Origin of the sequence: Streptomyces himalayensis subsp. himalayensis, assembly GCF_013778455.1 — a bacterium.
GTDB classification, from domain to species: Bacteria; Actinomycetota; Actinomycetes; order Streptomycetales; family Streptomycetaceae; genus Streptomyces; species Streptomyces himalayensis.
Genome location: NZ_JACEHE010000021.1, coordinates 1 through 112,127 on the forward strand (window position 1 = coordinate 1; position 112,127 = coordinate 112,127).

At 69.4% G+C, this 112,127-nt stretch carries 103 protein-coding genes, 5 tRNA genes, 3 pseudogenes and 1 riboswitch; of the genes and pseudogenes, 51 read left to right on the top strand and 60 right to left on the bottom strand.

Annotated elements, in window-relative coordinates; genetic code table 11:
• Positions 1-472: 472 nt before the first annotated feature.
• Positions 473-799: a hypothetical protein gene (locus tag H1D24_RS28755; RefSeq protein WP_181660629.1), complete on the top strand. Its 327-nt coding sequence runs from the start codon at positions 473-475 to the stop codon at positions 797-799.
• A gap of 37 nt (positions 800-836) precedes the next feature.
• On the opposite strand, the gene H1D24_RS28760 is transcribed toward H1D24_RS28755, so the two are convergent.
• Both H1D24_RS28760 and H1D24_RS28765 read right to left on the bottom strand, forming a co-directional pair.
• Entirely contained in the window at positions 837-1,421 is a 585-nt protein-coding gene (locus H1D24_RS28760) for a nicotinamidase (RefSeq protein WP_181660630.1), read from the bottom strand.
• Positions 1,422-1,739: 318 nt separating this feature from the next.
• On the bottom strand, positions 1,740-3,068 hold the full coding sequence (locus tag H1D24_RS28765; RefSeq protein WP_181660631.1) for a nicotinate phosphoribosyltransferase: 1,329 nt from the start codon (positions 3,066-3,068) through the stop codon (positions 1,740-1,742).
• A gap of 185 nt (positions 3,069-3,253) precedes the next feature.
• Between H1D24_RS28765 and clpS the strand changes: the two genes are divergently transcribed.
• The 7 genes from clpS (at position 3,254) to H1D24_RS28795 (ending at position 8,208) form a co-directional block, all read left to right on the top strand.
• Complete coding sequence (clpS, locus tag H1D24_RS28770; protein WP_181660632.1) at positions 3,254-3,571, top strand: ATP-dependent Clp protease adapter ClpS; 318 nt, start codon at positions 3,254-3,256, stop codon at positions 3,569-3,571.
• A 64-nt stretch (positions 3,572-3,635) separates the two neighbouring features.
• The gene (locus H1D24_RS28775) at positions 3,636-4,241 is read left to right on the top strand and encodes a DUF2017 domain-containing protein (RefSeq protein ID WP_181660633.1); all 606 of its coding nucleotides are present in this window, start codon (positions 3,636-3,638) and stop codon (positions 4,239-4,241) included.
• 394 nt (positions 4,242-4,635) lie between these two features.
• Positions 4,636-6,087, top strand: coding sequence for an amino acid permease (locus tag H1D24_RS28780; RefSeq protein ID WP_181660634.1), 1,452 nt, complete (start codon positions 4,636-4,638; stop codon positions 6,085-6,087).
• Positions 6,088-6,208: 121 nt separating this feature from the next.
• Complete coding sequence (locus tag H1D24_RS28785) at positions 6,209-6,634, top strand: M67 family metallopeptidase (RefSeq protein WP_181660635.1); 426 nt, start codon at positions 6,209-6,211, stop codon at positions 6,632-6,634.
• Between the two features lie 129 nt (positions 6,635-6,763).
• Complete coding sequence (locus H1D24_RS43685; protein WP_309484478.1) at positions 6,764-6,865, top strand: putative leader peptide; 102 nt, start codon at positions 6,764-6,766, stop codon at positions 6,863-6,865.
• 108 nt (positions 6,866-6,973) lie between these two features.
• Positions 6,974-7,252: a MoaD/ThiS family protein gene (locus H1D24_RS28790; protein ID WP_181660636.1), complete on the top strand. Its 279-nt coding sequence runs from the start codon at positions 6,974-6,976 to the stop codon at positions 7,250-7,252.
• Positions 7,253-7,257: 5 nt separating this feature from the next.
• Positions 7,258-8,208: a PLP-dependent cysteine synthase family protein gene (locus H1D24_RS28795; protein ID WP_181660638.1), complete on the top strand. Its 951-nt coding sequence runs from the start codon at positions 7,258-7,260 to the stop codon at positions 8,206-8,208.
• Between the two features lie 183 nt (positions 8,209-8,391).
• Here the strand turns inward: H1D24_RS28795 and H1D24_RS28800 are convergent, their stop codons facing one another.
• Positions 8,392-8,910: a type II toxin-antitoxin system PemK/MazF family toxin gene (locus H1D24_RS28800; RefSeq protein ID WP_181660639.1), complete on the bottom strand. Its 519-nt coding sequence runs from the start codon at positions 8,908-8,910 to the stop codon at positions 8,392-8,394.
• A 203-nt stretch (positions 8,911-9,113) separates the two neighbouring features.
• Here H1D24_RS28800 and H1D24_RS28805 point away from each other — a divergent pair, with 203 nt between their 5' ends.
• On the top strand, positions 9,114-9,866 hold the full coding sequence (locus H1D24_RS28805) for an MBL fold metallo-hydrolase (protein ID WP_181660641.1): 753 nt from the start codon (positions 9,114-9,116) through the stop codon (positions 9,864-9,866).
• Positions 9,867-9,987: 121 nt separating this feature from the next.
• Here H1D24_RS28805 and H1D24_RS28810 read toward each other — a convergent pair whose 3' ends face one another.
• Complete coding sequence (locus tag H1D24_RS28810; RefSeq protein WP_181660642.1) at positions 9,988-11,238, bottom strand: PTS transporter subunit EIIC; 1,251 nt, start codon at positions 11,236-11,238, stop codon at positions 9,988-9,990.
• Between the two features lie 179 nt (positions 11,239-11,417).
• On the bottom strand, positions 11,418-12,707 hold the full coding sequence (locus H1D24_RS28815) for a PTS transporter subunit EIIC (RefSeq protein ID WP_181660643.1): 1,290 nt from the start codon (positions 12,705-12,707) through the stop codon (positions 11,418-11,420).
• A 352-nt stretch (positions 12,708-13,059) separates the two neighbouring features.
• Here H1D24_RS28815 and H1D24_RS28820 point away from each other — a divergent pair, with 352 nt between their 5' ends.
• The 4 genes from H1D24_RS28820 (at position 13,060) to rdgB (ending at position 15,414) form a co-directional block, all read left to right on the top strand.
• Positions 13,060-13,293 (top strand): PTS sugar transporter subunit IIB, encoded by a 234-nt coding sequence (locus tag H1D24_RS28820; protein WP_030569190.1) that lies wholly within the window; start codon positions 13,060-13,062, stop codon positions 13,291-13,293.
• A gap of 163 nt (positions 13,294-13,456) precedes the next feature.
• Entirely contained in the window at positions 13,457-14,188 is a 732-nt protein-coding gene (rph, locus tag H1D24_RS28825) for a ribonuclease PH (protein ID WP_181660644.1), read from the top strand.
• Positions 14,189-14,338: 150 nt separating this feature from the next.
• On the top strand, positions 14,339-14,731 hold the full coding sequence (locus H1D24_RS28830) for a hypothetical protein (RefSeq protein WP_181660645.1): 393 nt from the start codon (positions 14,339-14,341) through the stop codon (positions 14,729-14,731).
• Positions 14,732-14,811: 80 nt separating this feature from the next.
• Positions 14,812-15,414: an RdgB/HAM1 family non-canonical purine NTP pyrophosphatase gene (gene rdgB / locus H1D24_RS28835; RefSeq protein WP_181660646.1), complete on the top strand. Its 603-nt coding sequence runs from the start codon at positions 14,812-14,814 to the stop codon at positions 15,412-15,414.
• A 69-nt stretch (positions 15,415-15,483) separates the two neighbouring features.
• Here the strand turns inward: rdgB and H1D24_RS28840 are convergent.
• Positions 15,484-15,567, bottom strand: a tRNA-Leu gene (locus H1D24_RS28840).
• A gap of 44 nt (positions 15,568-15,611) precedes the next feature.
• Positions 15,612-16,079 carry a thioredoxin-dependent thiol peroxidase gene (bcp, locus tag H1D24_RS28845; protein ID WP_181660648.1) on the bottom strand — a complete coding sequence of 156 codons (468 nt, stop codon included), beginning with the start codon at positions 16,077-16,079 and terminating at the stop codon, positions 15,612-15,614.
• A 214-nt stretch (positions 16,080-16,293) separates the two neighbouring features.
• Here bcp and H1D24_RS28850 point away from each other — a divergent pair, with 214 nt between their 5' ends.
• Together H1D24_RS28850 and H1D24_RS28855 are read left to right on the top strand one after the other, a co-directional pair.
• Complete coding sequence (locus H1D24_RS28850) at positions 16,294-16,614, top strand: DUF3618 domain-containing protein (protein WP_181660650.1); 321 nt, start codon at positions 16,294-16,296, stop codon at positions 16,612-16,614.
• Positions 16,615-16,697: 83 nt separating this feature from the next.
• Positions 16,698-17,000 (top strand): GroES family chaperonin, encoded by a 303-nt coding sequence (locus H1D24_RS28855; RefSeq protein ID WP_125517739.1) that lies wholly within the window; start codon positions 16,698-16,700, stop codon positions 16,998-17,000.
• 221 nt (positions 17,001-17,221) lie between these two features.
• Here H1D24_RS28855 and H1D24_RS28860 read toward each other — a convergent pair whose 3' ends face one another.
• Positions 17,222-19,768: a transglycosylase domain-containing protein gene (locus H1D24_RS28860; protein ID WP_181660651.1), complete on the bottom strand. Its 2,547-nt coding sequence runs from the start codon at positions 19,766-19,768 to the stop codon at positions 17,222-17,224.
• A 229-nt stretch (positions 19,769-19,997) separates the two neighbouring features.
• Here H1D24_RS28860 and H1D24_RS28865 point away from each other — a divergent pair, with 229 nt between their 5' ends.
• From H1D24_RS28865 to H1D24_RS28880, 4 genes are read left to right on the top strand one after another with little or no spacing between them, the layout of a single operon-like run.
• The gene (locus H1D24_RS28865; protein WP_181660652.1) at positions 19,998-20,807 is read left to right on the top strand and encodes an ABC transporter permease; all 810 of its coding nucleotides are present in this window, start codon (positions 19,998-20,000) and stop codon (positions 20,805-20,807) included.
• Positions 20,808-20,844: 37 nt separating this feature from the next.
• The gene (locus H1D24_RS28870; RefSeq protein ID WP_309484485.1) at positions 20,845-21,693 is read left to right on the top strand and encodes an ABC transporter permease; all 849 of its coding nucleotides are present in this window, start codon (positions 20,845-20,847) and stop codon (positions 21,691-21,693) included.
• Positions 21,694-21,714: 21 nt separating this feature from the next.
• Positions 21,715-22,710 carry an ABC transporter ATP-binding protein gene (locus tag H1D24_RS28875; protein ID WP_181660741.1) on the top strand — a complete coding sequence of 332 codons (996 nt, stop codon included), beginning with the start codon at positions 21,715-21,717 and terminating at the stop codon, positions 22,708-22,710.
• A 10-nt stretch (positions 22,711-22,720) separates the two neighbouring features.
• Complete coding sequence (locus H1D24_RS28880) at positions 22,721-23,449, top strand: DUF1707 SHOCT-like domain-containing protein (protein WP_181660654.1); 729 nt, start codon at positions 22,721-22,723, stop codon at positions 23,447-23,449.
• Positions 23,450-23,456: 7 nt separating this feature from the next.
• Here the strand turns inward: H1D24_RS28880 and H1D24_RS28885 are convergent, their stop codons facing one another.
• The 3 genes and pseudogenes from H1D24_RS28885 to H1D24_RS28895 form a co-directional block, all read right to left on the bottom strand.
• The gene (locus H1D24_RS28885) at positions 23,457-24,578 is read right to left on the bottom strand and encodes a sugar ABC transporter substrate-binding protein (RefSeq protein ID WP_309484486.1); all 1,122 of its coding nucleotides are present in this window, start codon (positions 24,576-24,578) and stop codon (positions 23,457-23,459) included.
• A 42-nt stretch (positions 24,579-24,620) separates the two neighbouring features.
• A pseudogene (locus H1D24_RS44410) lies at positions 24,621-24,761 on the bottom strand (SDR family oxidoreductase); the annotation flags it as partial.
• A 416-nt stretch (positions 24,762-25,177) separates the two neighbouring features.
• The gene (locus tag H1D24_RS28895; protein WP_181660655.1) at positions 25,178-26,512 is read right to left on the bottom strand and encodes an SGNH/GDSL hydrolase family protein; all 1,335 of its coding nucleotides are present in this window, start codon (positions 26,510-26,512) and stop codon (positions 25,178-25,180) included.
• Positions 26,513-26,893: 381 nt separating this feature from the next.
• Here H1D24_RS28895 and H1D24_RS28900 point away from each other — a divergent pair, with 381 nt between their 5' ends.
• Complete coding sequence (locus H1D24_RS28900) at positions 26,894-28,207, top strand: DUF445 domain-containing protein (RefSeq protein ID WP_246458624.1); 1,314 nt, start codon at positions 26,894-26,896, stop codon at positions 28,205-28,207.
• 44 nt (positions 28,208-28,251) lie between these two features.
• Here H1D24_RS28900 and H1D24_RS28905 read toward each other — a convergent pair whose 3' ends face one another.
• Entirely contained in the window at positions 28,252-28,563 is a 312-nt protein-coding gene (locus tag H1D24_RS28905; protein ID WP_181660658.1) for a hypothetical protein, read from the bottom strand.
• A gap of 147 nt (positions 28,564-28,710) precedes the next feature.
• Between H1D24_RS28905 and H1D24_RS28910 the strand changes: the two genes are divergently transcribed.
• Both H1D24_RS28910 and H1D24_RS28915 read left to right on the top strand, forming a co-directional pair.
• Complete coding sequence (locus H1D24_RS28910) at positions 28,711-29,526, top strand: alpha/beta fold hydrolase (RefSeq protein ID WP_181660660.1); 816 nt, start codon at positions 28,711-28,713, stop codon at positions 29,524-29,526.
• Positions 29,510-30,106, top strand: coding sequence for an SMI1/KNR4 family protein (locus H1D24_RS28915; RefSeq protein ID WP_309484479.1), 597 nt, complete (start codon positions 29,510-29,512; stop codon positions 30,104-30,106). Before H1D24_RS28910 ends, H1D24_RS28915 begins: the two co-directional genes overlap by 17 nt.
• Before the next feature lie 8 nt (positions 30,107-30,114).
• On the opposite strand, the gene H1D24_RS28920 is transcribed toward H1D24_RS28915, so the two are convergent.
• The 4 genes and pseudogenes from H1D24_RS28920 to H1D24_RS28930 form a co-directional block, all read right to left on the bottom strand.
• On the bottom strand, positions 30,115-30,345 hold the full coding sequence (locus H1D24_RS28920; RefSeq protein ID WP_181660662.1) for a DUF397 domain-containing protein: 231 nt from the start codon (positions 30,343-30,345) through the stop codon (positions 30,115-30,117).
• Positions 30,342-30,572, bottom strand: a pseudogene (locus H1D24_RS41800) (Scr1 family TA system antitoxin-like transcriptional regulator); the annotation flags it as partial. The pseudogene H1D24_RS41800 and the gene H1D24_RS28920, both read right to left, overlap by 4 nt.
• Positions 30,573-30,617: 45 nt before the next feature.
• Positions 30,618-30,941 (bottom strand): DUF397 domain-containing protein, encoded by a 324-nt coding sequence (locus H1D24_RS43690; protein WP_181660663.1) that lies wholly within the window; start codon positions 30,939-30,941, stop codon positions 30,618-30,620.
• Positions 30,941-31,786, bottom strand: a complete 846-nt coding sequence (locus tag H1D24_RS28930) for a helix-turn-helix domain-containing protein (protein WP_181660664.1) — start codon at positions 31,784-31,786, stop codon at positions 30,941-30,943. The genes H1D24_RS43690 and H1D24_RS28930 overlap by 1 nt, the downstream gene beginning before the upstream one ends.
• A 216-nt stretch (positions 31,787-32,002) precedes the next feature.
• Between H1D24_RS28930 and H1D24_RS28935 the strand changes: the two genes are divergently transcribed.
• Positions 32,003-32,632, top strand: a complete 630-nt coding sequence (locus H1D24_RS28935) for an ATP-binding protein (RefSeq protein WP_181660665.1) — start codon at positions 32,003-32,005, stop codon at positions 32,630-32,632.
• Here the strand turns inward: H1D24_RS28935 and H1D24_RS28940 are convergent.
• On the bottom strand, positions 32,629-33,375 hold the full coding sequence (locus tag H1D24_RS28940; RefSeq protein WP_181660666.1) for an HNH endonuclease: 747 nt from the start codon (positions 33,373-33,375) through the stop codon (positions 32,629-32,631). The two genes, H1D24_RS28935 and H1D24_RS28940, sit on opposite strands and share 4 nt — an antisense overlap.
• A gap of 161 nt (positions 33,376-33,536) precedes the next feature.
• On the opposite strand from H1D24_RS28940, the gene H1D24_RS28945 reads away from it, so the two are divergent.
• Positions 33,537-34,592 carry a DNA cytosine methyltransferase gene (locus H1D24_RS28945; RefSeq protein WP_181660667.1) on the top strand — a complete coding sequence of 352 codons (1,056 nt, stop codon included), beginning with the start codon at positions 33,537-33,539 and terminating at the stop codon, positions 34,590-34,592.
• Positions 34,593-34,605: 13 nt separating this feature from the next.
• Here the strand turns inward: H1D24_RS28945 and H1D24_RS28950 are convergent, their stop codons facing one another.
• Together H1D24_RS28950 and H1D24_RS28955 are read right to left on the bottom strand one after the other, a co-directional pair.
• Positions 34,606-35,082 (bottom strand): very short patch repair endonuclease, encoded by a 477-nt coding sequence (locus H1D24_RS28950; RefSeq protein ID WP_181660668.1) that lies wholly within the window; start codon positions 35,080-35,082, stop codon positions 34,606-34,608.
• Between the two features lie 20 nt (positions 35,083-35,102).
• The gene (locus H1D24_RS28955) at positions 35,103-36,104 is read right to left on the bottom strand and encodes a NaeI family type II restriction endonuclease (protein ID WP_309484480.1); all 1,002 of its coding nucleotides are present in this window, start codon (positions 36,102-36,104) and stop codon (positions 35,103-35,105) included.
• A 131-nt stretch (positions 36,105-36,235) separates the two neighbouring features.
• On the opposite strand from H1D24_RS28955, the gene H1D24_RS28960 reads away from it, so the two are divergent.
• On the top strand, positions 36,236-37,057 hold the full coding sequence (locus tag H1D24_RS28960) for a hypothetical protein (RefSeq protein WP_181660669.1): 822 nt from the start codon (positions 36,236-36,238) through the stop codon (positions 37,055-37,057).
• Here H1D24_RS28960 and H1D24_RS28965 read toward each other — a convergent pair.
• The 3 genes from H1D24_RS28965 to H1D24_RS28975 form a co-directional block, all read right to left on the bottom strand.
• The gene (locus tag H1D24_RS28965; RefSeq protein WP_181660744.1) at positions 37,041-39,983 is read right to left on the bottom strand and encodes a Z1 domain-containing protein; all 2,943 of its coding nucleotides are present in this window, start codon (positions 39,981-39,983) and stop codon (positions 37,041-37,043) included. The genes H1D24_RS28960 and H1D24_RS28965 overlap by 17 nt on opposite strands.
• A 20-nt stretch (positions 39,984-40,003) precedes the next feature.
• The gene (locus H1D24_RS28970; protein ID WP_181660670.1) at positions 40,004-41,551 is read right to left on the bottom strand and encodes an ATP-binding protein; all 1,548 of its coding nucleotides are present in this window, start codon (positions 41,549-41,551) and stop codon (positions 40,004-40,006) included.
• Between the two features lie 231 nt (positions 41,552-41,782).
• Positions 41,783-42,832 (bottom strand): SEC-C domain-containing protein, encoded by a 1,050-nt coding sequence (locus H1D24_RS28975; RefSeq protein ID WP_181660671.1) that lies wholly within the window; start codon positions 42,830-42,832, stop codon positions 41,783-41,785.
• A gap of 204 nt (positions 42,833-43,036) precedes the next feature.
• Between H1D24_RS28975 and H1D24_RS28980 the strand changes: the two genes are divergently transcribed.
• From H1D24_RS28980 to H1D24_RS28995, 4 genes and pseudogenes are all read left to right on the top strand, one after another.
• Entirely contained in the window at positions 43,037-43,870 is an 834-nt protein-coding gene (locus H1D24_RS28980) for a class E sortase (RefSeq protein ID WP_374064422.1), read from the top strand.
• Between the two features lie 28 nt (positions 43,871-43,898).
• Positions 43,899-44,465: pseudogene (locus H1D24_RS28985) on the top strand (YidC/Oxa1 family membrane protein insertase); the annotation flags it as partial.
• A gap of 131 nt (positions 44,466-44,596) precedes the next feature.
• On the top strand, positions 44,597-45,454 hold the full coding sequence (locus H1D24_RS28990; protein WP_181660673.1) for a fumarylacetoacetate hydrolase family protein: 858 nt from the start codon (positions 44,597-44,599) through the stop codon (positions 45,452-45,454).
• Positions 45,455-45,576: 122 nt separating this feature from the next.
• Entirely contained in the window at positions 45,577-46,209 is a 633-nt protein-coding gene (locus tag H1D24_RS28995) for a Uma2 family endonuclease (RefSeq protein ID WP_181660674.1), read from the top strand.
• Between the two features lie 47 nt (positions 46,210-46,256).
• Here the strand turns inward: H1D24_RS28995 and H1D24_RS29000 are convergent, their stop codons facing one another.
• Together H1D24_RS29000 and H1D24_RS29005 are read right to left on the bottom strand one after the other, a co-directional pair.
• Positions 46,257-46,733, bottom strand: coding sequence for a heme-degrading domain-containing protein (locus H1D24_RS29000; RefSeq protein ID WP_309484482.1), 477 nt, complete (start codon positions 46,731-46,733; stop codon positions 46,257-46,259).
• The gene (locus tag H1D24_RS29005) at positions 46,730-47,809 is read right to left on the bottom strand and encodes a Gfo/Idh/MocA family oxidoreductase (protein ID WP_181660675.1); all 1,080 of its coding nucleotides are present in this window, start codon (positions 47,807-47,809) and stop codon (positions 46,730-46,732) included. Before H1D24_RS29005 ends, H1D24_RS29000 begins: the two co-directional genes overlap by 4 nt.
• 424 nt (positions 47,810-48,233) lie before the next feature.
• Here H1D24_RS29005 and H1D24_RS29010 point away from each other — a divergent pair, with 424 nt between their 5' ends.
• A complete protein-coding gene (locus H1D24_RS29010; RefSeq protein ID WP_258564392.1) occupies positions 48,234-49,199 on the top strand; it encodes a hypothetical protein in 966 nt (321 codons plus the stop codon).
• A 140-nt stretch (positions 49,200-49,339) separates the two neighbouring features.
• Here the strand turns inward: H1D24_RS29010 and H1D24_RS29015 are convergent, their stop codons facing one another.
• Complete coding sequence (locus H1D24_RS29015; RefSeq protein WP_181660676.1) at positions 49,340-50,119, bottom strand: HAD-IIA family hydrolase; 780 nt, start codon at positions 50,117-50,119, stop codon at positions 49,340-49,342.
• A 255-nt stretch (positions 50,120-50,374) separates the two neighbouring features.
• On the opposite strand from H1D24_RS29015, the gene H1D24_RS29020 reads away from it, so the two are divergent.
• On the top strand, positions 50,375-50,971 hold the full coding sequence (locus H1D24_RS29020; protein WP_181660677.1) for a hypothetical protein: 597 nt from the start codon (positions 50,375-50,377) through the stop codon (positions 50,969-50,971).
• 12 nt (positions 50,972-50,983) lie between these two features.
• Positions 50,984-51,652, top strand: a complete 669-nt coding sequence (locus H1D24_RS29025) for a class F sortase (protein ID WP_181660678.1) — start codon at positions 50,984-50,986, stop codon at positions 51,650-51,652.
• Between the two features lie 27 nt (positions 51,653-51,679).
• Here the strand turns inward: H1D24_RS29025 and H1D24_RS29030 are convergent, their stop codons facing one another.
• Positions 51,680-52,453, bottom strand: a complete 774-nt coding sequence (locus H1D24_RS29030; RefSeq protein ID WP_181660679.1) for a CbtA family protein — start codon at positions 52,451-52,453, stop codon at positions 51,680-51,682.
• A gap of 15 nt (positions 52,454-52,468) precedes the next feature.
• Complete coding sequence (locus H1D24_RS29035; RefSeq protein WP_181660680.1) at positions 52,469-52,687, bottom strand: CbtB domain-containing protein; 219 nt, start codon at positions 52,685-52,687, stop codon at positions 52,469-52,471.
• Positions 52,688-52,721: 34 nt separating this feature from the next.
• A riboswitch (cobalamin riboswitch) is annotated at positions 52,722-52,860 on the bottom strand.
• A 184-nt stretch (positions 52,861-53,044) separates the two neighbouring features.
• On the opposite strand from H1D24_RS29035, the gene H1D24_RS29040 reads away from it, so the two are divergent.
• Positions 53,045-54,121 (top strand): glycoside hydrolase family 6 protein, encoded by a 1,077-nt coding sequence (locus tag H1D24_RS29040; protein ID WP_181660681.1) that lies wholly within the window; start codon positions 53,045-53,047, stop codon positions 54,119-54,121.
• A gap of 58 nt (positions 54,122-54,179) precedes the next feature.
• Here the strand turns inward: H1D24_RS29040 and glxA are convergent, their stop codons facing one another.
• From glxA to H1D24_RS29055, 3 genes are all read right to left on the bottom strand, one after another.
• Positions 54,180-56,117, bottom strand: a complete 1,938-nt coding sequence (gene glxA / locus H1D24_RS29045) for a radical copper oxidase GlxA (protein ID WP_181660682.1) — start codon at positions 56,115-56,117, stop codon at positions 54,180-54,182.
• Complete coding sequence (locus tag H1D24_RS29050) at positions 56,114-58,114, bottom strand: glycosyltransferase family 2 protein (RefSeq protein ID WP_181660683.1); 2,001 nt, start codon at positions 58,112-58,114, stop codon at positions 56,114-56,116. The genes glxA and H1D24_RS29050 overlap by 4 nt, the downstream gene beginning before the upstream one ends.
• A 485-nt stretch (positions 58,115-58,599) precedes the next feature.
• Positions 58,600-58,673, bottom strand: a tRNA-Lys gene (locus H1D24_RS29055).
• Between the two features lie 208 nt (positions 58,674-58,881).
• On the opposite strand from H1D24_RS29055, the gene H1D24_RS29060 reads away from it, so the two are divergent.
• From H1D24_RS29060 to H1D24_RS29085, 6 genes are all read left to right on the top strand, one after another.
• Entirely contained in the window at positions 58,882-60,210 is a 1,329-nt protein-coding gene (locus H1D24_RS29060; protein ID WP_181660684.1) for a peptidoglycan-binding protein, read from the top strand.
• An 11-nt stretch (positions 60,211-60,221) separates the two neighbouring features.
• Positions 60,222-61,538 (top strand): SPFH domain-containing protein, encoded by a 1,317-nt coding sequence (locus H1D24_RS29065; RefSeq protein ID WP_181660685.1) that lies wholly within the window; start codon positions 60,222-60,224, stop codon positions 61,536-61,538.
• 325 nt (positions 61,539-61,863) lie between these two features.
• Entirely contained in the window at positions 61,864-62,463 is a 600-nt protein-coding gene (locus tag H1D24_RS29070; RefSeq protein WP_181660686.1) for a lytic polysaccharide monooxygenase auxiliary activity family 9 protein, read from the top strand.
• A gap of 352 nt (positions 62,464-62,815) precedes the next feature.
• Positions 62,816-64,360, top strand: coding sequence for an MFS transporter (locus tag H1D24_RS29075; protein ID WP_181660687.1), 1,545 nt, complete (start codon positions 62,816-62,818; stop codon positions 64,358-64,360).
• Between the two features lie 300 nt (positions 64,361-64,660).
• A complete protein-coding gene (locus tag H1D24_RS29080; protein WP_181660688.1) occupies positions 64,661-66,487 on the top strand; it encodes a glycoside hydrolase family 18 chitinase in 1,827 nt (608 codons plus the stop codon).
• Positions 66,488-67,159: 672 nt separating this feature from the next.
• Positions 67,160-68,398, top strand: a complete 1,239-nt coding sequence (locus tag H1D24_RS29085) for an acyl-CoA dehydrogenase family protein (protein ID WP_181660689.1) — start codon at positions 67,160-67,162, stop codon at positions 68,396-68,398.
• 124 nt (positions 68,399-68,522) lie between these two features.
• Here the strand turns inward: H1D24_RS29085 and H1D24_RS29090 are convergent, their stop codons facing one another.
• The 12 genes from H1D24_RS29090 to ehuB all read right to left on the bottom strand — a co-directional run bounded on the left by H1D24_RS29090 (position 68,523) and on the right by ehuB (position 78,613).
• Positions 68,523-69,104 carry a GAF domain-containing protein gene (locus tag H1D24_RS29090; protein ID WP_181660690.1) on the bottom strand — a complete coding sequence of 194 codons (582 nt, stop codon included), beginning with the start codon at positions 69,102-69,104 and terminating at the stop codon, positions 68,523-68,525.
• Between the two features lie 49 nt (positions 69,105-69,153).
• Positions 69,154-69,753 carry a GTP-binding protein gene (locus H1D24_RS29095; protein WP_309484484.1) on the bottom strand — a complete coding sequence of 200 codons (600 nt, stop codon included), beginning with the start codon at positions 69,751-69,753 and terminating at the stop codon, positions 69,154-69,156.
• Positions 69,731-70,126: a DUF742 domain-containing protein gene (locus H1D24_RS29100; protein WP_181660692.1), complete on the bottom strand. Its 396-nt coding sequence runs from the start codon at positions 70,124-70,126 to the stop codon at positions 69,731-69,733. The genes H1D24_RS29095 and H1D24_RS29100 overlap by 23 nt, the downstream gene beginning before the upstream one ends.
• Positions 70,113-70,544 (bottom strand): roadblock/LC7 domain-containing protein, encoded by a 432-nt coding sequence (locus H1D24_RS29105; RefSeq protein ID WP_181660693.1) that lies wholly within the window; start codon positions 70,542-70,544, stop codon positions 70,113-70,115. Before H1D24_RS29105 ends, H1D24_RS29100 begins: the two co-directional genes overlap by 14 nt.
• 38 nt (positions 70,545-70,582) lie before the next feature.
• On the bottom strand, positions 70,583-72,100 hold the full coding sequence (locus tag H1D24_RS43695) for a sensor histidine kinase (protein WP_181660694.1): 1,518 nt from the start codon (positions 72,098-72,100) through the stop codon (positions 70,583-70,585).
• 464 nt (positions 72,101-72,564) lie between these two features.
• Positions 72,565-73,560 carry a lysylphosphatidylglycerol synthase transmembrane domain-containing protein gene (locus H1D24_RS29115; RefSeq protein WP_181660695.1) on the bottom strand — a complete coding sequence of 332 codons (996 nt, stop codon included), beginning with the start codon at positions 73,558-73,560 and terminating at the stop codon, positions 72,565-72,567.
• 639 nt (positions 73,561-74,199) lie between these two features.
• A tRNA-Lys gene (locus tag H1D24_RS29120) sits at positions 74,200-74,273 on the bottom strand.
• A gap of 285 nt (positions 74,274-74,558) precedes the next feature.
• Positions 74,559-75,317, bottom strand: coding sequence for an IclR family transcriptional regulator (locus H1D24_RS29125; RefSeq protein ID WP_181660696.1), 759 nt, complete (start codon positions 75,315-75,317; stop codon positions 74,559-74,561).
• A 201-nt stretch (positions 75,318-75,518) separates the two neighbouring features.
• Entirely contained in the window at positions 75,519-76,337 is an 819-nt protein-coding gene (gene ehuA, locus H1D24_RS29130; protein ID WP_181660697.1) for an ectoine/hydroxyectoine ABC transporter ATP-binding protein EhuA, read from the bottom strand.
• Positions 76,327-76,977 (bottom strand): ectoine/hydroxyectoine ABC transporter permease subunit EhuD, encoded by a 651-nt coding sequence (gene ehuD / locus H1D24_RS29135; protein WP_181660698.1) that lies wholly within the window; start codon positions 76,975-76,977, stop codon positions 76,327-76,329. Before ehuD ends, ehuA begins: the two co-directional genes overlap by 11 nt.
• Positions 76,974-77,717: an ectoine/hydroxyectoine ABC transporter permease subunit EhuC gene (ehuC, locus tag H1D24_RS29140; RefSeq protein ID WP_181660699.1), complete on the bottom strand. Its 744-nt coding sequence runs from the start codon at positions 77,715-77,717 to the stop codon at positions 76,974-76,976. Before ehuC ends, ehuD begins: the two co-directional genes overlap by 4 nt.
• Complete coding sequence (gene ehuB, locus H1D24_RS29145; protein ID WP_181660700.1) at positions 77,714-78,613, bottom strand: ectoine/hydroxyectoine ABC transporter substrate-binding protein EhuB; 900 nt, start codon at positions 78,611-78,613, stop codon at positions 77,714-77,716. The genes ehuC and ehuB overlap by 4 nt, the downstream gene beginning before the upstream one ends.
• Positions 78,614-78,731: 118 nt before the next feature.
• Between ehuB and H1D24_RS29150 the strand changes: the two genes are divergently transcribed.
• A complete protein-coding gene (locus tag H1D24_RS29150; protein WP_181660701.1) occupies positions 78,732-79,280 on the top strand; it encodes a DUF3830 family protein in 549 nt (182 codons plus the stop codon).
• Between the two features lie 3 nt (positions 79,281-79,283).
• Here the strand turns inward: H1D24_RS29150 and H1D24_RS29155 are convergent, their stop codons facing one another.
• The gene (locus tag H1D24_RS29155; protein WP_181660702.1) at positions 79,284-80,684 is read right to left on the bottom strand and encodes an amidase; all 1,401 of its coding nucleotides are present in this window, start codon (positions 80,682-80,684) and stop codon (positions 79,284-79,286) included.
• Between the two features lie 79 nt (positions 80,685-80,763).
• Complete coding sequence (locus H1D24_RS29160) at positions 80,764-81,711, bottom strand: D-2-hydroxyacid dehydrogenase (protein WP_181660703.1); 948 nt, start codon at positions 81,709-81,711, stop codon at positions 80,764-80,766.
• A gap of 294 nt (positions 81,712-82,005) precedes the next feature.
• On the opposite strand from H1D24_RS29160, the gene H1D24_RS29165 reads away from it, so the two are divergent.
• The 3 genes from H1D24_RS29165 (at position 82,006) to H1D24_RS29175 (ending at position 84,837) form a co-directional block, all read left to right on the top strand.
• The gene (locus H1D24_RS29165; RefSeq protein ID WP_181660704.1) at positions 82,006-82,812 is read left to right on the top strand and encodes a maleate cis-trans isomerase family protein; all 807 of its coding nucleotides are present in this window, start codon (positions 82,006-82,008) and stop codon (positions 82,810-82,812) included.
• 33 nt (positions 82,813-82,845) lie between these two features.
• Positions 82,846-83,583: a maleate cis-trans isomerase family protein gene (locus tag H1D24_RS29170; RefSeq protein WP_181660705.1), complete on the top strand. Its 738-nt coding sequence runs from the start codon at positions 82,846-82,848 to the stop codon at positions 83,581-83,583.
• A gap of 144 nt (positions 83,584-83,727) precedes the next feature.
• Positions 83,728-84,837 (top strand): LLM class flavin-dependent oxidoreductase, encoded by a 1,110-nt coding sequence (locus tag H1D24_RS29175; RefSeq protein WP_181660706.1) that lies wholly within the window; start codon positions 83,728-83,730, stop codon positions 84,835-84,837.
• Between the two features lie 121 nt (positions 84,838-84,958).
• On the opposite strand, the gene H1D24_RS29180 is transcribed toward H1D24_RS29175, so the two are convergent.
• Positions 84,959-86,776 (bottom strand): putative bifunctional diguanylate cyclase/phosphodiesterase, encoded by a 1,818-nt coding sequence (locus tag H1D24_RS29180; protein WP_181660707.1) that lies wholly within the window; start codon positions 86,774-86,776, stop codon positions 84,959-84,961.
• A 378-nt stretch (positions 86,777-87,154) separates the two neighbouring features.
• Here H1D24_RS29180 and H1D24_RS29185 point away from each other — a divergent pair, with 378 nt between their 5' ends.
• A complete protein-coding gene (locus tag H1D24_RS29185; protein WP_258564393.1) occupies positions 87,155-88,492 on the top strand; it encodes a M6 family metalloprotease domain-containing protein in 1,338 nt (445 codons plus the stop codon).
• Between the two features lie 231 nt (positions 88,493-88,723).
• On the opposite strand, the gene H1D24_RS29190 is transcribed toward H1D24_RS29185, so the two are convergent.
• The 7 genes from H1D24_RS29190 to H1D24_RS29220 all read right to left on the bottom strand — a co-directional run bounded on the left by H1D24_RS29190 (position 88,724) and on the right by H1D24_RS29220 (position 95,814).
• A tRNA-Lys gene (locus H1D24_RS29190) sits at positions 88,724-88,797 on the bottom strand.
• On the bottom strand, positions 88,775-89,476 hold the full coding sequence (locus H1D24_RS29195; RefSeq protein WP_181660708.1) for a bifunctional DNA primase/polymerase: 702 nt from the start codon (positions 89,474-89,476) through the stop codon (positions 88,775-88,777). The genes H1D24_RS29190 and H1D24_RS29195 overlap by 23 nt, the downstream gene beginning before the upstream one ends.
• Before the next feature lie 192 nt (positions 89,477-89,668).
• Positions 89,669-90,019 (bottom strand): DUF8844 domain-containing protein, encoded by a 351-nt coding sequence (locus H1D24_RS29200; RefSeq protein ID WP_181660709.1) that lies wholly within the window; start codon positions 90,017-90,019, stop codon positions 89,669-89,671.
• Between the two features lie 121 nt (positions 90,020-90,140).
• A complete protein-coding gene (locus tag H1D24_RS29205) occupies positions 90,141-91,649 on the bottom strand; it encodes an AAA domain-containing protein (RefSeq protein ID WP_258564394.1) in 1,509 nt (502 codons plus the stop codon).
• On the bottom strand, positions 91,646-93,277 hold the full coding sequence (locus H1D24_RS29210) for an amino acid adenylation domain-containing protein (RefSeq protein WP_181660710.1): 1,632 nt from the start codon (positions 93,275-93,277) through the stop codon (positions 91,646-91,648). The genes H1D24_RS29205 and H1D24_RS29210 overlap by 4 nt, the downstream gene beginning before the upstream one ends.
• Before the next feature lie 469 nt (positions 93,278-93,746).
• Entirely contained in the window at positions 93,747-94,871 is a 1,125-nt protein-coding gene (locus tag H1D24_RS29215; protein ID WP_181660711.1) for a hypothetical protein, read from the bottom strand.
• Positions 94,822-95,814: a phosphatase PAP2 family protein gene (locus H1D24_RS29220; protein ID WP_181660712.1), complete on the bottom strand. Its 993-nt coding sequence runs from the start codon at positions 95,812-95,814 to the stop codon at positions 94,822-94,824. Before H1D24_RS29220 ends, H1D24_RS29215 begins: the two co-directional genes overlap by 50 nt.
• Positions 95,815-96,143: 329 nt before the next feature.
• Between H1D24_RS29220 and H1D24_RS29225 the strand changes: the two genes are divergently transcribed.
• Positions 96,144-96,746 (top strand): histidine phosphatase family protein, encoded by a 603-nt coding sequence (locus H1D24_RS29225; RefSeq protein WP_181660713.1) that lies wholly within the window; start codon positions 96,144-96,146, stop codon positions 96,744-96,746.
• 145 nt (positions 96,747-96,891) lie between these two features.
• Here the strand turns inward: H1D24_RS29225 and H1D24_RS29230 are convergent, their stop codons facing one another.
• On the bottom strand, positions 96,892-98,352 hold the full coding sequence (locus tag H1D24_RS29230; RefSeq protein WP_181660714.1) for an NsdA family TPR-like regulatory protein: 1,461 nt from the start codon (positions 98,350-98,352) through the stop codon (positions 96,892-96,894).
• Positions 98,353-98,669: 317 nt separating this feature from the next.
• Between H1D24_RS29230 and H1D24_RS29235 the strand changes: the two genes are divergently transcribed.
• Both H1D24_RS29235 and H1D24_RS29240 read left to right on the top strand, forming a co-directional pair.
• A complete protein-coding gene (locus H1D24_RS29235; protein ID WP_181660715.1) occupies positions 98,670-99,212 on the top strand; it encodes a hypothetical protein in 543 nt (180 codons plus the stop codon).
• Between the two features lie 212 nt (positions 99,213-99,424).
• Positions 99,425-100,300, top strand: coding sequence for a spermidine synthase (locus H1D24_RS29240; RefSeq protein ID WP_181660716.1), 876 nt, complete (start codon positions 99,425-99,427; stop codon positions 100,298-100,300).
• A 164-nt stretch (positions 100,301-100,464) separates the two neighbouring features.
• On the opposite strand, the gene H1D24_RS29245 is transcribed toward H1D24_RS29240, so the two are convergent.
• From H1D24_RS29245 to H1D24_RS29260, 4 genes are all read right to left on the bottom strand, one after another.
• Complete coding sequence (locus H1D24_RS29245; protein ID WP_181660717.1) at positions 100,465-101,889, bottom strand: GH1 family beta-glucosidase; 1,425 nt, start codon at positions 101,887-101,889, stop codon at positions 100,465-100,467.
• Between the two features lie 310 nt (positions 101,890-102,199).
• Positions 102,200-103,102 (bottom strand): carbohydrate ABC transporter permease, encoded by a 903-nt coding sequence (locus H1D24_RS29250; protein ID WP_181660718.1) that lies wholly within the window; start codon positions 103,100-103,102, stop codon positions 102,200-102,202.
• Positions 103,099-104,127 (bottom strand): carbohydrate ABC transporter permease, encoded by a 1,029-nt coding sequence (locus H1D24_RS29255; protein WP_181660719.1) that lies wholly within the window; start codon positions 104,125-104,127, stop codon positions 103,099-103,101. The genes H1D24_RS29250 and H1D24_RS29255 overlap by 4 nt, the downstream gene beginning before the upstream one ends.
• Complete coding sequence (locus H1D24_RS29260; RefSeq protein ID WP_181660720.1) at positions 104,124-105,452, bottom strand: ABC transporter substrate-binding protein; 1,329 nt, start codon at positions 105,450-105,452, stop codon at positions 104,124-104,126. The genes H1D24_RS29255 and H1D24_RS29260 overlap by 4 nt, the downstream gene beginning before the upstream one ends.
• 389 nt (positions 105,453-105,841) lie before the next feature.
• Here H1D24_RS29260 and H1D24_RS29265 point away from each other — a divergent pair, with 389 nt between their 5' ends.
• A complete protein-coding gene (locus H1D24_RS29265) occupies positions 105,842-106,897 on the top strand; it encodes a LacI family DNA-binding transcriptional regulator (RefSeq protein WP_181660721.1) in 1,056 nt (351 codons plus the stop codon).
• Between the two features lie 409 nt (positions 106,898-107,306).
• Positions 107,307-107,924, top strand: coding sequence for a choice-of-anchor A family protein (locus H1D24_RS29270; protein WP_220137356.1), 618 nt, complete (start codon positions 107,307-107,309; stop codon positions 107,922-107,924).
• 50 nt (positions 107,925-107,974) lie between these two features.
• Here H1D24_RS29270 and H1D24_RS29275 read toward each other — a convergent pair.
• From H1D24_RS29275 to H1D24_RS29285, 3 genes are all read right to left on the bottom strand, one after another.
• A tRNA-His gene (locus tag H1D24_RS29275) sits at positions 107,975-108,047 on the bottom strand.
• Positions 108,048-108,140: 93 nt separating this feature from the next.
• Positions 108,141-108,767 carry an oligoribonuclease gene (gene orn / locus H1D24_RS29280; protein WP_181660722.1) on the bottom strand — a complete coding sequence of 209 codons (627 nt, stop codon included), beginning with the start codon at positions 108,765-108,767 and terminating at the stop codon, positions 108,141-108,143.
• Positions 108,768-108,777: 10 nt separating this feature from the next.
• Positions 108,778-109,986 (bottom strand): helix-turn-helix domain-containing protein, encoded by a 1,209-nt coding sequence (locus H1D24_RS29285; RefSeq protein WP_181660723.1) that lies wholly within the window; start codon positions 109,984-109,986, stop codon positions 108,778-108,780.
• Positions 109,987-110,760: 774 nt separating this feature from the next.
• On the opposite strand from H1D24_RS29285, the gene H1D24_RS29290 reads away from it, so the two are divergent.
• Both H1D24_RS29290 and H1D24_RS29295 read left to right on the top strand, forming a co-directional pair.
• Positions 110,761-111,285 (top strand): universal stress protein, encoded by a 525-nt coding sequence (locus tag H1D24_RS29290; RefSeq protein WP_181660724.1) that lies wholly within the window; start codon positions 110,761-110,763, stop codon positions 111,283-111,285.
• A 176-nt stretch (positions 111,286-111,461) separates the two neighbouring features.
• Positions 111,462-112,031, top strand: a complete 570-nt coding sequence (locus H1D24_RS29295; protein ID WP_181660725.1) for a GPR1/FUN34/YaaH family transporter — start codon at positions 111,462-111,464, stop codon at positions 112,029-112,031.
• Positions 112,032-112,127: the final 96 nt, after the last annotated feature.

A 112,127-nucleotide genomic window follows, 5' to 3' on the forward strand; every position in this document is an offset into this window, starting at 1 on the left:
CCCCCGTCCCCCGGCCCGACGATCCCGTCACGGCACTCAACGACCACCACCAGCAAAGGTCACCCATTCGACCAAAGAAACTCTGTTCGCCTTGTTCGCCTCTAGAACGCCCCAGGACACACACCACGCAAGCGAGCCGCCAGCACATGCACGACCAGACCCAGCCCGCCCGGCCCGCCCAGCACTCACTCTCACTCACCAAGACTCACTACTGCTCAGCACACCGGCAGCAGTTCCCAACCCCTTCGGTGGCGTCAAGATCACTGACATCAACACCAAGATCGCGATCGTGAAGGAGTCCTCGAGCGGCTCGACGATCACGCTCAAGGTCTCGGAGGCCATGAAGTAGCACGCGTTTTGGCAGGTCAGAGCATGATCGGCCGTTGCCCCTCTGGCGGGTGGCGGCCGATCGTGTTTAGGTGCCTCCTGTGAGTCCGTTATTGACACGACTTCTTACGGGGGTATGGGCGGTATGGCCGCAGGAGGCTTTTGCAAGCTGCCGGACGGAAGCGTGGTCGTCGCACTGACGCTGCCGAACCCCGCCGCGTGCGCGGACGGTCGATACGTCCGGGTGGTCGTGCAGGCGGGCAACCGTGCCCGCGCCCTGACGCGGCTGCGCAACCTCGGCCTGCGCGCGGTCTACCTCCGCGGGAACCTCGCTCCGCCTACGCCGGATGAGATAACGGCGGTCCTGCACCACCCCGAGAACCTGGTGTGGCGCACGGCTCCGGACGACGTCAGGGAGCTCTACCACCCGATAAAGGCGCTCTTCCGCGGCCCGGTGGCCCAGAGGTCGTGAGCGAGGCGCGGGCGGACTCGAGCGAGGTGCCGGCCGGCTACACGACGGGCTTGCCCGTCAGCTCCACTCCCGCCTCGCGCATCTCCTCGAGCGCGTGCTCGGTCGTCTCCTCCGAGACCCCGGCGGTGAGGTCCAGCAGGACCTGGGTGCGGAACCCCTCGCGGGCCGCGTCCAGCGCGGTCGCGCGCACACAGTGGTCCGTGGCTATGCCCACCACGTCCACCTCGGTGATCTGGCGGGCCCTCAGCCACTCGGCCAGCGGCGTCCCGTTCTCGTCGACGCCCTCGAAGCCGCTGTACGCTGCCGCGTACGCGCCCTTGTCGAAGACCGCGTCGATCGCTCCGGAGGCGACAGCCGGGGCGAAGTTGGGGTGGAAGCCGACGCCCTCCGTGCCCGCCACGCAGTGCGCGGGCCACGAGTGGCGGAAGTCCGGCCGGTCCGAGAAGTGGTCACCGGGGGCGATGTGGTGGTCGCGGGTGGCGACGACATGGCGATAGCCGGCGGGGGCCTGGCCGATCAGCTCGGTGATGGCGGCAGCGACATCGGCACCCCCTGCGACCGCGAGGCTGCCGCCCTCGCAGAAGTCGTTCTGCACGTCTACGACGATCAAGGCGCGGCGCATGGTGGCTGTCCTTCGGCTGGCTGTGACGTCCCGAGGAGGGCTCCCCGGGCCCCCGCTGCGGGGGTCTCGGATGGGCTGCGGCTCGGCCTGTGGAACCGAGCCTAGAGACTTCAAATGCGTTGCGGGAGGGGGTCCTTGCCCGCCTGTGGATTCGAATGTGCGCTGTCGTTGCATTCCCGCTCACCCGGCGTTCATGCGCGGGCGATCCCACGCGCGCCGTTTCGCACCGGCAGCACCAGAGGGATCACAGACGCTGTCCGGTCCGGGTGGTGCTGGCGGTGTCAGACGTAGTCGGCCGGGATCACGGTGTCGGCGGTGTCAGACGTACTCGGTCGGGATCACCGGCTCGCCCCGGGACAGCTGGGTCGCCGACAGGGGCAGCCGGTCGCGGGCCTCGACGTGCCTGTCGCGGACCACGTCGAGCGGCTCGCGGGCGACAACCGCGCCGCCCTTGACCAGCTCGACCAGCAGCTGCCGGTCCTGGAGTCCGGCCGGGACCGGGCCGGTACCGATCACCTCCGCCTCGGCCACTCCCTCCTCGTCGAGCCGCCGCGCGGCCCACTTGCGGCCGCCGATCGACGTCTTGCCGCCCGTCGCCTTCTTCGCGACGGGGATGAGCGGAGCCGCCGGGTCGGTGCTCTCGGCGCGCGCCACCAGCTTGTAGACCATCGAGCACGTGGGGTGCCCGGAGCCGGTCACCAGCTGGGTGCCCACGCCGTACGCGTCCACAGGGGCGGCCCGCAGCGAGGCGATCGCGTACTCGTCCAGGTCCGACGTCACGACGATCCTCGTCCTCTTGGCGCCCAGCTCGTCCAGCTGCTGGCGCACCCGGTGCGCGACCAGCAGCAGATCCCCGGAGTCGATGCGCACGGCGCCGAGCTCGGGGCCCGCGACCTCGACGGCGGTGCGCACGGCCTCGGCCACGTCGTACGTGTCGACCAGCAGCGTCGTACCGGTGCCGAGGCAGGCCACCTGGGCCTCGAACGCGTCGCGCTCGGTGTCGTGCAGCAGCGTGAAGGCGTGTGCGGACGTGCCGACCGTCGGGATGCCGTAGCGGAAGCCCGCGGCCAGGTCGGAGGTGCTCGTGAAGCCGCCGACGTAGGCGGCCCGCGAGGCGGCGACGGCCGCCAGCTCGTGGGTGCGGCGGGCGCCCATCTCGATCAGCGGGCGGTCGCCGGCCGCCGACGACATGCGCGACGCGGCGGCAGCGATCGCCGAGTCGTGGTTGAGGATCGACAGGATCACGGTCTCCAGCAGCACGCACTCCGCGAAGGAGCCCTCGACCCGCAGGATGGGGGAGCCGGGGAAGTAGACCTCGCCCTCGGGATAGCCCCAGATGTCGCCGGTGAAGCGGTACTCGGAGAGCCACGCGAGCGTGGGCTCGTCCACGACGCCGCGCTCGTGCAGGAAGCCGAGGACGCCCTCGTCGAACCGGAAGTTCTCCACGGCGTCAAGGACCCTGCCCGTGCCCGCCACGACGCCGTAGCGGCGGCCCTCGGGCAGTCTGCGCGTGAAGACCTCGAAGACCGACCGCCGGCCGGCCGTGCCCGCGCGCAGGGCGGCCTGGAGCATCGTCAGCTCGTAGTGGTCCGTGAAGAGCGCCGTGGACGGGACGTCCACCGGCAGGCGCAGGTCCGGGGCGTTCACTGTGGATCTCCTCGAGATGACTCGTGGGCACCCCGGTCGCGTCCGGGGCCCGGGGCTTCTCGCCCCGGAGTTGCGGCATACGAGCGATGCTACCCCCAAATCTCGTCACTCTGACGATTTCCATGGGCTGATTTGCGCCGGACACCGCCGGGGCGTTTGTGCGGTCGCCCACCCCAAGTGGCAGCATGGGCCGTGTGACGGCCCCAGCACCCCTAGAAGTCGAACGCCCAGAGTCCGCGGAGGAGTCCTTCGCCGTACCCGAGCCCGACGTTCCCTGGGTCACGATCGTCCACAACGACCCGGTCAATCTGATGAGCTACGTGACGTACGTCTTCCAGGCCTACTTCGGGTACTCCAAGGACAAGGCCACCAAACTGATGCTCGACGTCCACCACAAGGGCAGGGCGGTGGTGTCCAGCGGGACGCGCGAAGAGATGGAACGCGACGTACAGGCCATGCACGGCTACGGTCTGTGGGCCACCCTCCAGCAGGACCGGAAATAGCAGCTCACCGTCAGGACCGGAAGCGGCGACTCTCCCTCAGGACCGGAAGCAGCGACTCTCCCTTATGCCAGGACACTTCGAACCGATCTCCGGGGGCGGCGCGGCCGTCGCGCTCGACGAGGTCGAGATCTCCATCATCCGGTCGCTGGCGGTCCAGCTTCTGGAGCTGGTCGGACCGGGGCCGGGCGGGGACGCGTCCGACGACCCCCTTGCCGAACTCTTCGCGGAGGGACCGAGCGAGCCGCCCTCCGACCCCGTGCTGCAGCGGCTCTTCCCGGACGCGTACAGCGGGCCCGGCGGCGAGGAGGCCGCGCCCGGCGACGCCGACGAGCTGCGCGCGCACTCTGCCGAGTTCCGCCGCTTCACCGAGAACGACCTCCGGGCGAAGAAGCGTGAGGACGCGCTCGCGGTGATCCGTTCCCTGGACATGCTGACCGTCGCGGGGCATGGCGGCGCCGTGCTCGAGCTGACGCCAGACGAGTCCCGGCAGTGGCTCGGCGCGCTCAACGACCTGCGCCTGGCCATCGGCTCCCGCCTCGACATCGCGGACGAGGAGGACACCGATGTGCTCTACCGGCTGCCGGACGAGGATCCGCGCAAGCCGATGGTGATGGCATATCTGTGGCTCGGCGGACTGCAGGAGACGCTGGTCGACACCCTGATGCCCTGACGTACCGCCGGATCTGCCTCCCGTCTCCCGATATCGGATCTGCCTTCCGTGTCCCTATATGGGGGACTTGCCAAGTCGGGGGGACCTGGAGGGCGTTCGCTCAGCGGACACTCAAATCCGGATAACGATCCTGTCACCAAAGCGGTGGCTTATGGCGGGCCGAGGGCCCTTTTGTCCGCTTCTTCCTATGGCATGTGCCATATCTGCCTCAACCGATCACCCCTGCGGCCGTGATAGATCTTCACGACCACCCGACGGGGCCACCCATGCCCCGGCCGGGGGCGCCCACGCCGGCAGACCGCCGGTCGGCACAGCTCCATCACATCCAGGGGGATCGAGATCCGATCCGAAGCCGGGACGGCTCGGATCGGCATGGAGAAAGGCGCACACCAGCATGACCTCAGCGCAGGTCGATAAGCATCGCGACGGCAATGAGGCCGTGGGCGGCGACGCCCCCGAAGAGGGGTACGAGCGCGGGCTCGGCAGCCGCCAGGTCCAGATGATCGCCATCGGCGGCGCCATCGGCGTCGGACTCTTCCTCGGCGCGGGTGCCAACATCGCCAAGGCGGGCCCCAGCCTCATCCTGATGTACGCCCTCGCGGGCGTGATCATCTTCTTCATCATGCGGGCGCTCGGCGAGCTCCTGCTGTACCGCCCGGTCTCGGGCTCCTTCGCGGAGTACTCCCGCGAGTTCCTCGGCCCGTTCTTCGGCTACTTCACCGGCTGGACGTACTGGCTGATGTGGGTCGTCACCGGCATGGCGGAGCTCACCGCCGCCGCGATCTACGTCAACTACTGGTTCCCGTCGATCCCGCGGTGGGTCACGGCCCTGGTCTTCCTGGTGGTCCTCTTCGCGGCCAACCTGATCTCGGTGAAGCTCTTCGGCGAGATCGAGTTCTGGTTCTCGATGGTCAAGGTCACCGCGCTCATCGGCATGATCGTGATCGGCCTCGGCGTCCTCACCTTCGGCTTCAGCGCCGCCGGCGACACCGCCGCCGTCTCCAACCTCTGGGCCTTCGACGGCTTCTTCCCCAAGGGCATCGGCTCCTCGCTGATGACCCTGCAAGGCGTCATGTTCGCCTACCTCGCCGTCGAGCTCGTCGGTGTCACGGCCGGTGAGTCCGAGAACCCCGAGAAGACGCTCCCCAAGGCGATCAACAGCCTGCCCTGGCGTATCGCGCTGTTCTACGTCGGTGCCCTCACCGTCATCCTCTGCGTCGTGAAGTGGACCGAGTTCGGCCCCGGCGTCAGCCCGTTCGTCGCGGCCTTCGCCAAGATCGGCATCCCGGCCGGCGCCGCCATCGTGAACTTCGTGGTGCTCACCGCGGCCCTGTCGTCCTGCAACTCCGGCATGTACTCCACCGGCCGCATGCTGCGCACCCTGGCCGACAACGGCGAGGCGCCCAAGGCGTTCAACAAGCTGTCCGCCACCAAGACGCCCGCGTTCGGCATCACGGTCTCCGTGCTCTTCATGGGCATCGGCGTGATCCTGAACTACATCGTCCCGGAGAAGGCGTTCGGCTACGTCACCTCGGTGGCCACCGCGGCCGGCATCTGGACCTGGCTGATGATCCTCGTCAGCCACATCCTGTACCGCCGCGCGGTCGACGCCGGGCGCCTGCCCGCGTCCTCCTTCCCCGCCCCTGGTGGTGCGGTGTGCAGCTGGATCGCTGTCCTGTTCCTGCTGTTCGTCACCGGCCTCATCGCGTACGACGCCGACTCCCGGATCTGCCTGTACGTCATGGCCGGCTGGGCCGCCGCGCTGGCCATCGGCTGGTACGTGCTGAAGGCCCGGAACCCGCAGGTCGCGGAGCGCCACGAGCGCTCGCTCGAGAAGGTCGGCTGAGCTCCGGCCCGACGCACAGCGTCCAGGACGCGAGCCGTGTGCAGCATGCGGCATCGTCCAGCATGCGGGCCGCCCGTACCACCCTTCGGTACGGGCGGCCCGCCCGCATATCCTGAGCGGCATGCTCACCATCACCCAGGCCCTTCACGACCAGATCGTCGCGCACGCGCGCCAGGACCACCCCGACGAGGCGTGCGGCGTCGTCGCGGGCCCCGTGGGCTCCGGCCGCCCCGAGCGGTTCATCCCGATGCTGAACGCCGCCCGCTCGCCGACGTTCTACGAGTTCGACTCCGGCGATCTGCTCAAGCTCTACCGCGAGATGGACGACCGCGACGAGGAGCCGGTGGTCATCTACCACTCGCACACGGCCACCGAGGCCTATCCATCGCGCACCGACATCTCGTACGCCAACGAGCCGGGCGCCCACTACGTGCTGGTGTCCACGGCGGACACCGACGACGCCGGGCCCTTCCAGTTCCGCTCCTTCCGCATCCTCGACGGCGAGATCACGGAGGAGGAAGTGAAGATCGTCGAGGCCTACGGCTGAGCGGCTGCGGACCGGAAACCGACGAAAGGGCGCGGCCCTTGGCGGAGCCCGTCCGGCTGGCGAACCGGAATCGTCCAGTACGTGAGATCCCATTCCGGAGACCGGACCGGGAATCGATACGATGACCCCATGGTTATCGACGACGTGAGCGACAAGACGCCGGGCATGCTGCTCGTGGCGCGGCTGCACGTCGACCTGTGCAGGCTGGCCAGCGCCATCTGTCCGCGCTGAGCCGTCCCGCCGTACGGCCGTGAGCCGCGGCGCCCTCGCGTATCACCGCACGTCAGCAGCGCAGCCGCGCGCCCACCGACCAGAATTCTTCCGACAGGAGCCCACTCCATGGCCATCGAGGTCCGCATCCCGACCATCCTCCGCCAGTACACCGACGGTGCGAAGGCCGTCGAGGGCAGCGGGGACACCCTCGCCGCGCTCTTCGCCGACCTCGAGACCCGGCACGCCGGAATCCAGGCCCGGATCGTGGACGGCGGCGAGCTGCGCCGCTTCGTCAACGTCTACCTGAACGACGAGGACGTCCGCTTCCTCGACGGCATCAACACCAAGGTGGCCGACGGCGACAGCGTGACGATCCTGCCGGCCGTGGCCGGCGGTATGGCCTGATCGGCATGCGGTACGACTCCCCCCTCGCAGCCGTCGGCAACACGCCGCTCGTCCGGCTGCCCCGGCTCTCGCCGTCCGAGGACGTCCGGATCTGGGCGAAGCTCGAGGACCGCAACCCGACCGGCTCCGTCAAGGACCGCCCCGCGCTGTTCATGATCGAGCAGGCCGAGAAGGACGGCCGGCTCACGCCCGGCTGCACCATCCTCGAGCCCACCTCCGGCAACACCGGCATCTCGCTCGCCATGGCGGCCCGGCTCAAGGGCTACCGCATGGTGTGCGTCATGCCGGAGAACACCTCGCAGGAGCGCCGCGACCTGCTCGGCATGTGGGGCGCGGAGATCATCCCCAGCCCCGCCGCGGGCGGCTCCAACACCGCCGTACGCATCGCCAAGGAGCTCGCCGGGCAGCACCCGGACTGGGTGATGCTCTACCAGTACGGCAACCCGGACAACGCGGGCGCGCACTACGCGACCACCGGCCCGGAGATCCTCGCCGACCTGCCGTCCGTCACGCACTTCGTGGCGGGCCTCGGCACGACGGGGACGCTCATGGGCGTCGGCCGCTACCTGCGCGAGCACAAGCCGGACGTCAAGATCGTCGCCGCCGAGCCGCGGTACGACGACCTCGTCTACGGGCTGCGGAACCTCGACGAGGGCTTCGTACCCGAGCTGTACGACGCGTCCGTGCTGACCACCCGCTTCTCGGTCGGCTCCGCCGACGCCGTGACCCGCACCCGGGAACTCCTCCAGCAGGAGGGGATCTTCGCGGGCGTCTCCACGGGCGCCGCGCTGCACGCCGCGATCGGCGTGGGGAAGAAGGCGGTCAAGGCGGGCGAGTCCGCGGACATCGTCTTCATCGTCGCCGACGGCGGCTGGAAGTACCTGTCGACCGGCGTCTACACCGCGGCCACGACGGAAGAGGCCATCGAGACGCTGCACGGGCAGCTCTGGGCCTGAGCCGGCTTCGCCGGCTCGGCCCTGGGCCCCAGGCCCCGACGTGCGCGGTTTCCCGCGAACGCCGGGGCCGCGTTGCGTCTGCCCTCATCGCCCTAGGGGCACCTCCCAGGCCCTTGAGGCACTGGGGGAGGAACGACTGCCCACAGACCACGCGCCGCGGAGCGCCTGCCCACGGGCCAGGCGCTACCCCGCGAGATGGCGGACCTGGTCCCACAGGACCGGGTCCGCCACGCCGGCCCGTCGCCGGAACTCCCATACGGCCACGTTCCGCAGTTCGTCCGTCTCCAGGAAGCTCGGGCGGCCCTGCGCATCGCCCACGGATCCCGGTGGCAGCGAGATCACGCCCGGGCGCTCGTCGCGGTACTTGCTGGTGATCTTGGCCACCAGCGCGGTGTCGCCGTGCACCGACAGCACCAGACACGGCCGGTCCTTGCCCCGCCCGGTACCCCGCGTCGCCCCGCCCGGCCTGACCGAGGCGCCACCGGCTCGCTCGTACGGCACGTTCGCCCACCAGATCTCCGCCGGCTTCGGCCTGGGTGCCACGCGCCGCCGCGGCTGCTCCGGCCGCTCACCGGGCCGTCCCGGCGGCCTGGTCCTGCCGCGCCGGCGCCGTACGCGGTACGGCCCCCAGCTGTCGACCAGCGCCGCGACCAGGGCGAGCAGCACCACGGCGGCCAGGGCGAGCCACCAGGACGTGTCCATGTACCGACGGTACCGGCGGGCCCCGTCCGCTGCGCGCCCCGCCTCCCGCGCCCGTAACCGCACAGCCGTCCGATCCGGTGACACAGCAGGTGAGTTCGCCCACAACAGACCGTGACGGAGAAGCGACGGAGCCTTTTGCGCCTTACGCTCGACGCACCGCACGACCCCCGTTTTCTCATCCTGCCAGCGGAGGTTTCTGCTCCATGAAGCTCACCGTCGTCGGCTGCTCGGGGTCGTTCCCGTCCGCGGAATCGGCCTGCTCGAGCTACCTCGTCGAGGCCGACGGCTTCCGGCTGCTCCTCGACATGGGCAACGGCGCCCTGGGCGAGTTGCAGCGCCACTGCGGTCTCTACGACCTCGACGCGATCTTTCTCAGCCATCTGCACGCCGACCACTGCATCGACATGTGCGCCTACTTCGTGGCGCGCTACTACCGGCACGACGGCGGCCGCGCCGCTCCGATCCCCGTCTACGGACCCGAGGGCACGGAGCAGCGACTGACCACCGCGTACGGCGACACGCCCTCCGCGTCGTCGATGAGCGAGGTCTTCGACTTCCACACCGTCAAGCCGGGCACCTTCGAGATCGGCCCCTTCTCCGTGCACACGGAGAGAGTGCGCCATCCCGTCGAGGCGTACGGCATTCGCCTCGAGCACGGCGGTTCCTCGCTGACGTACTCCGGGGACACCGGTGTGTGCGACTCCCTGGTCGAACTCGCCGTGGACACCGATCTCTTCCTGTGCGAGGCCGCCTTCACCCACGGCAAGGAGAACATCCCCCATCTCCACCTCAACGGCCGCGAGGCGGGCCAGACCGCCCAGCGCGCAGGGGTCCGGCGCCTCCTCCTGACCCATATCCCGCCGTGGACGGACCCCGAGGTCAATCTGGCGGACGCCCGCGCGGTGTTCGACGGTCCGGCGGAACTGGCGGTGCCGGCGGCGACGTACGAGATCTGAGGCGCTTCCCACGACTGAGAGGCGCGTCCCACGACCGATACGGCCGAAGGCCCTCGGAACCTCCGGGTTCCGAGGGCCTTCGGCCGCTTGTGCGAGGGACTTCAGACGAGCACCGACCGGCTCACGCCTTGGTGAGGTCCTCGACCTCCTCCTCGGGCTCGCGGCCGGGGGTGGGGAGGTTGAACTTGGTGATCGCGAAGCGGAACACCGTGTAGTAGACGGCGGCGAAGACAAGGCCGATCGGGATGATCAGCCACGGCTTGGTGGCCAGGTTCCAGTTCAGCAGGTAGTCGATGGCGCCCGCGGAGAAGGTGAATCCGGCGTGGACGCCGAGCGCCCATGTCACGGCCAGCGAGATCGCGGTGAGCACCGCGTGGATCGCGTACAGCACCGGCGCGATGAACATGAACGAGAACTCGATCGGCTCGGTGACACCCGTGACGAAGGAGGTCAGGGCGAGGGAGATCATCATGCCCAGGACGGCCTTGCGGCGCTCCGGGCGTGCGGAGTGCGCGATGGCGAGGGCGGCGGCCGGGAGACCGAACATCATGATCGGGAAGAAGCCGGACATGAACATACCGGCGTCCGGGTCGCCCGCGAAGAAGCGGTTCAGGTCGCCGTGGACGACCTCGCCCGCGGCGTTGGTGAAGTCACCGAGCTGGAACCAGGCGACGGTGTTCACGAACTGATGCATACCCACCGGGATCAGCGCACGGTTGATGGCGCCGAAGAGGCCGGCACCGGCGGCGCCGAGACCCGTCATCCACTCGCCGAAGCTGCTGATGCCCTCACCGATGGGCTCCCAGACCAGACCGAAGACGACGCCGACCAGGGTGCCGACGAAGGCCATGATGATCGGGACGAGCCGGCGCCCGTTGAAGAAGCCGAGCCAGTCGACCAGCTTGGTGCGGTGGAACTTCTGCCACAGCACGGCGGCCAGCAGACCCATGACGATGCCGCCGAGGACGCCCGGGTTGTTGTAGGTCGCGGCTATGTCGGCGCCGTCCTGGACCTTCGCCTCGGTGACCGGGAAGGCCTTCAGCACGTTGCTGTAGACGAGGAAGCCGACCAGCGCGGCGAGGGCGGTGGAGCCGTCGGACTTCTTGGCGAAGCCGATGGCGACACCGATGCAGAAGAGCATCGGCAGATTGTCGAAGACGGCGCCACCGGCGGTGGCGAAGACGGAGGCGACCTTGTCCCAGCCGAGCCCGTCGGCGCCGAAGACGTCCGGCTGGCCGAGGCGCAGCAGGATGCCCGCGGCGGGCAGCACGGCGATCGGCAGCTGCAGGCTGCGGCCGATCTTCTGCAGGCCCTGGAACAGACCCGAGCCCCACTTCTTGGCGGGGGCGGCCGTAGCGGTGGCCGTACTCATGCTTCCTCCATGTGCCAGGGTGCTGCCGGGGACATGGGAAGATGGGGTGGGCAGCATCCACGTGGTCTACACCAGTCAGTGGTGTAGACCTGTTTGTAGCACGGTGGGGGCTCGATGGTGAAGGCCGGATAAGGGTGAGATGTCTCCGTAACGGCGCGGCTACGTCTTGGTGATGTGCTCTACGCCTTGGTGATGTCCTCGACCTCTTCCTCGGGCTCGCGGCCCGGGGTCTTCAGATCGAACCGCGTGATGGCGAACCGGAAGATCGCGTAATAGAGGACGGCGAAGCCCGCGCCGATGATGAGCAGCAGCCAGGGCTTGGTGGCCAGGCTCCAGTTGATGACGTAGTCGATCAGACCGGCCGAGAAACTGAACCCGTCCTTCGCGCCCAGCCCCCAGGACACCGCCATCGAAACTCCGGTCAGAAATGCGTGGATCACATACAGCACCGGCGCGATGAACAGGAACGAGTACTCGATCGGCTCGGTGATGCCGGTGACGAACGAGGTCAGCGCGACGGACAGCATCATCCCGCCGACGTCCTTGCGACGATGGGGCTTCGCGCAGTGGTAGATGGCCAGCGCCGCCGCGGGCAGGGCGAACATCATGATCGGAAAGAATCCGGTCTGGAACTGACCGGCTGTCGGATCGCCCGCCAGGAACCGGTTGATGTCGCCGTGCACCACCGTGCCGTCCGGCTTCGTGTACTGACCGAACTGGAACCACACGAAGGTGTTCAGGAACTGGTGCAGCCCGAAGACCAGCAGCGCACGGTTGGCCACGCCGAAGACGCCTGCGCCCCAGGAGCTCAGGTCCGAGAGCCACTCGCCGAAACCGGTCAGCCCGGCGCCGATGGGCGGCCACACCCAGACGCACAGGCTGCCGAAGAGGAGCCCGATGAAGGCCATGATGATCGGGACGAGCCGGCGGCCGTTGAAGAAGCCGAGCCAGTCGACCAGCCTCGTGCGGTGGTACCGCTGCCAGACATACGCGGAGATCAGCCCCATGACGATGCCGCCGAAGACGCCCGGGTTCTGGTACGTGGCCGCCGTGAAGCCCTGGTTCTCGTAGTCCACGCAGCCGCCGCCGACCGCCTGGGTGCCGTCCGGGCAGTCCACCGGGAACGCCTGCAGCACCGCGTAGTAGACGAGGAACCCCGCGACCGCGGCGAGCGCCGTCGACCCGTCCGCCTTCTTCGCCATGCCGATCGCGACGCCCACACAGAACAGCAGTGGCAGCCCCAGCTCGGAGTCGAGCAGGGCGCCGCCCGCGGCCGCGATGACCTTGGCGACGTCCGTCCAGCCCAGCCCCTCGTCCCCGAAGACGTCCGGCTGGCCGAGCCGGTTGAGGATGCCCGCGGCCGGGAGTACGGCGATGGGCAGCTGAAGGCTACGGCCCATCTTCTGCAATCCCTGGAACAGGCTGTTCCATCGGCTGCGCGCCGGGGCTGCCGCGCTCTCGGCACTCATTCGGCGTCCTCCGGGGGCGTGGCGGGGTCGGTCCGGAGCTCCGGACCCGGAATTCCGGACCGGAACGGGCGGGGGTTGGCGGTGGTTGAATAGTGGTGTAGACCAGTGGGGGATGGCGGCCGGTGGCGCGTCGCGCAGGCGCGGCACCGTGTGCGCCATCCTTCGGTACGGGTGGGGTGACCGCTCGCGAAGTTGGGCCAACTGTGGGTTACCGTGACAAAGCGGTCATGGTGGGCCGAGTGGACCAGCGGTAAGTCGAGGCCGCGTCCTTCGCCGTACTGCGCGGGGCCACTCCACCGGCGGCAGCCGCCGCGGGCCCCGGACCCGGCAGGAATCACAGAGGGAGTAAGAAATGGCCACCAAGGCTGAGAAGATCGTTGCCGGGCTCGGCGGCATCGACAACATCGAAGAGGTCGAGGGCTGCATCACCCGCCTGCGGACCGAGGTCGTCGACCCCAGCAAGGTCGACGAGGCCGCCCTGAAAGCCGCCGGAGCGCACGGCGTGGTCAAGATGGGCACGGCGATCCAGGTCGTCATCGGCACCGACGCCGACCCGATCGCAGCCGACATCGAAGACATGATGTGAGCGAAAACACCATCTGAGCCGGTGAGGGCACCCGCTGAGCCGGTGAGGGCACCCGCCCGCCCCTGAGCCACACCGCGCGCGACCGTCCGAGGGCGCCGGCCGAAAGCCCCGTTCCGCACCCGACCGGAACGGGGTCTTCACCATTCGGGCTAGGCTCATCAGCATGTCTCGCATCGACGGCCGTACGCCCGAACAGCTCCGTCCCGTCACCATCGAACGCGGCTGGAGCAAGCACGCCGAGGGCTCGGTCCTCATCTCCTTCGGCGACACCAAGGTCTTCTGCACCGCCTCGGTCACCGAAGGCGTCCCGCGCTGGCGCAAGGGCAGCGGCGAGGGCTGGGTCACCGCCGAGTACTCGATGCTGCCCCGCTCCACCAACACCCGCGGCGACCGCGAGTCCGTCAAGGGCAGGATCGGCGGCCGCACCCACGAGATCAGCCGGCTCATCGGCCGCTCCCTGCGCGCCGTGATCGACTACAAGGCACTCGGCGAGAACACCATCGTCCTCGACTGCGACGTCCTCCAGGCCGACGGCGGCACCCGCACCGCCGCCATCACCGGCGCCTACGTCGCCCTCGCAGACGCCGTCGCCTGGGCGCAGAAGAAGAAGCTCGTCAAGGCCGGCCGCAACCCGCTCACCGGCACCGTCTCCGCCGTCTCCGTCGGCATCGTCGGCGGCGTACCGCTCCTCGACCTCTGCTACGAAGAGGACGTCCGCGCCGAGACCGACATGAACGTCGTCTGCACCGGCGACGGCCGGTTCGTCGAGGTCCAGGGCACTGCCGAAGCCGAGCCCTTCGCCCGCGAGGAGCTCAACTCCCTCCTCGACCTGGCCGTTTCCGGCTGCACGGAACTCACGGCCATCCAGCGCGCCGCGCTCGAACAGCAGCGGTAAGAGCTCGCACCCCGGAAGGGCGACGGTGGCATCGGTGACGGTGCCATCGGTAAAGAGGCAACCAAGAAGGCACCTTCCGGCGTTCATACAGATACGGGCGTACGGGCCACACCGTGCGCCCGTCCGCAACCTCCGGGAGGAACCGCCCACATGGCATCGCGCCGCCGACGTAATCGCACCGCCGTCGCCCTGGCGAGCCTGGCGCTCGCCGCGCCGCTCGCCGCCGGCTGCAGCGCCGTCGACACGGCACTGGACTGCGTGCAGACCGCCGACTCCATAGCCGACAGCGTCACCGACCTCCAGCAGGCCGTCGACAACGCCGCCAACGACCCGACCCAGGCCCAGGAGTCGCTGGACTCCATCGAGAAGAACCTGGACGAGATCGGCGACAAGACCGACAACGCCGACGTCAGCAAGGCCGTCGACGACCTCGGCCAGGCCGTCGCCAACGTCCGCCAGGCCATCGAGAACGGCGACGAGACGCCGGACATCACCCCGGTCACGGACGCGGCGGGCGAACTGACGAAGGTGTGCACGCCGTAGGGCACCGCCTCCGCCGGTACGGACGGGGGCCGGGTGCGGGCCGGAGTCCCGCACCCCTCCGCCCCCGCGATACTGGTGGCATGACCCGCCTGATCCTCGCCACCCGCAACGCCGGAAAGATCACCGAACTCAAGGCGATCCTCGCCGACGCAGGCCTCACCCATGACCTCGTCGGCGCGGACGCCTACCCGGACATCCCCGACGTCAAGGAGACCGGCGTCACCTTCGCCGAGAACGCCCTGCTCAAGGCCCACGCGCTGGCACAGGCCACCGGCCTGCCCGCCGTCGCCGACGACTCGGGCCTCTGCGTCGACGTACTCGGCGGCGCCCCCGGCATCTTCTCCGCCCGCTGGGCGGGACGCCACGGCGACGACCAGGCCAACCTGGAGCTCCTCCTGGCCCAGCTCGCCGACATCTCCGACGAACACCGCGCCGCCCACTTCGCCTGCGCCGCCGCCCTCGCCCTGCCGGACGGCACGGAACGCGTCGTGGAGGGCCGCCTCACGGGCACCCTCCGCCACACCCCCGCCGGCACGAACGGCTTCGGCTACGACCCGATCCTCCAGCCGGACGGCGAGACGCGCACGTGCGCGGAGCTCAGCCCCGAGGAGAAGAACGCGATCAGCCACCGGGGGAAGGCGTTCAGGGCGCTGGTGCCGGTGGTGCGGGAACTGCTGGCCTGAGCAGTGGCACAGATGGACCGCTGAACACGAAGACCCCGCCGGTCGTGCCGGACGGGGTCTTCGCGTACGTGCGGCCGGAGGGACTCGAACCCTCACGGGTGTTACCCCACTGGGACCTAAACCCAGCGTGACTGCCAGTTCCACCACGGCCGCCTGCCGTCCGGTCATGCTACTGGCCGGACGGCCCGGGCCGGACCTCAGATCCCCAGATCCTTGATGATCTTGGCGACGTGGCCCGTGGCCCGCACGTTGTACAGGGCGCGCTCGACCTTGCCCTCCTCGTCCACGATCACCGTGGAGCGGATGACGCCCATGTACGTCTTGCCGTAGTTCTTCTTCTCGCCGTACGCGCCGTAGGCCTCGGTGACCGTCTTCTCGGGGTCGGCCAGGAGGGTGACCTTCAGGTCCTCCTTGTCGCGGAACTTCGCGAGCTTCTCCGGCTTGTCGGGGGAGATGCCGATGACGTCGTAGCCGGCGCCCGCGAGCACCTCGAGGTTGTCCGTGAAGTCGCAGGCCTGCTTGGTGCAGCCCGGGGTGAGGGCGGCCGGGTAGAAGTAGACGATGACCTTGCGGCCCTTGTGGTCGGCGAGGGAGACCTCGGTGCCGTCGGCGTCGGGCAGGGTGAAGGCGGGGGCGGTGTCGCCGGGCTGCAGTCGCTCGCTCATCTTCTTCGGTCTCCTGGCAGTGGGGCGGCAAGGGGGCGGATCCCCGTGGCCGGTTACGGAACGAGGGTAATAGGGGTGCCGTGGGGTGAGGCGGGCCGGAAGCTGACAGACTGTCGCCCACAGACGCAGGTCGACCCGATCCGGCCGGAGAACACCGGAATGCCGGCGGAAGACCAGCGGAAGACCCATCGGATACGACCACGGAGGCAGCGCGGTGTCGGATGCCAGGACCCCTGCGCAGATCGAGGCGGACATCAGGCGCCGGCGTGAGCGGCTGGCCGAGACGCTCGATGAGATCGGGATGCGGGTGCACCCGAAGACGATCGTCGGGGACGCCAAGGCGAAGGTCGTCTCCAGTGTCGACCACACCCTTGGGCGGGCGTTTGTCGGCGTCAACCGGGCCGTGAGCGATGTGCGGGCGCGGCTGGTGTCGGAGGAGGGGGCGCCGCGGCTGGAGCGGATCGTGCCGGTGGCGCTCGTCGTCGTCGGGGTCGTGGGGCTGCTGGCCATGAGCTCGCGCAGGCGGAAGCGCTGACCCCTCCGGGGTGCGGGCGGGTTGGAGACAGGTAGGTTCGGAGCGTGAGCGAGAAGAACCACCACGACAAGTTGCCCATCCGGATGCTGCACGACCGTGTGCTGGTGCGGCAGGACACCAGCGAGGGCGAGCGGCGTTCCGGCGGCGGCATCCTGATCCCCGCGACCGCGGCCGTCGGGCGACGGCTGGCCTGGGCCGAGGTGGTCGCGGTCGGGCAGAACGTGCGGACCGTGGAGCCGGGCGACCGGGTGTTGTACGACCCTGAGGACCGGGCCGAGGTCGAGGTGCGGGGCGTTGCGTACGTCCTGATGCGCGAGCGTGATCTGCACGCCGTGGCCGCGGACCGCTTCGAGGGCTCCGAGGACTCGACCGGGCTCTATCTCTGAGGGCTCGGCAGGGCTTGCCGGGGCTCTATCTCTGAGGGCTCGACCGGGCTCCGTCTCTGGAGGCTCGTCGGGCGCCGTCTCCGGAGGCTCGGCCAGGTTCCGCCTCTGGGGAGGGGGCTCGGCCGGGTTCCGTCTCTGGAGTCCCGTTCTGTTCATGACCTGGCTCTGACTCCGACGTAACGAGCCGCCGGCCCTGTCACCGGTCGGCGGCTCGTCAGCTCTCAGTCCCGCCCCGGAGGTGTGGCTCGGCCCTGCGGGCCGCCCGTGCCGCCGCCGTCCGTCGTGCCGCCCTGTGTGCCACCTGCGGTCGGTGCCTGGGGCCGGATTTCTCCGGTGCCGCCCTGGGGCTGGCGGGGGCTCTGGGGCCGGGCCCCTCCGGTCGGCCCCGGGGTCTGTCCCTGCGGGGCACCCTGCGGCGCGCCCTGGGGCGGTGCCTGGGTGCGGCCCGCGGTCTGCCCCGGCTTCGGCGGCGTGCTGCCTTTCTTCTCGCCCTTCTTGTCGCCCTGTTTGTCTCCTGGCTTCTTGCTCGGCTTGGCCCCCGGCTTCTGGCCCTGCGCGCCCGGAAGGCCACCATTACGCCGGTACTGCTCCTGCGCGGCCCACTCCTCGTGGGGATCGCGATCGTGAGCGTTCGCGGCCAGCTCGAGGTCGAAGTCGTGGACGTCCTTGCCGACCAGCGCGGCCTCCGTGTACTGCGCCCAGACGCGCGCCGGGAAGCCGCCGCCACTGATGCGCTTCTGGCCGAGCGCTCCGTGCAGCGAGGTGTGTTCACCTGTGACCGGATTCTGGCCCATGATGGCCACGACCGTCGCGAGATCAGGTGTGTAACCCGCGAACCATGCCGCGGTGTCGTTCTCCGCGGTGCCCGTCTTGCCGGCGGCGGGGCGCCCGGCCGCCCGGGCGGCACGGCCGGTGCCGTCCTCGACGACGCTCCGCAGCATCCACGTCGTCGTGTCGGCGGACTCGCGGTAGACGGCCTGCCGGATGTGCTGGCGGGGCAGGTCGGTGGACTCGCCCTGCCTGGTGACCTTCTCGACGAGCGTGGCCGCGCTGTACCTGCCGTGGTTGGCGAGGGTCGAGTACGCCTGCGCCATGTCGAGGACGCTGGCGGTGGCCGTGCCCAGCGCGATGGACGGCGCCGCGCTCAGGTCGGGGGTGTTCTGGGGAATGCCGAGGTCGATGGCGGTCGACTTCACCCTGTCGGGGCCGACGTCGGCGGCCATCTGCGCGTAGACGGCGTTGACGGAGTTGTCGGTGGCCTCGCCTACGGTGATCGGGCCGTAGTTGACCTTGTCCTCGTTCTCGGGCGCGTAGGGCCTGCCCCGCCAGCCCTCCACGCGACGCTTGCTGTCGCCGTCGTAGATCGTGTTCGGTGTGATGGTGCGGCCGTCCTGGGTCCTGGACTCGTTCTCGACGGCCGCCGTGAACACGAAGGGCTTGAACGTCGAGCCGACCTGGTAGTCGCGACGCGTCGCGTTGTTGACGTACTGCTGGGTGTAGTCGATGCCGCCGTACATCGCGACGACCTTGCCGGTGTCGGGGTCGACGGACACGCCGCCCACGCGGACGTTGCGGTCCACGGGTCGGGCGTCCTTGTTCACCTGGGACATCACCTGGTCGTCCACGGCGTCGACGAAGGCCTGCTGCTCCTTCTTCTCGATCGTGGTGGTGATCCGGTAGCCGCCGACGGACTCCAGGGCCTCCTCGTCGAGGACCTTGTGGCTGATGAGGTACTCCTTGACGGCCTGCACGATGTAGCCGCGCTGCCCGGACATCCCGGCGGCGGGCTTGGCCTCGCGGGGGACGGGGAAGCGCATGGCGGTGCGCTCGGCGGGGGTGAGCCAGTTCTCCTTGACCATGCCGTCCAGGACGTAGTTCCAGCGGGCGACGGCCCTGGTCATGTTCTGGGGGTTGGCCACGACGTCGTAGGCGCTAGGCGCGTTGAGGAGGGTGGCGAGGTAGGCGCCCTGCCTCGTGTCGAGGTCCTCCACGTCGACGCCGTAGTAGGCCTGGGCGGCGGCCTGGATACCGTAGGCGTTGCGGCCGAAGTAACTTGTGTTCAGATAGCCCTCGAGGATCTGGTCCTTGCTCGCCTCGTTGTCGAGTTTGATCGAGATGAAGAACTCCTTGAACTTCCGGGTGACCGTCTGCTCCTGGCCCAGGTAGTAGTTCTTGACGTACTGCTGGGTGATGGTCGAGCCGGACTGCTTGCCCTTGCCGATGAGGGTGTTCCAGGCGCCGCGGATCATCGCCGCGGGATCGACCGCGGGCTCGGAGTAGAAGTCCCGGTCCTCGGCCGCGAGAACGGCGTGCTGCACGGTCTTGGGGATGCTCGCGAGCGTCACGTTCTCGCGGTTGACCTCGCCGTCGCGGGCGAGCTGGGAGCCGTCGGAGTACAGATAGACGTTGCTCTGCGCGACCGCGGCGGCGTTGGCGGGCGGGATGTGGACGAGCAGGTAGCCGGCGAGGAAGCCGCCGATGCAGAGCAGTGCCAGGCCGAGGAAGCCACCGAGGACCGTGCGCCCGGTGGGGACGGCCCGGCGCCAGCCGGTGCGCTCTGGCTGCTCGGGGCCGTCGGGCTTCGAGGGTCTTGCCGGCCGCTTGCCGGGATGGCGCGTGGCGGCCCCGAGCCGGCCGGAGGCGCCGCCCAGAACCAGGGCCGCGCCGCTGCCTGCGGCGGCCGGGCCCGCGGCGGGGGCCTTGGGCGTTGCCGGCCCGGCGTCGTGCGGCGCCCAGCCTCCCTTGCTCTGCTGCGGCTCGTCGCTCATTTTCTGCCGTACTCCCGTTTCACGTCGTACGCCCCCTTGCATACTCCTTTGCACACTTTCGCATCATGCGTTCCGCGTCGTGGTGTGGCGCGCACCGCGCGCCGTAATCAAGTGGCAGGCACGCGCGTATGCCCGTTAGGCTCTTGCACTTTGGCCCGGAACACCCGGAACGGGCTGGTCGGAGACCGGTCGGCCGCCGGACGGGCACGGCGCTCGGGGGAGGTTCTTCGTGGGGCAGGGGCGGTTGTACGCGGCTGTCGCGGTGAGCGGTTTCCGGCGGCACGCGACGTACCGAGTGGCCACGGCTGCAGGGGTGTTCACCAATACCGTCTTCGGTTTCGTCCTGGCGTACACCTACATCGCGCTCTGGGACGAGCGGCCGGGACTCGGCGGGTACGACCAGGCGCAGGCCCTCACTTATGTGTGGCTGTGTCAGGGGCTGCATGCGACGGTGGCCGCGATGGGCCGCGGCATGGAGGTGGAGCTGATCGGGCGGATCCGTACGGGCGACATCGCCGTCGATCTGTACCGGCCGGCCGATCTGCAGACGTGGTGGCTGGCGGGCGATGTGGGGCGGGCCGTGTTCCATCTGCTCGGCCGGGGCTTCGTGCCGATGGCGTTCGGTGCGCTCCTGTTCGACCTGGCGGTTCCGTCGGATCCGCTGACGTGGCTGGCCTTCCTGGTCGCCGTCGCGCTCGGAGTGGTCGTCAGTTTCGCGATCCGCTACCTGGTGGCGCTGTCCGCGTTCTGGCTGATGGACGGCGCGGGAGCGGCACAGATGTCGGCGCTGGCCGGGATCTTCTTCTCGGGGCTGCTGCTGCCGCTGAACGTCTTTCCGGGCGCGCTCGGCGAGATCGCGCGTGCTCTTCCGTGGTCGGCGCTGCTGCAGATGCCCGCCGACGTCTTCCTGGGCGAGCGCACGGGCGTCGGCCTGCTGGAGACGTACGCGTTCCAGGGGGCCTGGGCGGTGGCGCTGCTGGCGGCCGGGCGTCTGGTGCAGTCGGCGGCGACGAGGCGAGTGGTGGTGCAGGGTGGGTGAGGTTGCTGCCGGGGCGGACGAGCGGCGTACGGACGGCGTGGGTCCGGTGACGGACGGAATCCGCGGCCAGGCCGGTTCGCGGCTCATGGACGGGCTGCGCGCCTACCGCATGATCGCCGCGATGTGGATCCGCTCCACGATGGCGTACCGCGCGTCGTTCGCGATGACCGTGGTCACGGACTTCGCAGTGACCGCGCTGGACTTCGCCGCGATCCTGTTGATGTTCTCGCAGGTCGACGTGCTCGGCGGCTATACGCTGCCCGAGGTCGCCCTCCTCTACGGCACGGCGGGCATCTCGCTCGGCCTTGCCGACCTGGCACTGGGGTCGATCGAGCAACTGGGGCTGCGGGTGCGGGACGGCACGCTGGACACGCTGCTGGTGCGTCCGGCGCCGGTGCTCGCGCAGATCGCCGCGGACCGCTTCGCGCTGCGCCGCCTCGGCCGGCTCACGCAGGGGCTGCTGGTCCTCGGGTACGCGCTGGTCGTCCTCGACATCGCCTGGACGCCGCTGAAGGTGCTGCTGATTCCGCTGATGGTGCTGAGCGGGGCCGCCATCTTCGCGGCAGTGTTCGTGGCAGGCGCGGCCTTCCAGTTCTTCGCGCAGGACGCCGCCGAGGTCCAGAGCTCCTTCACCTATGGCGGAAACACGCTCCTGCGGTACCCGCCGACTGTCTTCTCCAAGGACCTGGTGCGCGGTGTCACCTTCGTCATGCCGCTGGCCTTCGTCAACTGGCTGCCCGCGCTGTACGTGCTGGGGCGGCCCTATCCGCTGGATCTGCCGCAGTGGCTGGCGTTCGCGTCGCCGCTGGTGGCCGCCGTGTGCTGCGCGCTGGCCGGGGCGGCATGGCGCGTGGGACTTCGTTCGTACCGGAGCACGGGGAGTTGAGCCGTGAACGACAGCAGTGACGTGAGAGACGAGGAGTTCATCCGCCTCGACGGTGTCGAGAAGGTCTTCGACGTACGCCGCAGAACCGGCTTCCTGCGTCGCGAGAAGCACCAGGTGCGCGCCGTCGACTCGATCTCCTTCAGGGTGGCGCGCGGTGAGATGGTCGGCTATATCGGGCCGAACGGCGCCGGGAAGTCGACGACGATCAAGATGCTGACCGGGATCCTCACGCCCAGCGGCGGCCGGCTGCGCGTCGCGGGCATCGACCCCTCGCGGGAGCGCACGAGGCTGGCGCAGCGGATCGGCGTCGTGTTCGGGCAGCGCACCACGTTGTGGTGGGACCTGCCGCTCATCGACTCGTACCGGCTGATGCACCGCATGTACCGCATCCCCGACGCCCGATACCGCGCCAACCTCGACCGCTGCATCGAACTCCTCGACATGAGCGAGCTGTTGGAGGTCCCCGTACGGCAGCTGTCTCTCGGGCAGCGCATGCGCGGCGACATCGCGGCCGCCCTGCTCCACGACCCGGACGTGCTCTACCTCGACGAGCCGACCATCGGTCTCGACGTGGTCAGCAAGGCGAAAGTACGGGAGTTCCTGCGCGAGTTGAACGCCGAGCGGGGCACGACCGTGCTGCTCACCACCCACGATCTGACCGACATCGAGCAGCTGTGCCGGCGCGTGATGGTCATCGACCACGGGCGGCTGATGTACGACGGTGCGCTGTCCGGGCTGCACGAGGTGGGGGAGAGCGAGCGGACGCTGGTGGTCGATCTGGAGCGCGAGCTGCCGCCGATCGACCTCGGCCCGTCGGCGCGCGTGGTGAGGGTCGAAGGGCCGCGCCAGTGGCTGGCGTTCCCCGCATCCGAGTCTGCGGCTCCGCTCGTGGCGCGGGTCGCGGCGGACTATCCGCTGGTGGATCTGTCCGTGCGGGAGCCCGACATCGAGGCCGTCATCGCAAACATGTACGCAAGTGGCGGCGACCTCCTGCAACCGCAGGCCGGGAACTCGTAGGCTGATCTGTATGACGGACGCTGTGCCTTCTCCCGGGGCGACCCCAGGACCTCAGGACCCCGACCTGCGAGCCTCCGACGCCGACCGTGAGCGGGTCGCCGAACACCTCAGGGACGCGCTGGCCGAGGGCCGGCTCGACATGGCGGAGTTCGAGGAGCGGCTGGAGGCCACCTACAACGCCCGTACGTACGGGGAGTTGGTGCCCCTCACACGCGACCTTCCGACGGGCGCGGTGGCGGTGCCGCTCACCAAGGCGCCTGCCAATTCGCCTGCGGTGACGGGTGACTGGGCTTCGCGGATCGGCGGCGAGGGCACGTCCTCGTGGGCCGTGGCGATCATGGCGGGGTTCCAGCGCAAGGGGCACTGGACCGTGCCGCGGCGCTTCACGTCGTTCGCGTTCTGGGGCGGCGGCGAGATCGATCTGCGCGAGGCGCGGTTCGCGGAGCGCGAGGTCGTGATCAACTGCATCGCGATCATGGGCGGTATGACGGTGATCGTGCCCCCCGGAGTCGAGGTCGCCGTGCGCGGCATCGGCATCATGGGCGGCTTCGACCAGCGCGAAGAGGGGGCGCCCGCCGACCCCGGCGCCCCGCGCGTCATCGTGACGGGCCTCGCCTTCTGGGGCGGTGTCGGCGTCGTACGAAAGATCACCCGCGCCGAGAAGCAGCGCCTCAAGGAGGAACGCCGCCGCGAGAAGCTGGAGCGGAAGGCGGCGCGGCGGGAGGAGTTGGGGGACTAAGCGGTGCTCAGCGGTGCCGGGCGGCGTCGATGCGCCGGTTCGGATGCATCGCCCGCCCGTCAGTGAGGTTGTTGCCCCAAAGGGAAGCGTCGTCGCTCTTGAGACTGGGGACCCCGCCGTAGGTGCCGCCGTCCGCGGTCACCAGCGGGGCGGAGAGCTGGTCCTCCAGCAGACCGTCGCGGACCTCGGTGATCGTGCTGTCGTGGTCGGTCTTGCCGGGCTTGAATGTCTTGCCCTCGATCGCCGCCTTCAGGTAGTAGAGGGCGTACTTGGCGTAGAGCTCGACGGGCTGGGAGACCGTGGCGTCGATCTTGCCCTCGGCGATGTCCTTGAGCTCTTGGGGGATGCCGTCGTTCGAGACCACGAACACATGCCTCTTGTCCTCCGGGCCGAACAGCAGACCCTGCTGGTTGAGCACCTGCAGGGTGCCGGAGAGCGCGAAGCTGGCCTGCATGTAGACGCCCTTGATGTCCGGGTGGGCGGTGAAAGCCGCCTGCAGCTTCTGCCGCGCGACCGTCCTGTCCCAGTTGGTCGCCTCGCCGAAGACCTTGATCTTGGGGTAGTTCTTCTTCATACAGTCGTTGAAGCCCTCGGTGCGGTCCCGGCCGTTGATCGAGGCAAGGTCGCCCTGGAGCATGACGACCTTGCCCTCACCGCCGAGCTTCGCGCCGAGGAAGCGGCAGGCCTTCTCGCCGAAGGCGCGGTTGTCGGCGCGTACGACCATGTAGACGTCGCCGGCGTCGGGACGGGTGTCCACGGTGACCACGGGGATCTTCTGCGCGGCCATCTGCTGGAGGGTGGGCGCGATCGCGGCGGTGTCCTGCGGGGCCATCGCGACGCCCTTCACTCCGTGGCTGATGAACGTCTGTGCGTTGGCGGCGAGTTTGGCCACGTCGTTGTGCGAGTTGGTGGTCTTCAGCTCCAGGCCGAGCTCCTTGGCGAACTGCGGGGTGTACTTGATGTAGGACTGCCAGAAGTCGGTGTCGGAACGGGGGTAGTCGACGCCCACCAAGGCACCGTCCGTGTCGGCCATCGGGTCGCCACCGGAGCCGCCGCAGGCGCTGAGCGCGGTGACGGCGAGGGCGGTGACGACGCCCAGACAGGAAAATCCAAGGCGTCTGGTCTTCACGGCTGGTTCTCCTTGCGGACGGTTTCGCGCGGGAGCGTCAGGCGCGGGGCGGCCCCTCAGCCGGTGCATACCGCCGTCGACAGCGAGATCAGTACGGGTGGTGGAACCGGAGAGCGGGCTCGCGAGGTACGCGCCGGCGGCGGCGACCTCGTCGACGGTGACCAGTCGGCCCATCGGCTGGCGGTTACGGCCACGTCGGCCACGTCGGTCACGTCGGCCACGTCGGCCACGTCGGCCGGTACGCCGACCAGCGGTGCGGGCATGTCGTCGGGCTCGAGGCCGACGCCGGCGACACGGGCCCCGCGGGCGGCGGGCAGCCGCGCCGTGGGCGGTCCGATCCCGGATGCGCCACCGGTCACCACTGCCGTCAGCCCGGCGAATTCCGACGCGTTCATGCGGTTGCCTCCGTGTTCCACACTAGGCCTGTCCGGCGGATCACGGGCGGAGCCATAAGCGGATCGCGGCGACAGTGACGGTGCCGTGGAAGACGTAGGCGCGCTTGATGCCCCACGCGCCTGGACCACCCACCCCTGGACCACCCACCCCTGGGGCGAACACCCCGCACGCCCGCCATGACCGCCCGCCAGTCTGCGCGAGCTCTAAAGCTCTGCCGGTGCCGAGCCCTTCAGGTGGGACAGGTTGAACGTCTCCGCCATCCGGCGGTACCCCGCGTCGCTCGGGTGGAGGTGGTCCCCCGAGTCGTAGTCGGGCCGCAGCATGCGCGGGTTGTACGGGTCGCGCAGCGCCTTGTCAAAGTCCACGACCTCATCGAACACATTGCCCGAGCGGATCTGCGCGTTGACGGCCTGGCGGACGTTCTCCAGGCCGGGCAGGTACCCGCGATGCCCCTGGAACGGCATCAGCGTCGCGCCGATGACGCGCAGCCCCCGGCTGTGTGCCTGCCGGGTCAGCTCGCGCAGCCCGTCCGTGATCTTGTCGGGGTCGGTCTGGTGCGGGGTGCGCAGGATGTCGTTGACGCCGAGCACGATGACGACGGCCTTGACGCCCGTGCGGCTGAGCACGTCGCGGTCGAACCGCGCCAGCCCGCTCGGGTTGATGGCGGGCCACGTGCCCTTGGGCCGCCCCAGTCCGTCGGTGAGGATGCGGTTGCCGCTGATGCCCTCGTTGACGACGCTGTAGCGCGGCGCGCCCGACTCGTCACGGAGCCGGTCCGCGAGGACGTCGGTCCACCGGCGGTTGGCCCCGACCGTGGACGTGACCCCGTCGGTGAGCGAGTCGCCGATCACGACGACGGTGCCCGTCGACTCGTTGCTGAGCACGTCCAGCGCGGTCAGATACCGCCAGTACGGGCTCTGCTCGGTGTACGCGGCACCGCTCACGTCCTCGGTACGGTCGCCCTTCGCGACGTACGAGATCTGGCGGGCCTGCGGGTGGTACGTGACCGGGCCTGACGGCGTCGGCGAGTACGTCGTGATGAGCATGTCCGCGTCGTGCGGCACCTCCATGCGTACCGCGTCGCTGACCACCTGCTGTCCCGCCGCGATCACCACCGAGGTGCTCCCGGAGAACGTCAGCCGCCGCAGCGTGCCGGCCGCGGCCGTCGCGTTGCTGGGCGCGGCCGCCACGGCGATGGAGGCGTGCGTGATGGTGAGGGGCTGCTGCCCGAACAGGTTCGACAGCGTGATGCGGGCACTGGTCCCGCCGACGCTGGTGTGGACCACGTTCCGGACGGAGTGGCCCGCGAGCCCCTCCTGCTCCGTGCCGGGCTCGGCGGCCGCGGGCGAGGTGGCCCAGGAGCCGACCCAGGTGCCGGCGGAGGCCGGAGCCGCGGAGTTCTGGGGATTACGGGGGCCCGCCAGGGTGTCCTGGGAGCCGGTGCCGGCGCGCGAGACGCCGAGATATATGGCGGCCGAGACCACCACAACCACCGCGACGATCGCGGCGAGCAAGGCATAACCATGACGCTTGGTCATGCGGTGCGTTTCTCCTCGGGCAAAGGGAGCCCGAGGCTCCGATCTTGGTCTCCCCATGATGCGGCATGGGGCTGAGGGAAGCAGACGGCACCCCCCGGCCTCTCAGACGCCGGGAACTCATGGAGCGTTCCGGGAGTCGGTCAGTAAAAGGCGTGAGGTGAAGGGGCGTGCGTCACAGGGGCGCGTCTTTCGCGCCTCGAGCGGCGTGCAGGACAGGCGTGCAGGACAGGGCGGGGACGGCCGGCACGAAGGGGAGAAGGGCGCAGGAGGGAGCAGGAAGGGACAATGCGTACGGGGGACGGCGACGACGGCGAGAGGTCGAACGGGCCGGTGGATCGGATGGAACATACGAAAACGGATGAAGCGGGCGTAGAGGTGGACATGGGGCAGCATGCCCGTGACGGCGGACCGTCACACGAGGTGTCCCCCGAAGGGTTCACCTACAGCGCCGCCGACGAGGAGAAGCAGCGCGGCGTGCGCCGTATGAAGGCCACCGCGAGCGGCCTTCTGCTGCTCGTCGCGATCATCTACGTCCTCGCCAAGTGGGCGCAGAGCTCCGGCGCCGGCCCGTGGACCGGCTATGTCGCCGCTGCCGCGGAGGCCGGCATGGTCGGTGCCCTGGCCGACTGGTTCGCGGTCACCGCGCTGTTCCGCCGCCCTCTCGGCCTGCCCATCCCGCACACCGCGATCATTCCGACGAAGAAGGACCAGCTGGGCGTCACGCTCGGCGAGTTCGTCGGCGACAACTTCCTGTCCAAGGACGTCGTACGAAAACGGCTGCGCGCCGTCGGCATCGGCAGCCGCCTCGGCAGCTGGCTCGCCGAGCCCGAGCACGCGGACCGCGTCACCGCGGAGATGGCCGCGGCGCTGCGCGGCGCCCTGACCGTTCTGCGCGACTCCGACGTCCAGGCCGTGGTCGGCGAGGCGATCAACCGGCGGGCCGACGCCCAGGAGATCGCGCCCGGCCTGGGCAAGATGCTGGAGAAGATCGTCGCCGACGGCGGCCACAAACGGGTCGTCGACCTGGTGACCGTACGCGCCCACGACTGGCTCGTGGAGCACGCCGACTCCGTGATGGACGCGGTGCAGGGCGGGGCTCCAGGCTGGACCCCGCGGTTCGTCGACAAGAAGGTCGGCGAGCGGGTCTACAAGGAGCTGGTGCGCTTCGTCGCCGAGATGCGCGACATGCCCGAGCACCCGGCGCGCGCCGCCGTCGACCGCTTCCTCGCCGACTTCGCCGTCGACCTGCAGTCCGACACGGACACGCGGGCCCGCGTGGAGTACCTCAAGCGGGAGGTCCTCGGCCGCGGCGAGGTCCAGGACCTCATCGCCTCCGCCTGGTCCGCCGTCCGCTCCATGATCGTGGCCGCGGCCGAGGACGAGCGCAGCGAGCTGCGCCTGCGGGTACGGGCATCGCTGCTCTCGCTCGGCGCCCGGCTGGCGGTCGACGGCCGCCTGCAGAACAAGGTCGACGGCTGGATCGAGGGCGCCGCGGTGTACGTGGTCACGACCTACCGAGACGAGATCACGTCCCTCATCACCGACACGGTCGCCGGCTGGGACGCCGAGCAGACCACGAAGAAGATCGAGGCCCACATCGGCCGCGACCTGCAGTTCATCCGGATCAACGGCACGGTGGTGGGTTCGCTGGCGGGGTTGTTGATCTATACGGTTTCGCGGGTGTTCGGGGCGTAGGCCGTCGCTATCGCTGTTGCTGTCCCTCGATCGACGCGTAGGGGTCAGGCGCGCCGGTCGGCGATCGCCCAAGAGGCGAGCGCGACGCCACCCGCGACGGAGAACACGGCGGGCCAGGCGCCCATCTTCTTGGCGAGCGGGTGGGACCCGGCGAAGGCGGCGAGGTATGCGGCGGTCAGCGCCCCGGCGGCCTTGCCCCCGGCCTCCCGCCGCCACTGCTGCGCGGCGGCGGCCCCTGCCACGGCGAGCACGGCCCCGCCGAGCTGACGCTTCTTGGTCCAGCGGGCGACGCCGTAGCCGCCGATGAGCCCGCTGGCCGCCACGACCGCGGACGGTACGTTCTGTACCTTCGCCATGACCTGTCTCCCTGCTCGTCGGTCTGCTTCTGCAGGCTAACGCGGGGTGAGGGGGCTGTTCGGAAGGGGGGAGCGGACGATGGAGCACGTCACGCACGAGGGGGTCCGGCTCGCGTACCGGGACCGTGACGGTCGCAGCGGCCAGGGATGCCTGAGCGGCCCGGGCAGCGGGGGCGGCACCGGCAGCCGCCGCCGGTCCTGCTCCTGCACGGCCTGGCCGGGCACATGGGGGAGTGGGACGCGCTCACGGAGCTGCTCCTCGCCGACGGCCACCGGGTGGTGGCGTACGACGCCCGAGGCCACGGAGCCAGCACGCGCCGCCCATCGGACATGACGCGAGCGGCATGCGTACGGGACGCGGTGGCCGTGATCCGCGCACTGGACCTCGCCCCGGTGACCCTGGTGGGCCAGTCCCTGGGCGGCCATACGGCCATGCTCACCGCGGCCGCGTATCCGGACCTGGTGCATGCCCTGATCCTGGTGGAGGCGGGCCCGGGCGGCCCGAACCCGGATCTCCCGGCGCAGATAGGCGGCTGGGTGGACGGCTGGCCGACCCCGTTCAAGTCCCTCGCCGAGGCTGAGAACTTCTTCGGCAACGAGGCCTGGGCCAGGGTCCTGGACGAGCGCCCCGACGGCTGGCACGCGCGCGTGGACCGCGACGTCATGGTCTCGGCCGTCGCCGAGCTCGCCACCCACGCGTACTGGGACCAGTGGGAGCGGGTCCGCTGCCCGGCCCTCGTCGTACGGGGCGCCAACGGCACGATGCCGGAGGCGGAGACGACCGAGATGCGAGCCCGCCGCCCCGGAACGACGCAGCTCGCGGTCATCCCGGACACGGCCCACGACGTACATCTGGACCAGCCGACGCGGCTGCACGCGGCGGCTACGGCTTTCCTGGCCGATGTTGAAGGCGTAGCGGCAACAGACGATGCATGGAGGAGTGGCAGTGGGCGGGAACGTTGAGACAGCGGCGCTGGCGCAGGTCGTGCCGACGACACAAGGGGTGGACGAGCAGATCGATTGGAGTGAGCTCGAGGAGATATGGGGGACCCGGTTTCCAGCCGACTACGTCGCCTTCATGGAGACGTACGGGGCAGGGCAGCTCAGCGGGGAAATCGCCATACTGCTGCCGGTTCCACGGCCCGATGCCTATTCGGACGGGACCGGCCTACGGAACGAGACCCTGAACGCCCGCGGCACCTGGAAGATGCTCGGCGGCAGAGCGGGCACGGCCCTCGACGTGGACCCCGACTCCATCCTGGCCTGGGGCGTCACCAGCGGCGCCGACATCTACGGCTGGCTGACCACGGACGACGATCCCGACCGATGGCCCGTGCTGGTCTACGGGCGGCACACGCATCCGACCTTCCAGATCCACCCTTTCGGCATGGCGGAATTCCTACGCCGACTGCTCACCGATAAGGAATTCCAGGAGGAGACGATCAGCGTCGTCCTTCCGGAAGAACACCGCTTCATCAACTGGCGCCAGCAGAAACGGTGGTTGGATGCGGACCTGGATCCCTCCACGGGGGAGCCCTGGTAATCAGCGGCTCATGCCGCCGCACGATCAACGACCGGGCACTCCTGGCCCAAACCTTGAAGGAAGGCCCGCCAGGCGGGGGCCCGGACGGCGACGACCGGGCCGGCCGCCTGCTTGGAGTCGCGTATGAGGGTGCCGTCAACGGTGTGCGCGCACTCGACGCATTCGCCGCCTGCGCCGTTGCTGTACGAAGACTTGAACCACGACAGGCTCTTCTCGAAAGCCGACTCTGCACTGGTCATCGTGTGTATTCCTTCAGGATGGACTTGATCAACTGGGTGGAACGCTGAGGGCTGAGAGCGGCGGCCCGGAGGCCGTCGAATGCCCTCGTGTACTCGCGAACGTGATGCTCGCCTTCAAGATACGTAGCGTCGGTGATGCCGTCCCGGTACACGATGTCCGGGTCTTCCGCATCAGGGAAGCCAAGCATCGTGAATGAGCCAGTGGCCGGGTAGGTGCCGGAGTCGAATCCCTTGCCTCTCGCAAACCTCGCCGGCTACGTCGCCGCCGGCGGTCACTTCGCCTGGCTCTTCGGGATCGCCGCGGTCATCGCGGCAGCGTCCTGGACCGTCCTGGCTGGACTGGAGCCAAGCAGACCGCCTGTGTTGCGGGAGTTGCCAAGCTGGACCCTACGAGGTCCGTATGCCTTGCGCGTCATGACGAAGTGATTCCATGCCTCCGCTGAGACCGCGATGTGTGGAGCACTCGGCCGCTTGGAGTCCCGCACGAGGACACCAGAGGGGACGAAGGCGGCCTCCACACACTCGGTCGCGTTACCCCCGCTGTAGGACGACTTGAACCAGGCGCAGTCGGCGGCGGGCAGGGAATCGGCAGGCATTACAGCTCCTTGCGGACGCGGTGGATCAGGGAAGAGGAGGCCTCCATGTCCAACGCTTGTGCGCGAAGGTAGTCGAACGCAAGTCGGTATCGGTCCAGTTCCTCGTCCTTCTCCAGGAAGAGCGAGCCGGTGTGAAAGTCGACGTACACGACATCGAGGGCGGGTTCAGTACCGCCGATGATCACGAAGCTGCCGAGAGCGGCGCTGTGGGCGCCCTTGGAGAATGGCAGTACCTGGAGCGTGATGTGAGGAGATTCGTTCGCTTCCAGTAGCCGATCGAGCTGCTCCTTCATGATCTCAGGCGAGCCGACAACACGTCGGATAACGGACTCGTCGAGGATCGCCCACATCCGGGGCGGCTCAGGGCGGGCGAGGATTTCCTGCCGCTTCATACGGATGTCCACGAGGCGCTCGATCTCGGCCGGCGCGAGGCGCACCTCGTTGGCCTGCTGCAAGGCAGTGCTGTACCTGCGGGTCTGCAGTAGCCCGGGCACGTAGACGCAGGAGAAGTGGTCTTCGCGTACGGCCTCGTCTTCGAGCGTGAGCAGAAGGTTCATGCTCTCTGGGATGGAGTCGGCGAAGGAACTCCACCATCCTTGCTCTTTCGCGTCCTTGGCGAGCGCGACAACAGCTCTGCGCTCAGCTTCTGTTGCTCCGTACTCGCGACAGAGAGCGTCCACCACAAGCCACTTGACCGGGCCGGCCTGCGTCTCGTAGCGGCTGACGGTTGCCTTGGACACCCCGACAAGCCGCCCCGCTTCCTCAAGGGTCAGTCCTTTGCGCGCACGTAGCTTCCGCATCATTGCGCCGAGCTGACGGCGGCGTGTGGTGGTCCGTTCGGGCATCTGCTTCCCTCCGCATGCGCCCGGGAGGCTGCCCGGGACGTCAATGAGGCTAGGCACCAGGCAAGTTGACGTACCAGCAGATTCACTCGATGGATTCTCGTGAGAAGTTACACGGCGCGACTTCTCTCTGCCATGCTGGTTTGCAGATCGCTACGCAATGCAGTCGTGCGGATACGGCAGGCGCAGCATGTGCGTGGCTGGGACGGAGGAGTGGTCATGTCTGGCTACGAAGTCGCCGAACCTCGACTCCGCTGTGTCCTGCCCTTCGAGGCGGAGCCCGCGGAAGTGCAACTGCTCCGGCAAGCTGTCACCGCGCAGCTCAGCCAATGGGGGATGGCCGCAGCCACGGACGAGACACAGCTGGTTGTCACTGAGCTAGTTACAAACGTCATCAAGCACGTCGGCCAGGGGGCTGCAGCAACCTTGATCTTGGAGTCGCGGGGCCAGCGGCTCCGCGTGGAGGTTCACGACAAGAGTCATGTAGTGCCCTCAGTCGCGACCTTGGACTGTGACGAAGGCGGGTGGGGATTGCATCTGTTCGCGGCTCTGGCAGTGGATTGGGGCACCGTCGTGACTGCGTTGGGCAAGGCGGTCTGGTGTGAGATCCCTCTCGATCCGCCCTCAGGCTGCCGCCGCATTGAGCGAGCGGTCACCGCGCTGGAGATCTATCAGGGCATGCGTGGCCGGGCCGGTCTGCTGAGTGGCAGACGTGGGGTAGAAGTTGAGGAATCAGCGGTTGAGCTGATCGTGGATCTGCTCCACTGGACCACCGCCTGGGGTTGTGACCCCGACGACGTTCTCGATCGCGCCCAGATTCACTACGAGGCTGAAGCGGGAGTGGCCTAATGGGTGCCCCGGGCGGACTTCAGCATCTCGCCCCGCAGGGCCTCTGGAGTACGCCAGGATTCTCCGGGACGGCTCCTGTGGCACATGCGGTGGCAATTCGCGCACAGGCACGCGAGGTCGTCGAGCCGGGTCTCTCGGGTGCCGGATACGTGGAGAGGCGTGACGTGGTGCACTTCGATGTAGCCCTCGCCAAGAAGTCCGTAGACGTGGGCGAAGTCAAATCGGCAGACCTCGCAGCGGAGGGGACGCCCATCGCGTCGAACCTGCCGAATCTTCAGTTTACGGAGCTTGGGATCCCGCTCGCGGGACAGTGCCCAGCGGGCGAGCAGTCGGCCCTCGATGGCGGTGGATCCCGTGTCATCGACTTCGCCCGGCTGCGGAGGTATGAGCTGGAGCTGACCCGAGCCGATGCCGTCCGCGATGGCCTGAGCAGCCTGGAGCATCTCGGTTTCACGCTTCGTGAACGCATCGATCATCCGCCGCGTTGGCTCGCCGCATCGAGTGCGTTTGCCTGCGTAGGCGTGATGGTTCGTGGCGAAGTCCGTGGTCTTGCGGCTGACACTGTCCGGGGAGCGGAAGCCGGGCAGAGTGAGAGCTTCCGGGCCGTGAAGGGGGAGCGAGCGCAACAGCTCAGACAGCTCCTGAACCTCCTGATCGCTAGTTCTACGCTCGCGCCAGCCGTTCTTCACGACAAGGGCGCCGGCCAGCACGAGTTCATCTTCAGTCCAAGCAGGGCTCCGCATGACCAATATCGTATGAGTGTTCGGCGTGACGGAGGGTGCGTTCAGCGAACCATGGGACGTGTTGCACACTTGGTGAGGTCTCGTTGTCAGTGGGGTCTGTCACCCTCAGTGATGGTGGATCGCAAGAAGCGTCTGCCGCTGCACGTCTGTAAGGAGGGGGCATGACCCGCACGAACGAACGCAGGTACACCTCGGTGGAGATCTGCGCTGGTGCTGGGGGGCAAGCTGTTGGCCTGCACAACGCTGGCTTTCAGCACGTTGCTCTGATCGAGATCGACCGGGACGCATGCCAGACTCTCAGGGCCAACACCGATGGGAATCCGGAGTGGGACAGTTGCAAGGTCATCGAGGCCGATCTCAGAGAGTTCGATCCTGCTGATCTTGGGCTGGAGCCGGGCGAGCTTGATCTTCTGGCTGGCGGAGTTCCCTGCCCTCCGTTCTCAGCGGCAGGCAAGCAGCTCGGGCGTGACGATGAGCGGGACCTCTTCCCGACCATGCTCGAACTCGTCGACCATCTCGAACCTAAGGCCGTGATGATCGAGAATGTGCGCGGGCTGCTCGATCCCAAGTTCGCTGAGTATCGTCAGGAGATCATCAAGCGCTTGGAGTCGATGGGCTATGAAGAGTGCTACTGGGATGTCCTGGAGGCCAAGAACTATAGGGTTCCGCAGCTGCGCCCTCGGGCCATCCTGGTCGCCATGAAGCCGGAATACGCCCAATACTTCGAGCACTCGAAGCCAGAGGAGAGCGAGCCCATCAGCGTCGGTGAGGCTCTGCATGATTCGATGCGAGCGCGCTACGAAGCCGTTGCATCCGACCCCCGTGCTGAGAAGGCGTTCAAGGATTGGTACAAGAAGGCACTTGCCGATGTAGCGCCCACGGTGGTCGGGGGTTCCAAGAAACACGGCGGTGCAGACCTGGGTCCGACACGGGCCAAGCGGGCATGGGCTGAGCTCGGTGTGTGTGGGCTGGGCGTCGCTAATGAACCGGAAGAAATGAAGGACGCGGAGCGAGACCTGTTTGCTCCTGCAGGACCGAAGCTGACCGTGGCCCAGGCCGCCATCATCCAGGGCTTCCCAAGTGAATGGAAGTTCTCAGGACGCAAGACCGCTGCTTACCGGCAGGTCGGGAACGCGTTTCCCCCGCCGGTGGCGCAGGCTGTTGGGGAGCAGATCTACGCTGCGTTTGAGGCTGCGGCGAAGACCCAGACAGGTTGAGGCGCGACTCATGTCACTTCTTGTGCAGCCGAAGGCGGCTGACTGTAGCCGCGATCTTGATCGCGCAGTCTTCGGCTGCCTCATGCTCCCAGAATCGAAGCACAGTCCATCCTGCCGCCATGAGCTGCTCATCTGTATCGCGGTCCCGTGCCACGTTTCCGGCGACCTTGCTTGACCAGTAGCCCGGGTTGGTCTTGGGGGGTACGTAGTGCTCCGGGCAGCCGTGCCAGTAACAACCGTCGATGAATACGGCCAGCTTCGCCGAGCGGAAGACGATGTCGGCAGTCCGGCGCAGACCGGGCAATGGCTTGGCCGCTACCCGGTAGCGAAGTCCTTGGGCGTGGAGCAGGCTGCGCACCAAACGTTCAGGCTGAGTGTCCCGGCTACGGATTGCCTGCATGTTGCGACGCCTAGTAGCCGATGAGGCCCAGGACCCCTCGGGGGGAACCCAGGTCTGGTCGGCGTCATCGATCTGCCTCTGCTGCTGCATGCCCTCTCCTGCGTGACCGCTCAGTCTGGAGCGCTCGTATTCTTCCTAGTCTCAGGCAGAAGCGGAGCGCGCTCTGGCTGATCGTCCGGGCTGGCCACGACCCAGTATCGACCTTCAAGCCACACCTGTGGCTGGCCGTCGTGGTGCTGCTTCGCCTCAACGACCCGGATACTGATGTTCTCGCCCTCCTGCGGGATGGGGAGCCCCAGCTGTTCGGCGACGGCCTGATGGTTGGGGTAGTCGCCGCATATGAGGATCCCCTCATCGCGGAGCTTCTGGCGAGCGCCTCCGTTGTACCGAACACGCTTCATGTAGTCCTTCTGCTGTGCAAGAGTGCGTACGACCGTACGGCTCACTCTGCGCCCCTGCACTTGGCGGAACAGCTCGTTGACCTTCGCCTGCCCCCGACTGCGCTTCGACCCAGCGCCGGCGGTGAGGATGGCTGCCTGGGTCTCCTTACTGATGTGCAACAGAAGGTTCTCCTCTAGCGGTTCCTTGTGCCATAGCCAGGAAACGAGTGCATGATGTTGCTTCGTCAGTTGAAACTTTCCATCCCGATTGCCCTTCTTCGTGATGGTGCCGCTGGTTGTGAGTTTGGCGCGGTTGGCGCGCAAGAGTCCGGCACTCCAAAGCCCCTGGTGGTCGTCTGCCCAGACGACGAGGCAGATCTCGTCAAGAGCCTCCGGCGGGATCATCCAGCCGTAGAGCTTCTGCGAGAACTTGCAGTCGACTTCAACACCTGCGATCAGATAGTCCATGTCGACGCCGCTGTGGAAGTTGAACTCGCGCAGCAGATTAATCTCCACCAGCGTGCCCGCATGAGTCTTCTCGGTCTTATGTAGGTCGTTCCAGTCAAAACGCCCGGTGTGTTCCCCGTCGAGTAGTTGATCTATGGTCTCGCGCAGGACACGGGCAAACCTCTCCCCCTTCGGGTCGAGGCTGAGCAGATGCTGCCGCACGAGCATCAGTTCCGGGTCGTCGTAGACACCAGGCGCCGGACCAGAGTGTCCGAAGAGCGTCACAGGCGGACTCCTGAGTAGGGGGAGGACTGCGTGCTCCCAGTATCACCGATCACAACACGTGCTGTTCATCTGTTCTAAGACCAACTACGTTGCGCAAACGGCAAGTTGGGGCCGATGTGTGAGGTGGACGGGTGACAGAGACCACGGCAGATGACGTGCTGGAGCTGTTCTGTGCTTCTGCAGGCACAAAGAAGCGGTTTGAGGACTGGAAGAGTGATCCCCGGAGGGCGGAGGTGGCACCGGTGGTGCTGGCGCACCGTACCCGAGTGCTGTATCGCCTCGCCGAAGGCGACGTGTTAGACGTCTGCCGCCGTACCGAGCACGCTCTGGGGCAAGTGAGGCGTGAAGTGGGTGAGAGCGTTCCTCAGATCGTGGACTGGCACCCGGATTTCGCGTTCACGCATACGTTCCATACGTGCGTCGAGAGAATGGGAGCCCTTCCCACGTACCAACGCTTCCGGGAATTCTCCCTCGACGACGATGACGGTCAGAGAATGCTCGGCAAACCGGCGAAGGATGTTATCCGTCGTCTCGTTGGCGCGGGGTGCCCACAGTGGCAGGCGCAGGCGGCGATGCGCTGGCGTATCGGGAACGCGTATTACGGTTTCCTGCGCGAGGTTTACACCCTAATGCAGCTTCGGCGGCGCGGAATAGATTTGCGGGTCCACCCGCTGGCAGACGCGCTATTTCGCGTGGATGCCTGGGTGGGGCGGAGGGCGCTAAGTCTTCGTGTGGGAAACAAGAAGTTTCGGCAGGGAACCAACAGTGGTCGGAAGACCCCAGCCGAGCAACTACTCGCTGACGTGCTGCCGCCGTTACACTTCGACACGATCGAACTCGGGGCAGCAACTGCATTCGGCGAGGTGCACTTGCCGACGGCGGTGCACCTCGACCATGCTGCAGCCCGTCTCACGGATCATGGTGGGACTACCAGCGCTACTCACATGAATTGACGATAGCCGCGTCTGGACGGCTGGAGTCCTTCGCCCGGAATCGGACGAGCTGGCGCTTGGAGTCGATCGCGGCTAGGGGCGGGATCACGGTGAAGGCCATGATGACATCAGAGGCATCCGCCTTCCCTGTGGCCGCGGCCTCCCTGACCTCGGCGTCTGTTCGAGCTTCGACCACCGGGTACAGCAGGACTACTCCACGGTGCGGACCGAGGCGGGGAACACCCTCCTCGCTTCGCTCCAGCTCCGCCTGATCGATCAACTGCTGGGCGTATGCGCGGTGTTCCAGGCCGGAGATACGGCTGAAGGCCGCTTTGCCGGCCTGGCGGGTTCGCCGGAACAGTGAAAACGGGCCGTGGCCCAGCACAGTCGCCTCGATGCGGTGATGCTCCGTGCGGTGCGGCGCCATGACGAGCCAGTCGTCGACCTTAGCGAGACGGCCGTCGAGCTGAGAGAGGTACGTGAGGTGCGGTGCAAGGACGTTGCCGTCCTCCCATTCCAGTGCACTGAGGATGCCGAGGAGATCTGCGTGTGGCACGACGGTGGCAGCTGCACGGAAGCTGCGCGGCAGGGGGGTCGTGTCATCGGGCAGGAGATGACAGGTCGTGTTTGTGCCGCTTAGCGCCGCGAGTACCGGCTGCCAGCGCTGCGTGTTGCGCGCAATGGCCTTGGAGGAGAACGGGTAGGCCGCGGGCTCTATGGGGCGTCCTGGCGATCGCACCTCAACCAGCTCCGCGTTGAACATCTTGTTGCGAGCCGCGGGCTTCATCCACGACAAGTGCTGGGCGACCAACGGGGGAATTTGTGCGGGCGTCACCTGCGGTCGGCCGTCCACCATGGGCGCGTATCGTGCCAGTTCGGCACGGAAGAGTTCCTCGTCCCGGCAGATAGCCTCGAACGCTTCGTACAAGTCGGCTGTTCTGGTCTTTGTCAGCTGCTCCTCGCGGCCGATGTACAGCCGCACCAAGTCCCGGTACCCGGGCCGGAAGCCGAACCACCGCCCCATCTGCATCAGCGTGTCTGCCTGCTGCGTCGTGCGGCGGTAGTAGGTGACCGTGAGGCCCTCCACTGTGAAGCCGCGGGAGAGCTTCGTGCCTCCGACCAGGATCTTCCAGACGTTCGGAGTGCGGTCGAAGTCCAGGTCGATCTGCGAGAAGTAGCGGTCGGTGTCGCCGTTCACGACGATGACCGGGTTACCGCCAGAATTGATCAGTTGGCGGGCACGCGACACGTACGGCTTCAGGTCGGCATAGGAGGCGGGGACGGGCAGGCCGTCGTCGGCGTACCGCTGGAAGTCGGAGGCGAGCAGGCCCTCCAGGCGAGCGTGACCCTCGGGGCCGGTATAGCCCGCCTGGTGCCACATCGTGTTGATGCGCAGGGCGAGGTCCGCGTGATCATCCATCCGGACGGACTCGTGCACGAGCATCGTGTGGTGGCGGAAGGGTCCATCCGCTACGCCCTGATCGGCGCGGTAGAGCTTGAGAGCTCCGGTGAGCAGGAAGGCATCCATGGCTTCCTGGAGGCGGTCGCCAGTGTCCTCGAGGATGCCCCGGACATGGATCTCCTCCGCAGTACCTTCGGGGTTGTCCAGGTCGTGGAAGTCCTGAACGCCCATGTAGCCGGACGGGCGAGGCAGCGAGATGAGGAAGTCACGCGGGAAGATGTCGTCGCCGTCGCCCGGGTCGACGAAGACATTGGCGAAGGGCGTCGCCGTGTAGCCGACGTACTGCGCCCTCGGGAGGAGCTTCAGCAGATCCGAGATGAGGCCATTGATCGCGGTACGGCTGACCTTGCCGGCCTCCCACTTCTTCGGGTCGGTGGTGTTGACCGAGGCCTGGTCGGACTCGTCGTCGATGATGAGGGCCGGTATCTCGGAAAGTAGCGGGCCGATCTTCCGCAGGTCCTTCACCAGGTTGGTCAGGACACTCTTGTTCTTCTTCACGACCATGACGCGGGCTGCCGCGTCATGCAGGTTTGCCGGGTCATACAGCGGACGCGCGCGGTCGTGCTTCTCGAACTCCAGGGTGCGGATGCCGTTCAGGAGCTTCCGGTAGTCGTCGTCGCGTGTGGTGAGCCGCTCGATGTCGAAGGATCCGAGCATCGAGGGACGGCCGTCATGCGAGACGAATTTATGCGGCCAGTCTTCGTCGTCCTGATAGTCGATGCCGACGAGTGCGTCGAGATCGGTGGGATCGGCTCCGCGCAGGATGTTCTCCTGGCCTATCAGCTCCATGTCGAGACGGCGCTGGGTCTGGGCACGGAGCAGGTTGAGCGTGCCGCCGAGGACGATGACGAGGCGGTAGCCCGCGTCAATGGCCTTGGCGATGACGCCGGTGAAGTTTGCTGTCTTTCCGGACTGGACGTATCCGACCACTAGGCCACGGGCGCCGTACGGTTCTTCGCGTGTTGGGTCGGACAGCCGCTCCACAACGCTGTGGGATGCCTGGTCGAGGGTGGATACGGCGGCGTCGCTCCAGCCCTTCTGGCGCAGCGCCTTCTCGTACGACCTCCAGTAGAAAGAGCGGCCGGCGGCGCCCTCCCTGGAGTACCACGGCTGGAACTCCCTGCTGATGACTACTGGACCAGGTTCCTTGAAGACAGGCACGATTGAGTCCAGTGCCTTGCGCAGATCTGCTCCAAAGCCGAGACGGTTGTAGGCATCGGCACGCCGGTCATCGGTGCGTGCAGGGGAGTTGGACCAGCTGGGGTTCTCTGCGAAGTCCCAGGCCGTGAGTGTGCGGCGCCACAGGGCAGTCAGCTCGTCGCCGGAATCAGCGGACAGCAGCCGGTCGCGAAAGTGGACCAGGTCGGTGTCGGCAGGGTCATGCTCCTCGGAATGCACGAAAGCGAGCTTGGCGAAGTGCTTGGGGCCCCCTCGGTGCATGGAGGCCAAGACGTCTATGTGGACGTTGAGAAGGTGATCAGTCATTAGGGAATCTCCGGTCCCGCTCAGCCGGCGGCAGTGTCGTAACGGGCTATTTCGCAGCGGGCTGCGGAGACAAGGACGCTGTTCCACAGCGCCATCTCGTCGTCGCGCTGGGCGCTGGAGCGCCCCATACGGAAGTTCTTCTCGAGGATGAGGTAGAGCAGCCCCTTGAGGACGGGTGCGTCGTTCGAACCAGCGCGGCGGTCGCCGTTGAAGGCCTGCCGGTATTCCTTGTTGAGGCGTACGACGTGGTCGTCACGGTCGATACCGAAGAACACGTCGGAGGGCATGGCCTCCCATCGGAAGGTAATCGGTTCCTCGCCCTCCAGCTGCGGCAGCTCGTCACGCAGCGTGCGCTTCAGTTTCGGATCGATGCCCTTACCCGGTGGGATGACCTCGGTGCGCTTGACCTCCGTGGAGCGCCGTGCGGCCTCCCGGTAGGTGGTCTCGGCTTCCTGAAGGTAGGCGGCGAAGCTGTGGCCGTTCGCGTCGGCCGCCTTCTCCAGGCCCCGGGCGAATGCTGGGGTGACGTTCACGCCGTCCTTCTTCACCGTGAGGCTGAAGACGCCGTTGGGGGTGGAAGGCAGATCGATTGCGATCCGCGCCAAGTTGTGGTGCGCCTCGGCACTGCGCGTGCCGTTCCAACCGCCTGCCTGGACCAGGCGGTCGTGCCTGTAGATGTAGAAACCCTGCCGGTCGGCGAGTGCTCCGATGCCGCGGTAGGCGACGAGCGGCGATTTGGGCGGCCATATGTGCGCGACCAGCGGGACTTCGCCAACACCTTCAACGGGAGCCGTGTACGTGCGTGGGTAGCCTGCCCGCCCCGGAACGCGGTAGCCGAACGGATCGATGGGTTCGATACCGCGGTGGTCGAGCTCTTCGCGCGTGTGGACGTCCTCGACGACGATGTCGACATGGAAATCGTCGCTGGACAGGAACCGGTGCAGGTAGAGCCCCAGATGGGTCTCCAGCTTCTCGATCGCGTCGTTGAGGAAGCGGTCCGTCTGGCCTGCCGTGATGGTCTCGAAGGCACGCACGCCGTCCCATCGGACGATTGTGCCGTGCCATTCGATGACGCCGTCGTAACGGTCCACCAGGTCCTGGCAGTAGCCGGCATCCACGATGTCGCAGCTGAAGTCGGCCTGTGCCGCCTCCGTGCGCCAGCGGCGGCCTGCTGACGGACTGCGCTTCGTACGGCTGATTACGGTGAGCGAGTCGCTGTGCGAAAGGGATGCAGCCTTCAGTCCTGCACCAAAGTGGCCGAGCGCCGAGTCTGCATACTCCTTCTGCCCGCCGACCGTCATCGCGACGTCCAGCGCAGCCTCGTCCATGCCGGAGCCGTCGTCGATCACGAGAAGACTGACCAGGCGTTCATCGTCGCGCAGGAAGCTCACTACGACCTTGTGGGCACCCGCATCTATGGAGTTGTCCACAAGATCCGCGATGGCTGCTTCAAAGCCGTAGCCCTGATGAGACAGCGATTCGACGTAGCGCGCGGCAGGCGGAAGCTTCTTACTGCCGCTGGTCGGGACGTCGTACTGCCAGTCTGCTGAGGGCGCGTAAGGCGACATGAGCTGCTGCTGCTCCTGGGCACACAGGACGGGGCCTGCGTGGGGGAGGAGGAGGCCCGTCAGTTCCTACTGGAGATATGAAGATACTGCAAAGGTCAGACAAACGAGCCGGTGATTCTCGAAAAGACGCAGCTCAATCGCGTGCCCAGTAGCGGCAATGTGGCCAATACAACTTTAGTCAGGCAGCGTAGGCCGAGGTGGCGGTGCGGTTTCGGGTCGCTCACCCGTTGCTCACCCGACAACCGCGGACATCCCGTGACACTCCCCATAAACCCGCCCCGACCCACACCAACACCCCTCATCCCGCCGCGGCGGCCAAGCCACCGCCCGCCCCCGGGCCGCCAGCGTCGTCGCGTACTGCGGGAGCAGTGACGCGTCCGACGGGGACGAGGCCTCCGACGCGGCGAAGGCCTCGTACGACGGGACCGTGGCCGTGACGATGCCGAGGTTCGGGGTGCCGGAGGCGGCGAGTTCGCGGAGGGAGGACTCGACTGTGGCGAGGTGTTCCTCGTGGGAGGGGTACTCCGCGGTCAGGTCCGGGTACGCCGTCAGGAGTTCGGTGAGTTCGGGGGCCGGCCAGTGGAGGACCGCGACCGGGAAGGGGCGCGAGAGAGCCTCGCGGTACGAGCCCAGTTCGGCGCGCAGCCGTGAGATCTCCGCGCGCAGCTCCGCGGGGTCCTCCGAGCCCAGGGACCATACGCGCTTGGGGTCGTGGAGTTCGTCCAGGGACACCGGGGACGGCCCCCCGGAAGACGAGGTGTGCAGGCTGTCGGCCAGCGTGTCCCACTCGTCGTGCGGGGCGCCGAGCATACGGCGGACCCGGTGGCGGCCGAACAGTACCGGATGGGCGTCCTGCGGTGGGTCCGGCTTGTCGGCCAGCAGCAGGGCGACCGCCTGCGTGAACGTTTCCTGGGCCGCCTCGAGCTCGTCGTGCGCCTCGAGTGCCTCGGCCACGATCACCCACGGCGCAGCGTCGTTCGGGGCCGCGGCCCGTACGCCGTCGATGATCGCCCTGGCCTCCGCCTCATGGCCGTACTCCCAGAGGTTCGCGGCCTTCAGGGCCTTCACCAACTGGGGGTTCTCCAGGGCGGTGGGGGAGGACGACGAGAGCAGGCGGTCGTAGAGCGTCGTGGCGCGTTCTCGGTCCTCGGCCAGCTCGAGGTGGGCCGCGGCCTGCAGCAGCAGGTGCTCCGCGTCCTCGGGATAGAGCCCGGCCGTGCGCTCCATGCGCTCGGCTTCGGCGATGTGGTCGACAAGGTCGGCAGGCATGTCGGGGCGCATGGGGGACACGGTACTGCCGTCAGGTGGCCGTGAAGAGGCAAGTGTGCGTCAGTGTGGGCAGTGGTGCGTGATCATTGCGCTGCCCCATGCCTGATCATCGCGCGGTCCCCACGCCTTCCCGGCCCTTCCCTTCGTGGCCGTGGCCCTGGTCACTTGAAGGCCCAGCCCTTATCGTGCGGGCCGGCGGAGGGAGAGGCCGTGCGGGTGCGGTGGCGGGCGCGGGTTCCGGTGGTGGTGCAGGGGCAGGTCCGTCGGCGTGCGGCGGCCGTCCGGGTGCTCTGGACCGGAGCCGAAGTCGCCGTCACCGCCGGGCTCGTCCTGCTCCTCCTCGTCGTACATCAACTGTGGTGGACCAACCGGCAGGCGCAGAAGGCCGCGGACCGCACGGTGCAGGCCCTGGAGCGGGGCTGGGGGAGCGGCGGTACGCAGGGTGGTGGTGGGGATGGCGGCGCGGAGTCCCCGGTCGGCGACGGTGAGCAGGAGGGCGAGCAGGACGACGACGGCGTCTCCGCCGGCGCGGGGCAGTCCTCGCAGTCCGCCGGTGCCGGTGCCGGTACGGGTACGCGCCGCGCGACCGCACCCCGCTGGGACCAGGCCTACGCCGTCCTCGTCATTCCCCGCCTCGGCCTCCGCGTCCCCGTGGCAGAGGGGGTCAGCAAGGCTGGCGTCCTCAACAAGGGGTACGCGGGCCACTACCCCGGCACCGCCCAGCCCGGCCGCGCCGGGAACTTCGCCCTCGCCGGGCACCGCAACACCCACGGCGAGCCGTTCCGCTATATCAACCGACTCGAGCGCGGCGACGCAGTCCGCGTCGAGACGAAGACGGCCGTCTACACGTACGTCGTCGACAAGACCCTGCCGCAGACCTTGCCCCGCGACGGCAGCGTGATCGCGAGCGTGCCGCGCAGCCAGGTCAGGAGCGGGTACGGATACCGCGAACCCGGCTACTACCTCACGCTCACCACCTGCACTCCCGAGTACACGTCCAAGTACCGGCTTGTGGTGTGGGGAAAGCTTCAGGCCATGCGGCCGCGGTGAGCCGGCCGGGACGGCTGGCGCGACTCCGATCGAGCTGCACACCGCGGAGAAGGTGTCGCCCCTCTCCGGCTGTCTGCCGAGCCTGTTCCAACTGCCCGCCTTCTTCCTCCTCTACCACCTGTTCTCCAACCGGACGATCGGCGGCGAACCGAACGCACTGCTCGGCCACGCGCTCCTCGCCGCACCCCTCGGGGACCGGTGGGCGGACGCGCTGGGGCGCGGCGGGATGTTCGGTGGACAGGGCCTGGTGTACGTCGGGCTCTTCTCGATCGTCGCGGCGGTGGCCGCGTTCAACTACCGGCGGAACAAGCGGCAGATGGCGGTGGCGGGCGCGCCGATGCCGGCCGCCGGGGGTGACGGGCAGCAGGCGGGACAGCAGATCCCGGGTATGGGCGCGATGACCAAGGTCATGCCGCTGATGTCGTTTCTGACCCTGTTCACGGTGGCGGTGGTGCCGCTGGCGGCCGCGTTGTACGTGGTGACCAGCACCACCTGGAGCGCGGTCGAGCGGGCCGTTCTGTACCGGGACATGCCGGGGACGGCGAGTGGGGCAGCGGGCGGGGCCGCGGGGAAGGCGTTGCGGTCCAGTACGTGAACCGGGTATTGCGGACTGCACGCGGAGATCGGAGGATCGACCAGTCCTCCGATGGCTGCAGGCGCGCGATTCACTGTGCGCGGCACCGTCCGTTGGCCGGGCTGGCCGCAATTCAAGGGAGATGGACAAGCATGAAGCTGCTGCGTGTCGGTACGGCGGGGGCGGAGCGCCCTGCTCTGCTCGATGCCGACGGGACCCTGCGGGATCTGTCGGGGATCGTCAAGGACATCGACGGTGAACTGCTGGCCGACGAGACAGCGCTCGGCCGTGTCCGGTCCGCGGCCGAGTCCGGCGAACTGCCCGTGCTCGACGCCGCGGGACTGAGGGTCGGGCCGCCCCTCGGGCGCCTCGGCAAGATCGTGTGCATCGGGCTGAACTACCACGACCACGCGGCCGAGACCGGTGCCGAGCCGCCCGCCGAGCCGGTCGTCTTCTTCAAGGCCGCCGACACGGTCGTCGGGCCGTACGACACCGTGCTGGTGCCGCGCGGCTCGGTGAAGACCGACTGGGAGGTCGAACTGGCGGTCGTCATCGGGCGTACCGCCCGCTATCTGGAGTCGGACGAGGAGGCCCTCGCGCACGTCGCGGGGTACGCGGTGGCGCACGACGTGTCCGAGCGCGAGTTCCAGATCGAGCGCGGCGGCACCTGGGACAAGGGCAAGAACTGCGAGACGTTCAATCCGCTGGGGCCCTGGCTGGTGACCGCGGACGAGGTGCCGGATCCGCAGGCGCTCGGTCTGCGGCTCTGGGTGAACGGGGAGCTGAAGCAGGACGGGAACACGTCCGACCAGATCTTCCCGGTCGCCGAAGTCGTCCGGTACGTCAGCCAGTTCATGACGCTGTACCCGGGCGACGTCATCAACACGGGGACGCCGGCGGGCGTCGCGCTCGGGATGCCGGAGCCCAAGCCGTTCCTTCGGGCGGGGGATGTGGTGGAGCTGGAGATCGAGGGGCTGGGGCGGCAGCGGCAGGAACTGAAGAACGCGTAGGCGGACAGCGGACCGGACCGCTGTGCCACGGGCGCTTGGTGACTCCGCGTAACCGGACACCAAGCGTATCGTTGTACCAGGCGGCTGGCCGCGACCCCGCGGTGGCGGGGAGGAGCGGCACAGTGACTGTTCTCGAAGACAGGACCATCATGGCCGAGCGGATCGAGGAGCTCACCCTCGACGACATGTTCGCGTGGCTCGAGCGGTCGCACGTCCCCGAGGGAATCAAGGTGGAGATCGTTCGGGGGGCCGTCTACATGTCGCCGCAACGCCAGACGCACTGGGAGATCATCGCGGACATCTACGAGCAGCTGCGAGCCCGCTACCCCCGGCAGCGCACCGCCTCTGACGTCCGTATCGACTTCCCCGGCCACCTCAACGGCTTCGCGTCCGACGTCGCCGCGTTCAAGGAGGGTGCCCGCAAGGATGCGAAGGGCCGCTGGCGCTACCAGGACGTCGAGTTCGTGGCCGAGGTGATCTCCAAGGACACCGCGGCCAACGACTACGGCCCGAAGCTCGAGACGTACGCCGCCGCCGGCGTGCCGGTGTACGTGATCGCCGACCCGTACACCGGCGAGTGCCATGTCCACACGCGGCCCAAGGACGGTAGGTACCGCGCCGACCTGACGTTCGACTTCGGTGACGAGATCGATCTCACCGACACGCCCGTCGGCATCAAGCTGGCCACGAACGAGTTCCCGCGGGAGCAGCAGGGCGGCGCCGCCGACACCGGGACGGCTGCGGGCACTTCTTGATGCCGGGGCGCTCCCAGCACCGCGTTCCCGCAGGCGTCCCCACCCGGTCAGGCCAGGAACCGTTCCAGCGCCTCCACCACCATCGCGTGGTCCTCGACTTGCGGGAGGCCCGAGACCACCACAGTGCCGATCACTCCTGCGCCTTCGATGAGGATCGGGAAGGCGCCGCCGTGGGCCGCGTACACGTCGGGGTCGAGGCGGGAGGAGTCCTCGAAGGTCGTGCCCTTGGCGCGGAAGCGGGAGCCGACCAGGTAGGAGGAGCAGCCGTAGCGCTCCACGACGCGGCGCTTGCGGTCGATCCAGGCGTCGTTGTCGGGGGTCGAGCCCGGCAGCGCGGCGTGGAAGAGCTGCTGGCCGCCGCGGCGGATGTCGATCGCGACCGGCGCGTTCCTGGAGCGGGCCAGTTCCACCAGGAGCGAGCCGAGGGCCCACGCGTCGTCGTGGGTGAACTGCTTCAGCACCAGACGGCGTTCCTGGTCCTCCAGCTCGGCGATGTCCGGGGCGCCGCTGTTCACACTGCTCACAGGGTCACCGCCACACCGTCGCGGGCCGAGTGGCGCGCCGCCTCCAGGATGTCGAGGGCCGCGGCGGCCTCGTGCGCGGTCACCGGGTTGGGGCCCTCGCCGCGCAGGGCGGCGGCCACTGCCGCGTAGTACGCCGGGTAGTCGCCGTTCAGCGTCGGTACGGGGCGGCCGCCGCCGGTCAGCGGGGACTCGCCGGAGCCGATGCGGCCCCACAGCGACTGGGGTTCGGCGCCCCACTCGGCCTCCGTTGCGGGGCGCTTGCCCTCGCGCAGGGCGGCCTCCTGGGGGTCGAGCCCGTACTTGACGTAACCGGCCGAGGAGCCCAGGACGCGGAAGCGGGGGCCGAGCTGGGCCGCGGTGGCCGACACGTACAGGTGCGACCGCACGCCGTTCGCGTGCGTGATCGCGATGAACGTGTCGTCGTCGGTCTCCGCTGCCGGCCGCCGCACGTCCGACTCGGCGTAGACCTGCACCGCAGGACCGAAGAGCACCAGTGCCTGGTCGACGACGTGGCTGCCCAGGTCGTACAGCAGACCTCCGATCTCTTCGGGGTCACCGGACTCGCGCCAGCCGCCCTTGGGGTGCGGCCTCCACCGCTCGAAGCGGGACTCGAAGCGCCATACGTCGCCGAGTTCGCCGTCGGTCAGGAGCTGCTGGAGCGTACGGAAGTCGTTGTCCCAGCGACGGTTCTGGAAGACGGACAGCAGCAGACCGCGGCCCTCGGCGAGCGCGGCGAGCTCGCGCGCCTCAGCCGCCGTACCGGCGACCGGCTTGTCCACGACCACCGGCAGGCCCGCCTCGAGAGCGGCAGTCGCCAGCGGGACGTGCGTCTTGTTCGGCGAGGCGATCACGATCAGGTCGAGCTCGCCGGCGCGGGCCCACAGCTCGTCGGCCGTGTCCGCGAGGCGTGCCTCTGGGAAGGCGGCCGCGGCCTGCTTCTGCCGGTCCGGGTTGGAGGTCACGACCGTGTCGAGGGCGAGGCCCTCGGTGGCGGCGATCAGCGGGGCGTGGAATACGGAGCCCGCGAGGCCGTAGCCGATGAGGCCGACGCGGAGGGGGGAGGTGGTGCGATTCATGTACTCCACTAAAGCACTGGGGGCCGGGGTGGCTGTGGCCGGTACCTTGGGCGGCCGTGCGGCGGCGCCCTGGGGTGTCGGCGCCCGGGCACCCCTGGCGGCCACGGCCGCTTACACCGGGGTAGTAGCCGGAGTGGCCCGCCGTCGTGGTGCTGTGCCCACCCTCCCCATTGCCTTAAGGGCATGGGAGGGACCCCCATCGCCTGGGGGCACCTCCCAGCGTTAGCTGGGGGAGGAACGACTGCCCGCAGCGGTAGCGGCGCGGGGCACCCTTGCTCTTCAGCATGTCGTATTCGTGCGGTTTCCGGCTGATCGGGCGGACTTTGGCGGCCGATCGGCCCTGGTGGGCTGTGTCGGTGCACGGGCCGCGGTCGAATGGCAGGACTCCAGCCGTTGCTCGTCCCGCGATCAGCAAAGGCCATCCATGCGACTGTGCACGTCCCCCGCGTTCGGCCGCAGTGCCGCCACCGCTGCCATCGCCGCCACCATGATCATGATCACGCCCACCTCCGCCGCCCCCACCTCCGCCGCTCCCGCGACGGCCGCTCCCGCGACGGCCGCTCCCGCGTTGGGCGCCCCCGCGGCGGCCGCTCCAGCGTTGGGCGCCCCCGCGGCGGCGGCCCGAGCGATGGCTGCCCCGCCGATGGCCGCCCCCGCCGGCTCCTCCTCCGCCCTGCAGCCCACCTGCGCCACCGCGAACAGCGGCGACTTCCCGATCGGCACCCGTGTCCACGGCGGGCCCGCCACATACCAGGCCGGCGGCGGTCGGCAGGAATGGCTGATCGACCTCACCAACACCACAGGCGAGGCCTGCGGCAACATCCACCCCGTGGTCGTCCTCGTCGACGAGCGGCGGTCGCTCCAGCCGCAGCAGGTACGGCTGGAGTTCGAGGACAGTACGCGGCTGCGGCCCGTCACCTTCGAACGCACCGACCAGGACGAGAACGTCGGCGTCTTCGGCGAGGACTTCGGCGGATTCACCGTCGCCCCCGGCGCGACCGTCACCGTCAGGGTCCGCCTGTCCTTCACCGAGGACGCCCAGCCCGGCAGCGTCGTCGCCAACGCCGCGGTCGTCCAGCGCCGGGACGACGACGGCGACTGGGTGGGCGAGTCCAACGACTATCCGTTCACGATCGCCCCTGCCCCCACCGACACACCCAGCCCGAGCCCCAGCCTCAGCACCGGCCCCGAACCCAGCCCCGGCACGGCCACCCCGGACGCATCGCCCCCCGCCCGAGAGCAGAAGGAGAAGGGCAAGGACGACGAGCTGGCCGGGACGGGACGCCGTCAGCGCACCCTGATCGGCCTCGGCCTCACCGCGGGCGCCCTCCTCGTCGGCGGCGCCGCACTCGTGCTCACCGTCCGCCACATCCGGCCGCGCAGGCGCTGAACCCCGGGCGGACAATCCCGTGCTCGTGCGACCCGCAGGCACGCCTTGGCCCAGCGAGAAGGCCCTCCCCCGGCCACCCGCGATACGGGAGGGCCGGGGAAGGGCCTTCTTCGTTGCCGCGGACTCGCCGCGCGCCGCGATCACACGAGGTCGATCAGGTCCGCGATCGAGTCCACGGCCTCCGAGGGCCGGTACGGATAACGGTCCACCTCGTCCGGCCGGGTCACCCCGGTCATGACGAGGAAGGTCCTCATGCCGGCCTCGAGACCCGCCAGCACATCCGTGTCCATCCGGTCGCCGATCATGGCCGAGGTCTCCGAGTGGGCCCCGATCGCGTTGAGCCCCGCGCGCATCATCAGGGGGTTCGGCTTGCCGACGAAGTACGGCTTCTTGCCGGTCGCCGCGGTGATCAGCGCCGCGACAGCCCCCGTGGCGGGAAGCGCGCCCTCGGCCGAGGGGCCCGTCTCGTCGGGGTTGGTGGCGATGAATCGCGCGCCGTTGTTGATCAGCCGGACGGCCTTGGTCATCGCCTCGAACGAGTACGTCCGGGTCTCGCCCAGGATCACGAAGTCGGGCTCGGTGTCCGTCAGGACGTAGCCGATGTCGTGCAGGGCGGTCGTCAGTCCGGACTCACCGATGACGTAGGCGGTACCGCCCGGCCGCTGGTCGTCGAGGAACTGTGCCGTCGCCAGGGCCGAGGTCCAGATGTTCTCCACCGGCACGTCGAGGCCCATACGGGTGAGGCGTGCGTGCAGGTCGCGGGGGGTGTAGATCGAGTTGTTGGTCAGAACGAGGAAAGGTTTCCCCGACTGCTTCAGCCGCTTGAGGAACTCGTCGGCGCCGGGGATCGGTATCCCTTCGTGGATCAGTACCCCATCCATGTCGGTCAGCCAGGACTCGATCGGCTTGCGCTCTGCCATGGGGCCATTCTCCTGCCGTACGTGGGGCTCTAGAGGTGACGCGACTCGCACGATCCTAACCGTGCTGGAGCGACGGCCGGCCCTGCGCGAACGCGTCGTCGCGCCGGCCCGGCAACGCTGTTCTGTGAGCGGGACATACGCGCGGCGGGCCCCGGACGATGACGTCCCGTAACCCCTCGTTCGGCGCAGTCGCATGCCCGCTGCGGATGCGCCGCGGGCGCGCACAGGGGACCCTTCTGTTACAGGAGGTTCACCATGGGCTCACTGCGACTCACTCTCTGTACCGGGGCGGTGGTCGCTGCCGCTGCGATGCCGATGGCGGCCGGGACGGCGCATCCGGCACACGCAGACGACTCGGCCGCGGGTGTCTCCGTGAGCCCGGCGGGCCCGGTGCCCGGAAGTGACATCGAGCTGCAGGCGCGGGGCTGCACGGGCAAGACGGCCGTCGCCCGCTCGGCCGTGTTCGTCGCGGACGCCGAGCTGACCGTGCGGGAAGGCGTCGCAAGCGGCGACGGCACCCTGCTCTACGGCGAGACCACGCTCAGATCGACCGTGACCGCCGGTACGTACGAGATCACGATCGCCTGCGACGGACGCGACGACAAGGCCAAGGGCTCCGTCACGGTGGCCGAGCGCTCCGCGGCGACGAAGGCCCCCAGTGCCCCGTCGTCTCCGACCGCGCCGGTCCACGCCGGTGGCGGCGGTGCCGCGGCCCAGCTCGCGGCCGCCCAGACGGACACCGAGGAAGCCGCCGGGCCCGGAAAGGTGCAGGCGGTGGTCGGCCTGGTGCTCGCCGCCGTCGCGGCGGTCGTCGTGGCGGTCCGCAGCGTCCGGCGCCGCCGCTCGGAGTAGGGCGGGGACGCCATGTCGGGCGAAGAGCGTTCTTCCTCCGGCACCGGCCGCCTGTTCACGGGAGTCGCCTGGGTGGTGCTCCTGCTCGGACTGTGGTTGTGGGGCCGTGAGATCACCGATGTGCCCAGCGGCCTGTCGGCGCCGACGACGGGTGACGCGGCGGCGGTCGGGCGGCCGCTCGGCGTCGAACTGCCGAAGGCACTGGAGCCGCTGCCTGCCGCGAAGCCGGTGCGCGTCGATGTGCCGGCGATACGGGTGCAGGCGCCGGTGGTGGCCCGCGGGGTCGCCCCGGACGGGGCGGTCGAGGCACCGTCCTACGAACAGGCCGGGGCCGTCGCCTGGTACGCGAACGGTACGCAGCCCGGAGCGGCCGGCGCCGCGGTGTTCGTCGGCCATGTCGACACCGAGTCGCGGCCCGCGGTCTTCTTCGACCTCAGTGCGCTGCGGCCGGGGGACAAGGTCCGGGTGAGCCGGGACGACGGGACGGTCGCCGAATTCACGGTGGACGATGTGCAGGTCCTCACGCGTGAACGGTTCGACGCGCGGCAGGCGTACGGCGTGCATGAGGCCGGGCGGGCGGAGCTTCGGCTCATCACGTGTGGGGGTACGTTCGATGAGGCTCGGCGTACGTATACGGCGAACGTGGTGGTGTCCGCGTACCTGACCGGCCGTGGGCCTTGAGGTACGCGGACAGCCGTTGTGCGTCGGTCAACCCGACGGAGTGACCACAGCGGTATCGGGGCGACCGCCGGCCGCAGTGGCGGTATGAGCCGCCGCTCGCAGCCCCAGTCCTCCGAACACCGCCCCGAACACGCCCCACAGCACCGCGTGCGACGCCAGGGACAGTACGCGGAAGTTCCACAGGAGTGTCGCGTCGACGGGGACGTCGTCCGGGTTGCCCGGGAGGGCGAACGTCGCCGCGAGGACGGCGATCACGGTGAGCACGACCGCGATGTGGCGGACCGGCGCCGGGCGGCCGGACAGCCGTACCGACACCTGCCAGGCCAGCAGCATGCCGAGCACACTGATCACGATCGACGCCAGCCACAGCGCCTGGCGGTCGCCGACCGTGCCGGAGTCGCCGACACCCGGCGGGTTCGCCGGGTAGCGCAGACCGGGCAGCAGCGCCACCGCCAGGAAGGCGGCCGCCGAGAAGACCAGTGCGCGCCGCCACGGCTCAGCCTGCGGAGTGCGGCGGTGCACCAGGGCGTAGGCGATGGCGAAGAGGACGCCGAGCGCGAGCCCGGCGATGACCGCGGTGACGACGAGGCCCGCGTGCTGCGTGGAGCGCGAGAAGAGCTCCTCGTGGTGCTGCACTGCGGTGGCGCCGTCATGCGAGTGAGCCGAGCGAGCCTCCTCGGCACGGATCGCGCGGTCCATCAGGGGCTCGGCGGCCAGCAGGGAGAAGAGGCCGGCCGCAAGGCCCGCCGCCCCTCCCGCCGCCAGCCCGCGCCCGAGCAGGGGAAGTACAGGAGTGGACATGGTGCGTACGGCCGATCAGTGGCAGGGAGCGCCGAAGAGGTGCCGGCCGTCGTGCGCGAACTCGTGCAGATAGTCGCCGGTCGCCGCGATCACGGTGCCGTGGTCCATGAAGACCGCGTAGAGCGCGATCAGGGCGACGATCGCCGCGGCGGATGCGATGAGCCAGTCGCGGGTGCTCGTCGCCGCGGACGTGACCGCGGTGGTGTCGGTGGTCGGTGCGGTGTGCAGGGACATACCGGTGGGCCTCCTTCTGGGGTTTCCACGCCCCATGGCAGGAGGACGACGGGTCAGTTCCTGACTTCCGCGCGCGGGATGCGCGCGGTCACAGTGGCGGGACCGTCCCGGAGTCGCACCGGGTTCCTGTCAACCGTCGCCTCGATGTATGGACTTGTCGTCCCGGAGAGTCCCAGTCGCGCAGGGACACTGTCAACCGCGCCTACGTCACACCGGCACATGCGGGTTACCCCGCCCGGCGCGGTACCAGCAGCCGTGGACCCGTAACAGCTCTCCGACGATGCCGGAGTGATCTCGTGGGGGGTGGACCACCTATGTCAGGATTGAAAGCCAGACTGTGCACCCAAGGGGGAGTGGATGTACCGCAATGCAGGCATTTTCCGGGGGACTTCTGGGAGTTCGCCGGACGCCCGCGGAACGCGGCTCAGGGTCAGGGGGGTGAAGGCGTCGGCGGCGGTGGCGGGGGCGGCACTGCTGCTGGCGGGGTGCTTCTCCTCCGGTGACGAGGAGCCGAACAAGGAACCGGCGAAGTCGCCGATCGCGCAGCAGCCGAAAAGCGAGGATCCGTACTGGGTCAATCCGAACGGCAATGCCGCCAAGCAGGTGGCGACATATGTGAAGGCCGGCAAGGAAGATGAGGCCGATCAGATCCGCAAAATAGCGGAGCAGCCCACCGGTGAGTGGATCGGCCCGGAGAACCCTGAGCAGGAGGCGCGCGGTTTCACCGAGGCCGCCGAGAAGGCCGACCGTGACGCGATCCTCGTCCTCTACAACATTCCGCACCGCGACTGCGGCAACTACTCGGGGGGCGGCGCCGCCGACGGCAACGCGTACCGCGCCTGGATCGACGGGGTCGCCAAGGGCATCGGCGACCGCAGCACCACGGTGATCCTGGAGCCGGACGCGGTGCTGCACCTGGTCGACGGCTGCACACCCGAGGAGTTCCACGAGGAGCGCTACGACCTCCTCAAGGGCGCCATCGAGAAGCTCAAGGCGCTCAAGAACACCAAGGTGTACCTGGACGCGGGCAACGCGGGCTGGGGCAAGCCGGACCAGATCTTCGAGCCGCTGACGTGGGCGGGCGTCGGGCAGGCCGACGGCTTCTCGGTGAACGTCTCCAACTTCTACACGACCCAGGACAGCATCGCGTACGGCAAGGAGCTGTCCGCGAAGGTCGGCAACAAGCCGTTCGTGATCGACACCAGCCGCAACGGCAACGGCCCGTACACGGAGGGCGCAGCCGACGAGCGCTGGTGCAACCCGCCGGGCCGCGCGCTCGGCGAGGCACCCACGACCAAGACGGGCGACGACCTTGTCGACGCGTATCTGTGGGTCAAGCGTCCCGGCGAGTCCGACGGCACCTGCAAGGGCGGTCCGAAGGCGGGGCAATGGTGGGCTGACTACGCACTGAAGCTGGCCGAGGCCTCCAAATAGCGACAGTCCCCGCGCCCCAGAAGGGGCGCGGGGACCTGCTCGGCCAACTACAACGGCGCTACGGCACCCTGACCCACTGCGCCTTGCTCGGCGTCCCCTGGTCGTCCGTTACGAACAGCATGTACCAACCGGATTCGACGAGATTGCGGCTCTTCGGAATGGTGACCGTCACGCCCTCCGACGTCTTCTTCAGATCCAGCGCGATGGAGCGCTGGTCGACGTCGGTGACGTGTGTGGAGGCGCTCGGCCGGATCAGCCGTGCCGTCTTGATGGACGCCGAGTGCTTCGTGGTGAAGGTCGCCGACTCGCCGCGCTTGACGGTCTTCGGGCCGCCGCCCAGCGTCGGCTGCGAGCCCTGGTAGAGATACGGCGGCGTGTAGATCTCGATGCGCTGCTCGAAGGTGCCCGGCTTGGTGTTGGCCTTGTCGGCGTAGAGCGAGTCCGAGCCGAAGAACATCACGCGGCCGTCGGGCAGCAGCAGCGAGCCGGAGTGGTAGTTGCGGCCGACCAGCGGGTCGGCGACCCGCCGGAGGCTGTTGGCCTTCGCGTCGTAGATCCGTGCCTGGAGGATGTTGGAGTCGCCGCGCCCGCGGTAGTCCTCGGAACCGCCGGAGACCAGCACGGTGTCGTCGGGCAGGATCGAGGACTGCGGGTAGCGGGTGCCCTTCTCCAGCTCGGGACCGTCCACGAACTTCGGGTCGTCGGCCAGCAGGTCGATGATGCGCGTCTTCTTGCTGGACTTCTTGGACTCGCCGACCCCGCCGCCGCCGATCACCATGTACTTCTCGTCCTGCGCGGGCGGCAGCAGCACCGTGCCGGCGGTCTCCAGCAGCTTCTTGTCGCTCATGCCGGGGACCTTGCTGAACTTGTTCGTCTTCAGGTCCCAGATCCCCGGGTCACGGCCGACGTCGTCCGGGCCGTACCCGGCGTTCGCCCCCGAGTAGAAGAGCTTTCCGTCCTGCATCAGCGAGATCGCCGGGTACGTCGGGAACTGCCGGACGTCCTTGGTGTACGTCCACTTCTTCGTCTTCGGGTCGTAGATCTCGTTCTTGCCCGGCACCAGCTGACCGATCTCGTCCAGTCCGGAGAGGCTGAGGATCTTGCCGTCGCTCAGCGTGGTCAGCGTCGGATACCAGCGCGCCTCGTTCATCGGGTCGACCTTGATGTACTTCTCGGCGACCGGGTCGAATTCGTAGGCGTCCTTGATTCCCTGGAAGTCCTTCTTGTCCAGGGCGAGTTTCTGCGCGATGCCGTAGGTGTTGCGGGCGTCGGCGCCGGTCAGGCCCTGCACGCGGTAGTTGTCCTGGGTGCCCGTCTCGTACTTGCGGCCGCTCTTCTGCGCCTCGACATAGATACGGCCGAGGCCCGGGTCGTTGCGCAGGAACTTGCCGGTCTTCTTGTCGAAGACCTTCTTGGCCCGCGGGACGAGGATCGGGTCCTTGGAGACGAACGTCTTGCCGTTCTTCTTGCCGGTGAACCTGGTGCCCGCCGGCAGCGTGATCGGCTTGTCGGGGTTCTCGTTGTGGACGATCATCAGGCCGCCGGCCTTGGTGACATCGCCCTCCAGCTTCTCGTACCGCTTGGTGCCGCCCGCGATCAGCAGATTGCCGTTGGCGAGCTGGGTGTGGCCGGTACAGAACAGGTCGGTGGGGGTGGGGATCTTCTTGATGGTCTTCTTCACCGGGTCCCAGAGCCGGGTGTCGAACTTCTTCGCGTCGAAGTTCTTCTGGTTGTTCCCGGAACCGGCGACCAGAAGGACCTTGCCGGTGTGCAGCAGCGCCGCGTGAATAGTGTTCTGCCGGTACTCCTCCGGGAAATCGACGATCTCCCAGTGGCCGTTCTCGGCTTTGTACTCAGGTCTGTTGATCTTGTACTGGTGGTACTCCTCCGACCCGAACCGGTAGAGAGCCGGTCCGTTCATGCCGGCCAGAGCAAGAACCACCGCCGTGCCTATCGCGATGCGGCGGGCACGGCGGCGGCTGGAATGGTCTTTCACTTCTTACGTCCCCCAAGGGCGATCTGCATGGTCTGGTCCGGGGCCTCCGGCTGGTCCGGGCCGGCGGCCTGACGGTCGGGGCCGGGCGCCCGGTCGGCGGCGGCCCAGCTCGGCTTCTGCTGCGGCGCATGCGGACCGTGCGGGGCCGCGGCGCCGGGTGCCAGGGCATCGGGGGACTCGGCGGCACCCGGCTCTGGTGCCGTGGCCCGCTTCTTCTTCTCCTGGCGCATCTGCCAGCGCCAGGCGAAGATCGGCGTGGCGGTGATCAGCATCGCGAACGACGCCCAGATGATCATCGCGGGGTGGGAGTTGCCGAAGTAGAAGCCGGCGGCCATCGAGGCGCCGAAGATCAGGATGAAGTACCAGTGGTACCGGAAGGTCCCGAACCACCGGTCCGGGCTCGCCGAGTCGCCCTTGGGGGTGACCACGAACTTGCTCTTGCGGCGCAGTACGGCATCGATCAGCGCCTTCGCGTAGAGCGGCGCCGACAGGGCGGACATGACCATGCCGGCCACACCGCCGGAGCCCTCCGGCTCGTGCGGCGAGACGTTGTGGCGACGGTTCCAGACGTAGAGACCGATCTGCAGAGCGGAGGCGTTGCCGTAGAGCATCAGCCAGATCGTCGGGTCGATGTTCACACCGGAGGCGCCGAGGCCGAGGAACAGCGCGCAACTCAGCGCGGCGAGTATCCAGTTGAGGGCCGACATCGGGTAGAAGATGATCATCATGGTGTAGTTGAAGAGCTTGCTCGGCGGCAGCGAGAACCAGCCCTTCCAGTACTGCTTGAGGATCGTCTCGTACGTCCCTCGCGACCAGCGCATCTGCTGGGTGAAGAAGTCCGTCCAGGCGCTGGGACCCTCACCGACCGCGAGCACGTCCGGGGTGTAGACCGACCTCCACTTCTTGCCCGTGGCCGGGTTCTTGTGGCGGTGGATCTCGAAGCCCGTCGCCATGTCCTCGGTGATCGAGTCGTACAGACCGCCGATCTGCTTGAGCGCCTTGATCCGTACGGCGTTGGAGGTGCCGACGAACATCGGCGAGCCGTAGCGGTTGCCGGCGCGCTGGATCAGCGCGTGGAAGAGGAACTGCTGCGACTCGGCGGCCTTGGTGACGAAGTTGTCGTAGTTGCCGTACACCTGCGGGCCGATGACGAAGCCGACGTCCGGGTCGCGGAAGAAGCCGAGCATCCGCTCCAGGTAGTTCGGCAGCGGCACGTGGTCGGTGTCGACGGAGGCGAAGTAGTCGTAGTCGTCGCCGTGGGCGTCGAGCCAGGCGTTGTAGTTGCCGTGCTTGGTCTTGGCGCGGTGCGGGCCCTTCGCCTGGTTCCACTTGGCTATGCCCTTGCGGGAGAAGTGGTGCACGCCCAGGCGCTCGCAGACGGCCTTCACCTCCGGGTCGTCGCCCTCGTCGAGGAGCCAGATGTGCAGCAGTCCGCGGTGGCGCAGCTTGACCGCGGCCTCCAGCGTCTTCGTCACCATCTCGAGCGGCTCCTTGCCGGGCACGAAGGAGGTGAGGAAGGCGACGCGGGTGCCGGTCTCGGGCACCACCGGAATCGGATCGCGGGCGACGAGGGTCGCGTGCGCGTTCGACACGACGTTCATGACGCGGAAGAACTCGATCAGGCCGATCGCGACGAGCATGACGACGTCGAGGGCCGGCAGGAAGTCGTACGCCGGATAGTCCCTTTCGGTCCAGTGCTGCGGCTGCAGCAGCCAGGCGAGCAGGACCAGGGAGAGCAGCGGAGCCGCGCCCAGCATCAGGGCCGCACGGATGCGGTGCGGCTCCTGCGAGAGCAAAGATCGGTACCGCACCTTGTACGGCTTGGTCGGATCGGGTTGAGTAAGGGGGCCGGCGAGTCGGCTGTAGTGCTCGTAGTCGTATCTCGGAAGAGTTTTCTTGAGCCGGAGGAAGCCACCCGTGCGTTGCGAGACCATCCTCAGCTGAGTCGTCTGGGACGGGTCGAACTGCTGCCGGGCGCCCGTTGGCGTCGACGTCATGAGTCATCCCCCCACACGCGAGTCACCGCGTGTTCGTTGTTCCGAACGCCCGCTCCGGTCCCCCTCGACCTTCCTGGACGCATCAGTGGCAGGCCACCGTCACCTGAGACACGGAACAGCGCCCTTCCGGTTGCATGATGCCCCCCTCGGCATCGGCTCGTGAACGGGGCCCCTCTCCCCGCCCTCCCCGGGCAACCGGCGTCGAGCCTCCAACTGCCCCGCACCTGCTGTCTCATAGGAGCCAATAGCTCACATGTCAGGGTTCTACGCCGTTCATCATGATCGCAAGAGCACTTCTGGCTAATCCGGCCGTGCCGGTGTTCGGGCTGCAGGAACGTTTGTCCATGATGGTGCGCGACTGCCCCGCCGTCGTGGTGCTGCGCCACCCCGTTCCGCCCCCGGCGGCACGGGGTGGCACAACAGGAACGGTCACCCCGCGCGGGCAGCGCAAAGGCCCCCCGGTTTCGCGAGGGGCCTTCTGTCTGTGCGCCGCCAGGGACTCGAACCCCGGACCCGCTGATTAAGAGTCAGCTGCTCTAACCAACTGAGCTAGCGGCGCCTGCTGACCCGGAGAACTCTACCCGAGGCCGACGGGTGCTCCTGGCCACGCCGGGCCGATGGAATCCCGAAGAAGGCACGGCCGGCCTACCCCGAGGTGGCCCGCTCCATCATTCGGACCGTCAACATGCGACATCTTCGGACAGTTGAGAAACTGACGATCATGTAGATGTGCTGACATTTTCTTTCAGGAGTGTGAGGGAAATCTCATGGATGCTCCGGTATTCGAGGAATTCGATCCCGCGATCGGCTGCGACTGCCCCGGCTGTGTTCACTTGCGGCGTGTCGCGCCGCATTCCCTGCCGGTCCGCCTTGGCGGGCATCCCGCGGCCCATGGCGCCCGCCGCGCCCTGGTGGTGGCCGCGGCTGCGGGCGCCATGCTCGGCGCGAGCCAACCGGTCGGGGCCGTCGCCGCCGACCTGCGTCCGGAGCGGCCCGCCGCCGCACCGGCGGCCGACGAGCCTGATGCCCCGCAGGGCAGCAGGGCGCCGCTGTACGGGGGGGACCGCCCCCGGGGAAACCGGGAACCGGCGGCGGCCGCGACTACCCGGGCGGAGATCATCAACAGGGCCAAGCAGTGGGTCGCCGCGAAGGTGCCCTACAACATGGGGAAGTTCTGGGCGGACGGGTACCGGCAGGACTGCTCGGGCTTTGTCTCGATGGCCTGGAATCTCGGCACCAACGAATGGACGGGCAGCCTCGGCTCATACGGGGTGCGTATCAAGAAGGAGGAGCTCCAGCCGGGCGACATCCTTCTCTTCCACAACCTCACCAACCCGGTGAATGGGTCACATGTCACTGTTTTCGGCGGCTGGACGGACTACACGCACAAGGATTACCTCGCGTACGAACAGGTCCGCCCGAATACCCGGAAAATGACCACCCCCTACGCGTACTGGACCCATTCGGCGAGCTATGTGCCCTACCGCTACAAGGGCCTGAAGACGGAGACGGGCGGCGGCTCCGGCGGGTCCGCCGCGACCCCCTTTCCGGGGGCCTCGTACTTCGGGCCCGGCGCGAACAACAAATACGTAACGAAGTTGGGCCAGATGCTGGTCGCACGCGGCGGCGGCCGCTTCTACACCTCCGGTCCGGGTCCGCGCTGGACCGAGGCGGACCGCAGGGCGACCCAGGCCTTCCAGCTGGCGCAGGGGTGGAAGGGGAGCGGCGCCGACGGGATTCCGGGGCCGAAGACCTGGGACTACCTGGTCAACGGGAAGGGCCGGGACATTCCGAAGGCGGCCGACTCGCGTGGGACGCCGGGCACGGTCGGAAACGGTTCGGGGTCCGGGAGCAGGGCGCCCGCGTTCCCCAGCAACGCGTACTTCCGGCCAGGGCAGTCCAACAAGTACGTCACCGAGCTGGGCCGGCAGCTGGTGAAGAAGGGCTTCGGCAAGTACTACACGAAGGGGCCGGGGCCCCGCTGGAGCGAGAGTGACCGGCGCAATGTCGAGGCGTTCCAGCGGGCTCAGGGCTGGCGCGGCGCGGCCGCCGACGGCTACCCGGGACCCGAGACCTGGCGGCGGCTCTTCTCATGACGGAGGCACGGATGAGTGCGACCACACCGGAGTCCCCTCGGCCCGAGGGGACTCCGGAGCCCGGGGCCCGGCCGCCGAGGCTCATCCAGAACGAGTCCACGACCGAGATCCCCGTGCACATGCTGTTCCGTGACGATGCCGGGGTGGCCGCGGGCGTGGGAGCGGCAGCGGACGTGGGGCCGGACGGAGTGCGCGTACCGCTGGGGTCCGCCGTCGTGGGCAGCGGCGGTCCGCGGCCGGGTGTGACGCGGTCGGCCGGCACGAAGACCGCCGGTCCGCAGACGAGCGACGCTCAGCCGCAGCCGTATCCGCGTGCCGTCCGCCGGGCCGAGGCACGGGGCACCGGGCGGGTTCCGGCGCGGGCGGGGGTGCGGGTGGGGCTGCGTCCGGCGTCCGCGGATGACCCGGAGCTCGTCGAGTGGCCGGGGCGGGCGCTGCCCGGGTCCGTCGGCGTGCTCGCCGGGGTCGTGGGCGCGGCGGGCGGCTCGGGCTCGCTGTGGTGGTCGGGCGTGCTGCCCGATCTGGTGGCACGGGCGGCTGGGCTGTCGGGATACGTGGGTTCGGGGCTCGGGGCGGCGCAGTGGGCGACGCTCGCCGGATCCGGTGTTATCGCGAGTTGCGGCTTCGGCGGGCTGACGCGCGGTCAGGTCGGACGGGCCTGGGCGCTGACGCTCTTCGGCCGCTACCGGGGGACCGTCCGGCGCACCGGTCTGCTCTGGGTCAACCCGCTTCTGCTGCGGCGGCGTGTCGACGTACGGCTGCGGCACTGGCGCAGCGAGCCGATGCCCGCGGTCGACGCCAACGGGGTCGCGCTGCGCGTCGTCGTGCTCGTCGTGTGGCGGGTGAAGGACACCGCGCGCGCTGTGCTGGCTGTCGACGACCACCAGGAATATCTGCGCGACTGCGTCGAGGCGGCGCTGACGCGGGTGGCGTCCCAGCGCCCGGCCGACGCGCCGTTCCCGGGCACCGGTGGCGGGCGCCTCCTCGAGAACGTCCCCACGCTGCGCGACACGGAGGCCGTCGCCGACGCGCTGACCCGGCAGGTGGCGGCGGACGCCGAACCCGTCGGCATCGAGGTGTTCTCGGTGCAACCGGTCCGGATCGAGTACGCCCCGGAGGTGGCAGCCGTGATGCAGCGCCGCCGGATCGCGGCGCTCGATGCGCTGCACCGGGACACGGTACTCACCTCGGTCGTCGACTCGGTCGAGGACACCGTGTCCCGGCTGACCACCCGCGGTCTCGTCGAACTGGACGACTACGAACGCAAGGCGCTGGTGAAGGACCTGACGGTGGCGTTCTACACGGGGCGGGCGAGCGACGGGGCGTGAGGGGGCGACGGCGCTGGGGCTTCGCCCCCAGCCCCCGAGCACCCAGACGGGCTCGTCCTCAAGCTCCCCCAGCCAACTCCCCAGCCAGCGCTGGGGGTGCCCCCAGGAGGTGCCCCCGGACGGGCTGAAACAGCCCCTCCGTGCCGATGCCGTCGAACCCTCCTCCTGCAATTGGTATGGACATGTTCAAGTGCCGCTCATAATCTGAGCTTGGTCTAGACCTGAACTCCCAGCGGACCTGCCCGGTCTGATCCTCTGTCATGCCCGGGTCCCCGCGGTGCACGCGTGCTCAAAGAACTCCCCCACGTTCTCGAGGAGCGGCATCATGCGACGCAAGAAGACATACGCGGCCCTGCTGGGCCTCACCACGGCCGGGGCCCTTGTGCTCTCGGCCGGCGGCGCCAGCAGCCACGGCTACACCGACCTCCCCATAAGCCGGCAGAAACTCTGCGCCAACGGCACCGTGACCGGCTGCGGCGCCATCCAGTACGAACCGCAGAGCGTCGAGGGCCCCAAGGGCTTCCCGGCCGCCGGTCCCGCGGACGGGCAGATCTGCTCCGCCAACCACACCAACTTCGCCGCGCTGGACAGCCCGAAGACCCCCTCGGGCGGAGCCTGGCCGACGACCCGGGTCACGGGCGGACAGAGCTACACCTTCCGCTGGCAGTTCACGGCACGGCACTCCACGACCGACTTCAAGTACTTCATCACCAAGAACGGCTGGAACGACGGTCAACCGTTGACCCGGTCGGCACTCGAGTCCACGCCCTTCCTGACCGTGCCCTATAGCGGTCAGCCGCCCGCGACGCTCTCCCGCTCCGGCACGCTCCCGTCGGGCAAGACCGGGCACCACGTCATCCTCGCGGTCTGGACGATCGCCGACACGGCGAACGCGTTCTACGCCTGCTCGGACGTTCAGTTCTGAGGCTCTGAGGCTCTGAGCTTCTGAGGCCTGGTCAGGGATTCTGCTCCGGGCTCTCCTGCACCACTCACCGTTAGGTTCCGCGCACGCCCTGCTCGTCGTACTCGCCGTGCATGCCATGCATGCCGTGTGCGGCCGTGCGGCTGTGCGGCGTGTGCGGAGCCGTACCCTCTCAGCGAGCCGCGGACGTATCACCCGAAGAGACCTGTTTTTATAGTTTTTTCACCATTTCGCGCCCTGCTGCACGGAAATCCGGTGACCTCGGGGGCTTCATGGGAGGGAGCCGTCCGCGGGTGCGTGGTTCCTCGCTCATCCGGGGTGGACGGTGCCGGAGCGAGGACCGCGGAGGTTTCCGATGCGCAAGTGGCTGCCGCTGACCGCGGTGTGCTTGGGCGCGTTCATGCTGCTCGTCGACATCACGATCGTGACCGTCGCCCTGCCCGACATGGCCGCCGCACTGGACACGACATTCGCCGATCTTCAGTGGGTGATGGACGGCTACGCCCTCGCCCTGGCGGCCCTGCTCCTCGGCGCGGGCTCGCTGGCGGACCGCGTCGGCCGGCGGGCGGTGTATCTGGGCGGGCTCGTGCTGTTCGCCGCCGCCTCGCTCGCCTGCGCCCTGGCGACGGGACCGGACCAGCTCATCGCGTTCCGCGTCGTCCAAGGCGTCGGCGGGGCCGCCATGTTCGCCACCACCATGGCCCTGCTCAGCGGCGCCTACCAGGGCCGGGACCGGGGTGTCGCCTTCGGTGTGTGGGGTGCGGTCAACGGTGCCGCGGCCGCCGCGGGACCGGTGCTCGGCGGACTGCTGACCGAACATCTCAGCTGGCGGTGGATCTTCTACGTCAATCTGCCGATCACCATCGTCGCCGTGCTCGTCACCGTGCGCGCCATCAAGGAGTCCCGCGATCCAAGGGCCCCCCGCATCGACGTACCGGGCATGGTCGCCTTCACGCTGGCCGCCGGGGCGCTGACGTACGGCCTGATCCGGGCCGGTGACGCCGGCTGGGGCGACGGGGCGACGCTCGGGCCGCTCGCGGTGAGCGCCGTGGCCGCCGTCGTCTTCGTCCTGATCGAGCTGCGCACGCCCCATCCGATGCTCGATCTCTCGCTGTTCCGCAGCCGGTCCTTCACGGCGATCATGATCGGCGGAGTCCTGCTCGCCTTTGCCGCGTACTCCTGCCTGGCGTACTTGTCGCTGTGGCTGCAGTCCGTACGCGGTATGGGGCCCGTGGCCGCCGGTCTGGCCGTGGTGCCGATGAGCGTGGCCGCGTTCGTCGTCTCCGCGCTCACCGGGCGGTTTCTGCACGGGGTTTCGCCGCGTCTGACCATCGGTGGCGGGCTGCTGCTCGTCGGCGTGGGTGCGCTGCTGCAGTCGTTCGTGAATGCGGATTCGACATGGACCGTGCTGCTGCCCGGCCTCGTCGTCACCGGGATCGGCGTCGGCATGTCCACGCCGGTGATGGCGTCAGCCGCGATGGCTCAGGTGGCGTGGCAGCGCGCCGGTATGGCCGGTGGAGCCCTGAACACAGGCCGGCAGCTGGGCAATGCGCTGGGAATCGCCCTGCTCGGCGCGGTCTTCCAGGCGGGTCTGCTCCGGGTGCTGCACGACGGGCACGCCCTGCCCGACGCCGAGCGCGCGGCCGGCGCGGTGAGCGGCGGCCGAGCCCAGAGCGTGATCGCCGACGCCGCACCTCAGGAGCGGGCCTCCGTCGCCCACGAGGTGCATGCGGCCTTCGCCTCGGGTCTGCAGGACGCCCTCCTGCTCGCCGGATGCGCCGGGCTGCTGGGCGGCGTGATCGTACTGGTGCTGATGCGCCGCCCGGACCCGGCTGCCGACAGCCAGGGCCACCGGCCGGCGGCGGAGCCGGCCGCGGCTGCTCCGGCGGGTACGAGCTGAGCGGACGCGGAACCGGCTGTTGGCCTGCCGGGGCTCGGTGTCCCGCGCGTAGCGGCACAGGCAGGTACAAATCGGTGCGCTTGCCCGGGAGTTGGGTGCTCGTTCGGTGAAAGCTCAACTGGTCCAGACCTATTGACCTCTGGTCCAGACCTTTCTATTCTCGCGGCACTGCGGTGAGCGTGTCATGGACATGCGCGGTCCTCCCGGACGCGGATGTTTCTCAAGCGTGCGTGCTCACGGGCGGCGCAGGCCTGGTTCCACCCCCATGTACGACCGGACCTCACCCCGAGGAGGCGCAGGATGCGCTTCAGAGACAGAGCCGTGGCAGGGCTGACCACCCTGTTGCTCCCGTTCGCAGCGCTGGTCGGCCTGGCGACCCCCGCCGAAGCCGCGACATCCGCCACGGCCACGTACGCCAAGACCCAGGACTGGGGCACGGGCTTCGAAGGCAAGTGGACGATCAAGAACACCGGCACCACGAGCATCAGTTCCTGGACCGTCGAGTGGGACTTCCCCTCCGGCACCTCGGTGACCTCCGCGTGGGAGGCCGACGTCACCGGCTCCGGCACCCACTGGACCGCCAAGAACAAGTCCTACAACGGCACGCTCGCCCCCGGAGCCTCCGTCTCCTTCGGCTTCAACGGCGCCGGTTCCGGCTCGCCGAGCGGCTGCAAGCTCAACGGCGCATCCTGCGACGGCGGCAGTGTCCCCGGCGACAACCCGCCCTCCGCGCCCGGCAAGCCCACGGCCTCCGACATCACGAACACCTCGGTCAAGCTCAGCTGGACCGCGGCCACCGACGACAACGGGATCAAGAACTACGACGTCCTACGTGACGGCACCAAGGTCGCGACGGTCACCGGAACCTCGTACTCGGACACCGGTCTGACCGCCGGAACCGACTACTCGTACGCCGTGCAGGCCCGCGACAGCGCCGACCAGACCGGCCCGGTCAGCAGCTCCGTCGCGGTACGCACCACCGGCGGCTCCACCGACCCGACTCCCAGCCCCGGCAGCAAGGTCAAGCTCGGCTACTTCACCGAGTGGGGTGTCTACGGCCGCAACTACCACGTGAAGAACCTGGTCACATCCGGTTCCGCCAGCAAGATCACCCACATCAACTACGCGTTCGGCAACGTGAAGAACGGCCAGTGCGTCGTCGACGACACCTATGCCGCGTACGACAAGGCCTACACCGCCGACCAGAGCGTCGACGGCGTCGCCGACACCTGGGACCAGCCGCTGCGCGGCAACTTCAACCAGCTGCGGAAGCTCAAGGCCAAGTACCCGAACATCAAGGTGCTCTACTCCTTCGGCGGCTGGACCTACTCCGGCGGCTTCGGCCAGGCCGCGCAGAACCCGGCCGCCTTCGCCGAGTCCTGCTACAACGTGCTCAACGACCCGCGCTGGGCGGACGTGTTCGACGGCATCGACATCGACTGGGAGTACCCGAACGCCTGCGGCCTCACCTGTGACACCAGCGGTTCTGCGGCGTTCAAGAACCTGATGTCGGCGCTGCGCAGCAAGTTCGGCACCAGCAAGCTGGTCACGGCCGCGATCACCGCCGACGGCTCGTCCGGCGGCAAGATCGACGCCGCGGACTACGGCGGTGCCGCGCAGTACGTCGACTGGTACAACGTGATGACGTACGACTACTTCGGCGCCTGGGCGGCGCAGGGCCCGACGGCCCCGCACTCCCCGCTCACCAGCTACTCCGGCATCCCGACGGCCGGCTTCAACTCGGACGCGGCGATCCAGAAGCTCAAGGGCAAGGGCGTCCCTGCGGGCAAGCTGCTGCTGGGCATCGGCTTCTACGGCCGCGGCTGGACGGGCGTCACGCAGTCCGCTCCGGGCGGCACCGCGACCGGGCCGGCGGCAGGGACGTACGAGCAGGGCATCGAGGACTACAAGGTCCTCAAGACGTCCTGCCCGGCCACCGGGACGATCGCCGGCACGGCCTACGCGCACTGCGGCAGCAACTGGTGGAGTTACGACACGCCGTCGACGATCGCCGGAAAGATGACCTGGGCCAAGAACCAGGGCCTGGGCGGTGCGTTCTTCTGGGAGTTCAGCGGTGACACCGCCGGCGGCGAGCTGGTGAGCGCCATCAACAGCGGCCTGCAGTAACCGTAGCCGCACCCGGACAGACCGGGGAGACGGGAACGCCCCCCGTCTCCCCGGTTCTCATTGTGAGAGCCGGCTGCGACCGGATATCGGATTCCGTTCGGGGTGATCACCATGTTGATCTGCGTCTCCCGCTCGTGCGGCCCTCGCCTCGTCCTCGACCTCTGAGACGCCCGGACCGCTCCGGTTTCCGCCGGGGGCCCATCGCCCGGGACGGGAAGCCCCGACGACAAGGGGGCGCGGAACCGTGCGCACGCCCTCGCACGTGCACCTGAGCGCCCTTCCCGGTACGGCCGAAATACGACAATCGCCCCGGTCAAACATACGTGCTGGACAGGACAGGCCGCAGTGGCCGGTTTCCAGTGCCTCACCGTTGCCTCCCCAGCTGGCAAGTGCCTGGTGGGCAGGCCAGCGGCGCGTGGGGCCAACCCTTCTCGCACTCCCGCAGCTCCACCCCGCCACGTATCAGCATTTGGGCAAGATGCGTACTGCATCGCACAGTTGGGATCAAAATGCAACACGTAAGGTTTCAGCCAAAGGCAACAAATGATCTTGGCTGCGATGGGTCGACTTGTGGACCATGTTCATGTCGGCAGCCTGGGGGACGGGGAACCACTGCCCGACGGAGAACCCCCCGTTCCACCGGACGCGGGGAGACGCGGAGAAGGGCTCGTCGTGGGACGCTATTTCACAACCCAGAGACACGAGGATCTACGACAGCGTGTGCGCGACTTCGCCGAACGCGAAGTCCGCCCCCGTATCGAGGACATGGAAACCCAACGTGTCGTCGCCCACCAGTTGTCCCGGCTGATAGCCCGTCAGGGCCTGATCGGCGCGACCATCGACATGGCGTACGGCGGAATGGGCGCCGGACACCTGGCCAAGACCATCATCATCGAAGAAGTGTCCCGCGTCAGCGGGGCGATGGGCGCAATGGTCCAGGCATCGCAGCTGGGCACAGCCAAGATCATCCACTTCGGAAACGAGCAGCAGCGGCAGACCTGGCTGCCGCGCATCGCCGCGGGTGACTGCCTTCCCACGATCGCGGTCACTGAGCCGGAATCAGGCGGCCACGTCCTGGGCATGGCCGGCACGGCGGTCCGTGACGGCGATGACTACATCCTCAACGGCCGCAAGGTCTTCGTCGGAAACTCCCATGTCGGAGACCTGCACGGCGTCGTCGTCCGTACAGGCCCCGGATCGAGGGGGCTCTCGGCTTTCCTTGTCGAGGCCCACCGGCCCGGCTTCTCGCTGGCCGAGCATCAGCCCGCGATGGGACTTCACGGCTTCTCGTTCGGGGAGCTGAGATTCGACAACTGCCGGGTGCCGGCGGCGAACCTGCTCGGCAGGGAAGGCCAAGGCCTCGATGTCGCCTACAGCTCGTCGATCCTCTACGGGCGCCCCAACCTCACCGCGGTCAGTCTGGGCATACACCAAGCCATCCTCGAGGAGACGACCGCCTTCTGCATCGAGCGCGAGAGGTACGGCAAACCGCTCGGCGAGCTCGGCAACATCAAGCTCAAGCTCGGCAGAATACAGTCCCGGCTCATGACGGCCCGACTGGCCGCCTACCACGCCGTGCACTTGCTGGACCGCGGGCTGCCCTGCGACGCGGAACTCATGAACGCCAAACTCCTCAACCATGAGTACGCCATCGAGTCGGCCAACGACGCCATGGAGATCCATGCCGCGGCGGGCTTGTTCACCAACCGGCCCATAGAGCGCTATCTGCGCGACGCGCAGCACATCTACGCGCCGGCCGGCACGAGCGACGTCCAGCTCCTGCGCCTGGGCGAACTGGCCCTCGGCACCAGCAAGGGGCAGTGGTCCGAGCGCCTGGCCGAGCTGGTGCGGACCGTGCCGACGGAGCACCGCCAGGAGGAGCAGCTGGCGACAGCCGGCCACCCGGTCTGAGACGCAGCCCGGCGACAGCCGGCCACCCGATCTGAAACGCAAGGGAGCCACGGACACAGCGCCGTGCCCGCGGCTCCCCATATGGATCAGGCGCCCTCGCAGAGGAGGGCGCCCCCACGCCTGCTCAGGGCCGGCCGTCCTCGATGTCGTGAATCCGGCGGACGAGTTGCTCCGCCATACCCTTGATCGTCTCCACACCCTCCTGCCCCCAGTCCCGGGTCTCCGTGTCCACCACGCAGATCGTGCCGAGCGTGATGCCGGTGCGAGTGTCGATCAGGGGCGTACCCAGATACGCGCGGATACCCAGCTTGTCGATGACCGGATTGCCCGCGAACCTCGGATAGGCGCAGACGTCACCCAGTGGCATCGCCTTGCGGCGCGTGACGACGTGCGGGCACCAGCCGTGATCCTTCGGCATCTCCCGGCCCGGCTCGGCGTGTTGTGGGAGCTCCACGCCCGTCTGGTCGGGCTCCTGGGTGTAGAGCCCGGCGAAGTATTGTCGGTCCTCGTCGATGAAGTTGACCATGGCATAGGGAGCGCCCGTTATATGGGCCAGGCTCTTGGCGAACTCGTCGAACTCCGGGATGGGGGCGTCACCGATTCCGATCTCCCGCAGCCTGGCGACGCGTGCGGCAGCGTGGGGGTCCTGGGGTGTGGCGAGCCGGTTGCTCGGGTCATAGGGGGCGTAGGGCTCAGGGGTGGACATGGGAGCTCCGTTCGACTGCGGTATTCGGCTGCGCTGAGCTGAGCTGGGGTCAGTGCAAGTGGGGCTCCGCCGCCGGGGTCGCGGGAACGGAGCTGCTGAGCACGTGCTGTACAAGTTCCACCAGCACACGGGTGCCCGAGCTGGAGATCCGGGCGTCGCACATCACGATGGGCACGCTTCCCCTGAGGTCGAGCGCGGCGCGAACCTCGTCGGGGCTGTAGCGGTAGGCGCTGTCCCACTCGTTGACCGCCACGACGAAAGGTATGGAGCGGCGCTCGAAGTAGTCGACGGCGGCGAAGCAGTGGTCGAGCCTGCGGGTGTCGGCGAGCACCACGGCGCCGAGGGCCCCGTTCGACAGCTCGTCCCACATGAACCAGAACCGCTCCTGGCCCGGTGTGCCGAACAGATAGAGGACCGCTTTGTCGAGGGTGATGCGGCCGAAGTCCATCGCCACCGTGGTGGTCGACTTGTCCTCGACGCCCTCCAGGCTGTCGGTCGCCGCGCTGACCGTGGTCAGCAGTTCCTCGGTGCTCAGCGGGGTGATCTCGCTGACCGCTCCGACAAAGGTGGTCTTACCCACCCCGAAGCCACCCGCGATGAGGATCTTGAGGGCTGTGGGGAAGGGGTCAGAGCCGCTTGCGAAGGCCACGCAGCACCGCCTCCAGGGTCTCTCGGTCGGTTGGGATTGCCGCCTCGATGGCATGGGGCGCCCGCGTGATGAGCGCCTTGTGCTCAGCGAGGTCGCTGACAAGGACTTTCGTGATGACGGCCGGCTGCCCGATGTGGGCGGCCAACTCGGCCACCGAGACGGGCTGGGCATGGCACAGGTCGAGGATCTGGTCATGGTCGGGGCCGAGATAGGACTTCGGCCTGCTGCCGGTGGCCATCACGAGGGTGAGAAGATCAAAGTGCGCCTTGGGGCGGGTTCGGCCGCCGCTGACCGTGTAGGGCCGGACCAGACGGCCGGCCTCTTCGTCCAGCCACATTCCGTCCCGCGCGTCCGCGTCCTCAGAACCCGGCATCGAACGACACGTTCGCCGGTCGACGGGCGGGCGTGGCAAGGTGCTTACGGGCCTTCTTGATCAGCATCGCCATCTCGTACCCCAACGTGTCGGCGTGAGTCTCCGTCCCGGCGAGCACGGCCAGGACCGCGCCGGAGCCGGCTGAGCATACGAACAGCAGTGCCGTGCTGACCTCCACGATGACCTGCCGCACCTCGCCGCCGCCTCCGAACCGGCCTGCGACGCCCTTGCCGAGCGACGACAGTCCGGACGCGATGGCGGCCAGGCTGTCCGCATCGTCCTCGCTGAGGCCCACAGCGGCCTTCTTCAGCCCGTCAGAGGACAACAGCAAGGCGTGCCGGGTGCCGGGCACCGTATTGATCAAGTTCTGGAGGAGCCAGTCGAGATCTTCCTGGCCCGCGGTACGGATATCGCTCATTGGTGACGTTCTTCTCCTGTTAGTGACGGAGCCTGCGGCTAGCGGGAGCCGTCGGACGGACTCTCGTCCGCGCCCTCGGCACGATTGAAGCCCCCCGTGAAAGCAGTCCAGTTGCGCATGCTGGGCTCCACGTCGTCCTCGCCCCCCGGCGTACGAGTGCCGGGGGTGTCCATGAGCTGCGGGACCAGGTGCTGCTGCGCGTTGCGCCTCGGCAGCTCCGGTCGCCCGTCCTGGGCGTCGACGTGGTGCGCGGAACCGTAGTCGCGCGGCGGGGCCGCCTCGGCGGTCCGTGGCTGGTGCTGCGGTACGTGCGGCGACATGGTCACACGCCGGACCTCGGGCAGCGGCTGCGCAACCGCTGGGGGAGCGGCCAAAGGCTGGGCCGCGGGTGCCGCCTGGACGGCAGAACGCTGGGTGGGGACCGCCGTGGTGTGCCGGGGCATGTCAACTGTCGCAGGACGCGGCGCGACAGGTTCATCCTCATCACCGAGGAGCCGGTGCGGAATGACGACAACGGCCTGGACGCCGCCGTAGATGTTCCGTCGCAGCTGCACTGCGATGCCATGCCGACGGGCCAGCTCGGCGACCACGAAGATGCCGATACGGCCGTCGGCGAGCAGCTTGCTGACGTCGACGTCGTTGGGGTTGGCGAGCAGCGCGTTGATCCGCCCCTGGTCCTCGGGCGGCATGCCGAGGCCACGGTCCTCGACCTCCACGGCCAGCCCGGCGGCGACCCTTTGGGAACTGAGCAGCACGTTCGTGTGCGGCTTGGAGAACACCGTGGCGTTCTCGACCAGTTCGGCCAGCAGGTGAATGACGTCGGCGACGGCGTGGCCGTGGAGGGTTCCCTCGATCTCCGGCACGAGCTTGACCCGGGAGTACTGCTCGACCTCGGCGATCGAGGACCTGAGTACCTCCATGAGGCTCACCGGGTTGCTCCACTGGCGGCGTGAGACGGCGCCTCCGAGCACCGCGAGGTTCTCCGCGTAGCGCCGGTTCCGTGTCAGCAGGTGATCGACCTGGAAGAGGCGCTTGAGCAGCTCGGGGTCCTCGACCTCGTGCTCGAGGTCGTCGATCTCCCCGATCGCGCGATGCACCAGAGACTGCAGCCGTCGGGCCAGATTGGCGAATACCTCGGCCCTCTCCCTTCCTTCGCCCTCCGAGGTGGGCACGGCGGGCTGCGCCACCTGTATGAGAGCCGCCGTGGCATGCGACCTCAGGAGAGCGATCTCGTGAGCGAGACGGTCGAGAGGCCCCGCCTCGAGCGGGCCGGGACGAGCGAACGGAGGCTGCTCGATCCGCTCACCGCGCGCCATGCGGTGGAGCATCTCCTGCACGTCCGCCTGGCCCCCGGCAGCAAGGCGCTGCAGGGCCGCGTACCGGCGCGACGCCCCTCGGGCCTCGGCATTCGCCGCGACTACGGCGCCGGCCACACAGCTGCAGCCGAGAACCGCGGCGGCGGACAGAACGCCCCAGGTGGCGGCGTCGGCGGCGCCCTCCTGCATGAGCAGGACGATGACGACGACGGCAATGGAGACCACCGCGAGGGCGGCCACAGGGAGGACGGCCAGACGAAGGAAACGGGAACGCGTGGCGGAATCCGGTGCCGGTTCCTGGGCCGGAGGCCTGCCGTGCCTCTTCCGTTTCGGGGCCGCGGCCGCCGGCTGACCGGCGGCCGGGCGCGCTGCATAGGTCGGTTCAGGCATCGGAGTCCTCTCGATCAGCCAGTACGGACACACACGCCGACGCTCCGCAGGCTGCCCGTCAACATCAACACGCGTACCGGATCGGGCAGTTAAATGCGTCGATACCCTACGCCACTCTCATTCAGGTGACGTAATCGCACCGACGTACCAGGCTGTCGCACATACGTGAACAACTGCGAAACGAACCGCGCGTCAGGAGCGCCCGCCGAGGCTGGTGTGCTGGAGACCGTGAGCGCGGCTCCACCGCCCACCCGCCAAGATCACCGCGACCTGCGGAGTCTCCCCTACGCCGGTCTGGAGCGGCTCTTGCGGGGTCAAAGCACCTTGCCGCGCACGAGGGCAGTGAGCACGAGTGCGCCCGGCAGCAGGGGCAGCCAGACCGTGAGGACGCGGTAGCCGATGACGGTCGCCGTCGCCAGGGCCACCGGCGCGCCGAACGCGGAGAGGGTGAGCACCAGCGCCGCGTCCACCGAGCCGATGCCGCCTGGTGTGGGTATGGCCCCGGCCGCGGCGCTGGCGGCGAGATACGCGAGGGCCACATGCGCCCACGGCAGCGGCAGGCCGAGCGAGGCCCCGACCGAGGCGACCACGCTCGCCTGGAGCAGAGGAAAGGCTGCCGCACCACCCCACAGGGCGAGGATGCGGCTGGGCCGGGTGTGCAGGAGCCGCGCGTCGGTCAGGGCTGTGCGTACGAATCCGGTGATCAGGCGGCGCAGCGGACGTATGACTGTGACGAGCAGGGCTGCCCCGGCGAGGCCGGTGATCAGGAACCCGATGGCCAGGAGCAACGCCCGCTCACCCGGGAAGAGTTCACCAAGGCGCAGCGTGCCCGGGAAGGCCGCAAGGAGTGTGAGGATCAGCAGCATCCCTGCGATCGGTTTGACCAGTGAGTACAGGGCGAGCGAGGCGGTGGCCCGCGTGAGGGGTATGCCGCGGCCCTGCAGGAAGCGCAGAGTGACGGCATGGGCGCCGAGGCCCGCCGGAAGAACGTGGTTGGCAGCGCCCGCGGCGAACTGTGACGCCAGCAGAAGCCCCGGCGGAAGCCGTTCCGGGATGGCTCCCTGCCGGATGCACGAGGCGGCCGCCCAGCACAGGCAGGTGAAGACGGCCCCGGTCAGCAGCCACCTGGGATCGGCAGAGGTCAGCCGAACGGCGCCGTCGTGCACCACGCGCCAGTGGGCCGCCGTCCATACCCCGATCAGCAGGAGCGGGAGCAGACACAGCGCCCGGCGGACCCGGCGCGCCACGGAGGGGGAAGAGTCGGGGGCGCGCTGCGTTCGTGGAAGCTCGTCGAGCTGGAGCGGGGACACAGGGCACGTCGTCCTTCTGTGTCGCGCCGGCGCGCTGCGCGGCGGACGGGTGTGAGGCGGGGCAAGGGGACGTCAGGAGCGTTCCCGCCTTGCGTGACGGCACGGTGTCCGGCAGCCGAAGGAGCGCCAGCGGGCGGGTGGGCGTGGAGGGACGAGGCGCCTGCGGCGTGCCCTTCTCCCCGCCCCGCCCCTTCCCGCCACCGGCTGCTCGCCGAGGATCCGCACCCCGCCGCGCCCGCGGCAGCGGCCCGGCTCGCCGCCTGCGTCATCGAGCTTTGTCAGTGGTGACCATAGCGCTGATCGCGTCCCGGAAGCGCTGCTGGGCGGCACGCGCCCCTCCTCCTGGACAGCGGTGACGTACAGCCCGCCGCACGCGTCGGCCAGGGCCCGCAGCAGATGCGACTTCCCGTGTCGGCGTCTGCCGGACAGCAGTCGAATCCGTAGCTGGGGCCCGCCGCGCTCCAGGAAACGGTTCAGGCCGCCCACTGCGCGTCCCGGTCGAGGTTGTCGTCGCGACCCCGCCACCAGCTGATTGCCCCACCGACGCAGTCCCCGCAAACCCACCCCACCCGCGATCAAGAAACGCGAAAGGGCGTCCTCGGAAACCGAGAACGCCCAGGTCAGCGACCTAATCGCTTGTGCGCCGCCAGGGACTCGAACCCCGGACCCGCTGATTAAGAGTCAGCTGCTCTAACCAACTGAGCTAGCGGCGCCTGCTGACAAAGAAAATACTACCTGGTCCCGAGGGGTGCTCATGACCACGGTGGCCGGCGCAAGATCCCCCGCCTCCGGAGCCTCGTAACCGCGGCGCCTCCGAGAGCTCAGGGCCTCCGAGCACCCGGGGCCGTCGCGAGTCCGGGGCTTCCGGAGCGCCCGTCCCGCCAACCTCTGGGTCGGCCGAGAATCCGGGCCTGCGCCGAGCCCCGGGCTCTCGTAACCCTGACCTCTAGATCACCGGCGGACCAACGCCGGCTAGATCGCCAACAGATCGACCGCAGCTAGATCGCCAACGACAGCACCACCGGTGCCGCCTCCCGGTTGAGTGTGTCCGCGGCCTGGCGCAGGCGGTACGCGTGCTCGATCGGGAGGGAGAGGGCGAGGCAGCCGACGGCCGAGCCGGCTGTGACCGGGACGGCCGCACAGACCGTGCCCACCGCGTATTCCTGCAGGTCGAGCACCGGCACCGTGGGCGGCTGGGAGTCGAGCCTGTTGAGCAGGACACGCTCGTTGGTGATCGTCCGCGACGTGAGCCGCGCCATCTTGTGGCGGGAGAGGTGATCGCGGCGGCCGTTCAGGTCGAGCTGGCCGAGCAGGGACTTGCCGATCGCGCTGGCGTGCGCGGCGGAGCGGAAGTCCACCCACTCGTTGACCTTGGGCGTGCGGGGACTGTCCGCGCACTGTGTGACACGGATCTCCCCGTCGACGTACCGGCTGAAATAGACCGCGGCGCCCACCGAGTCGCGCAGCCTGTCCAGGGTGTCCTGGAGCTTGTCACGCAGGGCCTGGTCACGGCCCTGTGCGGAGCTCAGCCTGGTCAGGGCGTCGCCCGCGATGTACGCGCCGTCCGTCATCCGCTCGATGTACCCCTCGCGGCACAGTATTCGCAGCAGAGGTGCAAGTCGCTCGGCGGGCAGCCCCGTGTCCCGTGCGAGCTCGGCGTGGGTCACGCCGGCACCGCGCCGGGAGATGATCTCCAGTAGACGCAAGGTGTGCTGCACCGAGTGGTGCGGCACGGTCGGTTCGTGCTTCAGCGCCACGGCGTTCCCCCTGCTATGGGCCTGTTCCGGACAGCTGGGCTCCGTACCACGATAGCCGCCAACCGGCCCTCGTGGACCGGTTGTTGACGAGTTGCGTGGCGCGTTCCATGCCTCTCAGCAGGAGCGCGCCACGCTGGCATATGCCAGGGTCATGACCCGGCGCTCCGGCCTCGGAGATTACCGTTGGTGATCACCGAGATCTCACAGGACGGCGCTGAGAAATTCCCTCGTCCTCTCCTGCTCCGGATCGCCGAAGATCTTTTCGGGGGTTCCGGATTCGATGACACGGCCGGAGTCGAACATCAATACCTGGTCGGAAATGTCCCGAGCGAAGTTCATCTCGTGGGTGACGCAGAGCATGGTGATGTCCGTGGTGCGGGCGATGTCGCGCAGGACGTCCAGGACTCCGGCCACCAGTTCCGGGTCGAGGGCCGAGGTCACCTCGTCGAGCAGCAGCACCTGCGGGCGCATCGCGAGCGCGCGGGCTATAGCGACGCGCTGCTGCTGTCCGCCGGACAGCTGTGTCGGGTACGCGTCGCAGCGGTCGGCGAGGCCGACCATGTCGAGCAGCTCGCGGGCCCGCTCCTCCGCCTCGTCCTTCGACAGGCCGAGGACGGTGACCGGCGCCTCGGTGATGTTGCGCAGCACCTTCATGTTCGGGAAGAGGTTGAACTGCTGGAAGACCATCCCGATGTTCTTGCGGACCTCGCGGATGTGCTTCTCGCCGGCCGGGACCAGCCTGCCGTTCTTGTCCTCGTGCGTGAGGTAGTCGCCGTTGACCTTGATCGTGCCCTCGTCCGGGCGGGTCAGGGTCATCAGCAGCCGCAGGATCGTCGTCTTGCCGGAGCCGGACGGGCCGATCAGGGTGACGTGCTTGCCGGAGGCGACGGAGAAGTCGAGTTCGTCGAGGACGGTGTTGGCGCCGAAGCGCTTGGTGACCTTGTCGAAGCGGATCAGCTCGCTGCCGTCCACCGGCGGGTTGGCAAGGTCGTTCTCTAGGGGGTTCGTGTCAGCGGACAAGGCGTCGCTCCAGGGCTCGGAGGAGAAGAGAAGCCGGGTAGGCGATGACGATGAAAGCGAGGCCGACGACGGTCAGCGGCTCGGTGTACTGGAAGGTCGAGGCGCCCTGCAGCCGAGCCTGCTGGAGCATCTCCAGCACGCCGATGGACATGAGCAGAGGCGTGTCCTTCAGCATCGAGATCACGTAGTTGCCGAGCGCGGGGACCACCCGGCGGAAGGCCTGCGGCAGGATCACCGCGAACCAGGTGCGGCGCCCCGGGAGGCTGAGCGCGGTCGCCGCCTCCCACTGGCCGGCCGGCACCGCTTCGATGCCTGCGCGGTAGACCTGCGCGGTGTACGTCGAGTAGTGCAGACCGATCGCGACGATGCCAGTGGTCAGCGCGGAGAACTGGATTCCCCACTCAGGCAGTACGAAGAACAGGAAGAACAGCTGCACCAGCAGTGGCGTGTTGCGGATGAACTCGGTGATCAGCCCCACGGGCCACCGTATGAAGCGCGCCGGAGCGCGGAAGGCGATCGCCCAGACCAGGCCCAGGGTGAAGGAGATGAGGGAGCCGAGCACCAGGGCCTGCAGGGTGGTGAGGACACCGTCCCAGAACGCCGGCATGAAATCGGCGACGGCCGACCAGTCCCAGTTCATGCGGCACCTCCGGTGCTGGACCAGTCACGCGACATCTCGGTCTGCTGGCGCAGCCCGAGCTTCTGCGTGATGAGGATCTTCTTCGGCGGGGTCTGTCCGATCCCGGCCTTGGCCTTGCGCTCCAGCGCCCGCATGCCGCGGGTGAGGACGAAGGCGAGTACGAAGTAGATGACGAGCGAGATCGTGTAGATCTGCGCGCTCTCCAGGGTGGCCAGGCGCACCAGATAGGCGGCGAAGGACACGTCCCCGACGCCCAGCAGGGACACCAGCGCGGTGCCCTTGAGCAGCTCGATCAGCAGATTGCTGAACGGCGGGATCATCTCGGGCACGGCCTGCGGCAGCATGATCAGCCGCATCCGCTGCCACGGGGTGAAGCTGAGCGCGACCCCCGCCTCGCGCTGAGCCGGAGCCACCGCGTTCAGCGCCCCGCGTACGACCTCCGCGCCGTACGCACCGTACGACAGGCCGAGGGCGAGGACGGCCGCCCACATCGGGACCAGCTGCCAGCCCGCGAGCGGCGGAAGCACGAAGAACATCCAGAACATCAGCACCAGGGCCGACGTGCCGCGGAAGACCTCGGTGTAGAAGCCCGCGAGGAACCGGACGAACCTCGACCGGTGGGTGCGGGCCGCGCCGACGGCGAAGGCGACGACGGTGGCCAGTGCCGCGCTGTAGAGGGTCAGCTGGATCGTGATCCAGATGCCCGGAAGGACCCAGTGTTGCCACAGTCCGGTGGTCATACGGCGCAGAGCTCCTTCGCCGTCATCGTGGTCATTTCCTTCTCGGTGAAGCCGAAGGGCCGCAGAATCCGGAAGAGTTCGCCGCTCGCCTTCATCTTGTGGATCTCCTGGTTGAAGGCGTCGCGCAGCTCGGTGTCCACGGGACGGAAGGCGAAGCCGCCGCCGTCGATCTTCTTCTTGCCGTCGACGACCGGGGCGAAGGCCTCGGTGGCCTCTGCCCTGCGGCTCTTCTTGACCACTTCCCGGACGGTGAGCGCGGTGCCCGCGAAGACGTCGGCGCGACCCGACTCGACGGCGTTCAGCCCGGCCACCTGGTCCTGCAGGATGATGATGTCCTTCTCGGGGTAGCCCGCGGCGGTCGCGTACCCGATCTCGGCATAGCCGGTACCGGTCGCGAACCTCGCCTTGGCCTTGACCACGTCCTCGTACGAGCGCAGGTTCTTCGGATTCCCCTTGCGCACGATGAACGCGTCGAGCATCTGGTACTCGGGGTCGGCGAAGATGACCTGCTGGCAGCGCTCCTTGTTGATGTACATCCCGGCCGAGACGACATCGAACTGCTGCGAGTTGAGGCCCGGTATGAGGGAGCCGAACTCGGTGGCGACGGGCTGGACGCTGTCGATGCCGAGCCGCTTGAAGATCACTTTGGCCAGTTCCGGCGCCTCGCCGGTGAACTCACCGTCCTTGCCGATGTATCCGAACGGGATTTCGCCCGCGATGCCGAGCCGCACCGTGCCCTGCGAGCGGAGCCGCTCCAGCGAGTCTCCCTCCTGCACCCGGCTGCAGCCCGAGGCGCCTCCCACGGCGGCCGCGGCGCCGAGCGCGGCGGTACCCGCGAGCAGGGCGCGTCGCCCCACACCACGTTGTTCTTGTCGGTCTCGTCTTGTCGGAGCCATGGGCGCGCGGCTACCCGAGAACATGCGAAGTATTCGGACGAGTTTGCGCCCGTGATCTTTGCCCAGGACATGTGCGTGCCGTGAGAAGCGGTCTTGACCTCATGGGGACGATGGGTTCATGACGGATCGCACGAATGGCGTGAATCGCACGGAACGATTGGTGGACCGCACGGATCGCTTCATCGAAGTCTCCCTCGAGAAACGGGGAGTTCGCTGCACGGCGAAGCTGCTCGATGACCGGGCCCCGGTCACGTGCGCGGCGGTGTGGGACGCGCTGCCGCTCGGCGGCGACGTCTATCACGCGAAGTACGCCCGGAACGAGATCTACGCTCTCTTCCCGGCCTTCGCCGCCCAGGAACCCCCGCTCGAGAACCCGACAGTGACCCCCATCCCCGGCGACCTGTGCTACTTCTCCTTCTCCGGCACCGAACTGGGCACCCAGGCCTACGGATACGAGCCCGGCGCCGACGTCCGGGCCGGCACGACCGTCGTCGACCTGGCCCTGTTCTACGAACGCAACAACCTGCTGCTCAACGGCGATGTGGGGTGGGTGCCGGGGATCGTGTGGGGGCAGGTGGTGGAGGGCCTGGACCGGATGGCGGAGGCGTGCAACGACTTGTGGCGCGGGGGAGCGCTGGGGGAGACGCTGTCGTTCCGCCGGCTGTAGCTCCTACAGGGCGGGCGGCGCCACCCCGGCGGCGCCCGCCTCGTACAGCGCATGCGCGGCCCGCAGAACCACTGCGTCCTCGTGCCGCGCAGCCACGATCTGCAGCCCCACCGGCAGCCCGGAACCGTCCAGGCCCACCGGCACGGAAGCCGCAGGCTGCTGCGTCAGATTGAAGGGATAGGTGAAGGGCGTCCATCCGGTCCAGCGGCGGTGGCCGGACCGGGCCGGCACCTCGACGCCCGCCTCGAAAGCGGTCAGCGGCAACGTCGGGGTGACCAGCAGGTCGTACGTCTCGTGGAAGTGCCCCATCCGCCGCCCAAGGTCCATCCGCACGTCCACCGCCGCGAGATAGTCGAGCGCGCTGTACGCGGCCCCGTACCTGCAGATCTCCTGCAGCCCCGGGTCCAGCAACTCCCGTTGGGCGGCGTGCAGTTTCTGGGCGACCCGCGCGGCCCCGCTGAACCACAGGGTGTGGAAAGCCTCCACCGGCTCGGTGAAGTCGGGGTCGGTCTCCTCGACGTACGCCCCCAGCTCCGCGAGCCGTTCCACCGCTCGCCGGACCGCGGCCGCGACGGCCGGCTGCACCGCGACCTGGCCGCCGAGCGAAGGCGAGTACGCGACGCGCAGCCCGCGCACTCCGCCGCCGAGCGTGTCCTGGAAACTGCCCGGGGCCTGTCCCAGCTGCGACCAGTCGCGCCAGTCGGGACCGCTGATCACATCCATCATCAGCGCCGCGTCCGCCGCGTCGCGGGTCATCGGCCCGACGTGTGACAGCGTCCCGAAGGCGCTCGCGGGATACAGCGGCACCCGCCCGTACGTCGGCTTCAGCGCGAAGATCCCGCAGAAGGCCGCGGGGATACGGACACTGCCGCCCCCGTCCGTGCCCAGCGACAGCGGCCCCGCGCCGAGCGCCACGGCCACCGCGCTGCCGCCGCTGGAGCCGCCCGCGGTGCGCGAGGTGTCGTACGGATTGCGGGTCACGCCGGACAGCGGCGAGTCCGTGACGCCCTTCCAGCCGAACTCGGGCGTCGTCGTCTTGCCCAGGAAGACCGCGCCGTGCTCCCGCAGCCGCGCCACCGACGGGGCGTCCTCGTCCCAGACGCCCTCGGGGCGGACCGTCCGCGAACCCCGCAGCGTGGGGCCGCCGCGCAGCAGGAGGATGTCCTTCACCGAGACCGGTACGCCGTCCACGAGACCGGCCGGTTCGCCGCGCACCCAGCGCCGCGTGGACTCCTCGGCCCGCGCGAGCGCGTCGTCCGCGTCCACACGTACGAAGGCGTTGACCGCGGGCTCCGTCTCCTCGATGCGCCGCAGTGCCGCGCGCGTGGCGTCGACGGGGCTGAACTCCCCCTTGCGGTAGCCGTCGATGAGCTGTGCCGCGGTCAGGTCGGTGAGCTCGGTCATGCGCTCTCCCAGGGTCGGTGGCGACGGGCGGGCATGGATAGTGCGTGACGAGTGGACAGCGCTTGATCAAAGCGCTTGATCAACGCCCCGGTACATACCCACGTTTCTTGTCCACCACGTTCAGCAGGGGCCTCCCCGCCTCCCACCGCTCGAACAGCTCGACGAACTGAGCCCCGAGGTCGTCCCGCCAGCCGACCGTGTCGCCGCTCATGTGCGGCGAGACGAGCAGCCCGGGGGCGTCCCACAGCGGGCTGTCGGGCGGCAGTGGCTCGTGTTCGAAGACATCGAGGGCGGCGCCCGCGAGCCACCGCTTCGACAGCGCCTGGGCCAGGTCCTTCTCGACGACGAGTGCCCCACGGCCCACGTTGATGAACCGCGCAGAGGGCTGCATCACGCCGAACCGCCGCTCGTCGAACATGCCGCGTGTCTCGTCCGTGAGCGGCGCCGCGCACACCACCCAGTCGGCGCGCGCTATCAGCCGGTCCAGGTCCTCCGGTCCGTGGATACCGGTCCGCGGAGTGCGGCCCACCAGTGCCGTCCTCACGCCCAGCGCCTTCAGCGTCCTCTCGATCGCCCGCCCGATCGGGCCGGAACCGACCACGCACGCGCGCGTGCCCGCCACCCGCTGTGTCTCACGGTGGTGCCACTCGCGCTCCCGTTGCAGGTCCCACGTCCGGGGTAGATCCTTGGCCATGGCCAGGACGAGAGCGGCCACGTACTCGGCGATCGGCTGGTCGAAGATGCCGCGCGCATTGGTCACGACGGTGTCGGACGCGACGAGTTCCGGGCAGAGCACATGCTCCACGCCCGCGCTCGCGGTGTGCACCCAGCGCGGCCGCGGCCCGTCGCCGGGCCAGGCGCGGCGTACCGCGTGCGAGGTGAAGTCCCACACCAACAGCACGTCGGCGTCCGGAAGTTGCTTGGCCAGTGATGCCTCGTCGGCATGAATGACGCGGGCCCGTCCGGTCAGCCGTCCCAGCCGCGGCGGTGGCTCCGCGTCCAGGACAAGAAGGGTTACTTCGGACATCGGGGGGAAACCGTTTCGCAATGCCGGTCCGCTTCTCTGGATGGATTGCCGGTCATGGGGCCGTGGCCGGGGTCGTGGGAGATGTGCGGATTGACCACGCTGGCACCCGAACCTACCTTCGTCAACACAGGCCCGGCGCCGGCTGTCCGGTCCTGCACTCCCGTGTACCGGCTCCCCGGTACGGATCCTCAGTCCCGACGTCCCGGCATGAGCCGGCTCCCACTTCCTCCTTCCGGCCGACGGCCGGCCCTTCCTCAGCACAACTGCTCACCTTCAGTGAACAGGGGCCTGGTTATGGACGTCTCCTTCCTGGGCGGCCCCCGCCCGCAACGCGGTGTCGGCGTCGTCGCACCCTTCGACTTCGCGCTCGACCGCGAGCTGTGGCGATGGGTCCCCGACGACGTGTCGCTGCATCTCACCCGTACGCCGTACGTGCCCGTCGAGGTCAGTCTCGACCTGGCGCGGCTGGTCAGCGAGCACGAGACGCTGGACGAGGCGGTCCGGGCGCTGAGCGCCGCCGAGCCGGAGGTGCTCGCCTACGCCTGCACGTCCGGCAGCTTCGTGGGCGGCATCGCGGGTGAGCGCGCCATGTGCGAGGCGATGACACGCGCCACGGCCGAGGAGCAGCTCCCCGCGCTGACCACATCGGGTGCGCTGCTGGAGGCGCTGGACGAGCTTCAGGCCCGGCGGATCGCGCTGGTCACCCCGTACACGGTGTCGGTGACCAGGGCTCTGGAGGAGTATCTGGCCGAGGCGGGCGTGCAGGTGACGGGCCGGGCCTGCCTGGGCCTGACCCGGCACATCTGGAAGGTGCCCTACCGCGACGTGGTCGCCATGGCGAGGCATGCTGTACGGGGAGTGGCGGACGCGCTCTTCATCAGCTGCACGAATCTTCCGACGTACGACGTGATCCCCCAGCTGGAGGCCGAGTTGCGGATACCGGTGATCTCGGCCAACCAGGTGACGATGTGGTCGGCCCTGCGTCGTCTGGGTACGCGTGCCGTGGGGCCGTACCAGGCGCTGATCGATCCCGGCGCGAGGCCGGGCGCGGCTCAGCTCGACCCCCCTGCCCTGCCCGACGGACCTCCCCCCTTGCCCTGACGCCAGGGGGCTTCCCAGCGAAGGAGGCTGGACGTGACCGCACTCGGATTCCTGTACCCGGGCCACTCCGCCGAGGACGACTACCCGCGCATCGAGCAGCTGCTGGGCAGCGACATCCGGCTCGCGGTGATCCACACGGACATCGGCGAGGACGCCCACCGCGTCGACGCCCTGCTGGAGATGGGGTCGCCGGAGCGGCTCGCGGCCGGGGTGGAGGAGCTGCGACTGTCCGGCGCCGAGGCGGTGGTGTGGGCGTGCACCAGCGGCAGCTTCGTCCGCGGCTGGGAGGGCGCCCAGGAACAGGTGCGGTCGCTGGCGATGGCGGCGGGCCTCCCCGCGTCCAGCACGTCGTTCGCGTTCGCCCATGCCGTTCCGGAGGTGGGTGCGGGGCGCGTCGCGGTCGCGGCGACGTACCCGGACGATGTGGCCGCACACTTCGCTGCGTTCCTGAAGGACGCCGGCACCGAGGTCGTCTCGGTGCGCGGCAGCGGCATCATCACGGCGGCCGAGGTCGGCACGTGGGGCCGCGACGAGGTCCGGGAGCTGGCCCGGACCGGCGACCATCCGGACGCGGAGGCCGTCCTGCTCCCCGACACGGCCCTGCACACGGCGGCTTACATCCGCGACCTGGAAGAGGAACTCGGCAAGCCGGTCCTCACCGCCAACCAGGTCACGGTTTGGGAGGCCCTGCGCCTGGTCTCCCGCCGCGTGAACGCTCCGGCGCTCGGCGCACTGTTCACGAAGGAACCGATCGTGCAGGTGAGGGGCTAGGGCCTGTGTCGGAAGTGGCCCGCCCTTCGGGCGGACGACGCCACTTCCGACACAGGCCCTAGGGCAGCCGCCGGGGAATAACCGGAGCTCCCCTCCTGTTAATACGACCCGCCCCACGCGACGTACGGACAGGAAGGACCCACCGTGGCAGCGGACGACCCCAACGAGGCCCGAGACGAGATCCGCGGAAAGGCCCAGGGCACGGCCCCGGTGCCGCTGTCCGTACTGGACCTGGTCACCGTCGGCGCGGGCCGCACCGCCACCGACGCCCTCCGCACCAGCGTCGAACTGTCCCGCCTGGCGGAGACCCGCGGCTTCCACCGCTACTGGGTGGCCGAGCACCACTCGATGCCCGGCGTCGCCTCGTCCTCGCCCGCCGTGATCCTCGCCCACCTTGCGGCCCACACGGACCGTGTCCGCCTGGGCTCGGGCGGCGTCATGCTCCCGAACCACGCGCCCCTCGTCATCGCCGAGCAGTTCGGCACCCTGGAGGCGATGGCCCCCGGCCGTATCGACCTGGGCCTGGGTCGCGCGCCCGGTACGGACGGCGCGACGGCCGCAGCCCTGCGCCGCACCGACCGCCCCCACGAGGGCGCCGACGACTTCCCCCAGCAACTTGCCGAGCTGACGCGTTTCCTGGACGACGACTTCCCGGACGGCCACCGGTACGCCCGCATCCACGCCGTTCCGGGCCCGGTCCAGGCCACGTCGCCCGGCGGCGTGCAGTCCCGGCACCGGCCCCCGATCTGGCTGCTCGGCTCCTCGGGCTTCAGCGCGCGGCTGGCCGGCGTCCTCGGCCTGCCTTTCGCCTTCGCGCACCACTTCTCGGCTCAGAACACGCTGCCGGCGCTCGACCTGTACCGCGAGTCGTTCCAGCCCTCCGAGGTGCTGGACGCCCCGTACGCGCTGATCGGCGTCTCGGCGGTGGCCACGGACGACGAGAAGGAGGCCCGCCGCCAGGTGCTCGCCGCGGCCCTGAACATGGTCCGGCTGCGTACCGGCCGCCCCGGCCTGGTCCCGACCCCGGAGGAGGCGGAGGCGTACGCCTTCAGCTCCCTCGAACGCGACTTCGTCGACAGCTGGAACGCGAACGTCATCCACGGCACCGCCGACCAGGTCCGCACCGGCCTGGACGACCTCCAGAAGCGCACCGGCGCCGACGAACTCATGATCACGGCGAACGCCCACGGCGGCGATGTACGCGTACGCTCGTACGAACTGATCGCGGACGCATACGGGATGCCGCGCGGCTGAGGGGTACCGCTGTGGGCAATCGTTCCGCGGGGCTGGGGGCACCTCCCAGCGGTAGCTGGGGGAGGGTGGCACAGCCCACGACGGCGGGTGCGCTTCATGGCGGGGTGCCCAGGCGCCCCCGTCAGGTGCCGGTGCCGGCCAGCAGCTCCGAGATGCGGTCCGGCGTCACGGGGCGGGAGTACAGCCACCCCTGACCCGTATCGCACCCGATGCGCCGCAGCCGGGTCGCCTGACCGGAGGTCTCCACGCACTCCGCCGTGACCGTCAGCCCCAGCCGATGGGCCAGCTGCACCAGGGCCTCGACGATGACCTCGTCGGCGGGGTTGGGATGCGTCCCGCCGTCGTACCGGAACCCCCGTACGAATGACCCGTCCAGCTTGAGCACGGACACGGGCAGCCGGCTGAGATACGCGAGGTTCGAGTACCCGGTGCCGAAGTCGTCGATGGCGATCCGCACGCCCATGTCGCTCAGGGCCTGGAGGGCCTGCAGCGGCCGTCCCGCGGAGCCCATCACGGCGGACTCGGTGAGCTCCAGCTGCAGCAGACGCGGAGCCAGGCCCGTCTCCGCGAGGATGTCCGCGACATCGGCGACCAGGTCGGAGTCCCAGACCTGGCGCACCGCCACGTTGACGCTCACGAAGACCGGCTCCACACCCGGGTGCTCCAGCTGCCACTGCCGGGCCTGGCGGCAGGCGGTGCGCAGTACCCAGCGGCCGAGCTGGACGATCGAGCCGTCCTCCTCCGCCAGTCCGATGAACCGATTCGGCGTCAACGTTCCGAACTGCGGGTGATGCCAGCGCACCAGCGCCTCGACCCCGTGCAGCTCCCCGTCCTCCATGCCTACCAACGGCTGGTATTCCAGGGCGAATTCACCCCGGTCGACGGCGGGACGCAGCGTGGAGGACAGCGCCTGGCGGGTCATCCGGTGGGCGTTGCGCTCGGGGTCGAAGAGCGTCCAGCGCGCCTTGCCGTCCGCCTTGGCCCAGTACAGCGTGGTGTCCGCGGCCTGCATCAGCCCGGTCGCGGTGGTCTCCGAGGTCCGCCGCTCGACGACGCCGATGGACGCCGACACGGACAGCCGCTGCCCCGACAGGTCGAACGGTTCCTGCACGGCCTTCAGCACCGACTCGGCCAGGTCGGCCAGCTGTTCCGTGCCGGTCGAGTCCTCCACCAGCAGCGCGAACTCGTCGCCGCCGAGCCTGGCGACGAGGGGAGTGGCGGCCCGCGCGTAACCGGCCTCGTCGGCGCAGCGCGTGAGGCGTTCCGCGACGGCCGCCAGCAGCCGGTCGCCGACCCGGTGGCCGAGCGTGTCGTTGACCGCCTTGAACCCGTCGAGGTCGAGATAGCACAGCCCGATCCGCCCGGCGCCGCCCTCCTCGTACGGCCCCGGGTCCAGAGCACCCGAAAGGCGCTCGAAGAACAGGGTCCGGTTGGGCAGCCGGGTCACCGGGTCGTGCATCTGCAGATGGCGCAGCCGCGCCTGGAGTTCGCGGCGGACGCTGATGTCCCGGACCGAGAGGAGCACCGCACCCCCGCCGTCGGCGTCCGGCAGCGGGGCGACGGTGATCTGGACCCATACCGAGTGTCCATCGGGATGTTTGAGGCGGCGGGTGCAGCGCAACCTGGCCTGCCGGCCGCGCAGGACATCGCGATACGCGTGCCAGGTGCGGGTGTCGGACGCCAGGTCCACCAGTTCCGCGGCGGCCTGCCCGGCCAGTGCCCCGGGGTCCCCGCCGAACAGGGCGGCGAACGCTTCGTTGGCGGAGCGGACGAATCCCTTGCGGTCGACGACGGCCATGGCGAGCGGAGCGGCGGCGAAGGCGGCGTGCGCAGATGAGGGGCGAGAGGAGTGCGGGGGGTCGGCCTCTGCGCCACGCTCCGTGACGGCCGGGCGCCCGAGATCCTCCGCGGGCGCAGGCCCTTCGGACGTTCCGCTCACCGCTCGCTCCCGCAGTGCAGTCGTTCTCGGTCAGGGCCGCGGGGCGTCCCCAAGCCGTTCCGGCTGTGGGGTGAAGGCGGTCGCTGAGGGGGGAGGACCGCCCAAGCCCCGGTCCGCGCAGGAAATCGTGCCGATCATAGAGGCTGGCCTCCGGCCCGTTCCAGCCGCGATGCGGCGATACGCCGCACCCCTGCACGACGCCAGACCGCTTCTGCCCAGGTCCGGCCAGGGTTTCTTCGGCGGACGACCGCTTGTGACATTGCGTGAAAATCCGGGGTGTCGGAGCGCTCACCCGAGTGGTGCAGATAAACAGGGCGAACATCAACAAACACACACAGTCTGGGTGGGGTCTCCCGAATTCCCCACCCGGAGGTCGACTTGCCGCGTCAGCTCCCCCTCAGGGGGCTACTGCGCCTCCCGGGGGCTGCGACATCAGCGGCTGCCGTCGCGGGCCCCCGGGCCCTCCGGCACGGGGGCGACCGGACCCGACTGCGCAGCACCACGGCCGCCCTCACCTCGCTGACCGCCCTTGCCGCCACCTCGCTGGTGGCCGGCCCCGTGTCCGCCGAACCCCTGGGCGGGCTGTGCGCCCTGGAGCGCACGGCGGCACACCACTCGGAGGGCGTGGACACCTGGAACCCGGCCTATCCGCGGCCGACGGGCACCCTTGACGCGGTGATGGTCTTCCTCTCCTTCCCGGACTCCAGACCCCGCGTCACCCCTGCGGCACTGGCCGCCGACTACTTCCCCGCCACCAGCCGCTTCTTCACGCACGCCTCGTACGGCAAGTTCACGTTGCGTCCGCACCCGCAGCCCGCGTGGATCGAGATGCCGCACGCCTCCACCTCGTACGCCATAAAGCGCGACTGGAACGCGTCGCGGCGCAGCGCGTATCTCCGGGACGCGATCAACGCCGCCAATCCGCGGGTCGACTTCCGCAAGTACGACATCGTGTACCTCGTCGCGGACCCGGATGCGCCGGGTGTCGATTCGGACGCCACCAAGGTGGTCAACTTCGAGCGCCCGATCGAGGCCGACGGCGCGGACATCAGGCGTGTGGTGACGGTCTTCGAGCGGCATCCGCCGGACCGCAACGTGCTCGCCCATGAGACGGGACACGTCTTCGACCTGCCGGATCTCTACCATCGTCCGTCCGACGGCAAGGGCGACTGGGACACCTACGTCGGCGACTGGGACGTCATGGGCAGCCAGTTCGGGCTCGCCCCGGACCTCTTCGGCTGGCACAAGTGGAAGCTCGGCTGGCTTGAGCCGAGGCAGGTCGCGTGCGTGCAGGGGCTCGGCACCACACGGCTGACGCTGGAGCCGCTCGCGGAAGGACCCGAACCCGGCGGAGCGCTGGCCGGTCAGCCGTTCGGCTCCGGGGGCGGCACCAAACTGGCGGTGGTCCGCACCGGCCGTACCAGCGCGCTCGCCTTCGAGGCCCGCGGCCCGGCCGGGAACGACGAGGTGAGCTGCACCGAGGGCATCCTCGCGTACCGCGTCCGCAGCGGGACGGCGTCCGGTGGCGGCCCGGTCGAGGTCGTGGACGCCCATCCGCACTCCGAGTCGTGCTGGGGCGACTCCGTGTATCCGGAGCTGGCGGATGCGCCGGTGCGGCTGGGGGAGACGTTCACGGTGCCGGGCGCGAAGGTACGGGTGGAGGCGGAGGACCGGACACCGTCGGGAGCGTGGACGGTGAAGATCACGACGGGGTGAGGTCGGTCGGGACTTGGGGCTGCCTCGACTCCGGCCGAGGGGGTGCCCGACCCCGGCCGATAGGGTGCCCGACCCCTGGCCAAGGGGGTGCCCGAGGCCGGGGCCAAGGGGGTGCCCGAGGCCGAGGGGGTGTGGGTGGCGAAGCCCCCACAACGCGGGGCGAAGCCGCGCAGAAACAACGATGGCGAGGAGGTTCGCGCTTTCCGCGAACACACCTCGCCATCGCCATCGTGCGCCGCCAGGGACTCGAACCCCGGACCCGCTGATTAAGAGTCAGCTGCTCTAACCAACTGAGCTAGCGGCGCCTGCTGACGTCGAAGACCTTAGCACCCTGGTCGGCGGGAGGAAAATCGATATCCGCGGGGCCGTCGCAGGTTCCCGGCCGTCTCCCGCCGCCGCCCTCGCCGGGGCTGCTCCGGGCCGCTCCGCGGTCTCGCGGGCCGCGCGGACACCGGCCCAGAGAAGGACCTCCGGCCCGGGCAGCCAGGGGTTCCGGGTGCCGGGCGCGACGAGCCAGCGGCAGTCGAGCCGGGTCGAGGCGGACGGCCCGGGCACCAGCGGCGGCACGGTGACGGCGTCACCGCGGCCGTAGCACAGCAGCGGCGGCACGCCGCGGCACCGGCCGGCCCATTCCTCCCAGGCCAGCAGCGAGGGCAGCCGCTGAGCGGTCCCCGGCGCGGCGAACAGCAGCATGCGTCCGCGGTACGCGGCGATGGGCCCCGATCCCGGGCCCTCGTCCCACAACCGGTCCAGCATGCGGCGGCCGAAGATGGCGGGGACGTTGACGACGTCGAACGCGTCACCGCAGGGCAGCACGATCGGAGCCTCGGGGCGCTCGTGCCATAACGCGAGGGTGCTCTGCGGATCGCTGCCTGCTGAGGCGAGCCAGGACGCCCCCTCGAATGTGATGTCCGAGACGTCGAACTGATCGTGTGCGGACAAAGCGTGGACGGACAAGGCCACAGGAAGCTGTTTGCTGCTCATGGCATTTGTGTGTACCGGCAGTGAGCGTGACGCTTCCGTGAGTTGCGGGAAACCGGTCCGCCGGCGGAACGGAGGGAGTACCCTGCCCTCGGGCATATGCCGGAAGATCGTGCTCCGGCCTTTTGCCTCACGAGCAATCGCGGGTCCCCGGGCGGCTGGCGGCTCGTGCCTCTCGGGCGCTCGCGAGCGGGCTCAGGCCTCGGCTTCGGTCCCGCGCAGCAGGTCGCGCCCGTACTCGACCATCTTCTTCGCGTAGTCCTCCGTCCATTCGGCGCGGGCGGCGATGTCGGCGGGCGTCAGGCGGTCGAAGCGGCGCGGATCCGCGAGCTGTGCGGCGGCTATCGCCTGGTACTCGACGGCTCTGTCCGTCGCGGCCCGGAAGGCGAGGGTCAGCTCGGTGGCTCGGGACAGCAGCTCCCGCGGATCCTCGATCGACTCCAGGTCGAAGAAGTGCTCCGGGTCGGCGGCCACCTCCGCAGGCTCGAAGAGCAGCGGCGCGGGGCGCAGCCGCGGCTCGGTACGGGGCCGCTCGGGCTCCGCCATGGTTCTCCTCCTCGTACGGTTCCGTGGCCCTTGGGGGCCACGTTCCATTGTCCCGTGCCGCGCAAGTAGGCCCCCGGCCCAGGACGCCGGTCCGGCGGCGCGCAGGACTCCGTCCGGCGATTCAGGGCGTCCACGACACCCGGTGCTCGGACCAGTGGTCCCACGTGGACATCATCGCTTCCCAGCCGTCCGGGAACTTCACCGTCACGCCCAACTGCACCGGCTCGGTCGACGGGTGATCGTCAAGCAGTTCGGCGACCCCCGCCCGGCACACCACGATGCAGGCATGCCGATGCCGGGAGGCCAGCACGCACAGCCGGCCCGTCTCCAGGTGGAACGCCGTCGCATCCGGCCGCCCCGACAGCGGATGCAGCACGACGGTCACGTCGAACTCCCGCCCCTGCAGCCGGTTCGCCGTGTCCACCGTGACATCCGCGACCCCCAGATCCGCGAGCGCCGAGCGCACGGCCGCGGCCTGATCGCGGTGCGCCGTGCCGACCGCGATGCGGTCGGCCGTGAGCGGCACCGGGTCCGGCGACTGCTCGGAGACGGCCGCACCCCCGCGGTCCAGCAGCCGCCGCACGACCCGCGCCACCGCCCGTACGGCCTCGGGGTCCGTACGCGGCGTATGCCGAGCAGGAAGCTCCAGCAGCCCCCACCCCGCCTCGGTGGCCTCGTCGATGACCCGGTCAGGACCCGAACCGTCCGACGCCACCGCGAAGCTGAGCCGCCGGTCACCGTGTCCGGTGCCGCTGCGGAACCGCGTGTACGGATAGAAGGCGTCCGACACCAGCGGCGCCGCCGACGCGGGCAGCCGCCATGACACGGGCAGCCGGTGCTGCGGCAGCTGAGGGTTGTGGGCGAGCAGCGTCGTCACGGCGGACGCCGAAGGGTCGTACGCCAGACCGGCCCACTGCTCGGCCCCGACGATCGCGAACGGATCCAACTGCCCCGGATCGCCCACGAACAGGGCCCGCTCGAACAGCCCGGCCACGGCGAGCAGCGCGTCGGAACGCATCTGGTACGCCTCGTCGACGATCGCGTACCGCCATGGCTCGACGCCCTTCACGTGCGCCCACTTGGCGGCGGTCGAGATGACCACGTCGAGCCCGGCGAGGTCGGCGGCCTTGGCGGACTTGCGCACGTTCGCCAGGCCGTCGAGGGCCTTGTCGTACGGATCCGCGTCGCTGCTGTGCAGCCGCCCCACAGGGAGGTCGGGGTCCTTCTCGGCGAGCCGCAGCACCAGGTCGTCGACCTGGGCGTTGGTCTGGGCGATGACCATCAACAGGCGCCCGGCGGCGGCCAGTTCACGCGCCGCCCGCACCACGAGGGTGGACTTCCCCGCACCCGGCGGAGAGTCCACGACGACCCCGCGGTGCGCACCTTGCATCGTGTCCCGCAGGATCGCGTCGGTGGCCCGGGCGGCCGCGGCGGCGGGATCGGAGGCCACGGGTTGTGGGGCGTCGAGGCCGTTCGGGGCGGCGATGCCGTCCGGGGAGGCCAGGCTCTCTGGGGAGGCCAGGCCGTCCCGGGTGGCCGGGTTTTGCGTGGTGGCCTGGTTTTCCCGGGTGGCGAGGCCGGGGTGAGAGTCGGCCCCAGCCCCCAGGGAGGGGCGGGCGTCGGCGGTCATAGGACGTCCTCCTCGGTCATCGGATCCGGAACCTCCGCGACGGCTGCGCCCTCACCCGGCGGGCCGCCGTGCGTCCACGGCGTCTCCTCCGGGTCCGGCAGCGTGGGGCCGCCACGCTGATCGTGCTCGAACAGCGTGAAGCACAGCCGGTCGCCCTTCTCGGGCACCGAACCGGGCTCGGGCTCCTTGCCCCGGCCCATCTTGTCGAGTAGGCGCAGCACGAGCGTCACCCCTCCGGGGCCTTGGCCGGCGCCCTCCCTGTCGGCGCCCTCGTCGTATCCGACGAACTCCGCGGTCTGCGGCTTGCCGTCCAGGGAGCGGTAGACCTTGATGCGCTCGCCGAGGTGCGGCCGGTCGTCGGTGCGGACGGTGACGAGAGGCCGTGGGCTGGGCCGCTTGCTCTCGCTGTACGCCATGACGACATCCGTCACCTCGCCGGCGAAGGCCTCGCCGGCGAGCCGTCGCCCGGCCATCACCAGTGGGTCGTCGAGCGCTTCCTGCGCGTCCAGCCGGGCCTGTTCGCGCTCGCGCGAGGCGAGCTTGTTGGCGGCGGTGACGGCGTCGTCGCGCCGCGGCTGAGGCGGCTCACCTGCGGCGACCCGGTCCCGGTGGCTGGTGAAGGACCAGCGGTCGCGGGTCCAGCGATCGGCGACATGCGAGGCTTCGGGCAGGGCCCGCAGAAGGTCGATGCCGCGCCACACAGCCTCCCAGGTGGGCCGTGTCCGGCTCTCGACCAGGGCACGGATCTGCTGCTCGGCGGCAGTGAGTTCGCCGAGTCGGAGGTCCGCCTCGATGCCGTCCTCGGCGGCGGCCAGGGCGGTACGCGCGCGGTCGTAGCGCTCCATCGCCGGGGCCAGCAGCCGGTTGTCGAACGCCGGGTCGGTGGCCGGGCCCGCGGGCGGGCACACCAGCTGTCCATGGGCGTCCCGCGCCAGCTCGGCCCGCAGAGCGGCCTCGGCGCCGGACTCGCCGTCGGGCGGGTCGATCCAGGCGAGCAGCGCACCGAGGTGCTGGTCCTCCAGGCTGCTCTGCCCGGTCGCCCAGTGCCGGGACAGCAGCTCGGTCATGGCGGGCAGCAATGAGGAGCCCGGTACGCGAGCGCGCTCCGCGAAGTGCGTCAGCCAACGGCCGAGCAGCGGTACGCGGGCCGGGGCCGGGTACGGCGCATCGGGGTCCTGTTCGGCCGTACGCCGGAAGCGCATGGAGCGGCCGAGCAGCCGTACGAACTCGATGCCCGTCCGGCTCGGCACGATCAGCTGCGGTGCGTCCGTGCACAGGTCGACCTCGACCTTGACGCGCTTGCCGGTCTCCGGGTCGGTCTGGGTGCGCTCGGCGGCCTCGACCCCCTCCGCGTACTCGTCGACATAGGGCAGGACGACGTCGGCGAGCTCGGCGAGGAAGGCGAATCGCAGGTCGCGGTCGCGCGGCTGGTCCACGACGAGCAGGCGCGGCGCGTCGCGCTCGGTGCCGACGAGCGCACCCAGCGGGGCACCCGCCTCGCCGGCGGTGGTGAGCGGCACGAAGACGAGCGGACGCTCGGACAGATGCCGATGCCGGACGGTGGCAGCGGGCTGCGCACGTCCGGTGCTCATGGCTTCCAGCCGGGCGAGGGTGGAGATCAGCGACACGGGGCCTCCTTGCCGCGGGACGGCGCCGGCCGGGCGCCTTGGGCAGGCTGGGGCGCCGTCTGACGCGGGGCGCTGTCCTGCGGCATCGACGCGTGTGATGCACCTGGCGCCGCCGGGATCGCCGCCCGCCCCTGCGGCCGGTTCAGGGACGGGGCCGCCGTCTGCCGGTCGGCTGCGGCCGCTGAGGTCGCCGTCTCCCGGGCGGCTCCGTCCGACGGGGGCCCGGTTCGCGCCTGCGGCCCGCTCAGGGGCGGGGCCGTGGGGGCATGTGGGTCCTCGGTCCGGCGTGGAGCCGTCGTCAGAGCGGGGTGCTCGGGTTGTGCGCCGGCCTCCCTCAGTGCCTTGAGGGCCTGGGAGGTACCCCCAGCTGGCGCACACCCCGCCATGTCCCCGCGGGCGCGTTCGGGGCTGCGGCACGGCAGCGGTCCAGCGGGCGTCGAGGAGGTGCCGGGCGCAAGGGCGAGTGGCGTCAGCACGGGGCGCCCCCCAGGGCCTCCGCGCGCAGGGCGGCCGCTCTGCGTAGTGCCGTCACCGTCGGATCCGTCGGGTCGCCGGTTGTGCCGTGGGCCGCCGCGAGTACGGTGCCGGCCGTGGTCAGGGCGCCGAGTTCGCCGCGGACCGAGCGGCCCAGGGCCGTGACGGCGCCCTCCGCGCGGGCCTGGTCGCGGCAGTGGAAGGCCAGCTCGCAGGCGGACAGGCACTCCGGTGCGTACGCCGCGGGGACGCATTCGACCGCCGACCGCAGCTCGTCGGCGGGCCGCTCCACGTCGAAGGTCGTGCCCTCGGGCAGGGCCTCCGCGATGTCCTCGATGCGGGTGAGCCGGGCCAGCTGGCGGCGGGTCACCGACAGCTGCTTGCGGACGTCCACGGCGGACGCGGTCGGCAGATTCGAGAAGTCCTTGGGGCAGACCAGCAGGACGCGGTGGCGCACGGGCGGCACGGGGTCCATGCGCCCGGCGACCTGCCCCAGCGCCAGCACGTACACGGCGGACTGCCGGGCGGCCGCCCCGACCTTCGCCGCGTCCGCCGAACCGTCGATCACGGGGAACGACTTGATCTCCACGACCGTCCAGCTGCCGTCGGGGTGGACCACCACCGCGTCCGGCTCCAGGAACGCGGGGGAGCCCGCGACGTCCAGCGCGAGCATCGGGTGGTCGAGCAGGCTCCACGCTCCGGCGGCGGTCGCCTCGCGCAGCGCCAGTGACGTACGCGCCGCGCGCCCCTCCGGCCCCGCCGCCGACAGATCCGGCGTGCGGATGCTGCCCGGCTCGGGCGGCTCGGCGGAGGCGTCCAGCCGCTCGTGCACCAGGCGCAGCAGCACGGCGCCCCCGTCAGCCTTGACGCGCGCCTCGAAGGCATTGCCCCGGATGAACGCGAACTGCGACTGCCCGAAGGAGGAAGGGGAGCCGAGGGCGCTCGCCAGCGCCGCCTTGTCCACCCCCGCGCCGTCCAGCAGCGCGCGCCGCCTGCAGCCGGGATTGGCCGCGAGCGCGGCCAGGGCGCGCGCGTCGAGCGGCTGCGGCGGCCGGGCGGGGCCGCGCAGCTCAGCGAGCCGGTGCCGGAGCGCCGTCCCCCGCGTCTGCGGGGCTGGCACTCGGCCCGGTGCTGGGCCTGCGCTGTCCGGGTCTGCGCTGTCCGGGAATTCGCTCACCCGCCGAAGTCTGGCATCCGGCACTGACAATCGAGGAACCTGCGGCCGGAGAGGCTGAGGAACCCCCGGCCCGGGAGGCGCCCGGGAGAGCCGGCCCGACCGGCTCGCGGAGCGCCCCCAGCCGGGTCCACGCGAGGTCCGCGAGCCGCATCACGGGCTGGGCGAGGAGAAGTCCGGCCCCCATCACGGCCGCTCCCGCGACCGCGTCGAGGAAGTAGTGGTTCGCGGTGCCCATCACCACGACGGTGGTGACGAGCGGATACGCCACCGCGGTCGCCCTGGTGAGCCGGTTGCCGCCGTACCGCCACAGCATCACGCCGCACCACAGCGCCCACCCGACGTGCAGGCTCGGCATCGCCGCGTACTGGTTGGTCATGCCGCCCAGGCCGCGCGGCGCGCTCGCCTCGCCGGCCCACCAGCCGTAGTCGCTGTACTGGGCCATCGTGTCGACGAAGCCGTGGCCCGCCGCCAGCAGCCGTGGCGGGCAGGTCGGCAGCAGCGTGAAGCCGACGAGTGCGATGAGCGTGGAGGTCATCAGCCAGGTGCGGGCGGCGCGGTAGTGGACCGACCGGGAGCGGAAGATCCACACCAGGATCGCGGGCGTGACCAGATAGTGCAGCGACGCGTACCAGAAGTCCGCGGGTATGCCGATCCAGGGCTCGGCGGTGAACAGTCGGTTCAGCGGGTGCTCGGCGTTGAGGTGCAGGGTCTTCTCGAAGCGGAGGATCGCGAGGCCGTGGTCGACGGCGGTCGACACGTCACCGCGGGCGAGCAGCCGGCCCGCCGAGTACAGGGCGTACAGCACCATGATCACGGGCAGTTCGGTCCACCAGCGTGGCCGGCTCGCGCCAGGCGTGCTCTCACCTGGTGCGTCGGTCTGCGCCATCCGATGGTCTCCCTCCCCGCCTCCAGCGGCCCGCTGCGGCCCGCCCACTTTACGGTGTATGTGCACCGCGTATGCGGACGATGTCAGCCGGCCACTCCCGATCTTCAAGACGCAGAGATCCGTTGCGGGGTTGCTCTCCGAACCAGTGCGCGCCCTGCGCGGAGGCAGGCGCAGAGGCGGGTGAGGTGATCCGGACCGGGCCCGCTGATCCGGACCCGGGCGCGACGATTCGTACCCGTGCGCGATGATGGAGGAGCGGGTGGACCCTGTTCCGGAAAATCAGCTCATCCGCCCCGCCCTGCCCTGTTCGCCTCTCGGAAAGGCCCTCTATGGCACCGCGCATCCTGCTGGCCCGGCACGGACAGACGGAATGGTCACTGGCCGGAAAGCACACCGGCAGGACGGACATCCCGCTCCTCGAAGAGGGCCGGCGCGGCGCCAAGCTTCTCGGCGAACGTCTGCAGCGCGCGCCGCTCGACGGGATCCCGGAGGCCGAGGTACGCACGAGCCCGCTGGCACGCGCGCGTGAGACCTGCGAACTGGCCGGCTTCGGTGAGCGCGCCACCACCTGGGACACGCTTCTGGAGTGGGACTACGGCGCGTACGAAGGCATGACGCCCGCTGAGATACAGGCGATCAGGCCCGGCTGGCTGATCTGGCGCGACGGGGTGCCCGAGGGCGAGACACTCGCGGAGATGACCGCCCGCGCGGACGAGGTCGTCGCATGGGCGCGGTCGGCCGACCGTGACGTGCTCGTCTTCGCGCACGGGCACATCCTGCGGTCCATCGGAGCGCGCTGGCTCGGCCTCGACCTCGCCTTCGCGGCCCGCATCCGGCTCAACCCGACGTCGCTGTCCGTGCTGGGGTGGGCATACGGGGAGCCGGCGATCGAGACGTGGAACGACAACGGACATCTGGCCCTCGGCGGTTAGCTACCGGACTCCCGGACACGGCCGGGCCCCGGATTCCCGGACACGGCCAGGCCCCGGACTCCCGGACACGGCCAGGCCCGCACTCCCGGACACGGCCAGGCCCCGAGCTTCCGGCCACCCGCCGGAACCCGGGACCCCTGGGACGTCACGCCGAATGCGACACCTCGCGATGGCGCTCCAGAAACGTCGAGACGCCCGGCGCCCTGCGATGCGGCGCCAGCACACGAGCCGTCATCGCCAGCATCGACAGGACGCGTGACGACTGGACCTCGTTCAGCAGGTCCAGTACGCGCAAACCCGCCGCCGACGCCTCGTCCGGGTGGCCGGCCCGCGCGAGGTCGTCGGCCAGCTCCGCCGTGTACAGCGCGGTGTTGCGCGTGAAGTGCGGGTCCTGCAACGCGGTCGCGCGGCGTGCATGGCGGGCCGCGCGGGACCAGTCGCCCAGGGCCGACCAGCACTGCGCCTCGAGCCCTTCCAGTTCGGCCGCACCGTAGAAGCTCATCCACTCCGGGTCGGCGTTCGAGGGGCCGCAGTCGAACAGGGCCTGGGCGCGGCTGAGCGACCGCTCGCAGCCGGAGCGGTCGCCGAGCCCCGCCCAGCCTCCCGCCTCGCGCAGCGCGAGCAGCGACAGCAGCCGCGGCGACACCAGATTGCGGGCCACGCGCTGCGCCGCCTGCGCGGCGCGCACCGCCTCGCGCGGCCGGCCCGCGTCCCGGGCGAGAAACGCCGTGTTGCAGAAGGCATGCGCCTCCAGGGCCGCATCCCCGGACATCCGCGCGGTCGCCAGCGCCTCCGCGTAGTGCGAGCGTGCGTCGTCGAAGCGCCCGGAGTCGTGCGCCAACCAGCCGACTGAGATGGCGAGTTCGCCCGCGCCCGCCTGCAGTCGCTGGGCGGTCGCCTGCCGGGCGGTGCCCGCGTCGAGCAGGGCGTAGGCGGCGCGCAGCGGCGCCGCGGCACGGCGGTAGAGGCCGTCGGCCCCATGCCGGTCGTCGAGCAGCCGGATCTTGCGTACGGCCTCCTCGACCGCGTTGGCCTCGGCGTGGCCGACCCTGCGGACGGGCCGGCCGGCTGCCGTGGCGGCGGCACCGCCGTCCCTGGTGAGCCCTAAGGGCGCGAAGGAGGCGGCGGCCACCGTGGCCGTACCGCCCGTCATGAACGCGCGACGCTGCACGTCGCTCTCCTTGTGGTTCTCGGTCTCGTGGTGCGGGATTTCCTGGTGCGGGATCTCATGGGGCAGGAGCCCTTGGTGCCGGCTCCCGCTCTGCTCGGCCGTGAGCGGCGGCTGCGCCGCTTCCGACCGGGCCCGCCCTCGGCCGCGTACCTCGGAACGAGGGACGAAGCCCAGGTCCGTGAGCGAGCGGCCGGGGAACATGTGCAGGAACACGCGCTCGTAGGCGTAGTTGGGGCAGCGGATCTCGCCTGCCTCGACTCGCCCGATGTACCGCGCGTCACAGCTGACCCGCTCGCCGATCTCGCGAGCGGCCCGCCGGACCGCGGCTGCGAACTCGCCAGGCGAGCGCTGTCCGCGCAGCTCCCGGAAGGCGAGATTCGATTGGAGATCCCGTCGGCGGGACGGTGACGACGAGGTCGCCGATGACGACTCCATGTCCGGGCCCTCTCATGTGCATCGAGCCGGACTCCGGGGGGAGTTGTACTCCCGGGCCGTACGTCTGCTGCCCCTGTTCCGGCGGGGCAAGAAGGTACCCCTTGTGACGGCACCGCCACGCAGAGTTTGACCACAAACCGGATAACTCGTATGGGATCTGCCATGAACTGCCATCCTTTGCGGCGGTGTCCTGCCGTAGCCGTTGACGCGGGACGGACGTTGGACGATGCGGAGAGGGAGCTACGCGGTCCTGGAAGGGCCGCGTGGTGCCGAACCGAGCGACTCGAGCGTGGAGGGGTTCCGTGTTGGAGGCCGGAATGGAGAACAACGCACACGCACTGTGTCCGTCGCTGTCGACCGCGCAGCACCGGCCGACTCCGGAGGGCAGCGCACCGGCGCGCGGAATGGAGCCCGGGGGCCTCTGCCAGGACCTGCCCGGCGGCCCCTCCCAGGACCTGAAGGCACGGGACGAGGACACCTGCGACCTGGTCACCGTGCCGGCCCGCCAGGGCCTCGAGGCGGTCGACATCCTCCGGCGCGGTCCCTTGGAGGCCGTCGGTCCCGTTCTGCACGACGGGGGCTGCGACGTACTCGGTTTCCTTGTTCCGCCCGGCACCGCCGACGCCTGGGACGTCCCCGGCAGCGCCTGCACCCAGACCTTCGGCCGCGGCATCGGCACCGCGCCCGTACCGCCCATCGAGGGCACGCGCTGGCTGCTTCCGCCCGCCGCGGCTCAGTCGGCCGACTCGGTGCATCCGGCCGACGCGGAGGTCACCGCGCAGGTCACCGACCCGGACGTGCTCCGTGAGGCGCTGGATGAGGCGGCGCGGATGATCGCTGCCGCGGACAACTGCCGCTGAACGCTTGCGCTGGCTGGGGCGTGTTTTCTTCGCCGCTCCGCGGCGGTTTTCGTGCCGCTCCGCGGCACCGGGCTCCCTGCCGCTCCGCGGCTATTTTCTTCGCCGCTCCGCGGCGGTTTCCCATCCACCCGCCCTTTCGTGCCGCTCCGCGGCGCCAGGCGCGTGCCCCACGCGAGGCCCCCTTCCCCCCCCAGGCACCCGATAATGAGCAGGTGGCGCGGTCGAAGGACAAAAAGGCGAGGGGCAGGCGGGACGCTGTGGCGGCCGTCGTGGCCGAGGTCGACGGTGGGCTCGCCGAGCTGATACCCGACCGGGACCGGGTACGCGCCTGGACGCTGCTCGTCGACGGCGCCCCGCAGTCGCACGTCGATCTCGACGACCCCGCGTATCTCTCCTTCGAGTACCAGCGCAGGCTCGGCCACGTCATCGATCTCGTCGCGCCGCCGGGAAAGCCGGTGCAGGCCGTGCATCTCGGCGGAGGCGCCTTCACTCTCGCCCGGTACGTCGCCGCCACCCGCCCCCGCTCCACCCAGCAGATCGCCGAGCGCGACGCGGCCCTCGTGCAACTCGTCCGTCGCGAACTCCCGTTGGATCCCGGCGCCCGCATACGGGTGCGCTCCGCCGACGCCCGCGCCGCGCTCGCCAAGATCCCCGACGGCTGGGCCGACATGGTGATCGCGGATGTGTTCAGCGGCGCCCGCACCCCCGCGCATCTCACCAGCGCCGAGTTCCTGCACGACGTACGCAGGGTCCTCGGACCGGGCGGCTGGTACGCCGCCAACCTCGCCGACGGGCCGCCGCTCGCCCATCTGCGCGGCCAGATCGCGACGGCCGCGGCCGTCTTCCCCGAGCTCGCCCTCGTCGCCGACCCGACCGTGCTGCGCGGCAAGCGCTTCGGAAACGCCGTCCTCGTCGCCTCCGGCCTGCCCCTGCCGGTCGCCGAACTGACCCGGCGCGCCGCGAGTGATCCACACCCCGGACGGGTCGAGCACGGGCGGGCACTCGCCGATTTCACCGGGGGAGCGGCGGTGGTGACGGACGCGAGCGCCGTCGCATCACCAGCGCCGCCGCCGTCCGTCTTCCGCTGAGGGTCTCCGCCTGCCCTCAGCCGTGCCTTGTGTTCCCCCGCAGTGCCCTAGTGTTCCTCAGCAATGCCCTTTTGTTCCTTAGTCGTACCCTTTGTTCCTCGGCTGTTTCCTTGGTCGTGCGGCGCCCCGGAGGGACGCCGCACCGCGGTGCCGGGCCCCGGGTTCTACTCGCCGCCCGTCTCCGCCGACGGCACCGCCCCCGTCCTCGCCACCTCCCCGTACCACCGGGCGCTCGACTTCGGCGTACGGGCCAGCGTCGCGTAGTCCACGTACACCGCGCCGAACCGCTTCTCGTAGCCGTACGCCCACTCGAAGTTGTCCATCAGGGACCAGAGGTAGTAGCCGCGGACGTCGGCGCCGTCGGTGATCGACTGCCGTACGGCGGAGAGGTGGCCGTGCAGATAGGCGATGCGCTCCGGGTCGTGGACGCGGCCGTCGGGGTCCGGCTTGTCGTCGTAGGCCGCGCCGTTCTCGGTGATGTACAGCGCCAGGCCCGGTGCCTCGCGGGAGTAGCGCATGATCAGCTCGTGCAGGCCGGTGGGGTCGATGGTCCAGCCCATCTCCGTGCGGTCGCCGGGGGTCTGGTGGAACGCCACGTCGTCGGCGGCCGGCCAGGGGGAGTGGTTGCTCTCGCCGTGGCCGTCCGCGCGCGCCCCCGCGGGGGCGTTCTCGGCGCCCGAGACCAGGGTGGGCGTGTAGTAGTTGAGGCCCAGCGCGTCCAGCGGCTGGTGTATGGCGCCGAGGTCGCCCTGCTGGACGAACGACCAGTCGGTGACCCGGGCCGTGTCGGCGAACAGCGTCTCGGGGTAGGCGCCGTGCAGCATCGGGCCGTGGAAGATCCCGTTGGCGAGGTTGTCGATGCGCCGCTTTGCGTCCAGGTCCTCGGGCGCGTCCGAAACCGTCCTGACCACGGATGAGTTGAGGCTCACCGCGACGCTGTTGCGGGCGGGCATCACGCCGCGCAGGGCCGTGGTGCTCAGGCCGTGGGCGAGGTTGAGGTGGTGGGCGGCGCGCAGGGCGGCCGCGGGGTCCGTGCGGCCGGGGGCGTGCACCCCGGAGCCGTAGCCCAGGAAGGCACTGCACCACGGCTCGTTGAGAGTGATCCACTGCTCGACGCGGTCTCCGAGGGCCTCGCCCACGATCGCCGCGTATTCGGCGAAACGGTACGCCGTCTCGCGCTCCGGCCAGCCGCCCGCGTCCTCGAGCTCCTGCGGGAGGTCCCAGTGGTAGAGGGTGACGGCCGGCTTGATGCCGTGTGCGAGCAGCTCGTCGACGAGGCGCCGGTAGAAGTCCAGGCCGCGCTGGACGGCCGGGCCGCGGCCGGTCGGCTGGACACGCGGCCAGGACACCGAGAAGCGGTACGCGGTGAGGCCGAGGTCCGCCATGAGGGCGACGTCGTCGCGGTAGCGGTGGTAGTGGTCGACGGCGATATCGCCGGTGTCGCCGCCGTTCACCTTGCCGGGTGTGCGGCAGAAGGTGTCCCAGATCGAGGGGGTGCGGCCGTCTTCCCGCACCGCGCCTTCGATCTGGTACGCCGAGGTGGCGGCTCCCCAGAGGAAGGCGGGCGGGAAGGTCAGGGGTTCAGGCATGGAAGCGCTCCCATGGGAAGGTCGTGGAAGACCGGTCGGAAGGGATGGAGGAGGGGACCGAAGGGATGGGCGGGGGGTGGCGCGTGAGGGAGTCGCGGGGGGTGGCGGCGTGAACGGGGGCAGGGGGAGGCAGAGACCCGGGCAGGTGGAGGTGCCGGTGCGACGGTGACCCGGCCCGCCGTACGGCACGGAGATCCGTGCCGTACGGCACCGCTCCACGGCCGTCTGAACGGACGCGGTCCGCACGGACCGGCCGTGCGGAGGCCACCGGACGAGGGCGGCTCCGCACGTGGCACGGCCCGCACGGACCTCAGCCCTTGATGGCGCCCTGCATGATTCCGCCGACGATCTGCTTGCCGAACAGGAGGAAGGCGATCAGCAGCGGCAGCGTGCCGAGCAGCGCGCCCGCCATGATCACCGCCTGGTCGGGGATGTAGCCGGTGCCGAGCTGCATGAGGGCGACCTGCACGGTCGGGTTCTGCCCGTTGAGGGCGATGATCGGCCAGAGGAAGTCGTTCCAGGCCATCACGAAGGTCAGAAGCCCCAGCACCGCCATCGCGGGCCGCGCCGCCGGGAAGACGACGTGCCACACGATGCGCAGGCTGTTCGCACCGTCGACGCGCGCCGCCTCGATCAGCTCGGTGGGCAGCGCCTGCACCAGGTACTGCCGCATGAAGAACGTGCCGAAGGCGCTGACCAGGGTCGGCAGGATCACCGTCTGCAGCTGGTTGGACCAGCCCAGGTCGCTCATCCACAGGTACAGCGGCACGACGGCCAGCTGCGGCGGGACCATCATCGTGCCGATGGTCACTAGCAGCAGCGCGCTGGAGAACCGGAACCGCAGCTTGGCGAAGGCGAACCCGGCGAGCGTGGAGAACAGGACCGTACCGACGGTGATGGTCGCGGCGACGAACGTGGTGTTGAACATCGCGGTGCCGAGACCGGCCTCGCTCCACGCGGTCTCCAGGTTCTTGAACAGGTTCCCGCCGAACCACAGTGGTGGCGGCGTCTCGGCGAGCCGACGGTCGGTGCGCGAGGCCGCGATGGCCGTCCACACCAGCGGCGCCAGCGAGATCAGCGCGAAGACCGTCAGGACGACATAGGTGACCGGGCCCGCGTGCAGCTGTTTGCCCGCGCCCATCACCCCGAGCCGCCGGGAACCCCGGTCACCCTTCACCTTCGCCTGAGGGGGCATCAGTTCACTAGTGGTCATTGGGACTTCCTCAGACGGCGGGAGACCAGCATGTTGATCGCGGCGACGATCAGCAGGATCAGGAACATCGACCAGGCGATCGCGGACGCCTTGCCCAGGTTGCCGATCATCCAGCCCTGGTCGTACATGTACAGGCCGAGCGTCTGGTACTGGTGCTCGGAGCCGCCCTTCGAGCCGCTGACCCCGCCGAACAGCAGCGGCTCACCGAACAGCTGCGTCGCTCCGATCGTGGAGACGACCACCGTGAACAGGATCGTCGGCCGCAGCATCGGGACCGTCACATGGCGGAACTGCTGCCAGCGGCCCGCGCCGTCGAGGGCCGCCGACTCGTAGAGGTCGCTGGGGATCGCCTGCATCGCCGCGAGGTAGATCAGCGCGTTGTAGCCGGTCCACCGCCAGATCACGATCGTGGAGACGGCGAACTGCGAACCCCAGTCCGACTCACGCCAGTTGACCGGGTCGATCCCGACGAAGTCGAGCAGCCAGTTGATCATGCCGCCGTCCCAGGAGTACAGCAGCACGAACACCAGCGTCGCCGCCGCCACCGAGGTGGCGTACGGGGTGAGCATCACGACCCGCCAGACGACCGAGCCGCGCAGCCGGTAGTTGAGCAGGTGCGCGAGCCAGAGCGCCGCGAGGAGCTGTGGCACGGTCGAGATGACGCCGATGGTGAAGGTGTTCGTCAGGGCGTTCCAGAAGAAGTCCGAGGACAGCAGGTTCTTGTAGTTGTCCAGGCCCGCCCAGGTCTGGTTGTCCAGCGCCGACAGCTGCACGTTGTGCAGCGAGTACCAGGCCGTGTACAGGAGCGGGACGAGCGAGAACGCCCCGAAGATGACGAAGAAGGGGGCGATGAAGACGTACGGCGACGCCTTCATGTCCCAGCGGTACAGCCGGCTGCGCCAGGAATCGGTGCCGGCCGGTGGTGTACCGCGACCCTGAGCGCCCCGAGCCGCGCCCGGCTGATTGCCGGGCGCGGCGTCGGCGCTCGACGCGGGATGCGCGAGAGCCTGCTTGGAGCTGCTCACTGGCCGAGCACGTCCTTGATCTCCTCGGTGGCCGCCTCCCAGCCCTGCTCAGGGCTCTTGCCCTTCTGCTCGACCTGCAGGATGCCGACGTCGGTGATCGCGGTGCCGATCGGCTGGTCCTTGGCGCCGAGGTACTGCGTCGGGATGGTCTTCGCCGAGTCGGAGAAGATCTGCGTGATGGGCGCGTCCGAGAAGTACGCCGTGGTGTCGGCCGCCGGCTTCAGGTTCGCGTACGCCGACGGGGTCGACGGGAAGCTCGCCTGCTCGGCGAAGACCTTCGCCTGCTGCTCGGGCGCGGTCAGCCACTTCGCCAGGGCGATGGCCTCCTTCTGGTGCTTGCTCGCCGTCGGCACACCGAGGAACGCACCGCCCCAGTTGGCCGCGGTCGGCGCCGCCGCCACGTCCCACTTGCCCTTGCCGGAGTCACCGGACTTCTGCTGGATGTAGCCCATCATCCACGCGGGACAGGCAACGGTCGCGAAGGTGCCGTTGGCGTAGCCCTGGTCCCACGGCTTGTCGAACTGCTTCAGCTTCGCCGACATGTCGCTGGTCGCCACCTCCATGGCCACGTCCCAGGCTTCCTTCACGCCCGCGGACTTGTCCCAGACGACGTTGCCGTCCTTGTCGTAGTAGCGCTCGGTCGCGCCGCCGAGCGCCGCGTTGTAGACGGAGGAGGCGGAGTCCACGTACTTGGTGCCGCTCGGCGCCTTCTTCATGTAGTCGTTGCCGAGGTCGACGTACTTGGACCAGTCGCCCTTCCACAGCTCGGCGAGCTTGGTGCGGTCCGTCTCCAGGCCGGCCTTCTCGAACAGGTCCTTGCGGTAGCAGATGGCCATCGGGCCGATGTCGGTGCCGAGCCCGATCGTCTTGCCGTCCTTGGTGGTGGCCTGCGCCAACTTCCAGTCCAGCCACTGGGACTTGTCGACCTCCTTGCCGAGGTCGACGAACTTGTCGGCCTGCGTCTGCACGGCCTCGGTGACGTTGCCGACCTCGATCGCCTGGATGTCGTCGGTACCGGAACCGGCCTGCAGACGGGTGAGCGTCTTGGGCCAGTACACGTCGGTGCGGGTGGTGACGTTCTCCTTGATGTTGATGTCCGGGTTCAGCTTCATGTACTCGTCGTAGAGACCGGCCTGCTTGTAGCCGAACACGCCGAAGGTGCCCACCGTGAGCGTGATCTTGCCCTTTGCGTCGCCTCCGCCGCTGGAAGAGTCCGACGGACCGTCGTCCGGGTCCTCGGCACAGCCGGCCAGCAGCCCCGTAGTCAGCGCGGCGACGGCCGCGAGGGCCATCATCCGGTGGGACCGGCGGGTACTCGTGCGCATTGCGTCCTCCTGTTGCCTGACGTGCCGACCCCCCGGCCAACTGCACTGTTGGGCCCGTATATTCACGCTGCGGCTCGGGCGGGGAACGTGCGGGATGTGTAGGTGTCAGGTACTGTGGGAGCGCTCCCACAGGTGATGTGTTGAAGGGTCGCGGCTCGGCGCGGGGGTGTCAAGGGACCGGACAGCGAGATATGCCTTCAGTTATCGGGCTGTTAGGTACCGGACGGCCGGGCGGCGGCGGACGGACTGCGGGCGGGGCTGAGGAGCGGACCGGCGACCGGACTGAGGAGCGGATCGAGGGCTGAAGTCCCCGCAGGAGATGGGACCTGACCCGGTCGTAGATCGGACTGTTAGATTCCTCACCTGGCACGGTGAACGGGAGGCGGGCAATGGCAGCGTACGGAGCGCGGAGCCGGGGTGGCCGACGGCCGACGCTGGAAGAGGTCGCCGCACGCGCGGGTGTGGGCCGCGGCACGGTCTCCCGGGTGATCAACGGTTCGCCACGGGTCAGCGACGCGACACGTGAGGCGGTCGAGGCCGCCGTAGCGGAACTCGGCTACGTACCGAACACGGCGGCGCGCGCGCTCGCCGCCAACCGTACCGACGCCATCGCCATGGTGGTGCCCGAGCCCGAGACCCGGTTCTTCGCCGAGCCGTACTTCTCGGACATGCTCCGCGGTGTCGGCTCGCAGCTCTCCGAGACGGAGATGCAGCTGGTGCTGATCTTCGCGGGCAGTGACCGGGAGCGGAGGCGGCTGGCCCAGTATCTGGCCGCGCACCGGGTGGACGGCGTGCTGCTGGTCTCCGTGCACGCCGATGACCCGCTGCCCGATCTGCTGGCGCAGCTGGAGATCCCGGCTGTGATCAGCGGCCGGCGGTCCGCAGAGGAGACCTTGCCCTCGGTCGACTCGGACAACTACTCCGGCGCGCGCTCGGCCGTGGAGCACCTGTTGGCGCGCGGTCGATCGACGATCGGGACCATAACGGGCCGGCTGGAGGTCTACGGTGCGCAGCGCCGTGTCGACGGCTACCGGGGCAGTCTGCGGGACGCGGGCCACGAGGTGGACGAAGACCTGATCGTGGCGGGTGACTTCACCGAGGAGGGCGGCCGCCGCGCCATGGCGGAGCTCTTGCGGCGGCGCCCCGGCCTGGACGCGGTGTTCGCGGGCTCCGACGTGATGGCGGCCGGCGCCCGGCAGGTGTTGCGCGAGGCCGGCCGCCGCATCCCCGACGACGTCGCCCTTGTCGGCTTCGACGACTCGGCGATCGCCCGCCATATGGATCCGCCGCTGACGAGCGTGCGGCAGCCGATCGAGGAGATGGGCCGGGCCATGATCGATCTCCTGCTCGCCGAGATCGCCGACGGCCGCCCGGCCGCGTCCCGGGGCCTGGACCGTCAGCAGGTCGTGCTTCCGACACGGCTCGTGGAGCGGGCCTCGTCCTGAGGGGCGCGCCGGGTCTGGACGGGGGGCGGATCACCCGGCGTGCGGGGGTGTGTCCTTGATCGTGTGTTCGCCTTTGACGCAGAAACGATCAGCCGGTGTCTGATATCTGGTTGATCTACGGTTTTCGCCATGATTGTTCGCGTCAGATTCGAAAATGGCGAATGTCTTGAATGCGCAGATCAGGGTGGCGGAGCCGTCGTCTACTGCTACGCCACGGGCGCGAACGGCACGCTGCTGGTGTACGAGCGAAGCAAGGTCGGGCCTCCGGTGAAGGAGGCCCAGCCGCTTGTCGTGTACGGCCCCTCGGCGTGGTTCAGCGTGAGCGGTGCCCCGTGTGTCTCTGCGGGGACTCCCGGGGCGCGGGACGCGTACCTTCTCGGGCGCTGCGATCTGCTCCCGTTCTGACACCATGCGCGCGTTCACCGACGCCGGGCAGCGGCGCCGCATGGCTGGCCAAGGATCGGGCGGAAGCGCCACCGACAACGTCGGGATCGCCGGCGTGGGATCCCGCGGGCCACCCGAGGACGGGGCGGACTTCCTCGCCACCGGCGGTGACATCACCGTCGCCGCCGGACAGACGCTGCTCGCCGACGGCGGAGTTGTCCGGCACGCGGGCACGGTCACCGGTCAGGTCACCGGCACCCTCGTCAGAGACGCGGACGCCGTCGCTCCGTACGTGCCGCTGCGCGACGAGCTCACGAGCGCCAGCCAGTGCCACGCCTGGGTGGACGGTGCGCCGAGGCAGGAGGCCGGCACGGTCGTCCACACGTCGGCGCAGACCACCTTCACCGGGGAGGGCGTGTCCTCGCTCCAGGTGTTCGACGTCGACTTCGACCTGGCCGGCACCGGCGGCGCCCAGCAGGCTCTGGCGTTCACGAACATCCCGGACGACGCGACGATCCTCGTGAACGTTTTCGGAGACGAGCGGACCATCAGCACCTTCAGCGGTGGCCTCGACGACACGGACACCTCTGGAACGCCCTCCGCGACCGGCTGCTGTGGAACTTTCCCGACGCCGAGACCGTGAACACGAAGAAGGCCCGGCCTGCTCTCGCAGGCCGGGCCTTGATCATTCAGGGTGAGTGACGGGACTCGAACCCGCGGCATCCTGGACCACAACCAGGTGCTCTACCAGCTGAGCTACACCCACCATGACCGGCGGTTCTCCGTGAGGATTCCCCGACCGGCCGAGAAAAAGTGTACAGGGTCCGGGGCGGTGCTCGCGCCCGCCTTTCCCGGCGCCCTACTGCCGGGGTGCGGCAGGGGCGCCTTCGGCGGGCAGGACGTGCCTGAGCGCGATGGTCTTCGCGGTCTCCGAGTCCGGTCCCGGCTGGGGTACGAAGATCGCCTCGCGGTAGTAGCGCAGCTCGGCGATGGACTCGCGGATGTCGGCGAGCGCCCGGTGGTTGCCGTTCTTCTCGGGACTGTTGAAGTACGCCCGCGGGTACCAGCGGCGGGCCAGCTCCTTCACCGAGGACACGTCGACGATCCGGTAGTGGAGGTACTCCTCCACCTTCGGCATGTCCCGCAGCAGGAATCCGCGGTCGGTGCCGACCGAGTTTCCGCACAGTGGGGCCTTCCCGGGCTCCTTGACGTGCTCACGTACGTACGCCAGGACCTGCTCCTCGGCGTCGGCGAGCGTCGTACCGCCCGCCAGCTCGTCGAGGAGACCCGAGGCGGTGTGCATCTGCCGCACCACCTCGGGCATGGTCTCCAGCGCCGCGTCCGGCGGGCGGATCACGATGTCCACCCCTTCGCCGAGCACGTTCAGCTCAGAGTCGGTGACCAGGGCGGCCACCTCGATGAGCGCGTCGTTCGCCAGCGAGAGCCCGGTCATCTCGCAGTCGATCCACACCATGCGATCGTTCATGTGTCTTACCCTACGGCGCGCTCCGCGGGCCGGGCAGACTCGGGCGGGCGGATGCGTACGTATCCGAGCCGGGCTTGCCCGCCTCCGTGGACATCGACGTGGCCGGGCCCACCGCGTTCGCCGCGGCCGTGCGCCGGGTCTGCGACGGCAGTGGAGTCTCCTGGGCCGCGGGGCTTCCGGTGTCCACCGGCTTCTCGGCCCCCGGCCTGCGGGCGCGGTACGCAGCCCGGTAGGCGGCCGGGGACGAGCCGAGCTGGCGCCGGAAGTGGCCGCGCAGCGCGACGGGCGAGCGGAAGCCGCAGCGGCCCGCGACCTCGTCGACCGAGTAGTCGGAGGTCTCGAGCAGCCGCTGCGCCTGCAGCACGCGCTGGGTGATCAGCCACTGCAGGGGAGCGCTCCCGGTGAGCGAGCGGAACCTGCGGTCGAAGGTCCGCCGGCTCATGTACGCGCGCGCGGCCAGGGTCTCCACGTCGAACTGCTCGTGGAGGTGCTCAAGCGCCCAGGCGACGACCTCGGCGAGCGGGTCGGCGCCGATCTCCTCCGGTAAAGACCTGTCGAGGTAGCGCTCCTGGCCGCCGCTGCGGCGCGGCGGTACGACCAGGCGGCGGGCCAGCGCGCCCGCGGCCTCGTTGCCGTGGTCCGAGCGCACGATGTGCAGGCACAGGTCGATGCCGGCCGCCGTGCCCGCGGAGGTGAGGACGTCGCCGTCGTCGACGAAGAGCTCCCGCGGGTCCACGTGGACGGACGGATAGCGCTTGGCCAGCGTCGGCGCGTACATCCAGTGCGTCGTCGCCGGACGGCCGTCCAGGAGGCCGGCGGCGGCCAGCACGAACGCACCGGTGCACAGCCCGACGATGCGGGCTCCCTCCTCATGGGCCCGGCGCAGCGCCTCCAGGGCGTCCGCGGGGGGCGGCGAGGTGATCGACCTCCAGGCCGGTACGACCACGGTGCCCGCCCGGGCTATCGCCTCCAGGCCGTACGGTGCGGTGAGTTCCAGGCCCCCCGTCGTGCGCAGCGGTCCCTCCTCGCCGGCGCACACCAGCAGGCGGTAACGGGGCACTCCGGCGTCCTGGCGGTCGATACCGAACACCGAAAGCGGAATGGAACTCTCGAAGATGGGTCCGCCACCGAACAGCAGCACCGCGACGATCTCCTTGCGGCGGCGCCCGGCGAGCTTCCGGGCTGCACCCTCCGGTGCGGCAGTGGAGTCGTGGCTCATGCTGCTAAGCCCCCCTCGGTGGTCGCGGCTCCCTGTTCGTGTCGGGCTTGTCGCTCCTGCACGTTTCCCCTCGGTCCTGCACGAGTCCCCCGCCGTAAGACAGTCATGATCGAATCTACTGTGTCCCGTGGTGCCGGCGTGACCAGTTCTGCATCCGACGTTATGTCGACATGGCAACTTGGCGTGAAGCATTCGATCACGAAGCGTTGCATTCCGGGAGCGCCCAGGGAAGTGTGCGTGGGCTCCGTGGCTGGTCCCCGTAGGGTGCGGGGCCCCTCCGGGGGTCTTTCGGTCCTGGTGGGACGGGGGTTGGGGGGCGGTTCGGTCAAGGGGGGCAGGGATGGGCGAAGTTGGCCGAAAAGAGGTGGGGGTGCGGGTGGAGTGCCGGTGGTTCACCGGCGTGTTTTGGCCGCTGTGAGGAGCGCCGGGGTACGCCCCAGGGGGGCGATGCGCCTCTGAGGTCCCTGAGGTCACTGGCGTCACCGCCCATGTTCCCGTGACCGCCGTCGTGGGGTGGACGCAACGTGATGGGCCAAGCGGCTGTACGGGGCAGCAACCATTGCCATACGGGCGCTGCTCATGCATGCTCCGGGGAACGCCGTCGCGAGGTCGGCGTGCTCTGGGCAGGAGAGGAGTGCCGCCGTACCCTTGGGGGTATGGGGTTGGGAAGATGATTCCCGGACACAGCTCCGGCGCCCACCACCGTCCAGCCTCGCACATCGCACATCCTTGACAGCCGACCCTCCCAAGAGGACTCCCTTCGCCGAGACACCCATGGCCGGTCACGAATTCTTCGATCCCGCGGACCGCAAGAGGCAGGTCGCCGATCACACGGCCGACCCCCTCGCGGCAGAGGAAACACGACACCCCTGCGATCCCGCCTTCAAGCACGGCGTCGTCGTCGGTTTCGACGGTTCGACCTCGAGCGAGCGGGCCCTTGCGTATGCGATCGGTATGGCCCGCCGCTCCGGCTCGGGCCTGATCATCGTGCATGTCGCCAACCGGCTGCCGACCACCGTCTGGGCCGGCTGTGAACCCCCGGTCTTCGTGGACGTACCGGATCACCGCACCGAGGTGCTCGGCCTCGAGCTAGCCTGCGCGGACTATCTCGCCGAGGTGCCCTGGATCCTCGTCGAGCGCGGCGGCGACATCTGCCACGAGCTCGAAGAGGTGGGCCACGAGTACGCGGCGGACGCGATCGTCGTCGGCTCCACGCACGGCATCGTCGGCCGCATCTTCGGCTCCGTGGCGGGACGGCTCGCGAAGCGCGCCCAGCGGCCCGTCGTCGTCATTCCGTAACTTCCCGTTGTCCCAGGTGAGATAGAGCGGGAGCGGGTCAACTTCCGCTCGGTCGCGGGCGAATCTACTCATGCGTAGAAGTGATTTGTGCCCTTGTGAAGGGTACATACCGGTCGCCGGGCCGCACCGCACGGGCCGGCGTCACGCAGCACAACTGCACATGAAGGGAGCCCGTTGTGGACAACGACGTCTCTACGGGAAGCAGCATCTCGACTCTCGGCCATCTCGCCCTCGGTCTCACCCTGTTGGCCTTCGGCCTAGGACATGCCGATGTGATCGACGGCGTGACGGCGTCCGACGCCGTGTCCCTGGCCACCTATGTGGGCGGCGTCACCCTCTTCGTCGCGGGCCTGCTGGCCCTCCGCGACCGTGACGCGGCCACCGGCACGGCCTTCTCGGCCCTCGGGGCCCTCTGGTTCACCTGGGGCGTCACGGCCGGCGGCCAGGTCTCCGACAACGCAGCCGGGCTGTTCATGCTTCTGTTCGCCCTCATCGCGCTGAGCCTGACGCTGGGCGCCGCGGGCGGCGGCGTCCTCACCCAGGGCACGTACGGGCTGTTCTTCGTCTCTCTCGTCCTTCTCGCCATCGCGGGCTTCGCGGGCAACGACGCCCTGGCCAAGGCCGGCGGCTGGTTCGCCGTGGTGGCAGGCGCGGTGTCCTGGTACGGGGCGACGGCGGCCCTGGCCCACTGGCCCACCTCGCTTCCGCGGCGCGCTGCCGGCCGGGGTGTGACGGCCACCGGCTGAGGCAGCCACAGCCGGGGTGTGGGCAGCCCCGGCTCTCCCAAAGGAACGACCCCCTGTGTGCTTGGTGGCACGCACAGGGGGTCGTTTCGTGGGGTA

Excerpts from the sequence above, each read along its gene's own strand:
- H1D24_RS28755 (WP_181660629.1), top strand. The coding sequence starts at position 473 with ATGGCCGCAGGAGGCTTTTGCAAGCTGCCGGACGGAAGCGTGGTCGTC.
- H1D24_RS28760 (WP_181660630.1), bottom strand. The coding sequence starts at position 1,421 with ATGCGCCGCGCCTTGATCGTCGTAGACGTGCAGAACGACTTCTGCGAG.
- clpS (WP_181660632.1), top strand. The coding sequence starts at position 3,254 with ATGGGCCGTGTGACGGCCCCAGCACCCCTAGAAGTCGAACGCCCAGAG.
- H1D24_RS28775 (WP_181660633.1), top strand. The coding sequence starts at position 3,636 with ATGCCAGGACACTTCGAACCGATCTCCGGGGGCGGCGCGGCCGTCGCG.
- H1D24_RS28780 (WP_181660634.1), top strand. The coding sequence starts at position 4,636 with ATGACCTCAGCGCAGGTCGATAAGCATCGCGACGGCAATGAGGCCGTG.
- H1D24_RS28785 (WP_181660635.1), top strand. The coding sequence starts at position 6,209 with ATGCTCACCATCACCCAGGCCCTTCACGACCAGATCGTCGCGCACGCG.
- H1D24_RS43685 (WP_309484478.1), top strand. The coding sequence starts at position 6,764 with ATGGTTATCGACGACGTGAGCGACAAGACGCCGGGCATGCTGCTCGTG.
- H1D24_RS28790 (WP_181660636.1), top strand. The coding sequence starts at position 6,974 with ATGGCCATCGAGGTCCGCATCCCGACCATCCTCCGCCAGTACACCGAC.
- H1D24_RS28795 (WP_181660638.1), top strand. The coding sequence starts at position 7,258 with ATGCGGTACGACTCCCCCCTCGCAGCCGTCGGCAACACGCCGCTCGTC.
- H1D24_RS28800 (WP_181660639.1), bottom strand. The coding sequence starts at position 8,910 with ATGGACACGTCCTGGTGGCTCGCCCTGGCCGCCGTGGTGCTGCTCGCC.
- H1D24_RS28805 (WP_181660641.1), top strand. The coding sequence starts at position 9,114 with ATGAAGCTCACCGTCGTCGGCTGCTCGGGGTCGTTCCCGTCCGCGGAA.
- H1D24_RS28810 (WP_181660642.1), bottom strand. The coding sequence starts at position 11,238 with ATGAGTACGGCCACCGCTACGGCCGCCCCCGCCAAGAAGTGGGGCTCG.
- H1D24_RS28815 (WP_181660643.1), bottom strand. The coding sequence starts at position 12,707 with ATGAGTGCCGAGAGCGCGGCAGCCCCGGCGCGCAGCCGATGGAACAGC.
- H1D24_RS28820 (WP_030569190.1), top strand. The coding sequence starts at position 13,060 with ATGGCCACCAAGGCTGAGAAGATCGTTGCCGGGCTCGGCGGCATCGAC.
- rph (WP_181660644.1), top strand. The coding sequence starts at position 13,457 with ATGTCTCGCATCGACGGCCGTACGCCCGAACAGCTCCGTCCCGTCACC.
- H1D24_RS28830 (WP_181660645.1), top strand. The coding sequence starts at position 14,339 with ATGGCATCGCGCCGCCGACGTAATCGCACCGCCGTCGCCCTGGCGAGC.
- rdgB (WP_181660646.1), top strand. The coding sequence starts at position 14,812 with ATGACCCGCCTGATCCTCGCCACCCGCAACGCCGGAAAGATCACCGAA.
- bcp (WP_181660648.1), bottom strand. The coding sequence starts at position 16,079 with ATGAGCGAGCGACTGCAGCCCGGCGACACCGCCCCCGCCTTCACCCTG.
- H1D24_RS28855 (WP_125517739.1), top strand. The coding sequence starts at position 16,698 with ATGCTGCACGACCGTGTGCTGGTGCGGCAGGACACCAGCGAGGGCGAG.
- H1D24_RS28860 (WP_181660651.1), bottom strand. The coding sequence starts at position 19,768 with ATGAGCGACGAGCCGCAGCAGAGCAAGGGAGGCTGGGCGCCGCACGAC.
- H1D24_RS28880 (WP_181660654.1), top strand. The coding sequence starts at position 22,721 with ATGACGGACGCTGTGCCTTCTCCCGGGGCGACCCCAGGACCTCAGGAC.
- H1D24_RS28895 (WP_181660655.1), bottom strand. The coding sequence starts at position 26,512 with ATGACCAAGCGTCATGGTTATGCCTTGCTCGCCGCGATCGTCGCGGTG.
- H1D24_RS28900 (WP_246458624.1), top strand. The coding sequence starts at position 26,894 with ATGGGGCAGCATGCCCGTGACGGCGGACCGTCACACGAGGTGTCCCCC.
- H1D24_RS28905 (WP_181660658.1), bottom strand. The coding sequence starts at position 28,563 with ATGGCGAAGGTACAGAACGTACCGTCCGCGGTCGTGGCGGCCAGCGGG.
- H1D24_RS28910 (WP_181660660.1), top strand. The coding sequence starts at position 28,711 with ATGCCTGAGCGGCCCGGGCAGCGGGGGCGGCACCGGCAGCCGCCGCCG.
- H1D24_RS28920 (WP_181660662.1), bottom strand. The coding sequence starts at position 30,345 with ATGACCAGTGCAGAGTCGGCTTTCGAGAAGAGCCTGTCGTGGTTCAAG.
- H1D24_RS43690 (WP_181660663.1), bottom strand. The coding sequence starts at position 30,941 with ATGCCTGCCGATTCCCTGCCCGCCGCCGACTGCGCCTGGTTCAAGTCG.
- H1D24_RS28930 (WP_181660664.1), bottom strand. The coding sequence starts at position 31,786 with ATGCCCGAACGGACCACCACACGCCGCCGTCAGCTCGGCGCAATGATG.
- H1D24_RS28935 (WP_181660665.1), top strand. The coding sequence starts at position 32,003 with ATGTCTGGCTACGAAGTCGCCGAACCTCGACTCCGCTGTGTCCTGCCC.
- H1D24_RS28940 (WP_181660666.1), bottom strand. The coding sequence starts at position 33,375 with ATGCGGAGCCCTGCTTGGACTGAAGATGAACTCGTGCTGGCCGGCGCC.
- H1D24_RS28945 (WP_181660667.1), top strand. The coding sequence starts at position 33,537 with ATGACCCGCACGAACGAACGCAGGTACACCTCGGTGGAGATCTGCGCT.
- H1D24_RS28950 (WP_181660668.1), bottom strand. The coding sequence starts at position 35,082 with ATGCAGCAGCAGAGGCAGATCGATGACGCCGACCAGACCTGGGTTCCC.
- H1D24_RS28965 (WP_181660744.1), bottom strand. The coding sequence starts at position 39,983 with ATGACTGATCACCTTCTCAACGTCCACATAGACGTCTTGGCCTCCATG.
- H1D24_RS28970 (WP_181660670.1), bottom strand. The coding sequence starts at position 41,551 with ATGTCGCCTTACGCGCCCTCAGCAGACTGGCAGTACGACGTCCCGACC.
- H1D24_RS28975 (WP_181660671.1), bottom strand. The coding sequence starts at position 42,832 with ATGCGCCCCGACATGCCTGCCGACCTTGTCGACCACATCGCCGAAGCC.
- H1D24_RS28990 (WP_181660673.1), top strand. The coding sequence starts at position 44,597 with ATGAAGCTGCTGCGTGTCGGTACGGCGGGGGCGGAGCGCCCTGCTCTG.
- H1D24_RS29005 (WP_181660675.1), bottom strand. The coding sequence starts at position 47,809 with ATGAATCGCACCACCTCCCCCCTCCGCGTCGGCCTCATCGGCTACGGC.
- H1D24_RS29010 (WP_258564392.1), top strand. The coding sequence starts at position 48,234 with ATGCGACTGTGCACGTCCCCCGCGTTCGGCCGCAGTGCCGCCACCGCT.
- H1D24_RS29015 (WP_181660676.1), bottom strand. The coding sequence starts at position 50,119 with ATGGCAGAGCGCAAGCCGATCGAGTCCTGGCTGACCGACATGGATGGG.
- H1D24_RS29020 (WP_181660677.1), top strand. The coding sequence starts at position 50,375 with ATGGGCTCACTGCGACTCACTCTCTGTACCGGGGCGGTGGTCGCTGCC.
- H1D24_RS29025 (WP_181660678.1), top strand. The coding sequence starts at position 50,984 with ATGTCGGGCGAAGAGCGTTCTTCCTCCGGCACCGGCCGCCTGTTCACG.
- H1D24_RS29030 (WP_181660679.1), bottom strand. The coding sequence starts at position 52,453 with ATGTCCACTCCTGTACTTCCCCTGCTCGGGCGCGGGCTGGCGGCGGGA.
- H1D24_RS29035 (WP_181660680.1), bottom strand. The coding sequence starts at position 52,687 with ATGTCCCTGCACACCGCACCGACCACCGACACCACCGCGGTCACGTCC.
- H1D24_RS29040 (WP_181660681.1), top strand. The coding sequence starts at position 53,045 with ATGTACCGCAATGCAGGCATTTTCCGGGGGACTTCTGGGAGTTCGCCG.
- H1D24_RS29050 (WP_181660683.1), bottom strand. The coding sequence starts at position 58,114 with ATGACGTCGACGCCAACGGGCGCCCGGCAGCAGTTCGACCCGTCCCAG.
- H1D24_RS29060 (WP_181660684.1), top strand. The coding sequence starts at position 58,882 with ATGGATGCTCCGGTATTCGAGGAATTCGATCCCGCGATCGGCTGCGAC.
- H1D24_RS29065 (WP_181660685.1), top strand. The coding sequence starts at position 60,222 with ATGAGTGCGACCACACCGGAGTCCCCTCGGCCCGAGGGGACTCCGGAG.
- H1D24_RS29070 (WP_181660686.1), top strand. The coding sequence starts at position 61,864 with ATGCGACGCAAGAAGACATACGCGGCCCTGCTGGGCCTCACCACGGCC.
- H1D24_RS29075 (WP_181660687.1), top strand. The coding sequence starts at position 62,816 with ATGCGCAAGTGGCTGCCGCTGACCGCGGTGTGCTTGGGCGCGTTCATG.
- H1D24_RS29080 (WP_181660688.1), top strand. The coding sequence starts at position 64,661 with ATGCGCTTCAGAGACAGAGCCGTGGCAGGGCTGACCACCCTGTTGCTC.
- H1D24_RS29090 (WP_181660690.1), bottom strand. The coding sequence starts at position 69,104 with ATGTCCACCCCTGAGCCCTACGCCCCCTATGACCCGAGCAACCGGCTC.
- H1D24_RS29100 (WP_181660692.1), bottom strand. The coding sequence starts at position 70,126 with ATGCCGGGTTCTGAGGACGCGGACGCGCGGGACGGAATGTGGCTGGAC.
- H1D24_RS29105 (WP_181660693.1), bottom strand. The coding sequence starts at position 70,544 with ATGAGCGATATCCGTACCGCGGGCCAGGAAGATCTCGACTGGCTCCTC.
- ehuD (WP_181660698.1), bottom strand. The coding sequence starts at position 76,977 with ATGAACTGGGACTGGTCGGCCGTCGCCGATTTCATGCCGGCGTTCTGG.
- ehuC (WP_181660699.1), bottom strand. The coding sequence starts at position 77,717 with ATGACCACCGGACTGTGGCAACACTGGGTCCTTCCGGGCATCTGGATC.
- ehuB (WP_181660700.1), bottom strand. The coding sequence starts at position 78,613 with ATGGCTCCGACAAGACGAGACCGACAAGAACAACGTGGTGTGGGGCGA.
- H1D24_RS29150 (WP_181660701.1), top strand. The coding sequence starts at position 78,732 with ATGACGGATCGCACGAATGGCGTGAATCGCACGGAACGATTGGTGGAC.
- H1D24_RS29155 (WP_181660702.1), bottom strand. The coding sequence starts at position 80,684 with ATGACCGAGCTCACCGACCTGACCGCGGCACAGCTCATCGACGGCTAC.
- H1D24_RS29160 (WP_181660703.1), bottom strand. The coding sequence starts at position 81,711 with ATGTCCGAAGTAACCCTTCTTGTCCTGGACGCGGAGCCACCGCCGCGG.
- H1D24_RS29165 (WP_181660704.1), top strand. The coding sequence starts at position 82,006 with ATGGACGTCTCCTTCCTGGGCGGCCCCCGCCCGCAACGCGGTGTCGGC.
- H1D24_RS29195 (WP_181660708.1), bottom strand. The coding sequence starts at position 89,476 with ATGAGCAGCAAACAGCTTCCTGTGGCCTTGTCCGTCCACGCTTTGTCC.
- H1D24_RS29200 (WP_181660709.1), bottom strand. The coding sequence starts at position 90,019 with ATGGCGGAGCCCGAGCGGCCCCGTACCGAGCCGCGGCTGCGCCCCGCG.
- H1D24_RS29205 (WP_258564394.1), bottom strand. The coding sequence starts at position 91,649 with ATGACCGCCGACGCCCGCCCCTCCCTGGGGGCTGGGGCCGACTCTCAC.
- H1D24_RS29220 (WP_181660712.1), bottom strand. The coding sequence starts at position 95,814 with ATGGCGCAGACCGACGCACCAGGTGAGAGCACGCCTGGCGCGAGCCGG.
- H1D24_RS29225 (WP_181660713.1), top strand. The coding sequence starts at position 96,144 with ATGGCACCGCGCATCCTGCTGGCCCGGCACGGACAGACGGAATGGTCA.
- H1D24_RS29230 (WP_181660714.1), bottom strand. The coding sequence starts at position 98,352 with ATGGAGTCGTCATCGGCGACCTCGTCGTCACCGTCCCGCCGACGGGAT.
- H1D24_RS29235 (WP_181660715.1), top strand. The coding sequence starts at position 98,670 with ATGGAGAACAACGCACACGCACTGTGTCCGTCGCTGTCGACCGCGCAG.
- H1D24_RS29245 (WP_181660717.1), bottom strand. The coding sequence starts at position 101,889 with ATGCCTGAACCCCTGACCTTCCCGCCCGCCTTCCTCTGGGGAGCCGCC.
- H1D24_RS29250 (WP_181660718.1), bottom strand. The coding sequence starts at position 103,102 with ATGACCACTAGTGAACTGATGCCCCCTCAGGCGAAGGTGAAGGGTGAC.
- H1D24_RS29260 (WP_181660720.1), bottom strand. The coding sequence starts at position 105,452 with ATGCGCACGAGTACCCGCCGGTCCCACCGGATGATGGCCCTCGCGGCC.
- H1D24_RS29265 (WP_181660721.1), top strand. The coding sequence starts at position 105,842 with ATGGCAGCGTACGGAGCGCGGAGCCGGGGTGGCCGACGGCCGACGCTG.
- H1D24_RS29270 (WP_220137356.1), top strand. The coding sequence starts at position 107,307 with ATGCGCGCGTTCACCGACGCCGGGCAGCGGCGCCGCATGGCTGGCCAA.
- orn (WP_181660722.1), bottom strand. The coding sequence starts at position 108,767 with ATGAACGATCGCATGGTGTGGATCGACTGCGAGATGACCGGGCTCTCG.
- H1D24_RS29285 (WP_181660723.1), bottom strand. The coding sequence starts at position 109,986 with ATGAGCCACGACTCCACTGCCGCACCGGAGGGTGCAGCCCGGAAGCTC.
- H1D24_RS29290 (WP_181660724.1), top strand. The coding sequence starts at position 110,761 with ATGGCCGGTCACGAATTCTTCGATCCCGCGGACCGCAAGAGGCAGGTC.